The sequence below is a fragment of the Aequorivita sediminis genome (genome assembly GCF_032080575.2).
In the GTDB taxonomy this organism is placed as follows: Bacteria; Bacteroidota; Bacteroidia; order Flavobacteriales; family Flavobacteriaceae; genus Aequorivita; species Aequorivita sediminis.
On the sequence record NZ_JAVLSO020000001.1, the window covers coordinates 230686 to 346028 of the forward strand.

The 115343-nt window shown below is 35.1% G+C and carries 102 protein-coding genes and 1 tRNA gene (2 of these 103 only partly in view); 60 read left to right on the forward strand and 43 right to left on the reverse strand.

What is annotated here, in order from left to right:
- The 3 genes in view from RT250_RS01120 to RT250_RS01130 are tightly spaced (at most 24 nt apart) and all read right to left on the reverse strand, a layout consistent with a single transcriptional unit that may run on beyond the window.
- Nucleotides 1-1899, reverse strand: partial view of a metallophosphoesterase gene (locus RT250_RS01120; protein WP_313111350.1) — the 5' portion only. 1758 nt of this gene lie to the left of the window's left edge; 1899 of the gene's 3657 nt are visible here — the first part of the coding sequence; its start codon is at nucleotides 1897-1899; its stop codon lies beyond the left edge, outside the window.
- Between the two features lie 24 nt (nucleotides 1900-1923).
- A complete protein-coding gene (locus RT250_RS01125) occupies nucleotides 1924-4272 on the reverse strand; it encodes a hypothetical protein (protein ID WP_313111351.1) in 2349 nt (782 codons plus the stop codon).
- Nucleotides 4269-5447 carry a Pycsar system effector family protein gene (locus RT250_RS01130; protein WP_313111352.1) on the reverse strand — a complete coding sequence of 393 codons (1179 nt, stop codon included), beginning with the start codon at nucleotides 5445-5447 and terminating at the stop codon, nucleotides 4269-4271. Before RT250_RS01130 ends, RT250_RS01125 begins: the two co-directional genes overlap by 4 nt.
- A 304-nt stretch (nucleotides 5448-5751) precedes the next feature.
- Between RT250_RS01130 and RT250_RS01135 the strand changes: the two genes are divergently transcribed.
- From RT250_RS01135 to RT250_RS01170, 8 genes are all read left to right on the forward strand, one after another.
- Nucleotides 5752-6363, forward strand: a complete 612-nt coding sequence (locus RT250_RS01135; protein WP_313111353.1) for a hypothetical protein — start codon at nucleotides 5752-5754, stop codon at nucleotides 6361-6363.
- A gap of 129 nt (nucleotides 6364-6492) precedes the next feature.
- Nucleotides 6493-7758: a kynureninase gene (gene kynU / locus RT250_RS01140; RefSeq protein WP_313111354.1), complete on the forward strand. Its 1266-nt coding sequence runs from the start codon at nucleotides 6493-6495 to the stop codon at nucleotides 7756-7758.
- Nucleotides 7759-7851: 93 nt separating this feature from the next.
- Entirely contained in the window at nucleotides 7852-9276 is a 1425-nt protein-coding gene (locus RT250_RS01145) for an FAD-dependent oxidoreductase (protein WP_313111356.1), read from the forward strand.
- A 48-nt stretch (nucleotides 9277-9324) separates the two neighbouring features.
- Entirely contained in the window at nucleotides 9325-9753 is a 429-nt protein-coding gene (locus RT250_RS01150; RefSeq protein WP_139855836.1) for a RidA family protein, read from the forward strand.
- Between the two features lie 111 nt (nucleotides 9754-9864).
- Entirely contained in the window at nucleotides 9865-11307 is a 1443-nt protein-coding gene (locus tag RT250_RS01155) for an aldehyde dehydrogenase (protein WP_313111360.1), read from the forward strand.
- A gap of 129 nt (nucleotides 11308-11436) precedes the next feature.
- Nucleotides 11437-12222: an SDR family oxidoreductase gene (locus RT250_RS01160; protein ID WP_313111362.1), complete on the forward strand. Its 786-nt coding sequence runs from the start codon at nucleotides 11437-11439 to the stop codon at nucleotides 12220-12222.
- A 45-nt stretch (nucleotides 12223-12267) separates the two neighbouring features.
- Nucleotides 12268-13353, forward strand: a complete 1086-nt coding sequence (locus RT250_RS01165) for an amidohydrolase family protein (protein ID WP_313111364.1) — start codon at nucleotides 12268-12270, stop codon at nucleotides 13351-13353.
- A 35-nt stretch (nucleotides 13354-13388) separates the two neighbouring features.
- A complete protein-coding gene (locus tag RT250_RS01170) occupies nucleotides 13389-14033 on the forward strand; it encodes an O-methyltransferase (RefSeq protein ID WP_313111368.1) in 645 nt (214 codons plus the stop codon).
- Here RT250_RS01170 and RT250_RS01175 read toward each other — a convergent pair.
- The 5 genes from RT250_RS01175 to RT250_RS01195 form a co-directional block, all read right to left on the reverse strand.
- Nucleotides 14016-14588, reverse strand: coding sequence for a phosphatase PAP2 family protein (locus RT250_RS01175; RefSeq protein ID WP_313111370.1), 573 nt, complete (start codon nucleotides 14586-14588; stop codon nucleotides 14016-14018). The genes RT250_RS01170 and RT250_RS01175 overlap by 18 nt on opposite strands.
- Nucleotides 14589-14876, reverse strand: a complete 288-nt coding sequence (locus RT250_RS01180; RefSeq protein WP_313111372.1) for a twin-arginine translocase TatA/TatE family subunit — start codon at nucleotides 14874-14876, stop codon at nucleotides 14589-14591.
- Between the two features lie 128 nt (nucleotides 14877-15004).
- The gene (locus RT250_RS01185; RefSeq protein WP_313111374.1) at nucleotides 15005-17308 is read right to left on the reverse strand and encodes a M1 family metallopeptidase; all 2304 of its coding nucleotides are present in this window, start codon (nucleotides 17306-17308) and stop codon (nucleotides 15005-15007) included.
- Nucleotides 17309-17317: 9 nt separating this feature from the next.
- On the reverse strand, nucleotides 17318-17818 hold the full coding sequence (locus RT250_RS01190; RefSeq protein ID WP_313111375.1) for a DUF6702 family protein: 501 nt from the start codon (nucleotides 17816-17818) through the stop codon (nucleotides 17318-17320).
- A 169-nt stretch (nucleotides 17819-17987) separates the two neighbouring features.
- Complete coding sequence (locus RT250_RS01195) at nucleotides 17988-18806, reverse strand: BamP family beta-assembly machinery protein (protein WP_313111376.1); 819 nt, start codon at nucleotides 18804-18806, stop codon at nucleotides 17988-17990.
- A 125-nt stretch (nucleotides 18807-18931) separates the two neighbouring features.
- Between RT250_RS01195 and pepE the strand changes: the two genes are divergently transcribed.
- The gene (pepE, locus tag RT250_RS01200; protein ID WP_313111377.1) at nucleotides 18932-19642 is read left to right on the forward strand and encodes a dipeptidase PepE; all 711 of its coding nucleotides are present in this window, start codon (nucleotides 18932-18934) and stop codon (nucleotides 19640-19642) included.
- On the opposite strand, the gene RT250_RS01205 is transcribed toward pepE, so the two are convergent.
- Nucleotides 19634-20071 (reverse strand): GNAT family N-acetyltransferase, encoded by a 438-nt coding sequence (locus tag RT250_RS01205; RefSeq protein ID WP_313111378.1) that lies wholly within the window; start codon nucleotides 20069-20071, stop codon nucleotides 19634-19636. The genes pepE and RT250_RS01205 overlap by 9 nt on opposite strands.
- A gap of 36 nt (nucleotides 20072-20107) precedes the next feature.
- Here RT250_RS01205 and RT250_RS01210 point away from each other — a divergent pair, with 36 nt between their 5' ends.
- The 6 genes from RT250_RS01210 to RT250_RS01235 all read left to right on the forward strand — a co-directional run bounded on the left by RT250_RS01210 (nucleotide 20108) and on the right by RT250_RS01235 (nucleotide 25176).
- A complete protein-coding gene (locus RT250_RS01210; protein WP_313111379.1) occupies nucleotides 20108-20854 on the forward strand; it encodes a M15 family metallopeptidase in 747 nt (248 codons plus the stop codon).
- 66 nt (nucleotides 20855-20920) lie between these two features.
- On the forward strand, nucleotides 20921-22438 hold the full coding sequence (gene gpmI, locus RT250_RS01215) for a 2,3-bisphosphoglycerate-independent phosphoglycerate mutase (RefSeq protein WP_313111381.1): 1518 nt from the start codon (nucleotides 20921-20923) through the stop codon (nucleotides 22436-22438).
- Between the two features lie 35 nt (nucleotides 22439-22473).
- Nucleotides 22474-23064: a thioredoxin family protein gene (locus RT250_RS01220; protein WP_313111383.1), complete on the forward strand. Its 591-nt coding sequence runs from the start codon at nucleotides 22474-22476 to the stop codon at nucleotides 23062-23064.
- A gap of 53 nt (nucleotides 23065-23117) precedes the next feature.
- Nucleotides 23118-23525 (forward strand): BT0820 family HAD-type phosphatase, encoded by a 408-nt coding sequence (locus RT250_RS01225; RefSeq protein WP_313111385.1) that lies wholly within the window; start codon nucleotides 23118-23120, stop codon nucleotides 23523-23525.
- Between the two features lie 4 nt (nucleotides 23526-23529).
- Nucleotides 23530-24336 (forward strand): type I methionyl aminopeptidase, encoded by an 807-nt coding sequence (gene map / locus RT250_RS01230; protein ID WP_313111387.1) that lies wholly within the window; start codon nucleotides 23530-23532, stop codon nucleotides 24334-24336.
- Between the two features lie 75 nt (nucleotides 24337-24411).
- On the forward strand, nucleotides 24412-25176 hold the full coding sequence (locus RT250_RS01235; RefSeq protein ID WP_313111388.1) for a methyltransferase domain-containing protein: 765 nt from the start codon (nucleotides 24412-24414) through the stop codon (nucleotides 25174-25176).
- Here the strand turns inward: RT250_RS01235 and RT250_RS01240 are convergent.
- From RT250_RS01240 to RT250_RS01275, 8 genes are all read right to left on the reverse strand, one after another.
- Nucleotides 25165-26154 carry an FAD:protein FMN transferase gene (locus tag RT250_RS01240; protein ID WP_313111390.1) on the reverse strand — a complete coding sequence of 330 codons (990 nt, stop codon included), beginning with the start codon at nucleotides 26152-26154 and terminating at the stop codon, nucleotides 25165-25167. The two genes, RT250_RS01235 and RT250_RS01240, sit on opposite strands and share 12 nt — an antisense overlap.
- Before the next feature lie 54 nt (nucleotides 26155-26208).
- Nucleotides 26209-26571 carry a DUF8840 domain-containing protein gene (locus RT250_RS01245; protein ID WP_313111391.1) on the reverse strand — a complete coding sequence of 121 codons (363 nt, stop codon included), beginning with the start codon at nucleotides 26569-26571 and terminating at the stop codon, nucleotides 26209-26211.
- A gap of 89 nt (nucleotides 26572-26660) precedes the next feature.
- Nucleotides 26661-27971: an NADH:ubiquinone reductase (Na(+)-transporting) subunit F gene (gene nqrF, locus RT250_RS01250; protein ID WP_313111393.1), complete on the reverse strand. Its 1311-nt coding sequence runs from the start codon at nucleotides 27969-27971 to the stop codon at nucleotides 26661-26663.
- A 1-nt stretch (nucleotide 27972) separates the two neighbouring features.
- Nucleotides 27973-28713: an NADH:ubiquinone reductase (Na(+)-transporting) subunit E gene (gene nqrE / locus RT250_RS01255; protein WP_313111395.1), complete on the reverse strand. Its 741-nt coding sequence runs from the start codon at nucleotides 28711-28713 to the stop codon at nucleotides 27973-27975.
- 73 nt (nucleotides 28714-28786) lie between these two features.
- Complete coding sequence (locus RT250_RS01260; protein WP_313111397.1) at nucleotides 28787-29431, reverse strand: NADH:ubiquinone reductase (Na(+)-transporting) subunit D; 645 nt, start codon at nucleotides 29429-29431, stop codon at nucleotides 28787-28789.
- A gap of 3 nt (nucleotides 29432-29434) precedes the next feature.
- A complete protein-coding gene (locus RT250_RS01265; RefSeq protein WP_313111399.1) occupies nucleotides 29435-30184 on the reverse strand; it encodes a Na(+)-translocating NADH-quinone reductase subunit C in 750 nt (249 codons plus the stop codon).
- Between the two features lie 2 nt (nucleotides 30185-30186).
- Nucleotides 30187-31386, reverse strand: coding sequence for an NADH:ubiquinone reductase (Na(+)-transporting) subunit B (locus tag RT250_RS01270; protein WP_313111401.1), 1200 nt, complete (start codon nucleotides 31384-31386; stop codon nucleotides 30187-30189).
- A gap of 35 nt (nucleotides 31387-31421) precedes the next feature.
- Complete coding sequence (locus RT250_RS01275; RefSeq protein WP_313111403.1) at nucleotides 31422-32774, reverse strand: Na(+)-translocating NADH-quinone reductase subunit A; 1353 nt, start codon at nucleotides 32772-32774, stop codon at nucleotides 31422-31424.
- Nucleotides 32775-33153: 379 nt separating this feature from the next.
- Here RT250_RS01275 and RT250_RS01280 point away from each other — a divergent pair, with 379 nt between their 5' ends.
- The 6 genes from RT250_RS01280 to apaG all read left to right on the forward strand — a co-directional run bounded on the left by RT250_RS01280 (nucleotide 33154) and on the right by apaG (nucleotide 39179).
- Entirely contained in the window at nucleotides 33154-34626 is a 1473-nt protein-coding gene (locus RT250_RS01280; protein ID WP_313111405.1) for an FAD-dependent oxidoreductase, read from the forward strand.
- 233 nt (nucleotides 34627-34859) lie between these two features.
- Nucleotides 34860-35339, forward strand: coding sequence for a DIP1984 family protein (locus RT250_RS01285; RefSeq protein WP_313111407.1), 480 nt, complete (start codon nucleotides 34860-34862; stop codon nucleotides 35337-35339).
- 217 nt (nucleotides 35340-35556) lie between these two features.
- Entirely contained in the window at nucleotides 35557-36267 is a 711-nt protein-coding gene (locus tag RT250_RS01290) for a DUF4488 domain-containing protein (protein ID WP_313111409.1), read from the forward strand.
- A gap of 144 nt (nucleotides 36268-36411) precedes the next feature.
- Nucleotides 36412-37665 carry a type IX secretion system plug protein gene (locus RT250_RS01295; RefSeq protein ID WP_313111411.1) on the forward strand — a complete coding sequence of 418 codons (1254 nt, stop codon included), beginning with the start codon at nucleotides 36412-36414 and terminating at the stop codon, nucleotides 37663-37665.
- Between the two features lie 28 nt (nucleotides 37666-37693).
- Nucleotides 37694-38788 carry a DUF3667 domain-containing protein gene (locus RT250_RS01300; protein WP_313111414.1) on the forward strand — a complete coding sequence of 365 codons (1095 nt, stop codon included), beginning with the start codon at nucleotides 37694-37696 and terminating at the stop codon, nucleotides 38786-38788.
- 4 nt (nucleotides 38789-38792) lie between these two features.
- On the forward strand, nucleotides 38793-39179 hold the full coding sequence (apaG, locus tag RT250_RS01305; protein WP_313111416.1) for a Co2+/Mg2+ efflux facilitator ApaG/CorD: 387 nt from the start codon (nucleotides 38793-38795) through the stop codon (nucleotides 39177-39179).
- Here apaG and RT250_RS01310 read toward each other — a convergent pair.
- The gene (locus tag RT250_RS01310) at nucleotides 39176-39880 is read right to left on the reverse strand and encodes an NRDE family protein (RefSeq protein ID WP_313111418.1); all 705 of its coding nucleotides are present in this window, start codon (nucleotides 39878-39880) and stop codon (nucleotides 39176-39178) included. The genes apaG and RT250_RS01310 overlap by 4 nt on opposite strands.
- A 179-nt stretch (nucleotides 39881-40059) precedes the next feature.
- Here RT250_RS01310 and pruA point away from each other — a divergent pair, with 179 nt between their 5' ends.
- Complete coding sequence (gene pruA, locus RT250_RS01315) at nucleotides 40060-41685, forward strand: L-glutamate gamma-semialdehyde dehydrogenase (RefSeq protein ID WP_313111420.1); 1626 nt, start codon at nucleotides 40060-40062, stop codon at nucleotides 41683-41685.
- A gap of 77 nt (nucleotides 41686-41762) precedes the next feature.
- On the opposite strand, the gene RT250_RS01320 is transcribed toward pruA, so the two are convergent.
- Nucleotides 41763-43064: an Omp28-related outer membrane protein gene (locus RT250_RS01320; RefSeq protein WP_313111422.1), complete on the reverse strand. Its 1302-nt coding sequence runs from the start codon at nucleotides 43062-43064 to the stop codon at nucleotides 41763-41765.
- A gap of 161 nt (nucleotides 43065-43225) precedes the next feature.
- On the opposite strand from RT250_RS01320, the gene RT250_RS01325 reads away from it, so the two are divergent.
- Entirely contained in the window at nucleotides 43226-43708 is a 483-nt protein-coding gene (locus RT250_RS01325; RefSeq protein ID WP_313111424.1) for a TlpA family protein disulfide reductase, read from the forward strand.
- Between the two features lie 29 nt (nucleotides 43709-43737).
- Nucleotides 43738-45384 carry a DUF6029 family protein gene (locus tag RT250_RS01330; RefSeq protein ID WP_313111426.1) on the forward strand — a complete coding sequence of 549 codons (1647 nt, stop codon included), beginning with the start codon at nucleotides 43738-43740 and terminating at the stop codon, nucleotides 45382-45384.
- A 446-nt stretch (nucleotides 45385-45830) separates the two neighbouring features.
- Here the strand turns inward: RT250_RS01330 and RT250_RS01335 are convergent, their stop codons facing one another.
- Nucleotides 45831-46568, reverse strand: a complete 738-nt coding sequence (locus RT250_RS01335; protein WP_313111428.1) for a T9SS type A sorting domain-containing protein — start codon at nucleotides 46566-46568, stop codon at nucleotides 45831-45833.
- Nucleotides 46569-46851: 283 nt separating this feature from the next.
- Here RT250_RS01335 and RT250_RS01340 point away from each other — a divergent pair, with 283 nt between their 5' ends.
- Together RT250_RS01340 and RT250_RS01345 are read left to right on the forward strand one after the other, a co-directional pair.
- Nucleotides 46852-48516, forward strand: coding sequence for a T9SS type A sorting domain-containing protein (locus RT250_RS01340; protein WP_313111430.1), 1665 nt, complete (start codon nucleotides 46852-46854; stop codon nucleotides 48514-48516).
- 107 nt (nucleotides 48517-48623) lie between these two features.
- The gene (locus RT250_RS01345; RefSeq protein ID WP_313111432.1) at nucleotides 48624-49187 is read left to right on the forward strand and encodes an NUDIX hydrolase; all 564 of its coding nucleotides are present in this window, start codon (nucleotides 48624-48626) and stop codon (nucleotides 49185-49187) included.
- Between the two features lie 60 nt (nucleotides 49188-49247).
- Here RT250_RS01345 and rsmG read toward each other — a convergent pair whose 3' ends face one another.
- The gene (gene rsmG, locus RT250_RS01350; protein ID WP_313111435.1) at nucleotides 49248-49877 is read right to left on the reverse strand and encodes a 16S rRNA (guanine(527)-N(7))-methyltransferase RsmG; all 630 of its coding nucleotides are present in this window, start codon (nucleotides 49875-49877) and stop codon (nucleotides 49248-49250) included.
- A gap of 125 nt (nucleotides 49878-50002) precedes the next feature.
- Here rsmG and RT250_RS01355 point away from each other — a divergent pair, with 125 nt between their 5' ends.
- The 4 genes from RT250_RS01355 (at nucleotide 50003) to purT (ending at nucleotide 56603) form a co-directional block, all read left to right on the forward strand.
- A complete protein-coding gene (locus RT250_RS01355; RefSeq protein WP_313112168.1) occupies nucleotides 50003-51106 on the forward strand; it encodes a fatty acid desaturase family protein in 1104 nt (367 codons plus the stop codon).
- A 5-nt stretch (nucleotides 51107-51111) separates the two neighbouring features.
- Nucleotides 51112-52299: a pyridoxal phosphate-dependent aminotransferase gene (locus RT250_RS01360; RefSeq protein WP_313111437.1), complete on the forward strand. Its 1188-nt coding sequence runs from the start codon at nucleotides 51112-51114 to the stop codon at nucleotides 52297-52299.
- Between the two features lie 126 nt (nucleotides 52300-52425).
- Nucleotides 52426-55347: a GEVED domain-containing protein gene (locus RT250_RS01365; protein ID WP_313111439.1), complete on the forward strand. Its 2922-nt coding sequence runs from the start codon at nucleotides 52426-52428 to the stop codon at nucleotides 55345-55347.
- Between the two features lie 95 nt (nucleotides 55348-55442).
- Entirely contained in the window at nucleotides 55443-56603 is a 1161-nt protein-coding gene (gene purT / locus RT250_RS01370; RefSeq protein WP_313111441.1) for a formate-dependent phosphoribosylglycinamide formyltransferase, read from the forward strand.
- 345 nt (nucleotides 56604-56948) lie between these two features.
- On the opposite strand, the gene RT250_RS01375 is transcribed toward purT, so the two are convergent.
- Both RT250_RS01375 and trkA read right to left on the reverse strand, forming a co-directional pair.
- Complete coding sequence (locus RT250_RS01375; RefSeq protein ID WP_313111443.1) at nucleotides 56949-58454, reverse strand: TrkH family potassium uptake protein; 1506 nt, start codon at nucleotides 58452-58454, stop codon at nucleotides 56949-56951.
- Entirely contained in the window at nucleotides 58454-59803 is a 1350-nt protein-coding gene (gene trkA / locus RT250_RS01380) for a Trk system potassium transporter TrkA (protein ID WP_313111445.1), read from the reverse strand. The genes RT250_RS01375 and trkA overlap by 1 nt, the downstream gene beginning before the upstream one ends.
- A 163-nt stretch (nucleotides 59804-59966) precedes the next feature.
- On the opposite strand from trkA, the gene ubiE reads away from it, so the two are divergent.
- Nucleotides 59967-60698, forward strand: a complete 732-nt coding sequence (ubiE, locus tag RT250_RS01385) for a bifunctional demethylmenaquinone methyltransferase/2-methoxy-6-polyprenyl-1,4-benzoquinol methylase UbiE (RefSeq protein ID WP_313111448.1) — start codon at nucleotides 59967-59969, stop codon at nucleotides 60696-60698.
- Between the two features lie 2 nt (nucleotides 60699-60700).
- Nucleotides 60701-61411 carry a type IX secretion/gliding motility protein PorT/SprT gene (gene porT / locus RT250_RS01390; RefSeq protein ID WP_313111450.1) on the forward strand — a complete coding sequence of 237 codons (711 nt, stop codon included), beginning with the start codon at nucleotides 60701-60703 and terminating at the stop codon, nucleotides 61409-61411.
- On the opposite strand, the gene RT250_RS01395 is transcribed toward porT, so the two are convergent.
- Nucleotides 61398-62126 (reverse strand): RNA methyltransferase, encoded by a 729-nt coding sequence (locus RT250_RS01395; protein WP_313111452.1) that lies wholly within the window; start codon nucleotides 62124-62126, stop codon nucleotides 61398-61400. The two genes, porT and RT250_RS01395, sit on opposite strands and share 14 nt — an antisense overlap.
- 36 nt (nucleotides 62127-62162) lie before the next feature.
- Between RT250_RS01395 and tamL the strand changes: the two genes are divergently transcribed.
- From tamL to RT250_RS01470, 15 genes are all read left to right on the forward strand, one after another.
- A complete protein-coding gene (tamL, locus tag RT250_RS01400) occupies nucleotides 62163-64760 on the forward strand; it encodes a translocation and assembly module lipoprotein TamL (protein ID WP_313111454.1) in 2598 nt (865 codons plus the stop codon).
- A gap of 94 nt (nucleotides 64761-64854) precedes the next feature.
- Complete coding sequence (gene fbaA / locus RT250_RS01405) at nucleotides 64855-65922, forward strand: class II fructose-bisphosphate aldolase (protein WP_313111456.1); 1068 nt, start codon at nucleotides 64855-64857, stop codon at nucleotides 65920-65922.
- 113 nt (nucleotides 65923-66035) lie between these two features.
- Nucleotides 66036-66902 (forward strand): acetyl-CoA carboxylase, carboxyltransferase subunit beta, encoded by an 867-nt coding sequence (gene accD / locus RT250_RS01410; protein ID WP_313111458.1) that lies wholly within the window; start codon nucleotides 66036-66038, stop codon nucleotides 66900-66902.
- A 121-nt stretch (nucleotides 66903-67023) separates the two neighbouring features.
- The gene (rpsO, locus tag RT250_RS01415; RefSeq protein WP_139855782.1) at nucleotides 67024-67293 is read left to right on the forward strand and encodes a 30S ribosomal protein S15; all 270 of its coding nucleotides are present in this window, start codon (nucleotides 67024-67026) and stop codon (nucleotides 67291-67293) included.
- A gap of 205 nt (nucleotides 67294-67498) precedes the next feature.
- Nucleotides 67499-69733, forward strand: a complete 2235-nt coding sequence (locus RT250_RS01420) for a polyribonucleotide nucleotidyltransferase (RefSeq protein ID WP_313111462.1) — start codon at nucleotides 67499-67501, stop codon at nucleotides 69731-69733.
- A 282-nt stretch (nucleotides 69734-70015) separates the two neighbouring features.
- Nucleotides 70016-70816: a pyrroline-5-carboxylate reductase gene (gene proC / locus RT250_RS01425; protein WP_313111464.1), complete on the forward strand. Its 801-nt coding sequence runs from the start codon at nucleotides 70016-70018 to the stop codon at nucleotides 70814-70816.
- Nucleotides 70817-70832: 16 nt separating this feature from the next.
- Nucleotides 70833-71603 carry a glutamate 5-kinase gene (gene proB / locus RT250_RS01430; RefSeq protein ID WP_313111466.1) on the forward strand — a complete coding sequence of 257 codons (771 nt, stop codon included), beginning with the start codon at nucleotides 70833-70835 and terminating at the stop codon, nucleotides 71601-71603.
- A 20-nt stretch (nucleotides 71604-71623) separates the two neighbouring features.
- Nucleotides 71624-72823, forward strand: coding sequence for a glutamate-5-semialdehyde dehydrogenase (locus RT250_RS01435; protein ID WP_313111468.1), 1200 nt, complete (start codon nucleotides 71624-71626; stop codon nucleotides 72821-72823).
- 153 nt (nucleotides 72824-72976) lie between these two features.
- Complete coding sequence (locus RT250_RS01440) at nucleotides 72977-74014, forward strand: FIDD domain-containing protein (RefSeq protein ID WP_313111470.1); 1038 nt, start codon at nucleotides 72977-72979, stop codon at nucleotides 74012-74014.
- Between the two features lie 14 nt (nucleotides 74015-74028).
- A complete protein-coding gene (locus tag RT250_RS01445) occupies nucleotides 74029-74580 on the forward strand; it encodes an RNA polymerase sigma factor (protein ID WP_313111472.1) in 552 nt (183 codons plus the stop codon).
- Nucleotide 74581: 1 nt separating this feature from the next.
- A complete protein-coding gene (locus RT250_RS01450; RefSeq protein ID WP_313111473.1) occupies nucleotides 74582-75214 on the forward strand; it encodes a hypothetical protein in 633 nt (210 codons plus the stop codon).
- 126 nt (nucleotides 75215-75340) lie between these two features.
- Entirely contained in the window at nucleotides 75341-76204 is an 864-nt protein-coding gene (locus RT250_RS01455; protein WP_313111475.1) for a sigma-70 family RNA polymerase sigma factor, read from the forward strand.
- Between the two features lie 219 nt (nucleotides 76205-76423).
- Nucleotides 76424-76822 (forward strand): BLUF domain-containing protein, encoded by a 399-nt coding sequence (locus RT250_RS01460; RefSeq protein WP_313111477.1) that lies wholly within the window; start codon nucleotides 76424-76426, stop codon nucleotides 76820-76822.
- Nucleotides 76823-76828: 6 nt separating this feature from the next.
- Nucleotides 76829-77488, forward strand: coding sequence for a ribulose-phosphate 3-epimerase (rpe, locus tag RT250_RS01465; protein WP_313111479.1), 660 nt, complete (start codon nucleotides 76829-76831; stop codon nucleotides 77486-77488).
- A 9-nt stretch (nucleotides 77489-77497) separates the two neighbouring features.
- Nucleotides 77498-78478, forward strand: a complete 981-nt coding sequence (locus tag RT250_RS01470) for a YpdA family putative bacillithiol disulfide reductase (protein WP_313111481.1) — start codon at nucleotides 77498-77500, stop codon at nucleotides 78476-78478.
- A 419-nt stretch (nucleotides 78479-78897) separates the two neighbouring features.
- Here RT250_RS01470 and RT250_RS01475 read toward each other — a convergent pair whose 3' ends face one another.
- The 11 genes from RT250_RS01475 to xrtF all read right to left on the reverse strand — a co-directional run bounded on the left by RT250_RS01475 (nucleotide 78898) and on the right by xrtF (nucleotide 92986).
- Nucleotides 78898-80355 carry a SusD/RagB family nutrient-binding outer membrane lipoprotein gene (locus RT250_RS01475; RefSeq protein ID WP_313111484.1) on the reverse strand — a complete coding sequence of 486 codons (1458 nt, stop codon included), beginning with the start codon at nucleotides 80353-80355 and terminating at the stop codon, nucleotides 78898-78900.
- 11 nt (nucleotides 80356-80366) lie between these two features.
- Entirely contained in the window at nucleotides 80367-83576 is a 3210-nt protein-coding gene (locus RT250_RS01480; protein ID WP_313111486.1) for a SusC/RagA family TonB-linked outer membrane protein, read from the reverse strand.
- Between the two features lie 393 nt (nucleotides 83577-83969).
- Nucleotides 83970-84503, reverse strand: a complete 534-nt coding sequence (locus RT250_RS01485) for a DUF8685 domain-containing protein (RefSeq protein ID WP_313111488.1) — start codon at nucleotides 84501-84503, stop codon at nucleotides 83970-83972.
- A gap of 317 nt (nucleotides 84504-84820) precedes the next feature.
- On the reverse strand, nucleotides 84821-85141 hold the full coding sequence (locus RT250_RS01490) for a four-helix bundle copper-binding protein (protein ID WP_313111490.1): 321 nt from the start codon (nucleotides 85139-85141) through the stop codon (nucleotides 84821-84823).
- A 91-nt stretch (nucleotides 85142-85232) separates the two neighbouring features.
- A complete protein-coding gene (locus tag RT250_RS01495) occupies nucleotides 85233-85586 on the reverse strand; it encodes a heavy-metal-associated domain-containing protein (RefSeq protein WP_313111492.1) in 354 nt (117 codons plus the stop codon).
- A 93-nt stretch (nucleotides 85587-85679) separates the two neighbouring features.
- Nucleotides 85680-87920 carry a TonB-dependent receptor gene (locus tag RT250_RS01500; protein ID WP_313111494.1) on the reverse strand — a complete coding sequence of 747 codons (2241 nt, stop codon included), beginning with the start codon at nucleotides 87918-87920 and terminating at the stop codon, nucleotides 85680-85682.
- A 91-nt stretch (nucleotides 87921-88011) separates the two neighbouring features.
- Nucleotides 88012-90822 carry a heavy metal translocating P-type ATPase gene (locus tag RT250_RS01505; RefSeq protein WP_313111496.1) on the reverse strand — a complete coding sequence of 937 codons (2811 nt, stop codon included), beginning with the start codon at nucleotides 90820-90822 and terminating at the stop codon, nucleotides 88012-88014.
- Nucleotides 90823-90932: 110 nt separating this feature from the next.
- Nucleotides 90933-91352, reverse strand: a complete 420-nt coding sequence (locus RT250_RS01510; RefSeq protein WP_313111498.1) for an HYC_CC_PP family protein — start codon at nucleotides 91350-91352, stop codon at nucleotides 90933-90935.
- Between the two features lie 57 nt (nucleotides 91353-91409).
- On the reverse strand, nucleotides 91410-91961 hold the full coding sequence (locus RT250_RS01515; RefSeq protein WP_313111500.1) for a DUF3347 domain-containing protein: 552 nt from the start codon (nucleotides 91959-91961) through the stop codon (nucleotides 91410-91412).
- A 36-nt stretch (nucleotides 91962-91997) separates the two neighbouring features.
- Complete coding sequence (locus RT250_RS01520; RefSeq protein WP_313111502.1) at nucleotides 91998-92432, reverse strand: exosortase F system-associated membrane protein; 435 nt, start codon at nucleotides 92430-92432, stop codon at nucleotides 91998-92000.
- Complete coding sequence (gene xrtF / locus RT250_RS01525) at nucleotides 92429-92986, reverse strand: exosortase family protein XrtF (RefSeq protein WP_313111504.1); 558 nt, start codon at nucleotides 92984-92986, stop codon at nucleotides 92429-92431. Before xrtF ends, RT250_RS01520 begins: the two co-directional genes overlap by 4 nt.
- 134 nt (nucleotides 92987-93120) lie before the next feature.
- Here xrtF and RT250_RS01530 point away from each other — a divergent pair, with 134 nt between their 5' ends.
- Nucleotides 93121-93576, forward strand: a complete 456-nt coding sequence (locus tag RT250_RS01530; RefSeq protein WP_313111506.1) for a GAF domain-containing protein — start codon at nucleotides 93121-93123, stop codon at nucleotides 93574-93576.
- 119 nt (nucleotides 93577-93695) lie between these two features.
- On the opposite strand, the gene RT250_RS01535 is transcribed toward RT250_RS01530, so the two are convergent.
- On the reverse strand, nucleotides 93696-94952 hold the full coding sequence (locus RT250_RS01535; RefSeq protein ID WP_313111508.1) for an ABC transporter permease: 1257 nt from the start codon (nucleotides 94950-94952) through the stop codon (nucleotides 93696-93698).
- Between the two features lie 135 nt (nucleotides 94953-95087).
- On the opposite strand from RT250_RS01535, the gene purH reads away from it, so the two are divergent.
- The 6 genes from purH to rodA all read left to right on the forward strand — a co-directional run bounded on the left by purH (nucleotide 95088) and on the right by rodA (nucleotide 102250).
- Nucleotides 95088-96620: a bifunctional phosphoribosylaminoimidazolecarboxamide formyltransferase/IMP cyclohydrolase gene (gene purH, locus RT250_RS01540; protein WP_313111510.1), complete on the forward strand. Its 1533-nt coding sequence runs from the start codon at nucleotides 95088-95090 to the stop codon at nucleotides 96618-96620.
- Between the two features lie 65 nt (nucleotides 96621-96685).
- Nucleotides 96686-97714 (forward strand): rod shape-determining protein, encoded by a 1029-nt coding sequence (locus RT250_RS01545; protein WP_313111511.1) that lies wholly within the window; start codon nucleotides 96686-96688, stop codon nucleotides 97712-97714.
- Between the two features lie 88 nt (nucleotides 97715-97802).
- The gene (gene mreC / locus RT250_RS01550) at nucleotides 97803-98630 is read left to right on the forward strand and encodes a rod shape-determining protein MreC (RefSeq protein ID WP_313111513.1); all 828 of its coding nucleotides are present in this window, start codon (nucleotides 97803-97805) and stop codon (nucleotides 98628-98630) included.
- Nucleotides 98620-99129, forward strand: coding sequence for a rod shape-determining protein MreD (gene mreD, locus RT250_RS01555; protein WP_313111515.1), 510 nt, complete (start codon nucleotides 98620-98622; stop codon nucleotides 99127-99129). The genes mreC and mreD overlap by 11 nt, the downstream gene beginning before the upstream one ends.
- A complete protein-coding gene (gene mrdA / locus RT250_RS01560) occupies nucleotides 99126-100994 on the forward strand; it encodes a penicillin-binding protein 2 (RefSeq protein WP_313111517.1) in 1869 nt (622 codons plus the stop codon). Before mreD ends, mrdA begins: the two co-directional genes overlap by 4 nt.
- A gap of 20 nt (nucleotides 100995-101014) precedes the next feature.
- Nucleotides 101015-102250, forward strand: a complete 1236-nt coding sequence (gene rodA / locus RT250_RS01565) for a rod shape-determining protein RodA (RefSeq protein ID WP_313111519.1) — start codon at nucleotides 101015-101017, stop codon at nucleotides 102248-102250.
- A 46-nt stretch (nucleotides 102251-102296) separates the two neighbouring features.
- On the opposite strand, the gene RT250_RS01570 is transcribed toward rodA, so the two are convergent.
- The 3 genes from RT250_RS01570 to RT250_RS01580 all read right to left on the reverse strand — a co-directional run bounded on the left by RT250_RS01570 (nucleotide 102297) and on the right by RT250_RS01580 (nucleotide 106611).
- Nucleotides 102297-103112: a DNA/RNA non-specific endonuclease gene (locus RT250_RS01570; RefSeq protein ID WP_313111521.1), complete on the reverse strand. Its 816-nt coding sequence runs from the start codon at nucleotides 103110-103112 to the stop codon at nucleotides 102297-102299.
- 79 nt (nucleotides 103113-103191) lie between these two features.
- The gene (locus RT250_RS01575; RefSeq protein ID WP_313111522.1) at nucleotides 103192-104295 is read right to left on the reverse strand and encodes an ABC transporter permease; all 1104 of its coding nucleotides are present in this window, start codon (nucleotides 104293-104295) and stop codon (nucleotides 103192-103194) included.
- 105 nt (nucleotides 104296-104400) lie between these two features.
- Nucleotides 104401-106611: a carboxy terminal-processing peptidase gene (locus RT250_RS01580; protein WP_313111524.1), complete on the reverse strand. Its 2211-nt coding sequence runs from the start codon at nucleotides 106609-106611 to the stop codon at nucleotides 104401-104403.
- A 170-nt stretch (nucleotides 106612-106781) separates the two neighbouring features.
- Between RT250_RS01580 and surE the strand changes: the two genes are divergently transcribed.
- The 4 genes from surE to RT250_RS01600 all read left to right on the forward strand — a co-directional run bounded on the left by surE (nucleotide 106782) and on the right by RT250_RS01600 (nucleotide 109595).
- Nucleotides 106782-107561: a 5'/3'-nucleotidase SurE gene (gene surE, locus RT250_RS01585; protein WP_313111527.1), complete on the forward strand. Its 780-nt coding sequence runs from the start codon at nucleotides 106782-106784 to the stop codon at nucleotides 107559-107561.
- Nucleotides 107562-107627: 66 nt separating this feature from the next.
- Nucleotides 107628-107915 carry a hypothetical protein gene (locus RT250_RS01590; protein WP_313111528.1) on the forward strand — a complete coding sequence of 96 codons (288 nt, stop codon included), beginning with the start codon at nucleotides 107628-107630 and terminating at the stop codon, nucleotides 107913-107915.
- Between the two features lie 71 nt (nucleotides 107916-107986).
- Nucleotides 107987-108442 carry a pantetheine-phosphate adenylyltransferase gene (gene coaD / locus RT250_RS01595; protein ID WP_313111530.1) on the forward strand — a complete coding sequence of 152 codons (456 nt, stop codon included), beginning with the start codon at nucleotides 107987-107989 and terminating at the stop codon, nucleotides 108440-108442.
- 82 nt (nucleotides 108443-108524) lie between these two features.
- Nucleotides 108525-109595, forward strand: coding sequence for a hypothetical protein (locus RT250_RS01600; RefSeq protein ID WP_313111531.1), 1071 nt, complete (start codon nucleotides 108525-108527; stop codon nucleotides 109593-109595).
- 117 nt (nucleotides 109596-109712) lie between these two features.
- Here the strand turns inward: RT250_RS01600 and rpsT are convergent, their stop codons facing one another.
- The 3 genes from rpsT to proS all read right to left on the reverse strand — a co-directional run bounded on the left by rpsT (nucleotide 109713) and on the right by proS (nucleotide 111787).
- Nucleotides 109713-109964 carry a 30S ribosomal protein S20 gene (gene rpsT, locus RT250_RS01605; protein WP_139855298.1) on the reverse strand — a complete coding sequence of 84 codons (252 nt, stop codon included), beginning with the start codon at nucleotides 109962-109964 and terminating at the stop codon, nucleotides 109713-109715.
- A 28-nt stretch (nucleotides 109965-109992) separates the two neighbouring features.
- Nucleotides 109993-110064 (reverse strand) — tRNA-Glu (locus tag RT250_RS01610).
- Between the two features lie 247 nt (nucleotides 110065-110311).
- Nucleotides 110312-111787: a proline--tRNA ligase gene (gene proS / locus RT250_RS01615; protein WP_313111533.1), complete on the reverse strand. Its 1476-nt coding sequence runs from the start codon at nucleotides 111785-111787 to the stop codon at nucleotides 110312-110314.
- Between the two features lie 102 nt (nucleotides 111788-111889).
- On the opposite strand from proS, the gene RT250_RS01620 reads away from it, so the two are divergent.
- Together RT250_RS01620 and RT250_RS01625 are read left to right on the forward strand one after the other, a co-directional pair.
- Complete coding sequence (locus RT250_RS01620; protein ID WP_313111535.1) at nucleotides 111890-112948, forward strand: hypothetical protein; 1059 nt, start codon at nucleotides 111890-111892, stop codon at nucleotides 112946-112948.
- 182 nt (nucleotides 112949-113130) lie between these two features.
- Entirely contained in the window at nucleotides 113131-114660 is a 1530-nt protein-coding gene (locus RT250_RS01625) for an OmpP1/FadL family transporter (protein ID WP_313111538.1), read from the forward strand.
- Nucleotides 114661-114754: 94 nt separating this feature from the next.
- Here the strand turns inward: RT250_RS01625 and RT250_RS01630 are convergent, their stop codons facing one another.
- Nucleotides 114755-115343 carry the 3' end of a T9SS type B sorting domain-containing protein gene (locus RT250_RS01630; protein WP_313111540.1) on the reverse strand. Its footprint extends 5228 nt past the window's final position, so 589 of the gene's 5817 nt are visible here — the last part of the coding sequence; the start codon falls outside the window, past its right edge; the stop codon is at nucleotides 114755-114757.

Sequence of the window (115343 nt, forward strand, 5' to 3'; positions counted from 1 at the left end):
TAAACCTTCAGACATTACAGAAAAAGCTTGGTCTCGATCTCTTGGAAGTGGTTTATAAATAGTTTTTCCTTTTTTCTTAAACTCCATCCAACGCCATTGATCCTGATGCCTGTCCCAATCACCAATTAACATATCGAATAATCTTGCTCTTAAATAACCTTTTTGGTCTATTACTACATCTTCATCAGAATAAAGCTCTTCCATCATATCTAGAGTACTTATGACTTCTCCAGTAAAACTTCCTCCTGCCAAATGCATATGTCCTTCAGAGGCATGTTCTTCCAGCAAATACAGTTCATCCCCGAATTCTTCATTGAATTCTTTTAAGGAGTTTTGTTTTGGAATATAGAATAATTGCGGGTTTAAATGATAAATTCCAGCAGCGTCCGATAGGGGGCCAACTGCTAGAGGCGCATATGGATGAGAACCGGTAAATGCATCTTTTACGAGTTTTTCAGAAAATGTATTTTCAAATTGCCCTCCCACATAATTATCCTTGAAAGCAACAGCCTGTATATATTGCGTAGCACTCTTTTCTACAGCACGCATAACAAATTGTCTACCATCTTTTGCTTCCAACCGCAAGGATCTAGATTGACTCCCACCACCTTTTCTAACTGGAATTAAGCCACCGTATAGAGTATCTAAATCTACTACTTGAGCTTTTACATCTTTACCAAAATATTTTCGATACCGCTCACCTAATAAAAACCTATGAAAACCGGATTTCTCGGTGTCTTCCTTTTTATATACAGAAGCTGAAATTGAATCTCTAAAGGTGGATTGGTATTCTGGAATCACGAAATTGGATGGGGCACTAATTGTTTTTCTAAATATAACTTTATTAGATTTTGCTTGTACGAATTGTACATCTGAAGACATGTTTTTATGAATATTTAAAACCGCATACCCATTCCCTGCAAATCCAAAATCACCGTTTTTCCGTAGTCTTATTGCATTTGTTTTTATTCCAGATCCACTAATTATTTGGGTGAGATTATTTGATCTTATTAACTGTAAATTATGGTCGTGTCCAGAAAGAAATACTACGTTTTCATTTTGTTGAGCCGCGGCTTTTAAATTTTTAGTCAATTCGTAGTAAAATTTATTGGAAATGTCTGCATTAGAAATGCCGCTCGTGCTTCTTATTATGTTTTTTAGATTCCCTAATATAGGCAGCGGTTTCATGAAATCCATTAAACTGTACTGCCCCCCATGTGAACCATTTGTAAATACAGAATGATGTATTGCAACTAATGTAGTTTTACCACGCGCTTTCTTAATCTCATCTCTAAACTCCTGTAAAAAGAGAGATCGCGACTTAATTTCACAATTATCGTTGATTTTGGGGTGCCTATTCCAATTTGTGATATACCAATGTGAATCTACTATTAGTAAAACTGTATCATCATCTAACTTCACTTTCTCAATAGGGCATCCGTTTTCAGGTAAAAAGGTATTTTTCCCTAAAGCCTCCTCTACAAATTTTTCCTGTTTTTTTAAACCTTTAATCCCACTATACCAATCGTGGTTTCCTGGAATAAATATCACTCTTCCTGGAAAAGTTTTAGCAACATCAGTTTGAGATTTAATTATGTCTTTTGCTCTTTGTTCTTTAATTCCGTTTTTAGTTGGAAATCCTTTAGGATAAATATTATCTCCTAAAAACAACAAAACATCTTCCTTCCCAGCCTTTTCAAAGTTTTCCTGCATTGCTCGTAACGCTAAAGGAGGCGATCCATCCTTTTCAAAAGCACCAGCATCTCCAATTAAAAATATATTTCGAGTATCAGAATTAATACCCTGCAGGGTTGTCTCTAGCCCGACCTCTGGGGTGAATTTAAAAGTAGCACAGGAGTTTAAAGTTATTGCAATTAAAATAAGTAGTACTTTCTTCATATAGCATAGAAAATTTCTATTCGTTTAAGATATTCTCTCGAGATCATTTGTGGTAAATAAGTTTTCGGCTTTCTCCAAATTGTGATTTAATTCTGCTCTGATAGCTTTTATTCCTGAGGCTCCTTGAAGTTCTTCAATTTCAACTATTTCTATACTATCAGTAATATAATTTTTGGCCTTTAAAAATTCGAAATACTTCAAATATTCTTTTTCAATTGCAGAACTTGAATACACCACGCATAACTTATGCGGTTGCGTTAAACGTTCATTGGTATTCTTAATATGAGCTTTATCAATTCGCTTTTTTATAATCTCATATCGTACATTATATGCTCCGTCCACATCAAATTGTTTTTCATCCATCCTATACCGAATATTTAAAGGAACATCGTGGGCTAGAATTAAAGAGGCTACTTTAAGTTTTAGAGGAAAATCTTTTTGAGCATTATAAAACATAGCCTCCATTTCACAGGCTACCTGTAATTGCCAAACACGAAGATTGTATAAATCTGTTAGGTGAAATGGTCTTTCTTGAGCAATAGATTCACCAATATAAATATTATGCTCTATCCCATCTGTTTTAAACTTCTCGAAGTAATGAGGGAACATGTTCTGAGCTTTCCGTTGCTGCTTATCAATAAAACAAGACAATTCTTTATTAATCTTATCGATAGTATTATCATAATTTTTCCGCGCTTTATAAAATGACTTTAAATTTTCATCTAAAAACCCGTAAAATGATGTAATGTCCTCAATCTCCTCATTAGAAGTAAGAATATGATCGAACAATGGAAATATTTGTGAAGTATAAAAATTATTGATTTCTTGTTCGGTACTAGTATGAAAATTTGACTCTAACTCGGATAAGAAATTATCGATTTGATATATCAATTGTTCGTAAAAAGGAAGTTTATTATCCTGGATACGTTTAATTAAAATTCGCTTTGTTTGGGATAATTGTTCCTTGTAATCTATTTGTACCGCTTCGTTTCTTGCGTTCGATGACCCTACGATATCAATTTGACCATATAATGGTATAACATTTTCAAAAACTATTTCTTTAAACACAGCATTTTCTCCCCTATTCCTATTCTGAATGTATTGATTTGCTTCTTCCTCAAAACGCCATTGAACCGATGGATGAATAGAAGTACATTCTTGTTGTATCACAGCACTAATTTCATTTTTAAACTCAGTTATCGTCCTAGCAGAATAACTTAAGATAAAAGGCATCAACGTTTCTATTTTCACCATGTTTATAGCGTTGAGCTGATTGGCCTTATAGGTAGCGAGTTCTAAAATAAACATCATCTGGCCCTGAATAACAATTGGCATTAACACCGCACTTTTCAAGCCTTGACTGATTAAGGACTTGCTCAAGCTATTCCCTCCTGTTAATTCATAATAACGTTGTACATTTGAAATAATAACCGTTTTATGTTCTTTAAACAGGCGGTTATAAACATTTTGACATGCATATTCCTCACATTTTATGGAGTCATTTGCCCCTATTGTCAACATTTTGAAGTTTAAATCGTATGGAGGTCGAAGTTGGTTTTTATCTAAAATATAGCTTCCAAGTTGTAAATCGGGAATGCCAAAAATTTTTCGAATGTCTTCAACCAAAAACTTATAACTTTCATTATTTGGGCGTATCATATTAGTTTTAAAACCGTCGATAGCGTTATCCAAAGTAGTATCAATCAGATTTATAATACCGAATCCCTCCATAGTCCAAGATCCTTCAGGGAAATATTTCCTCCAAACATTTTTGTCTTCCGCATTAGCTAGCAATTCGTCAACTACTTCTTGTGTTATTTCTACAGCACCTTCGTTAGGGTAGATTTCTACAAAATCGGCGTTAAAGGTTACTCTATAATTTTTCACTTCGCCATTAGCCGTTCTAATCTTTAGGTTTTTTGGTCTGTCAAAATCAATATTATACTGATAATAAGAGTTTAATATAATGGCATAGGGAATAAAATCGTATCCCTGGATATGGTCGCGAAAAACTTCCTTTAAAACATTGTGATTTCTACCATCGGAACCCTCGAGTATTTTAATTAACCTATTACTTTTATAAAAACTAAAATTAGACAGAGGATCAATTGCCGCTTTAATTTCGTTATTACTTAAAACCGAAGGAAATAGATAGCTCATAAGAATATCAATCTCTTCTTGATGCTGTTTAAATTCATCATAGGAAGCTATACCTTCGGTAAGAATAGGATTTTCCTTAAAGTGATTCAATATTTGACCTGCCTGAAGTTGCTCGAATGGGTTGTCCGACTTTAAAAGCTCTAAATACTTATCCTTAAGAAACCTAAAAGACAACTTAGACACAAATGGTCCTGAAGTTAATACTTTACTCATACTAATTCTTTTAAGGGTTTCATAAAATTATAATAACTAATAATGAATGCTAAAGCCGAAATAACGATTCCAAACATAAATACAGTGTAAGTAATTCTTAAAAGTCTGTATTTACGTTCCAAAACTAATCCTAGATAATATAAATCTTTTGTAAGAGAATTATAAAGAACATCTTGATTCTCCATTAAGTAATCTACTCCCCATTCAAAATCTTTTAATCCCATTTTATAGAAGTTTCCAAAAAATAAAATATTTGTTTGCTTTTTCACAATCATCTCCTTTGTTACATTAACACTGGAGATATTTGGTCGTGTTGAAAGCACAGACAATACAACAGAGGTAACGCTAAACAACATTAAAACCAAAGTAGGCCATACCAAAAAAGCATTCGATAGATTATCTAGCTTTGGAACAAGATTAGAAAGTGCCACTGAAATTATAATAGCATTTACAGAAAGTAAAATATTGGCTTTTGTATCAGCTATTGCACTTAATTCAATGTGATTCTTTAAGGTTACACGAAACATAGTTTCTACACCTCTACCAAATTTATTTGAGCTTTTTTTTGAAGCTTGTTTTGATTTAATCTTATCAATTTTAGCATTTAGTTCACGAAGATTCAAGGCTTTTAAAGGTTCCCACTTTAATTTTGCTGAATCCGAATAAAACTTATGCCATTCAAAAAACTCTTTGTTCCCTTCAAGCCACTCTAGGTCAGTAAAAGAAGTATCTAGCTTTAAGGCATTTTCTTTTCTTAAAAGGTTTGATACTTCAAAATAATTTTCAGCAGCTACATGACTACAGTCTGCATCCTTTATTAATTTTTGAAGTTTCGTTTTAGGCTTTAAATCTTTTATTGAAACAAGAATTAAGTCTGTAACAAGGTCTATAACATCTTTAGAAACCTGATTGGCGCTCAAAAACTCTTGAACAATTTTCACACTTACTTGTTCATGCCCTTTATCCACTTCTACAAAACCAGTATCGTGAAACCAAGCAGCCAATTTTAAAATTTTTATTTCCTCCTCAGAACATCCTTCCCATTCGGCAAGTTGAGAAATATCGTCAACCACTCGTCTAGTGTGATGTATATCGTGATAAAAATTTACTGCAGACAATCTTGTTTCAAATAAATGTGAAACAAATTGTTCGGCTTTTTCAATTATATCTTCCACTCTATTTTATTTAAATTAATGCGGTTTTTCTAAAAATTGTATTTAGCAAGTTAAAGTATTTTGTCTTTTAATTATCTTAAAATTTACGTAAACCCTATTCAAATTAGAGTTTAATTCTACATTTCAAAACTGCTTCTTACTAAACACAGGAATAATTAAGCATAAATTATAATACAAATTCATTATGCATGTATTGATTTGCTATTTTTACAATAAATAACACACCATGCAAAATTTATTATTACTTATATTATTTCTAGTCTTTGCAATATCCTGCAAAAATAACAATAAGTCAGTCGAAAACGTGAATCAAAACCAGTCTATTTCTATTGAAAACCTAAGCACTGCAGAAAAAATTGCTAATACAAGCGGTTTCAAAAACTGGAATGACGTTTCGGAAATAGCTTTTACTTTTAATGTAAATCGGGACGGCAATCATTTTTACCGAGCTTGGACTTGGAATCCAAAGTCCGGAGACGTTACCATGACCTCAGTAAATGATACAATTAGCTATAACCGTTTGCACTTAGATAGCTTAAATTTGGAAACCGATGCTGCATTTATAAACGATAAATATTGGTTACTTTCTCCGTTTCAACTTATGTGGGATGAAAATATCACCATTTCTGAAAAGAAAAATGTTACCGCTCCATTATCAAAAGACACATTAAATCAAATTACAATTGTTTACGGAGGTGATGGAGGATACACCCCAGGTGATGCATATGATTTTTTCTACGACCAAAATTTTAAAATTAAAGAATGGATCTACAGAAAAGGAAACATCGACACACCATCCCTTATCACCACTTGGGAGGATTATGAAAATTTCAATGGCATAAAAATCGCCAAAACACACAAAGACTCAACTGGCGGTTTTAAATTGTATTTTACAGATATATTGGTAAAAAAATAAAAATTCCCAATACTAAATCACTAATTTACCGAACCATAAAAAAGCAGCTGTTAATGCTAAAATATATGATAAAGTAAACGGATATAAATTCCTATTTTTGTGAAAGAACGAAAATTTTAACTCATCCAAATGTTTCAGAACACTTTAGAATACGCAAAACAACAGGACTCCCAAGACCCTATAGCATCTTTCAAAAAAAAATTTCACACACCTAAAAATGCTTCAGGCGAAGATTTAATCTATTTATGTGGAAACTCCCTAGGGTTGCAACCAGTCCTTACTTCAGAATACATCAAAGAAGAATTACAGGATTGGGCCAATCTTGGCGTAGAAGGTCATGTACAAGGGAAGCACCCTTGGTTACCTTATCACGAATTTCTAACTAAGAACATGGCTAAAATTGTAGGTGCCAAATCTTCAGAAGTAGTCGTGATGAATACACTTACAACAAACCTTCACTTGATGATGGTTTCATTTTACCAACCTACCGAAACTAAGTTTAAAATTGTAATTGAAAGTGATGCTTTTCCTTCAGATAAATACGCTGTGGAAAGTCAACTAAAGCATCATGGGATTGACCCTCAAGATGGATTAATTCTCTGGAAGCCAAGAGAAGGTGAAGAACTTTGCCGTTTTGAAGATTTGGAAGAAATCATGACACAAAGTGGTGATGAAATTGCTTTATTAATGATTGGTAGCACCAATTATTATACAGGACAATCTTTTCCGTTGAAAAAAATTACCGAATTGGGACATAAGTACAACTGCAAGGTTGGTTTTGATTTGGCTCATGGGGCTGGAAATATCCAACCAAATTTACATGAATCGGGTGCAGATTTTGCTGTTTGGTGTACTTATAAATATTTAAACAGCGGTCCTGGAAGTTTGGGAGGATGTTTTGTACATGAACGTCACGCAAACGATAAGGACTTAAATCGTTTTGCAGGTTGGTGGGGACACAATAAAGACACTCGCTTTAACATGCGAAAAGATTTTGACGCGCTTCCTGGAGCCGAAGGATGGCAATTAAGTAACCCGCCAATTTTATCGATGGCTGCAATTAGAGCCTCATTGGACACCTTTGCTGAAGCTGGCTTTGAAAACCTACGCGAAAAATCTATAAAGCTTACAGGCTATTTAGAATTTTTACTAGATGAAATGAAAAACGACGCTATAAATGTAATTACGCCTCGAAATCCAGAAGAACGCGGTTGTCAGCTTTCTATTCAAGTGAAAAATGCAGACAGAAGCTTACACAACAAGTTAACAGCGGCAGGAGTAATTAGTGATTGGCGTGAACCTGATGTTATACGAATCGCCCCTACTCCTCTTTACAATAGCTTTGAAGATGTTTATAAATTTTCAGAGAAATTAAAGCAAGTATTAAACAAATAAAAAGAATTCCTCCCGAGCGCAGTCGAGGAGAAAATCTTTTTCAGAATATTGAATAACAAGGTCTCGACTGCGCTCGACCAGACAATTTTTAAAATGAGCAAAAACCACAATATCTTAATAATAGGAGCTGGTCTCTGCGGAAGCCTTTTAGCTTTACGTTTAGCGCAACACGGTTTTAATATAACCTTAGTAGAAAAACGACCCGATTTACGAAAAGTAACACTTGATGCTGGTCGCTCTATAAATTTAGCCTTAAGTGATCGCGGATTACGCGGTTTGCGATTGGCAGGTGTTGAAGAAGCCGCCAAAGAACTATTAATCCCAATGTCGGGAAGAATGATTCACGAGAAAAATGGTAAAACATTTTTAAGCCCTTATAGCGGAAGAGATGATGAATATATCAATTCAGTTTCTCGCCCAGGCTTGAATAAGCTTTTACTAAATGAAGCTGAAAAAATGCCAAACCTGAAAATAATCTTCAATCATTCTTGCGTGGAGGTAGATCACAAGACTCCTTCTGCGACTTTTGAAGATTTTGAAACAGGCGAATTAACTACATATACCGCAGATGTAATTTTTGGAACTGACGGTGCTGGATCTGTTGTAAGATCTAGCATGGTAAACGACAAGGAATTTCTTTTAAACATTTCACAACAATGGTTGGGACACGGATATAAAGAACTTGAAATTCCTGCTGCTGAAAACAATGGTTATAAAGCCTATAAAAATGCACTTCATATTTGGCCACGTGGTGAAGACATGCTTATTGCGCTACCAAATTTAGATGGAAGTTTTACTGTAACCTTGTTTCTTCCGTATAAAAACAGTGATTATTGTTTTGAAAACCTTACTACTCCTGAAAAAGTAAAAGAATATTTCAAAAAGGAGTTTCCTGATGTGTTGGAATTAATTCCTAACCTTACCGAAACCTTTTTTGCAAATCCAACTGGTTCTATGGGAACTGTAAGATGTGACCCTTGGCAACGCGAAGGGAAGATTTTATTGATGGGAGATGCAGCACACGCAATGGTTCCATTTTACGGCCAAGGAATGAATGCTAGTTTTGAAGATGTAGCAGTTTTTGACGAAATTTTAAATCAATTTAAAGATGGTTTATCTACAGGAGACTCATCTTGGGGAACCATTTTCAATGAATATGAACAAGTCCGTAAAAAAGATGCCGATGCTATTGGCGAACTTGCAGTAGACAATTTCGATGAAATGAAAGCGCATACTGGAATGGAAATCTTTCAAAAGAAAAGAAAACTTGAAACAGCATTCGAAACCGAATTCCCTGGTGAGTATTACAGCAAATATTCTTTAGTTACCTTTAACGAAAATATTCCATATTCTGAAGCTAAAAGGTTAGGAAGGGCACAAGACAATGCTATTTTAGAACTGATTCACGAAGAAAAACTTCCTGAAACAATGTCGTTAAAAGAAAAGCTTGAAGTAGTACGAAAACAAACACAAGTTATTCTCAACACAAAAGAGAAAGCTGATTATTTAAAATATTAAAAACATCATTATTTGATGTTAAAGAAACAATTCAATAAAAAATAAACAATGGGAAACAGTAGCAAGTTAGTTGAAGGAAAAGCAACCCCAAGAGGTGCATATCCACACGTTAAACGCGTAGGAGACTTTATTTTTATCAGTGGCACAAGCTCACGTTTGCCAGACAATACTTTTGCAGGGGTAAATAAAATTGACGAAATGGGCACCATGCATTTCGATATTAAAGAGCAAACTCGTGCTGTATTAGAAAATATAAAAGATTATTTAGCAACAGAAGGTGCAACAATGGCCGATGTGGTTGATATCACTACTTTTCTGGTAAATATGAATGACTTTGGCGGTTATAATCAGGTATATTCTGAATATTTCAACAAAGAAACCGGACCAACGCGTACAACCGTTGCAGTTCATCAATTACCACACCCACATTTAGTGATCGAGATTAAGGCTATGGCGTATAAGCCCGTTAAAAGCTAAGTAGAGAACTACTAAATGTTGTCGTAAACCTACAGGTAGGTTATAAGAAATTGCTTTGTTCTATTTAAAGTTATACTGAGGGAACAGGATAAAATTGAAAATAAATTAACATTGAAAATTCTAAACTATATTAACGGCGAATACGTTGAGCCACTTTCAAAACAATGGTTGGATAATTATAATCCTTCCAACGGAGAAGTGTATTCTCAAATTGCAAATTCCAATCAGGACGATATAGAAATTGCATATCAAGCCGCTAAAGAAGCTTTTCCTAAATGGAGTAATACAACTATCGACGCACGTAGTCGTATTCTTTTAAGGATTGCAGATTTAATTGAAGAAAATTTAGTTGATCTAGCCGAAGCTGAAGCAAAAGATAATGGGAAGCCATTAAGTCTAGCGTTGTCTGTTGACATCCCAAGAGCATCATCAAATTTTAGGTTTTTTGGAAATGCTATTACCCAGTTTTCAAGCGATGCTCATGAAAGTGTTGGGTTAAATACTATGAATTTCACGCTTCGTCAGCCTCTTGGAGTTGTAGGCTGCATTTCACCTTGGAATTTACCATTATATTTGTTTTCATGGAAAATTGCACCTGCAATTGCTGCAGGAAACACTGTAGTTGCTAAGCCAAGTGAAGTAACTCCAATGACCGCTTTCCTATTAGGAAAAATTTGTACAGAAGCTGGGCTACCGAAAGGTGTTCTAAACATTGTTCACGGCTTAGGTCCTTCTGCCGGAGAAGTAATAGTAACCCATAAAAACATTAAAGCAATTTCATTTACCGGGGGCACAAAGACTGGCGAACATATTGCTCGTACTGCCGCTCCAATGTTCAAGAAATTGTCGTTAGAATTAGGTGGGAAAAACCCAAACCTCATCTTTGCAGATTGCGATTATGAGAAAATGCTAGAAGTTACTGTCCGCTCATCGTTTGCGAACCAAGGTCAAATTTGCTTATGTGGAAGTAGGATATTTGTTGAAAGACCAATTTTTGAAAAATTTAAAAAAGACTTTGTTGAAAAAGTAAAACAACTAAAAGTTGGAAATCCATATGAAGCTGAAACCAACATAGGTGCTTTGGTTTCCAAGCCTCATTTAGAAAAAGTAGAATCTTACATTAAACTTGCTAAGGAAGAAGGTGGTGAAATACTTTTCGGTGGAAGTCGAGTTAAAGTGAGAGGTTTTGAAAAAGGATATTATTTAGAACCTACAATTATTGAGGTTTTCGACAATAATTGTCGTGTAAACCAAGAAGAAATTTTTGGGCCTGTGGTAACCATTATGCCATTTGATACTGAAGAAGAAGTGTTAAATATGGCAAACTCAGTTAAATATGGCTTATCTTCTACTTTATGGACTTCAGACTTAAATCGAACCATGCGAATTTCTAAACAGATTGAAGCGGGAATAGTTTGGGTTAACACATGGCTTAACCGTGATTTAAGAACTCCATTTGGTGGTGTAAAGGACAGCGGTGTGGGACGTGAAGGCGGATTTGAAGCTTTGAGGTTTTTCACTGAAGCAAAGAATGTATGTATTAGATACGAATGAAGTTGAATACGAAATAAATATTGAACCTAAAAAAATAAAATAAATTTTCCTCGAGCGCAGTTGAAGTGCCTTGTAAAAGTTGAAAGACTATTGAAATGGTTACGACTGCACTCGCTTTGATAAATAGATATGAATATGGACTTAACAAATAAAAATGCATTAGTCTGCGGAAGTACTGCAGGCATAGGAAGGGCAACTGCAATACAATTGGCTAAACTTGGAGCTACAGTTACATTAGTTGCAAGAGATCAAGTAAAATTAAAAGAAACATTAATAGAGCTTCCACATGACAAAGGTCAGAAGCACAATTATTTTGTTGCAGATTTTACAAATCCGCAGCAATTAAAAGACAAGGTAGAAGTTGCTGTTTCAAACAAGATTTTTCACATTTTGGTGAATAATACGGGTGGACCAAAGGGCGGCCCTATTTTTTCAGCAGAACCTGATGAATTTGAAAAAGCATTTTCAATGCACGTAATATGCAATCAGATTTTAGCTCAGGCCGTTGTGCCAGGAATGAAAGAAGCGGATTATGGTAGAATAATAAATATTATTTCAACTTCTGTAAAACAACCTATTGATAATCTGGGAGTAAGTAATACCATTCGCGGAGCTGTAGCAAGCTGGAGTAAAACAATGGCAAATGAGTTAGGGCAATTCGGAATAACTGTAAACAACGTTCTCCCAGGATTTACCGCTACAGATAGACTAGAGGATATAGTAGCAAATGCTGCTAAAAGAATGAACAAGACAGAAAAAGAAGCTGCCGAGACTATGAAAAATCTTGTACCAGCAAGACGTTTTGCACAACCTGGTGAAATTGCAAATGCGGTAGCTTTTTTATCGAGTGAAGCTGCTAGCTACATTAATGGGATTAACCTTCCGGTAGATGGTGGACGAACCAAAAGTTTGTAAATTTAAATTCAAAATAATTATTACTCTATAATATAGTGAAATGATATGAAACGAAAACTCCGCATTAATGGCCATTCTCACCTTCTACCCTATCCAGAAGAAATTCCTCAATTTATGCAGGACAAGGGAATTTTTTGGGTAGATAAAGACAGAAAGTTTATGCTTCAAAAAGATTGGAGTCGCCCTGTTACAGACTCTAGTTTCTTTTTAAATGAAAAGCTAGAATGGATGGAGCGTTTTAAGATAGACCACGCTGTGGTACTAAATCTTTCACAACTTTATGGAAACGGTTTGCGCGTTGAAGAAATGAAAAAAGCACTTCGTTTTCAAAACGATTTCAACGCTAAAGTGCAACACAACAATCCTTCAAAATTTACCTGTGGGTTTGTTGTTCACCCTGGATTCGTAAGAGGTGCTTTGTGGGAGATAGAGCGTTGTGTTGAAGAGTTAGGGATGCAACTTTTGTGTTTACCTACCCACTATATGGATTCTATCGGTACATGGCGCTGTATTTTTGACGAGGAAAATGAACCGATATTTGAGCTTGCTTCAAAATATAATTTAGCTGTAGAAATCCATCCTTATGATGGTGAAAAATTCATAAAATTAGAAAATACAGCTTGGCGTTTTCACCTTATCTGGATGTTGGCACAATGCGCCGATGCTTATCACTTTTTAACGCTAAATGGCTATGCCGACAAATACCCTGGTATGCGTACCTGTTTCGCACACGGAGGACAATTAGCTCAAATAAACCTAGGTAGAAGAATACAAGGTTTTGATGGTCGCCCAGACTTATTTGAAGGAAAAACACACCCTAGAAAAGCTGTAGGACACAAAAATATCTTCTTCGATACGCTTGTACACGATACAGGATCATTAGAGTTGGTAGTTAAAAATCAAGGTGCAAAACAAGTTTTAGTAGGACTTGACGATCCATACCCTTTGGGAGAAATGGAAAGTGCTCCACAATCATCATATCCTGGAAAAATATTAGATCTTGCCTTAGACCGCAAGATTATTACCCAAACAGAGGCCGATGCTATGTGGGAGGACAATGTAATTCAATGGCTATGTGGCGATGATGAAACTGCTAAAGAAAAACTTGTTAAGCGTATTCTTGGTGAATAATCAAATTAATAACTACAATTTTACATCTATAAAAAATGGATTTCCTTCCTGCTAAAATAAACGATTACATTGAAAGCCATTCACAACCAGAACCTGAATTACTACAAAGGTTAAGTCGTGAAACTTGGCAAAAAGTACTTGCGCCAAGAATGCTAAGCGGGCATTTACAAGGTCGTATTTTAAGTATGTTATCTAAATTGATACAGCCAAAGAATATTCTTGAAGTTGGGACTTATACAGGTTACTCTGCGCTGTGCCTAGCCGAAGGAATGCAAGAAAATGGGGAGCTTCATACTATAGATATTAATGAAGAGTTATTCGATTTTCAACGTAAGTATTTTGATAAATCTGCTTATGGGAATCAAATAGTTCAGCATTTAGGAAATGCTTTGGAGATTATCCCAGAATTCGATAAAATTTTCGACCTAGTTTTTATTGATGCCGATAAAAGCAACTATCCCAACTATCTTGAAATTATTCTTCCTAAACTAAAAAAAGGTTCTGTTATTTTAAGCGACAATGTACTTTGGAGTGGAAAAGTAGTTGAAAAAGTAAAGAAAGACGATATCGATACACAAGCGCTTCTACAATACAATCAAGCTTTAAATACACATCCAAGACTAGAGACTGTTCTTCTACCTATTCGCGATGGATTGACGATTTCACGAGTGAAGAAATAAAGATTCTTTTTCTATTACTTTTTTACACAAATTGTGAAAAACAAAAGCGAATACAATTCCTACTATGGCGCCAACAAAGATGTCGCTTGGGTAATGAACACCAACAAATATTCGACTTAACACAAAAATTATTGGCCATATATAAGCTAAGTAAATCCATTTTGTGTAGTTGCGTAACATCAATACTACAAAAGTTGTTATTGCAAAGCTGGACGAAGCATGGCCTGAGAAAAAACTATAGCTGTTGGGTTCTTGAAGAATTCGGATCAATTCTGCAAAGGCCTTCACATTATTAGGCCTTAAACGCCCCACATAGTCTTTTACAATTAGAGTGAATAAGTAGGTAACCGCAAATGTTATTATTAAAAAAGTTAAAGTGACCAATGCCTTTCGACCTTTGTAATAATAAAAAATTAAGTATACAAAGAAAATAAAAAGAGGTATCCAAATTTCAATTCGTGTGGTAAAAAGCCAAAACGAATCAAAAGCTTCACCTCCAAGACCGTTTAAAAAAACAAAAAGGTCTCTATCCCATTGCTTAAGGCTTTCAAACATCTAGAACTTTCGTTTAATTGGGCCCGTTATTTCATCGACCTCATCTTTAACTTTATCAATTTCTTTGCGAACGTCCTTAGTAATATCAACATCGATACCTTGCTTTTCGGCACTTTTGGTGATTTCAGATTTTATATCGTTTGTAGCATCTTTAACTTGACGCATAGCCTTCCCTAATCCCCTTGCAATCTCTGGAACTTTGTCGGCACCAAAAACCAAAAGAATGATGAATAGAATAAATCCTATTTCGGCACCGCTAATGAAAAGAAAATAAGCCTGTAAAATCATGCTGCAAATATACTAATGAGTTATGAGTTAATTGTGATGAGTAAAGAGTTTTTATAATATGAGTATACAAAAACTCCCTTCTATATTTTTTAACACAGAAGGGAGGCTCTTAATTTAGTATTGAGTTATTACTTTTTAGAATTATTTTTAAACTTCTCAAAAGCTCCAAGCTCCTTTTGTCTTGGCCAAACATTGTTAGATGTATCAATATCTGCAGTTTCTTCCTCTGGATCTACTTCAACTCTTACAATTTCTTTTTCTGATGCAATAACTTTACTTACGTAGCCATCATTCTTTCTCCAAATTTGAGCAGGATATGTAATTCGTTCTGAAGTTCCATCGCTATAAGTGTATTTAACTAATATAGGCATCGGAATACCTCCTAGCTTTTCAAAAGTTATTTCATGAAAGTACTTCGGGTTTTTTAAACTTGGTCTTTCCTCTACTGGAATATTTTCTTCAATATAATCCTTTAATGGCTGAACATCATTAATATTAGCAGTTTTCATACTTGCTTCGTAATCCTCGCTATCTTCAGCGACCATATATACCATTGCGGGAATTTCGGTTTCAAGAATACCACGTTCTGCAATAATTTCTTTAACCTCTTTAGTCATTTTAGAGGTTACGTGATACCTCTTTACATCTTTTACTCCCAAATCTACATAGTTGGTGGTGTAAAACCATTCTCTCCAATACCAATCTAAATCTACAGCCGAAGCATCTTCCATTGTTCTAAAGAAATCTTCAGGAGTAGGGTGCTTAAACATCCATCGATTAGCATAGGTTTTAAATGCAAAATCAAAAAGCTCACGTCCCATTACAGTTTCTCGAAGAATATTTAATGCTGTAGCTGGCTTTCCATATGCATTGGCTCCAAAACTATAAACATTCAATCCTTTAGTCATTATTGGGGCTAACTGACTTTGATCACCAGCCATATAATCTACGATGTTTTTTGCTGGACCGCGACGCGACGGATACTTTTTATGTGGCGCTATAGCGTCTGGGTATGATTCGCCAAAATCTTGCTCCGCAACGTATTGCGTAAAAGTGTTTAAACCTTCGTCCATCCATGTCCATTGGCGTTCATCACTATTTACAATCATTGGGAAATAGTTGTGTCCAACCTCGTGAATAATTACGCTTATCATTCCAAACTTAATACGCTCTCTTACTGTGCCATCCTTTTCAGGTCTTCCATAATTCCAGCATATCATAGGATATTCCATCCCTTGATTTTCAGCACTTACCGAAATAGCTTTTGGATACGGATAGTCAAAAGTCATTCGTGAAAAAGTTTTTAAAGTACTAGCAACCGCAAGAGTTGACCAATCACCCCAAAGTGGATTGGATTCTGGTGGGTATAACGAAACTGCCTTTACAGAGCCTGTTCCCATTTTAACCGCCATCATATCCCACATATACTTTCTTGAAGTTGCAAAAGCATAATCACGTACATTTTCAGCTTTAAACTTCCAGGTTTTCTTTGCTTTAGAAAATCCTTTTGAAGCCGCCTCAGCTTCTTCTTGTGTTACAATCAAGACCGGTTTATCAAAAGATTTTTGAGCTTCTTCATAACGCTTCAACATATCTTTAGTAAAAACATCCTTTCTGTTTTGAAGGTTTCCTGTTGCATCCAAAATATGATCTGCAGGAACAGTAATATTCACTTCAAAATTTCCAAATGGCAATGCAAATTCATCTCTTCCCCAGAACTGGCTATTTTGCCATCCTTCTACATCATTATATACAGCCATTCTTGGATAAAACTGAGCGATTACATATCCGCGATTTCCATCTTCAAATGTTTCGTAACCACTTCGCCCACCGACAACCATATAGTCGTTAATATTATACCACCACTTAATAGAAAATTCAAACTTTTCTCCTGGTTTTAAGGCTTGAGGCATATCAATACGCATCATTGTACGATTAATAGTATATGTCAATGCATTTCCTTTTGCGTCTTTTACTTCTAGTATATTAAACCCACCATCAAAAGCTTCGGTCATATAATTTTCAACAAAAGTCGAAGGCATATTTGCAGGAGAAACGCCTGAAGGCTCAATTAAAGGTGACTTCGAGTCTTTTGCTCTCACGTTTTGATCGAGTTGCACCCACAGGTACTCCAAAACGTCGGGGGAATTATTACTGTAGGTTATCGTTTCATACCCGCTAATCCTCTTGTTTTCATCGTCAAGCTCAATATCCATAATATAGTCTGCTTGCTGTTGATAGTAATGTGGACCAGGAGCACCACTAGCAGTTCTAAACATATTTGGTGTGGCAAACTCTTCATTGAGCTGCTTAAATCTATTGGTGTTGTAATGGCCCTGTTCCCTTTTAGCAGGTTCTGCTTCATTTTGCGCAAATGCATGTCCAGAGAAAAAGAATAATACGGCGAGGATTAGAATGTTAGTTGATTTCATTCGAAAGGTTTAATAGTTTAATAAGCCACTTGGTTCATCCCTATCAAGAATTAAACTTCGCCGGCTTTTGGGAGTTTTTAAATGGATAATATTCTGCTGATCTGAAAAGGTTTCGGTTAGTACTTTATTTTCAATTTCAATCGTCTTTATTTCTTTAATATCTTTTACTTCAATATAGGAAACGACCATATCAACATCATATTCTTTACCAATATATTCAAGCTTTACCGGCTTCCCGTTTACTTTAATATTTATTTTCTGAAACAGGTATTTTTTCAGTAGCTCATCCACTTTAGGCGATTCATTTTTTCCACCTAATAAGATTGAGGAATTATAACGCTGTTGTAGTGCATCTTCAAGATCATCTGTAAAGATTTTGGCTATTATCTGAAGAGAATTTTTCTGTTTTGCATATTCAATTTTTGTAATACTTACATAAAACTTATGAACCGGAACACCCGACATTAAAGGAAAAGCAATTAATAGAATAAGAATTTTGAAGTATTTCATATACAAATCATAAGACGAAACATCTGTAGATTACAATCTTAAGAGTACAATACTAATTATTTTTTTGTTTTTTTTAGTCTAAATTATGCATAGATAATTGAGAACTGTGCAGATAAGTAATTTAAAAAATATTTTTTCACTTAAGATATTTAGTGAAAACTCCGAAGAATTACTCGCTCCGTTTTTTATATTCTATACTTTTTTCAAGAAGAAAGTCCATTAATTGCAATTCGTTTTCAGGCTTCAATAAATCCTTGTCCAAGCCGTTTTCTTGTGCATAAAACAAGAAATCTACAGTTTTTTGTTGAGGAATATTAAAATTATCTTCTATAAACTCTTTGCTAAAGCGCTGTTGTATGTTATTACTTATAAGATTATCTCTTTCTTGCTTTTCAACAACTGAAATCTTTTTTCCATTCGGAAAAAGTAATTGCCCTACTCCCCCCAAAATAGCTAAAACATCGGCACCATTTTTAAGTGCATAACTATGGAGTGCTTCTTCGGCTGCATTTCCAGAAATAGCCGTTTTATCATCAGGCTTAAAATTGTACCCATACTCCAAGGCTATATAGCTCAAATCCCAATCTTTAGCCACATTGTAAGTAGGTATCTTCATGACATCTACATTAATATTCCCCGTTAAATCATAAGGTCTTACTACAACCTCTTCTAATTGATTTACTGCAGGATTAAGAAAAATATTCATAATTTTTCTATCAACAACCCCTTTATCTATTACAACTGTAAACGATTGATATTGCAATGCTGTAATTTGTACTCTATCGTTTTCTGCTATTTCAATTTCAAAAGTTCCATCAGTATTTGTGATGGTTCCATTTTGAGCGGAAATATTATACACTGATATACCTTCGGCATCTTCACCCTCGGGAACGTGAAGTTTACCAGAAACTTTAACACGGTCAATTTCCTGTGCTAATATTACGGGACTTACTATTATGAAAAGTAGAAGAAGTAGTTTTTTTGTCATCTATTAAAGATACGGATTTGTTTTGACTAAGAAAACTAAAAGTTTCCATTCGCAATGGTTAAATTTACATGTTTTAAAAGTCAACATTCTTATTATATTATAACTGACAAGAAAAATCCTTCAAAATGAAAAACCTTTTAGTAGTTAGTACAAGCACTGTTTACGGTGGTGAATATTTAGATTATATAACAGATGAAATGGCAGAATTATTTAAGGAAACTGAAGAAGTTATTTTTATTCCCTACGCTAGACCTGGTGGGATTAGCCACGATAGTTATACTGAAAAGGCTGCTAAAGCATTTAATAAAATTGGAAAAAAATTAATCGGCCTTCACACTTTTAAAGACCCTGTAGCAGCAATTAATAATTCAAAAGGAATTTTCACTGGTGGCGGAAATACATTTGTACTAGTTAGCGCACTATATAAGTTCGAAGTAATGCAACCGCTTAGAGAAGCTATTTTTAACGGAATGCCATATATGGGAACAAGTGCTGGGAGCAATATTTGTGGGGTGTCTATGCAGACCACCAACGATATGCCAATTGTATATCCACCATCGTTTAAGACATTGGGAGTTATCCCTTTTAATTTAAACCCGCATTATTTGGACCCAGACCCTACTAGCAAACATATGGGAGAAACACGAGAAACAAGAATTGCAGAGTTTCACACTCAAAACACCATTCCCGTGGTCGGACTTCGTGAAGGAAGTTGGTTACGTATAAAAGGGGATGAAATTATTTTAGAAGGTGATTTAGATGCTCGCGTGTTTAAACAAGGAAAGAAGCCGTATGAAATTTCAAGCGGGACAATTCTAAATTCTGAATTAGCTTAACTCCTTGACAAAATGATAGCCTTTTGCAACAAAGCCTTGATTATAAAAAAACTTATGCGAAGGAAAATTATGCACATAACTATTCAGTTCTATCCAATTGCATGATTTTTTCTTTGCATAATCTGTAACGAAATTGGTTAGCATCTCCCCTATGCCTTTTCCTCTATAGGTATCGTCGATAATAACATGGTCCATTTCCACATTTTTGCCAGCATAATGCCGAGTTTGAAACCACAAGCCGCAGGTGCCTATTAAAACTTGATCGTCAAATATACCTAGGCACTCATAATTTTGCGCTGCCATTTCAAGCAACCGTTCTTTTATAAGGTCTTCGGGAACAGCGTAATTTCCGAGTTTCTGTAATAGCGGAACTATACTTAAAATATTCTTAGACTCAATAATGCGGATTGAAATAACGTTATCTTTCAAAATAATGGTAATTTTAAAACTTCATAATTTACTATAATGAAGCGTAACGAATTTATTAAAATTTCTGGTCTTGCAGGTCTAAGCTTAGCTATTTTTCCGCATTTTTCTTTTAGTATTTATTCAGAAGAATTTACCCGAAATCAACTTATTGGTAAAGGTAATCCTGATATTGTAGGAGAAAGCTATACCTCCAAGATGCACAAATCTGCTAAGGAAGCTTTCAATAAAATGAAAGAAGCTGCCGCAAAAGACAATTTTAATATAGAAGTTGTTTCTTCATACCGCAGTTTTCAGCGTCAAAAAGAGATTTTTGAAAGGAAGTATAGAAACTTCACCTCGAAGGGACTCTCTCCTATGGAGGCAATCGAAAAAATTATTGAGTATTCTACCATCCCTGGTACTTCTCGCCATCATTGGGGTACCGACTTAGATATTATTGATGCTAATGCCCCTCGGCCATCAAGTGTTTTACAACCTGAAAATTTTCATGGAAATGGGCCGTATTGCGACTTTAAAGTTTGGCTTAATGAAAATGCAGAGAAATATGATTTTCATGAAGTTTATACTGACAATGGAAACCGAAAAGGTTTTAAATATGAACCTTGGCATTTTAGTTATGCTCCAGTATCTGTACCTATGTTAAAAGAATACAAGGAAAAGATTGACGTGAAGAAAATGCTTTCAGAAGAAGAGCTTTTAGGCAGTGAACACTTTTCTGATGATTTTATCAAAAGGTATTACACTGAAAACATCTTAGATATAAATCCGAAATTACTTCCTTAGGGAAGCTTATAAACAGTTTCACTGTTACAGTATTTAAACTAATATTATCAAACAAAAAATCTTAAAATGAATAAAAAAGTCCTTTTAATGATTCTTGACGGTTGGGGCATTTCTCAGAATCCAGAGGTATCTGCTATAGCTCAAGCCAACACACCATTTATAGATTCTCTTTACCACAAGTATCCAAACGCACAGCTACTTACTCATGGAATGAATGTTGGTCTTCCTGACGGACAAATGGGTAATAGCGAAGTAGGACACATGAATCTCGGAGCTGGACGAATTGTATATCAAGACCTGGCCAAAATAAACATGGCGGTTGAACAACAAAAGTTAAATCAAGAGCCTGAACTTCAAAAAGCATTTGAGTATGCAAAAAAGAATAATAGAAATTTACACTTCATAGGCTTAGTTTCTGATGGTGGTGTGCACTCACATATTGGACACTTAAAAGGCTTACTGTCAGCAGCCCAAAAAGAAGGAGTAAAAAACATGTATGTTCACGCATTTACCGATGGCCGTGATGTTGACCCTCATTCAGGAAAAGGATTTATTGAAGATTTAGAAAACCACCTAGAACAAACTGGAGGAAAATTAGCCTCAGTAATAGGTCGTTATTTTGCAATGGATCGTGACAAACGCTGGGAGCGCGTAAAAAAAGCTTACGATTTGTTGTGCTTCGGCAAAGGTAAACCTTCAAAAAATGCAGTATCAAGTATTGAGGAAAGTTATGCCGAAGGAATTACAGACGAATTTCTTGAGCCTATTACAATGACAACCACTGAAAGTAAACCAGTTGCAACTATACAAGCAGACGACGTAGTTATTTTCTTCAATTTTAGAACCGATAGAGGAAGACAACTCACTGAAGTTTTAACTCAGAAGGACCACGAGAGCTTTGAAATGAAAACGCTTCCATTGTATTTTGTAACGCTTACCAATTACGACGATTCTTTTGGAAACATAAAAGTTGTATACAACAAAGAAAACTTGACTGATACGCTAGGCGAAGTATTAGAGAAAGCCGGTAAAAAGCAAATTCGAATTGCAGAGACTGAAAAGTATCCGCATGTAACATTTTTCTTTTCAGGAGGTAGAGAAGTTCCTTTTGAAGGTGAAAAACGAATTCTTTGTCCTTCGCCAATGGTAGCTACCTACGACTTAAAACCTGAGATGAGTGCTTATGAAATTCGTGATAAGATTTTACCAGAAATAGAAAATGAAACCGCAGAGTTTATTTGTTTAAATTTCGCCAACCCAGATATGGTTGGACATACAGGTGTTTTTGAAGCAGCTATAAAAGCTTGTGAAACTGTAGACAACTGTGTAAAAGCAATTGTAAACCAAGCTTTAAAAAGTCATTACACAACAATCATTATTGCCGACCACGGAAATAGTGAAACAATGCAAAACCTTGACGGCTCACCAAACACAGCGCACACAATTAACCCAGTGCCAATCATCATTGTTGACGAGGATATAAAATCGGTTAAAAATGGAATTTTAGGTGATATAGCTCCAACAATTTTAGATATTATGGGTGTAGCTCAACCTGAAATAATGACTCAGAAATCTTTAGTTTAAAATTTATAATATAAAAATCAACATCAAACTTAACTATGAAAAAAGTAATTTTAATTCTCTCTGCTACCCTTTTGGTAGCCTGTAATTCTTCAAAAGACAAAAAAAACTCACTTGAAAACAGCACAATTGAAATGGCAACAGAAAACAGTAATAAAAAAATTAACGACACTGTTCCCTATGAAGACACAGTTATGCTTTTAGGAGAATCTAACAGACAAGGATTACTAATGGAGCCTTTTAAAGAATGGTATAATTTAGGTTATAGTCATTATAGAACAGCTCCAGAGGTTACAAATGAGTTAAAGCCACTTCTTGAAGATGTATCTATCTCCGTTTTTATGGGTACTTGGTGTGAAGATAGCCAGCGTGATGTTCCACATTTATATAAAATACTAGACGACACCGGTTTTGACGAATCTAAACTTACTCTAGTAAATGTCAATGACGAAAAAACTACACCTCAAGGATTGGAAGATGGAAAGAATATTATTAACGTTCCAACCCTTATATTTTATAAGGATGGTGTTGAATTAGGTCGAATTGTAGAGTACCCAATTGAGACAATTGAAAAAGATATGCTTAAAATATTGAGTGGAAAAAATTACAAGCACGCTTACGCCGAATAAAACTTTAGCATCGGTATAATTCTTCGTAATTTTGCAGCTTGAAAAAAATTGAAATGATTGGAGAAACAATAACTATTGCTGTAGATTTTGATGGAACCATCGTAGAGGATAAGTATCCGCGTATTGGTAAACCTATCATTTTTGCCTTTGAAACCTTAAAGAAACTACAGGATAAAGGTCATCGACTTATATTGTGGACGTACAGAAAAGGCCCTGAATTGGAAGAGGCAGTACAGTTTTGCAAGGATAATGGTATTGTTTTCTACGCAGTCAACAACAGCTTTCCCGAAGAGGAATTTAACCCTACTCACAGTCGAAAAATAAACGCAGATATTTTTATTGACGATAGAAATGTTGGAGGACTAAAAAGTTGGGGAGAGATTTACCAAGAATTAGTGGGAGAACAACCTATTTCTAATAAATACACTAAAAAGAAAGGGTGGTTTTCCTTTTTGAAATAAATATATGATTATACCAAAAACAAGAGAAGAAATTGAATTAATGCGCGAAAGTGCATTAGTAGTATCCCGTACTTTAGGAATGCTAGCAAAGGAGGTAAAACCAGGGGTTACCACAAATCAGCTTAACAAAATGGCTGAAGAATATATTCGTAGTCAAGATGCGATTCCAGGTTTTCTAGGACTTTACGACTGTCCTTCAACCTTACTTACCAGTGTAAACGAAGCAGTAGTACATGGTCTTCCTACTGATATACCTTTAAAAGAAGGAGATATCGTAGCTATCGATTGCGGTGCAATAAAAAATGGATTTTACGGGGACCATGCATATACTTTTGAAGTAGGTGAGGTTTCACCAGAAGTAAAAAAACTTTTACAAGTTACTAAGGAGTCTCTTTATATAGGTATTCGCGAATTTAAAAAAGGAAATCGTGTAGGAGATGTAGGATATGCAATTCAAAATTACTGTGAAGCACATGATTATGGTGTAGTTCGTGAACTTGTAGGTCACGGCATTGGTCGTAAAATGCACGAAGATCCAGAAATGCCAAATTATGGACGTCGTGGTCGTGGAAAGAAATTTGTAGAGGGAATGACAATTGCGCTAGAGCCTATGATTAATATGGGAACTCATAGAGTAAAGCAACTCAGTGATGGTTGGACAATTGTAACTTTAGACGGACAACCAAGTGCTCATTTTGAACATAATATAGCTCTTGTAGATGGAAAACCTGAATTACTATCAACCTTCGATTATATTTATGATGCGCTAGGTATTACTAGCGACGAAGAAAAAGAATTCAGAAACTTATAGACTTAATGCCTTTGCACCTATGCTTTTAATATTTAATCGCAAGGTGCAAAAGTTTAAGAGTTCAAGCCTTACAATTTGTTCAAGAAAATCCTAAATACTATACCGCGACCCTTGCTTATCAGGCTGAGTATTATCGGACGCCCGATTCTTGCTTTTTTCTTAAGGGGCAATAAATTCACCGATCCAATTGACGGAAAATCTTACCGCAAGTTTCTTCCGTATGGATATGAAGTTATTCGTGAAAATGCACTTTCTCCTGGAACCCTTTCTTTGGAAAGACATAGGCTGTTTTGGCTTTATCTTAAAAATGAAACAGGATTTTTCACGGATAATATAAAAGTCCTACATTTTGCTCCAGAACAAGCTTTCTATAAAAAATTCAGGAAAATGAAAAATCTAAATTACACAACAACAGATTTGAATTCTCCCATTGCCGATGTAAAAGCAGACATCTGCAACTTACCTTTTAAGGATAATGAATTTGATTTTATAATCTGCAACCACGTTTTAGAGCACATCCCTGACGATACTAAAGCTATGATGGAATTATACCGTATTCTAGCTCCTGGCGGCACAGCGATTCTACAGGTGCCTTACAAAGCCGATTTAGATACTACTTTTGAAGACGATAGCATTACAGACCCTAAGGAACGCGCAAAAATATTTGGACAGTACGACCATGTGCGAGTTTACGGGATGGATTACTTTACAAAACTAGAAAGCATTGGGTTTAATGTAGAAGCTGTAAATTACACAAATACGTTAACCTCTGCAGAGGTTGAAAAGTACAAACTTCCGAAAGGCGAATTAATTCCAGTTTGCCGAAAACTAATTTCCTAATTGTCTTTTAAAACCTTTGGTAATAAAAACCTGATGGTTGTTTAATGAATCATTGAAGGTTAGATAAGCCTCTACACCTGGAAGGTTTTCAAGTAAATTTTTAGATTTTTCAAGACCTAAAGCCATAAATGAGGTGGCATAAGCATCTGCCAAAGCACAAGTTTCGGCAAGTACAGTGGCGCTTGTTACATCACTCTTTTCGGCTGAACCTGTTAACGGATTTAAAGTGTGTACATAACGCCTACCAGATGCTGAATCTATTCTGAACTTTCGGTAATTCCCTGAAGACGCCATGGCAATATTTTTAAGTTTAACAGTAGCCTCATAAGAACGATCACTTAATTCGGAATCTACAGTTTCAATACCTACTATCCAATCTTGCTGACTGTTTAAGTTCTGCCCCTTAGCAAGAATCTCACCCCCTAATTCAATAAGGTAATTACTAACTCCTTTGGACTCTAAGTAGCGGCCGATACAATCAATTCCAAAACCTTTAGCTACAGCATTAAAATCGAAGTAAATTTGAGGGTATTCTTTAGATATTGTCCCGTTTGTATTTATTTTCACTTTATGAAATCCAACATAGTCCATAAGCGAATCTAAGGTTGTACTATCGAAAACTTTCAAAGGTCTAACATCACCAAATCCATAAGCATTTCGCAGTACCCCTATTGTTGGGTCGAAATAACCGTTTGTTTTTTTATTCACATCCTCTGAAATTTCAAACACTTCTTTAAAGATAGCATCCACAACTAAAGTAGAGTCACCGCGATTAATTTTTGAAATATCGCTTTCAGGAATATAAGTGCTTACTGAATGATTTACGGCGTCGATAACAGAGTCTATTCCGGTTTTAAAATTAAAATCTTTTTCAGAATATAACTGAATATTATAGGTGGTACCAAAAGCTTCACCCTGAAAGTAGATTGGCGTCTCTTTGTTTTTATCACAGGAAGTTAATACTAGTAAAAAAGACAATGCGATGTATTTCACAAATTGAAACATACGATAAGTATATAGCGTTAAGGTGGTTTAAATTATTTCTTGTAATCCTTTATATACAAGGGTGTAATCTTCGTCTTTTAAAACGGGCTTCCCGTAATCACTGCCATGCCCTAAGCCTACTCCAGCATAGTAAGTTTTTGCTTCAAATTTAGAAGCGTGTTCTTTTATGGTTTGCATAAAAACAGGATCGTATGCTGCAGCATCCTGAGGATAGGATACAGCTCTTACAATTATAAAATGTAGTTCTTTATTCCTTAAAGCGACAAACTGGGGATCCTTTTTAAGCTTTGAGTTAACCCCTAAAAATTCAAATCCGTCTTCTTTCAATTGTTTCCCTACAATATTCATTGCAAGATTATGTAGTTCTTGTTTTGTAAGTTCTTCGGCCATAATTAATTCAAAATTAAAGAAAATAGAATTACGTTATAAAAAAAAACCGCTTCAAAATTGAAACGGCTTTATAATGTTTAATGTGTTTATTAACCCCCGAAATCATCGAAACGGATGTTCTCATCTGGGATTCCGAAGTCTTCACCCATTTTTTGAACAGCTTGGTTCATCAATGGAGGACCACAGAAATACAATTCGATATCCTCTGGAGTTTCATGGTGGTTTAAGTAATTGTCAATAACTACTTGGTGAATAAACCCTACGAAACCATCTCCTTCTTCATCGTGAATATCCTTTTTCACTTTCCAATTATCTTCTTCTAATGGTTCAGATAATGCTAAGTAGAACTTAAAGTTTGGAAATTCGTTTTCTAGTTCTTTAAAGTGATCTAGATAGAAAAGCTCCCTCTTAGAACGTCCACCGTACCAATAGGTAACTTTACGTCCAGTTTTCAAGGTTTTAAATAAGTGATATAGGTGAGATCTCATTGGTGCCATACCAGCTCCACCACCTACATAAAGCATTTCTGCTTCTGAAGGGTTGATAAAGAATTCACCGAAAGGACCAGAAATAACAACTTTGTCACCTTCCTTACAGTTAAAAATATACGATGAAGCGATACCTGGATTAACATCCATCCATCCACCTTTTGCACGGTCGAATGGCGGAGTTGCAATACGAACGTTAAGCATAATCTCACGTCCTTCTGCTGGATAAGAAGCCATTGAGTAGGCTCTTTCTATAGTTTCAGTATTTTTCATCACTAATGGCCAGAGTTTGAATTTGTCCCACTCCTCCTGAAATTTGTCTGGTCTATCGTGCTCCTCTGGGTGAGCCGTAATATCCATTTCTGAGAATTTAACCTCACAAGGCGGTACTTCAATTTGAATATACCCTCCAGCTTTATAGTTCATATCCTCAGGGATTTCAACTACAAATTCTTTAATAAAAGATGCAACGTTATAGTTTCTAACAACAGTAGCATCCCATTTTTTAATTCCAAATATTTCTTCTGGAATTGAAATATTCATATCCTGCTTAACTTTCACTTGGCAAGAAAGACGGGCACCTTCTTGCAACTCTTTACGAGTAAAGTGAGGCGTTTCTGTAGGCAATGCTTCACCACCACCAGATAATACGTGGCATTCACATTGAATACAAGTTCCACCACCACCACAAGCAGATGGCAAGAATATTTTTTCGTTACTTAAAGTAGTTAGAAGTGTGCCACCACTTTCTACTTCAATCACCTTTTCGTCGTTGATAGTGATTTTTACAGGACCCGACGGTGATAATTTTTGTTTGGTAAAGAGTAACAATGAAACCAATAACAAGGTTAGCACTAAAAAGGCTACAACTGTTACTATAATTACTCCGAGTGTACTTACTGCTAAAAACATACTATTGCTTCGTTATAGTTGAAACTTCAACCGTCTTCACGGCCTCTGTATTTTCGTTTTGAATTTGTTCAGTTTGAATTCCTAAATTTTCAGGATTTCCTTCTAGTGAAGTAGTATCCTCATCGCCACCAGTTAACATCCCACCGAAACTCATAAATCCAATAGCCATTAAACCAGTAATAATAAATGTAATTCCTAAACCTCTTAATGGTGCTGGAACATTTGAGTAACGGATTTTTTCACGAATTGCTGCAATTGCAAGAATAGCTAAAAACCAACCTATTCCTGAGCTAATTCCGTAGTTTAATGCCAAACCTAAAGTTTCAATTTCTCTAGATTGCATAAATAATGATCCTCCTAAAATTGCACAGTTTACAGCAATAAGTGGTAAGAAAATACCTAAAGAGTTATATAGCGAAGGTGAAAACTTTTCAACTACGATCTCTACCAGCTGAACCATAGTTGCAATGGTTGCAATAAATAGAATAAATGATAAGAAACTTAGGTCATAAGAAGCATATTCTTCCCCTAACCAAACTAAAGCTCCATCCTTTAATATATATTGATCTAAAAGCCAGTTTATAGGTACAGTAACTGCTAGTACGAAAATAACCGCAGCACCAAGACCAACAGCTGTTGATACTTTTTTAGACACCGCTAGGTAAGAGCACATTCCAAGGAAAGTGGCAAATACCATATTGTCTATAAATATCGATTTAAAAAATAACTCTACGTGTTCCATTTGTTCAGTAATTGAGTTTGCAGCTTCGATTATAAATAGGCGAACCTACTACAACCGTCATCTGCCAAGTTTGTTATTCCTCTATTAAGTCTTTGTTTCTTGCGCGTTGTACCCAGATGATTAAACCTACGATAATCAAAGCCATTGGCGACAACAGCATAAACCCATTGTTTTCGTACCCTATAGCATAAAGACCTGTTTGCGCAATTGGATCTCCAAGCACTTGGTATCCTAGAAGCGTTCCAGAACCAAGTAATTCTCTAAAAAATCCGACGATTACAAGTATAAGACCATAACCAGCAGCATTTCCGATTCCATCTAAGAATGATCGCCAAGGACCATTTGCTAAAGCAAAAGCTTCAAATCGTCCCATAATAATACAATTAGTAATAATAAGACCAATAAAAACTGATAGTTCTTTACTCAGCGAGTAAGCAAAAGCTTTTAAAACTTGATCTACAATGATTACCAAAGAGGCAACTACTACCAACTGAACGATAATTCTAATTTTCGAAGGTATAACATTACGCATTAACGATATAACCACGTTACCAATTCCCATAACTGCAAGTACCGAAATGGCCATTACAATAGAGGCTTTAAGTTGGGCTGTAATAGCTAATGCAGAGCAAATTCCTAAAACCTGAATTGTAATAGGGTTATTATCCGCTAAAGGATCTAGAATAAGCTTACTGTCTTTTTTTGATAGCAATCCCATAATTTATTGATTTAAAGATTTTAAATAAGGAAGGTACATTCTCATATCCTTTTTAATCATTGCTGTTACTCCATCACCAGTGATAGTTGCTCCAGCAATAGCATCAACCTTATTGTCGGTTTTATTTTCATTAACAGGATCGTTATTACCTTTTGCAACGGTAATTCCTTTAAAGGCATCGCCATCTAAAATGTGCTCACCTGTAAAGTCGTCCATAAAGTAGCGTTGCTTAATCTCAGCTCCTAAACCAGGAGTTTCTCCTGCGTGGTCAAAGAATACGCCTTGTACTACTAAAGATTTATCAACAGCTACGAAGCCCCAAATTGCATCCCAGAGACCTTTTCCTCTCATAGGTATAACATATAGGGTTTTACCGTCTTTTTCTCCCACAAATAATGGAAGTCTACGCTTGTAGTTTGGGTCTTTAGCTTTAGCTTCTTCTTGTTTGATATCTATTAAATACGCTTCTGTGTCTTCTGTTACTTCTTTACCCTGAATTACTAATTGCTTAGTAATGTATTTTGAAAATGCTTCTTCCACTTTATCGGTAGAAATAAATGTGATATCACCATCACCTTCATTCCCATTAACCCCCATAGCGTAAAGAATGTTTTGCATCTTTTCAAAACGCTCATTCAGTGTTATTTTACTTTTTAACCCTTGTGCAACACCGGCTAAAAGTGATCCCACTACAATTACCATAATCACTGCAAAGATTATAGTATATGAGTTTTTATCTGTTTTCTTTGACATGATTACGCTGTTTTAGCTTTTAAACGTTTCATTCTCTTCTTAATATTTCCTTGTACCACATAATGGTCAATTGTTGGTGCAAATACATTCATCAACAATATTGCAAGCATCACACCTTCTGGATAAGCTGGGTTAAATACTCGAATTAGCACCGAAATAAACCCAATGAAGAAACCGTAATACCATTTACCTAAATTAGTTTGTGAACCTGTAACTGGATCTGTGGCCATATAAACAATACCGAAAGCTAGACCACCAATTACAAGGTGATGCCAGAATGTTTCGCTCATTAATCCATAGAAAGTATTCCCTTCTTGAATCCAACCTGCATTTACTACACCATTAAAGATAAGACCCATGGCTAGGGCACCAATAACTGCTGAAAGCATAATTCTCCAGCTTCCAATTTTTGTGTAAATTAAGAAAGCCGCACCTAATAGTATTAAGAATGTAGAAGTTTCCCCTACCGATCCTGGTATAAACCCCCAGAAACTATCCCATATGCTATAAATAGGTTCTTGATTTTGAGCTAAACTACCTAATATTGTTTCTCCCGAAATAGCATCTGGTTGTCCAGCCATTTCTCTAGCACCGTGAACCCAAACTTTATCTCCACTCATCCAAGTTGGATATGCAAAGAAAAGAAAAGCACGAATAGTAAGCGCTGGGTTTAGGATATTCATTCCTGTTCCACCAAAAACCTCCTTACCAATTACAACACCAAAGATTACTGCTACTGTAAGCATCCAAAGTGGAATATCAATAGGAACAATAAGAGGTACAAGCATACCAGTTACCAAGTATCCCTCTTCTACTTCGTGTTTGTTGATAATTGCAAAAATAAATTCAATTAAAAGACCAACTCCATATGAAATTATAACCAATGGCAACACTTTCATAGCACCTAGAGCGAAATTGTCCCAAGTAAAGAAGTTAGCAAAAGGATCTAATCGCAAAGTTCCATCTATAGCAGCATAATGCTGATATCCGGCGTTAAAAATTCCGAAAATTAAACAAGGAACAAGCGCCATAATAACCGTATTCATAGTTCGCTTTAAATCGTCCACTACTCGAACATGCGAACCAGAATGTGTGGTTTCATTCGGCATATACAAGAAGGTATGCAACGCATTAAATGCAGGAGCCATTTTTGTACCTCTGTACTTTTCCTTTAGCTTATGTAAATTCTGTTTCAATCCCATATACTACGTATTTTTCATTTCTTCAAAATGAATAATTATCCTATTTCTTTATACATTATGTCAAGACCGTTTCTAATAATCTGTTGGTGTGGCTGCTTACTTACGCAAACGAATTCTGTAAGCGCAAAATCTTCTGGAGCTACCTCATACATTCCCATAGATTCCATTTGATCTAAATCTTTAACCATACAAGCCTTAAGCATTTGTAATGGATACATATCTAATGGAAAAACTTCTTCATAGATACCAGTCATCACAAAAGCCCTATGCTCTCCGTTAGTATTTGTATCTAGATCGTAAACTTTATTTGGCATCAACCAAGAAAATGTTAACGCTCTTGAAGTAGATATTTTATCAAAAACAGGCTTGTTCCAACCAAATAATTCGTAGTCATCGCCTTCTGGAATTACAGATACAGTGTTGCTGTAATATCCTAAATGCCCTTTTGGTGAAATTTTGGTTCCAGTAAGAACATCACCACTAATAACGCGTACGTTCTCACTGTTCAGCCCAGAGTCATATAAGAACGTAGAAACCTCTGAACCTATTTTAGTTTTATAATATTTAGGAGCTTTCACTTCTGAACCTGAAAGAGCGATAGTTCTTTCAGCGTTAAACTTACCAGTTAGTAATAACTCACCAATAATCACAAGATCTTGGGGCGCAACAGTCCAAACAACCTCACCTTTATTAACTGGCTGAATCTTATTTATTAACGTACCCACATTTCCAGCTGGATGCGGTCCTGACACAGTATGCAGTGTAATATCTTTTAAACCTTTAAAAGGAGAACTTCCACTTTTACCAACACCAACATGCAACTGGCCGTTAGTAAGTTTACTAAGAGCAGTTACAGCAGCTTGAAGTTCTTTTTCTTTACCATTTAAAGAAAAATCAACATCGTTTGCTAAAGGCGCAGTAGTATTTGCTGAAACATAAATAGCTTCTGGCTCTTGCTCAGTATTAGCAATAACCGCATATGGGCGCTGCATAATAAATGGCCAGCAACCAGACTCCAGCAGTCTAGCCTTAATAGCATCAGCACTTGAAGATTCTGGGCTTAAAACACCAAAATCCTTATAAGTATCCTGCGTATCCGCTTCAATTAAAAGATTAGTAATTACACGTTTTGCACCGCGCTCTATTTTAGTAAGAGTACCACTTACAGGTGAAACAAATTTTATAGATTCGTTACTCTTTGAGTAGAAAATGGTGTCACCAGCTTGAAACTTATCGCCTTCTCTTAACACCATTTTCGGGACAATAAGATGAAAATCCGATGGTTTTATAGAAAAAGTTCTGGATCTTGGTGCGCTAGAAATTGTCTTTTCCGCTTCACCCTTTAGCTTAATAGTGAGACCTTTTTTAATTTTAATGTCTTTGGACATAATATAGATATTAATAATGCCTTTATATCACCTTAATAAACCCAAGATAATATTTCCTCTGAGTTTAAGGGCGTGCAAATTTATAAATTAAAACCACCATTGCACAACAAATGAGTATAATTTTATTTCAGAAAAATAAGATTAGGCAAATTAAAAAGAATTTGAAAGATTATATGGCATATAAATTACTATTTCACTTCAAAAAACGACTTTAATAAAAGTTTTCTCTTATACCCATTAATTTAAAAAAATAAATTCCTTCTACCACCTTCAGTTTCAACCACAAAATATAATTACTATTGTGCCATGAAAAAAATCAGAGTTTGTTTTGACTGTTTCACTAAAATCGAAGTAACTATATCAAAATAAGCATACAGAAGTGAGAAGGGTGGAAAATAATAAAGATTATTGGGCTGTTTGTAATAATTGTAAAGGGCGTGGAAAAAAACGTCAAAAACTCAGCATAAAAGCTAGAAAACGCTACCAAAATGAAATAGATGAATTTGAGAATTCAACAACAAAAACCAACCCTCCCACTCGACCTAAAGCGCCTTTTAAACCTTGTACAACTTGTGAAGGGACGGGAATAACTCCTTCAAAAAACCATCCAATCCCCGATAGTGAAACACTGCCACATATAGCAATTATTGGTGGCGGAATAGGAGGCGCAGCACTTGCAGTAGCTTGTTTACATCGCGGCATCCCATATACTCTTTATGAACGAGACGATAATTTTAACACTCGATCTCAAGGTTACGGTCTCACACTTCAACAAGCTAGCAAAGCCATTGCTGCATTAGGAATTCTCCCGTTAAAAGATGGCGTGATATCAACCAGACATTTAGTTCACACTATTGAAGGAAAAATTATTGGGGAATGGGGAATGAGAAAATGGATTAAACCTGATTCAAAAAAAACATCAAAAAAAACTAATATTCATATCGCAAGGCAACCCCTTCGCCTAGCCTTACTTGAGCAACTAGATTCAAAAAACTCAATCAAGTGGGGTCACAAATTAATTGACCTTAAGGAAAAAAAAGGCGATAATGTTAATTTAAGATTTTTAGTAAACGGAAAAATTAAAACATCAAGAGCTAATCTCGTTGTAGGTGCAGACGGCATTCGAAGTTCAGTGAGGAGACTCGTAATTGGTGAAAGTATTTCTCCGTTACGACATCTTGATTGTATTGTAATTCTTGGAGTTTGCTCTTTAGAATCCTTACCTAATATCGATAGCTCACTTTTAGATTCCAGAACAGTTTTTCAAACAGCAAATGGCAACGAACGTATATACGTTATGCCCTTCACTTCAAATTCCGTTATGTGGCAGCTTAGCTTCCCAATGTCGGAAAAAGGTGCAAAAGCATTAAGCAAAAATGGAGCTAAAGCGTTAAAGGAAGAAGCAATTAAAAGAACTCAGTGGCATACACCTATCCCTCAAATTATTAGTGCTACAGAAGAATATCAAATTTCTGGATATCCAGTTTACGACCGAGAATTACTCGATAATGAGGTTTTAAAAAAATGCGGACCCATTACATTAATTGGAGATGCAGCCCACCCAATGAGCCCCTTTAAAGGGCAGGGAGCTAATCAAGCTTTGTTGGACGCACTTTCCCTAGCAAGAACAATCCTTAAAGGGTGTAATACTTCTTCCCAATGGAGAGAAACCGGGATAAGAGGAAGTGTTTTAAATGAATTTGAAGCTGATATGTTAGAGCGAAGTGCTTCAAAAGTACAAGACTCTGCAGCTGCAGCAAAATTCCTTCATTCTGAAATTGCACTCCATAAAGGAAACGAACCTAGGGGACGAGTTTTGAAAAGAAAAAATAGTCAAAATAATACCGAATAAACCTAATTCTTGAAATACACAATTTGTAGGTATTATAAACCATTATTATTTTAAATTAGAAATTTATTTATTTTAGCTATCAAACAAAACTTAGGTTAACATTTCTTTACTATCTTAATACTGTAATCTGAATGTATTTTTGAAAGGTCAATCAAAATATAGAACCTCATTAATGAAGTTAAACAAGGCTTTAATAGTTCAGAAACACATTAATTAATTTTAAAAGTATTTTAATGTCAAATAATAATGATCAAATAAATAAGAAAATGAAGCTTGCTGAAGGGCTATTACTAAGAGCAGACTTATTGAAGAAAATTGAACATCTTCAGAATAGAATTAGACCTATTTTAGTAGTTTCAGACGACAAACTACCTCAAGAAGATCCTGATAAATTGATTGCTCAGCTACGAAAAGCAATTCAAGATTTAGAAACCTTAGTTATTCGAATTAATAAAACTAACAACGAAACTTTAGTTGAAGGTGAAGGAGTTCTTATGGAAGCTCTAGCGAAAAGGGATTCTTTAAAAATACTCTCTGAAAGACTTAGGAGAATTAGACATGATGCACAATTTAACAACAGTGGCGACAGCAATTTAAAAAACACTATTAGCATCAAAAAGCTTCAGAATGAAATGGATGAAACAGGAAGAGCTTTTAGAGAAATTGATAGCAAGATTCAAGAAATAAATTGGCTCACCGAGCTTAAAGATTAAGCCGAAAGGCTAGAATGGTCGGGGCGAGTACCAGCCCCTTTTTATGGTAGTTTTCGGGGCAAATTGAAAACACTGCCAATACAGAAGCTGCTTGGGTTGCGGCAAAACTTACTGTTTAAGACCCATTACCGCTTACAACTTACAAGTGTATAATTTACAACTTACCACCAGGTACTGACCGATCGTTCTTTTTATCAATCATTTAATTAATTAAATTATGAGAAGCTTTATAACTTTACTTTTGTTTGTCTTAGTCTCCTATAGCATAAATGCACAAGGTTTAATTGGCGCTTGGGAAAATTATTTAACATCTGAAAATAATGAGGAATTAAAGAATGTTGTGATTTTTACAGATGGCTATTATTCATCTACCACTTATAATGTTAAAACTGGAGACTTTATCAAAACGCATGGTGGTGCTTGGGAGTTAAATGGAAACGTACTAACCCAATATTTAGAGTTTACTTCTACCAATTCTTTTGCTGTAGGAAATCAAGAAAACCACAAAATACTGATCACCGAAACTGAAATTAAATTTCCTGTAAATAACCAACGGCTAAAAAGAATAGATAAAGGTGAACCTGGAAAACTACAAGGTGCTTGGTTAATGTCTGGAAGAGTAAAAGACGGGAAAACTGAATTAAGAGATACTGACGGACCGAGAAAAACGATGAAAATTTTATCTGGAACTCGATTTCAGTGGATTGCTTATAATACCGAAACTAAAAAATTCATGGGAACCGGCGGAGGTACTTACACTACCCTAGATGGCAACTACATTGAAAATATTGAATTTTTTTCTAAAGACAATTCTAAAGTTGGACTAAAATTAAAGTTTAACTATAAACTAAAAAACGGAAATTGGAACCACTCAGGATTTTCAAGCAAAGGTGACCCCATAAATGAAATATGGAGCCTTCGAGAATAGTAGATTAAAACTTACTATAATTTTATACAATGGATCTAAATTAATTTTCTTTTCAGCTTTAAAAGCTTTATTCACAAGAGAACGATTGCTTAACATAATAAACAGGCATTAAAATTGTTTATCTTAGCTCCATAAATCAACATTATGCTAAAATCATTCGCTTTCTCCATTATCGTTTTATTGGTTGCGCCTCAAATTTCGGCTCAAATTACTGAAAAAGTAGAACCACCTTATATCCAAACTGTACAGTTTAAAGGTGCAACAGAATTAAGTGAATTACCAATAATTAGGTTAGGGCAATCTTTAGAATTAACCTTCGATGCATTAAACGGAAATGAAGCAGATTACTTTTATAGCATCACTCACCACAATTTTGATTGGACCCCATCAGATCTTTCAAAAAGTGAATATTTGGATGGATTTGACGATGTTCGCATTACCGAATATCAAAATTCATTAAACACACTTCAAATATATTCACATTACAAATTAACCATCCCTAACCGAGACACACGAACAATTAAAAAAAGTGGGAATTATTTACTAAGAATATTTAGTAGTAATGGAGATTTAATTTTTACTAGAAAATTCTTAGTCGTAGAGGATATCGCATCGGTGGGAGTTGAAATTAAGCGGGCAAGAGATCTTAATGTTATCGATGAGAAACAAGTAGTTCAATTTACTGTAAACTCACAAAGCCTATTGTTGAGAAATCCGAAGCAAAGCGTTAAAACTTTAGTTCTTCAAAACAGCAACCTTAAAACTGCTATAACAGACCTTGTTCCACAATACACTATGGGGAATGAGCTTATTTATAAGTATGACAAGGAAGCAGCATTTGGAGGTGGAAATGAATTTTTAGCTTTCGATAATAAGGATGAGCGTTCAGCCTCAAACGGTATAAGGTCGATCGCCGTTACCGATTTATACGAAAATTATTTATTTACAAATATTCCAAGGTATAATAGACCTTACACCTACAACCCCGATATTAACGGTAATTTTGTGGTAAGGAATATTGATGCTAGAAATCAAGATATTGAAGCTGAATACGTTCGTATGCATTTCAATTTACAGTATTATGAAGATTTAGGTGACAAAGAGATTCACGTTTACGGCAACTTCAACAACTGGACCATAGACGGAAGCACGTACTTACGTTATGATAGTGAAAGTGATACTTACAGAAATACTAGACTTTTCAAACAAGGGTTTTACAACTACAAATATGTGGTAGTAAACAGAGATGGAAGTATAGATGAAGGCGCTATTAGTGGAGATTTCTGGCAAACAGAAAACGATTATACCGTAGTAATTTACTTCCGAGACCTTGGCGCTAGATACGATAGAATTATAGGAATTGGTCGTGCAAATTCAACCTCAATTACCAATAATTAACCTATGAATTTCACTTAATTATCGAGTGATGAGCGAAAATAAGCAAAAAGTTCACGGTGGGAGAAGATTAATGCGATACCGCGGTACTAAATGCCTGAACTGTAATCAACCACTTGACAAAAGTGATGTTTACTGTTCTTATTGCTCACAGCTTAATAGCGATAAACAACTTTCTGCCAAAGATTTTTTGGCGGAATTTCTTAGCAGTATTTTGGTTTATGACTCTCGAATACGCACAACTTTCAAAGATTTACTATTTAGACCTGGTGTTATTACTAAGAACTATGTAAAAGGACAACGTCTTAAATACGCCAATCCTTTTCGCCTTTTTCTAAGTGTATCTATTATTTATCTTCTTTTGGAAAGTTTTATAGGGTTTGTACAGAATTCGGAAAAACCTAGCTCATTCAGCCTAAACAATGATGTTGAAAATGTCGTTTCGATGGATTCGCTAATCAATGAACAACCAGAGAATTTCATTTCAAATAGTTCTGCTAAGGAGGTTTTAAAAGCTAAAGAACTGGGGATATCACAATATTATTCAGATAAAACTTTAGATAGTTTATCATTTCTCGAAAGCTACAGTAAACGCGGAAACATCTATTATTCTTATTATTTAAAAACTAAGATTGAAAGCCCAATTGCAGCTCTTGATAGTTTAGGTCATACCAACACCTTTAAACACCGATGGCTTTATTCGCGATCTGTTTCGGTTTTTAAAATAATTCACAATACAGACGAATTCTTCACTTATTTAAAAGCTAAATTGCCATTTTTCTTATTCTTTTTTGCTCCAATTTATGCTTTGTTTTTTTGGCTTTCCTACTCTCGAAATAAATACAATTTCATTGAACACGTTATTTTTGTATTTCATATTTTCAGTTTTATATTTCTGTATTTAATTATTTTCAGTATTCCTGACATAATCTTTAACTCCAGTTTTTTCCAAACCCTTTTATTTGTCATCATTGGGCCATTATATTTTTACTTCGCACTGAAGAAGTTTTATGGTCAGGGAAAGTGGACAACATTGTTTAAATTTGTATTTTTAAGCATTATATTCTCGCTGAGTTTTATGGTGGCAATAGGATTTTTTGTAGCTATAAGCGCAGCTTTATATTAACAAAATGGTACAACAGGTAACACAAGGAATTAAAATCTCGGTACTTACTGAATTTGATGGGACATTTTACAAAAACCGTAAAATGCAATATGCCTTTGCTTATAACATTACCATTGAAAATCAAGGAAAACACACAGTTCAACTCACTTCGCGAAGATGGGTAATCAAAGACTCTTTAAACAACACTGTGATTGTAGAAGGTGAAGGAGTTATTGGGCAGAAACCTATTTTAAAGCCTGGTGAAAGACATTCGTACACTAGTGGCTGCCTATTATTCTCACCTTTTGGCTCGATGAAAGGTCATTTTAACATGATCAATTTTGAATTTAATCGTAAATTTAGTGTTGCCATTCCACTTTTTAATTTGAGCGCTCCCTTCTCATTGAATTAAAATGCTGTTTTACTAACTTTATCAGTTTGTAAATCTTCATAACGCATTGAAATAGCATCGTTATTCTTAACAATTTGTGTAATACTTTTAGTTTTTACATATTCTCGATCCATTACTAAACTGCTGTTGAAATCTCCATCTCCTGATGTTTTATGAAAATTCAGCAATTCATCTGCTGTAGGTCTAATAGTTTCGAATAGGAACTCTGAAAACCATTTCTCTCTTTTTTTCTTTAAAACCTCAGGGTACAATGGTGAGGAAGACCAAATTTGAGGAGCCAATGGTTCCTCAGAAAAATGATGCTTTTCCCCATCCCAAACTAATTTAAATAATCTAACACCATCATTCCAATCTACAAGTACAACGGTAAATGGTTCAATATCTTGGAAATTGTATTGTTCTATTTCAGGTTTTAAATCGTTTGATTTCAAAATATCTTTTAGCACTACTCCTCTACTTTTACGGTAAGATAGTTTGGGTTCGTGAGCCACAAAGCCTCCGTTCATTAATGAAGCAACTCGTTTTCTATCACTTACTCCTATCCAAGTTCCTCCCGCAACCGCATCTTTAGGATAAAGTAGTTTTACGCCATCTTCGTTGTAAATTTCAGGCGGTAAGGTTTCTCGACCTGGAGCTTCATCACGATTAGAAGTTAATATAAATCCGTGATTTGATATAGGAGTGAAAGTAATAGTGCACATTATGATTTATTTAGTAATCGAATCTACAAAAGGAAACTTAAAAACACCAATTTACTGGCTTTAAATGTAAAATTAAGCTGATCACCAAATTTATCCATTTCGGAATTAAGAAATATGAAGATTAGGTGCTTCAAAAATTGTATCTTTGCAACCTTTAAGAACACAAAAATAATAATGTAATGGGAAAAGGATTTTTTGAAGTACCGATCGCTGTAAACGAACCTGTTAAGGACTACGCTCCGGGTTCACCAGAACGAGAAGAAGTACTTAAAACGTATAGAGAAATGTATAAGGCAGAAATTGAAGTGCCTTTATTTATCAACGGAAAAGAGGTAAAAACTAAGGAAACCGCTACAATGTCGCCTCCACACGATCATAAGCACGTGTTAGGTACTTACTATAAAGCTACTAAGAAAAATGTTGAAGAAGCAATTGAAACTGCTTTGGAAGCAAGAAAAAAATGGGCTGCAATGCCATGGGAACAACGTGCTGGAATCTTCCTTCGCGCTGCCGAACTAATTGCTGGACCATATAGAGCAAAAATAAACGCTGCTACAATGCTTGGGCAGTCGAAAAATATTTATCAAGCTGAAATTGATTCTGCTTGTGAGTTAATAGATTTCTTGCGTTTCAACGTTCAGTATATGACTGAAATCTACGCTGAGCAACCAGAATCTACATCTTCGGCTTGGAACAGAGTTGAATACCGTCCGCTAGAAGGATTTATTTATGCTATTACTCCATTTAACTTTACTGCCATTGCTGGGAACCTTCCTGCAAGTGCTGCATTAATGGGGAACGTAGTAGTTTGGAAACCAAGTAACACTCAGGTTTATTCAGCAAAAGTTATTATGGATGTATTCCGTGAGGCTGGTGTTCCTGCAGGGGTTATCAATATGGTAATGGGAGACGCTGTAATGATTTCTGATACGCTTATGGCAAGCCCAGATTTCAGTGGAGTTCACTTTACTGGTTCAACAGGAGTTTTCCAAGGCATATGGCAGAAAATTGGAAACAATATTTCAAATTACAAAACTTACCCACGAATAGTTGGTGAAACTGGTGGTAAAGACTTTATTGTTGCTCATAAAACTTCCGACCCAAAGCAAGTTGCTACTGCAATGGCTCGTGGAGCATTTGAATTCCAAGGTCAAAAATGTAGTGCTGCAAGTCGTTGTTACATTTCTAGCACAATATGGGAAGATGTTAAAAAGCATTTAATTGATGATGTTCGTTCGTTTAAAATGGGTACTCCAGAAGACATGGGGAACTTTATTACTGCAGTAATTAACGAAAACTCTTTCGATAAGCTTGCAAGCTACATAGACCAAGCTAAGAAAGATAAAAACGCTGAAATTATTGTTGGTGGTGGATACGATAAAAGTAAAGGATACTTTATTGAACCTACTGTTATTGTAACTAAAGACCCTAAATACACTACTATGTGTACTGAGCTTTTCGGACCTGTATTAACAGTTTATATTTATGAAGATAAAGATTGGACAGAAATGCTTGATTTGGTTGACGGAACTAGCGAATACGCACTGACAGGTGCTGTTTTTAGTGAAGACAGATACGCTTTAGAAGAAGCTGTAAAAGCTCTCGAAAATGCCGCAGGTAACTTCTACATCAACGACAAACCAACTGGAGCTGTTGTAGGGCAACAACCATTTGGTGGGGCTCGTGCAAGTGGTACAAATGATAAAGCAGGAAGCAAACAAAACCTTTACCGTTGGATTTCTCCTAGATTGATAAAAGAAACTTTTGTTTCTCCTACAGATTATAGATATCCGTTCTTAGGGTAACCTAAAATCATTTAAATAGAAAAAGCCCCGATTAAAATTTTAATCGGGGCTTTTTTATGATCTATTTTAAAAAACTTTTATTCAAAATTCTTAGTCTCATTAATACTTGCAAACTGAGAGTTTTTAGCATTGTTGTCTTGGTCAACTACCATAACCACAAAACTTAAATTTTCACCTACATAGTTAGAAGGAACTGTAAATGTGTAGTTCTTTTTAAATTCTTGGAAAGCAGGTGTTGAAGGGATTGCATCTCCAAACAAGTCAGAAAGTGAATTTCTCAAGGCATCATTGTGTACATAGTCTTCAATTGGATTTCCTAGACCTTCATATGGATGCCCAGGAGTTTCATTAAAGTAGTTAGCCTGTGGCGCAACAACTCCGTTTTCTAATAAGTAAACCACAACCTTATCTCCATAAGTTGAACCATTTTCATAAACAACCTTTACTTCTACGGTTAAGTTAGCACCTGTAAGCTTTGAGTTAATTGCAATTGCAACATCAGTATCTGCACCTGCCATTGATAAAATTTGACCACTTGGGTAAGGATCTGGCCAAGCTACTGTACGGTTAATTTGTCCTTTAGGAAAACCATTACTTACACCAAACATATCTTGTAATTCCTGAATTCTAGGAAAATCTAATGGATCTGGTAAACTTGCAGCAGTTTTATGAATAGCCACAATACTTACGTGCTCTGTAGCAGCTCTTACCTCGTCTATAGCCAAAGCAACCGCTGGACAGAATCCACACCAAGTTCCTGTATAATCTTCAACTACTACTTTGCGTTTTGGAATATATACCGCAAAATTCTTGGTTGCTGAAGTATAAGTTTCATCGTTTACTACATACTCAGCATAAACTTCAAAGTCTCCTACTGTACTAGACGAATATGTATTACCTTCAATAGCTGTATTGTTTACATAAAAAGTTGCTTCATCTGAAGTATCAGTACCATCACTATCTAGTAGACCGAAAGAAACAGTTTGATTTCTCATTGCTTTAGAAACACTAACAGTTAAGGCTCTTTCAGTTTCAGCAAGCACTTCAAAAGTTAATATATTACTTACTACATCATCATATATAGCTTTTACTTGGTAATTACCCAATTCAGCAAACGTGTAGCTACTACCTTCAATTTCAACATCATTTACTAAGATATTTGCAAGCGATGTATAATCTTGATCGTCGTTACCTATAACAGTAAAATTAACCACTTGATTAATGCTCACAACTTCTAACTCTCCACTCCCGGCATCACTCTTAAGCTCTAATTCTAAAGCAGGTCCTTGCTCAACAAATGGATCTTCTTTTTTGCTACAAGAAACAACTGCCAAAACCGCAAAAAGGAATAAAATTTTAATATAGGGATGTGTTTTCATAATAAAAATAGTTTTTTTAAAGTGTGCTAATATAGCGCAATTATAAAAAAATGTTAAAGAATAAATTGTTAAATCAATATTTTTTCAAAAAACCAATCTCTAATTCATTAAAAAAAACTTAATATTGCCAATATAAAGTTAAATTAAAACCTTATCACAAAATGAAAAAATTAATCCCTCTTTTACTTCTACTTGTATCCATAGCTGCTACATCACAGAATGAAATGCCACAAGTAAATCTTACAACAGTAGACGGTAATGTATTTAACTCTTCAAGTATTTCAACCGACAACAAAGTTACTATTGTCTCCTTATGGGCAACTTGGTGTGTGCCTTGTTTAAAAGAATTAGATGCAATTAGCGAAATTTATGACGAATGGCAAGAAGAAACTGGAGTTGAGCTTTACGCAATTTCTGTAGACGATAGTCGAACTGTAAAAAGAGTTAAGCCTTTAATTAATGGCAAAGGCTGGGATTATACTGTACTTTTAGACACTAATAATGATTTTAAACGTGCCTTAGGTGCTGCAACTGTACCATTAACACTTCTTGTAAAAAATAACGAAATAGTTTATCGTCATTCTGGATATAGCCCTGGTGCAGAGTATGAACTTTATGAAAAAATAAAGGAATTCTCTAACTAATCTCTACATTACAAACCCAACAAATAATTATGAAAAAACTTATTTTAGGCGCCTTTCTTATAGTGGGAGCAATTGGCTTTTCACAGGAAAATGGTTACTTTTTTGGTGGACTTGAATCGAATTCTCAATGGCTTTTAGACGATGAAGATTTTGGTTATTTTGCCCCAAAAGAACAGTTTCGTTCCAACAATTACCTTCAATTAAACTATTCATTAGGAAAATTTACTGCTGGAGTACAATACGAATCGTATTTACCAAAAGCGTTAGAAGGATACTCTCCAACTTGGGATAATCAAAACGGAATTGGTACTTATTATTTAAATTTTAGAAATGAAACCCTAGATATTACTGCTGGTTATTTCTACGAACAGTTTGGTAGTGGATTACTGTTACGTACTTGGGAAGATAGACAATTAGGAATAAACAATGCTTTGAAAGGTGTTCGTGTTAAGTTCAGCCCAACTTCAACTTTCAATATGACTGGAGTTTACGGACAGACTCGTAATGGTTTTGATGTTTCTGAAGGAGTAATCCAAGGACTTGATGCCAATTTAGATTTAAGTGCATTAATGAATATTGATGCGGTAGATTTAAAATTTGGTGCTAGTTACGTTGGAAGATATCAAGACAATGGTGCAAACGATACAATTCCAGCAAGTGTTAATGCCTATGGAGGAAGACTTGATTTTGTAGCTGGAAAGTTTTACGGTGGAGTTGAAGCAAATACAAAGGATCCAGACGTACTTATTAACGAAACTATAGTAACATCTCCTCAATTGTTTGACGGAACTGCTCTATTAGTAAATTTAGGTTACGCACAAAAAGGACTCGGTATAAATACTACTTTTAGAAGGCTAGAAAACTTCTCTTTTTATTCAGATAGGTATGCTGAAGGAAACCAATACAATGAACAAATTATAAACTATGTTCCTGCAATTACAAAGCAACACGATTATTTGCTTTCTAATATATATGTGTACAACTCTCAACCAAGACTGTTGTTTACAACAAATGAAAAAAGGGCTGGAGAAGTAGGAACTCAGGTTGATGTTTACTACTCTTTCGACAAAGAGAGCGCTTTAGGTAAAGTAGGAACTAAACTAGCTGGTAACTTTTCATACTGGGCAGGACTTGATACCGAATTCAATAAAACAGATCAAAACTACGATGTTAAGTTTATTGGTAAAGGTGATAGATACTTTAGAGATTTGAATATTGAAATAAAAAACCGTTGGAGCTCAAAATGGAGCACTGTTGCATCTTTCCAAGATGTTATAATAGACAAGAGTGTTTCTAAAGGAGGAATTCTAGGGCAGCAAGGAGACATCCGCGCTCAGATTGCCGTTATAGAAGGAACTAGACGCTTTACAGGTGCTAAAGCTTTGCGTATGGAGTTGCAACATCTATGGACTGCAGACGATGATAAAAACTGGGCTGCAGGAGTTCTTGAATACAATTTCAACTCATCTTTAGGTGTGTATGTAGCAGATTCTTGGAATTATGGAGGACCAAATAACGACCACTTTTATAATATTGGAGGTAGTTATTCGAAAGGACGTGCTCGTTTCGGCCTTAATTATGGTCGCCAAAGAGGTGGTTTAATTTGTGTAGGAGGTGTTTGTCGCGAAGTTCCTGAAAGTTCAGGAGTAACAGCAAACCTTGTGGTTACATTCTAAACTACTTATTTATAAATTTATAAAGGTCGTTCAAAGCAATTTGAACGACCTTTTTATTTGGAATATACTGAGATTAGAATTTTCAATTTAACCTCTATTCAATTATCAATAATGAATTATTTTACAGATTTCATATATTGAGAGGTGTAATCTGAAGTATTTAAAAATTAAGGCTGTGCTGTTTAGTAATTACCCAATTAGGAAAACCTATTAAGTAATTAATTGAAATAGGATATCGAGAAATATACAAATCCTTAATAAAGCCCAACAACGAGAAATTACTTTAAGAAGTTATGATCAAACCATTTAATCATTCAAACTAGCACTTTTAATATCTTAAATGCTCACCAATATCTGAAGCGGAGTTAATTCGTAAAGCTATAGAAAACAAAAAAGACTATTCCAATTAAGAATAGTCTTTTAAGAAAGCTATAAAGAATAAAGTCTTACTGCTTTAGTATTTTAGTAGTTTGTACAGCGCCAGCCTTGTTAGTTATCTGTAAAACATAAGCCTGTGAAGCCAAGTTTGAAACATTCATAATATGACGTCCAGTATCAAAAGATGCTTGTTTTACAACTTTCCCTAATACGTTATACATAGTTAATTGAATTGGCTCAGCAACTTCCATTACAATTTCATTAGAAACTATTGTAGACTGTACAGCAAATTTAACTTTTCTTAATTCGTTAACTCCCAAAGTTGGGTTGTAACGGTATGAAAAAATTAAAGGTTCATTAATTTCGTTTGTTCCTGCAGCATCAGAATATTGACGGAATGCAAATTTAAATTCTACATTATCAGTTCCATTACCCGCATCGTTATTCCATAGGTGATTTCCAAGACCAGTAGTTTCTCCAACTCCAATTAGATATGCAGGGTCTACAGCTGGAGGAACAGTCTCTCCAATTTCTAAATCGTTATAACATAATCCGTAACACAATTGCTCAAATGTACCAGTTACAGAGTTTTGTTTTTCAATAACCTCAATTCGAGTATATATTTCTTCTGATGGATTATCATTGGTTACAAAAAACTCATATTCGGCATCTGCGTAGTCAATAGAACCATACTCGATAACATCGCCATTATTCAATTCATTCCCAGCTCTGTCTGTTACAGTAAATTGTGCATTAGCAACTGTAAAACATCCTATGGTCGCTAATAAAAGTAATTTGATTTTCATTAATTTAAAATTTTAAGGTTAAAAGGAATTATAATCTAACAAAAGTAACGATTTTAATTATATATAAAGTCCTGAATATTAAAAACATTTGAATTTTTAACACTTGTTAAAACCATACTAAACACTAAAAATCAAATACTTACACAAGAATAAAAGTATTATTTGTATATTTATTAAAATTGTATAATTATGTAAAAAATTTAATCTTTTATTAACAATGTTTCATTGAAAATAGTAGATTTGTAGGTATTAAATCTTTTAAAACTCCTAAAAAACTAAAATCATGTTTAAAAAACTATCTCTTTCCTTAGTTTTTACAGTATTTGCATTTGGCTCGTACGCGCAAACTATTGTATCAACTTCCCCTCAAGACAAAAATGTTGTCTTAGAAGAATTCACAGGAATTTATTGTCAATTTTGTCCAGACGGACATTCACGTGCTCAAGCTATTAAAGATGCTAATCCCGACAGAGTCTCGTTAATAAACATCCACACTGGCGGATTTGCGAATCCTTCAGGTAATGCCCCTGATTTCCGAACAAATTACGGTGCTGCCATTGCTGCACAAACTGGTTTAACTGGATATCCATCTGGAACGGTTAACCGTCACGTATTTTCTGGAAATAACACTATACTTGATAGAACACAATGGGCAGGTAGAGCTAACCAAATTTTAGGAACTGCTTCAAATGTAAACGTAGCTGCCGAAGCAAATATAAATGTGCAAACCAATGAGCTAACAGTTCACGTAGAAGCTTATTATACCAGTAGCAGTGTTGAATCTACAAACAAATTGAATGTGGCTGTATTACAAGATAACACCAAAGGACCTCAAAGTGGTGGAGGTCAAGGCAGCAATTACAACCATATGCATCGTTTGGTTGATCTAATTACCGGACAGTGGGGTGAAGACATTACGAATACTACAGCCGGAAGCTTCATCGATCGTACTTTCACTTATACTATACCGGCAGACTATAGAGATGTTCCTACAAATCTTGCTGATATGAAAGTAGTTGTATTTATTACAGAAACTACTCAAGAAATACCTACTGGTGTAACAACTTTACCTACATATACAGGTCTAACAAATAATAATGATGCTGCGATAGCAGAAATTCCTGAAATAGAACCTACTTGTGATACTGAATTATCAGCCAATGTAGTAATCAAAAATTTAGGCGCAGACCCAATTACTTCGCTACCTATTACATACACAATTAATGGTGAAGCGCACACATTTACATGGACTGGCAACTTATTATCGCTTAGATCGGAGACGGTTTCTTTACCAGCAGTAACCTATACGTTAAATAGCACAAACACACTGGAGGTTACTATCCCTAACGACGACGATAACTCTAACAACTCACAATCTACCACTTTTGACCAAGCAACTGAAGGTACAGGAACAGTTAACTTAGAAATTCGTACCGATGGATATGGATCTGAGTGCCGCTGGAACATTAAAGATAGCAATGGGAACATTATCGAAAATGGTGGACCTTACCCAAACAACACTACAGTAAACCTTACATTTAATTTAGATGAAGACTGTTATTTATTTACTGGGATAGACACTTGGGGTGACGGTGGAACAAGATTCACATTAACTGATAGTGAAGGAACCCAACTGTTTTACGCAGTAGGTAATTGGGGAGCTGAAACCACAGGACAGTTTGGTAGTAACGGTGTATTAAGCACTGAGGAATTTAGCACTGAAAACATTGCTCTTTATCCTAACCCAGCAAGTACAGTTCTTAACCTTAAGAATGCTGAAAATGCAAATATCGAAGTTTATGATATTTTAGGAAAATTAATTCTAACTCAAAATAACCTTGATGTAGACGCTCAAATAAATGTTGCTAATCTACAAGCTGGAACCTATTTTATTAAAATCTCTAAAGATAACTCGGTTACAACTAAGAAGTTTTTAGTTACTAAATAGTTTTAGAAGTACATATTTTGAAAACCCCGATTCGTTCGGGGTTTTTTTATACCTTAACCCTACAGAAGATACAACTGCAAGAGTTCTCATTTTAAATCAATACCAATATGAAATATACTATCAAGAAGGAAAAAACAATTTTTGATGACCACTACAAGATAACTGAGGGACAAATAACCCACGATACTTTCAATGGAAATGAAATAACAGTTAGACGTTTAGCATTTGAAAGAGGTGACTCTGTGGCGATACTTTTATATGAAAAGGAATCGCAAAGCTTGCTCCTAACCAATCAGTTTAGGTATCCTACTTGCAAACACCACAACGGATGGCTGCTCGAAATTCCGGCTGGTTCTCTAGAAAAAGATGAAAATCCCAAAGATTGTATTACAAGGGAAGTGCTAGAAGAAATTGGATATAAAATTGAAAACCCAAAACTAATAAATACTTTCTACACCTCACCCGGCGCTAGCACCGAACGCATTTTTTTATATTTTGCAGAGGTTTCAGTTCAAGACAAAATTTCACAAGGCGGTGGAGTTAAAACTGAAAATGAAGATATTCAACTTGTTAAGTTACCTAGAGCAGAAATTCATTCGAAAATCACCGAATATAAAGATGCAAAAACCATACTCGCACTACAATGGTTTCTTATAAATAACCCAGTTTAATGAAGCTCTGGTGGTTTTAATTACTAAAACAAATCGAAATTCCGCCTGAAGCTACTTCTCTTATCCTTTATATTTAAGTGGTAAATACACCACACTTTTCGTTTCAAAAAAGTCTTCTTCAAAGTAATCTTCTAAAGGATAAATTTCAGCATTTTTATACACTTTTAATTCTTCTGTTAAATCACCTCCTTTTAGATAGAGAATTCCATTTTTACGATCGTGTAGACTCTTTTTAGCAATTTTTCCGTTTATCCAATGTACAAATGTTTCCATTTGCGCTACAGCACGACTTACAATAAAATCGTAATTACCTGAAATAATTTCAACTCTTGCATTTGTAGTCTTTACATTTTTTAATTGCAAACCATCTACTACTTCATCTACTACTTTTATTTTTTTTCCTATGCTATCAACTAGGTGAAATTGAACATCTGGATATAAAATAGCAAGTGGAATACCTGGAAAACCACCTCCTGTACCAACATCTAAAATTTTGGATCCTGGTAGAAAAGTTTGAATTTTCGCAATTCCAAGCGAATGCAAAACATGTCTTAAGTATAGTTCGTCAATATCCTTTCGAGATACTACATTTATCTTTAAATTCCAGTCTTGGTAGAGTTTTTGTAATTGCTCAAGCTGGTTCTTCTGAATATCAGTAAGTTGCGGGAAATATTTTAAAATTAGCTCCATATAAGTAAATAAGTGGCAAAAGTAGAATATCTTAACTAAAATTGTGAATTTCGACAACTAGATTTCCATAAAAGATGTCTATTTTTGTTCAATCTACAATTTATATTACCCTTGTTAACTATTACATGAATCAAAAAAACTTAAACTTCTCAAGAAAGGATAGCGCCAAATTCTTTAGAACACTAAATAAACGAGTAAACGATTATTTCAAAGAAAACGAAATTGATAAATCAGGAAATTGGAAACTTCACCTGAAAACAATTGTTATGTTTTCACTTTATCTCACCCCTTACTTTTTATTTTTAACACTAAATTTCCCTGGATGGGCTCAATTACTGCTTACCATTATTATGGGAGTAGGAATGGCTGGTGTGGGTATGAATGTTATGCACGATGCTAATCACGGGTCGTATTCATCCAAAAAATGGATAAATAAGGTTATGGGCAGCAGTATGTATATTCTTGCCGGGAACGTCTATAATTGGCAAGTACAACACAACGTGCTACACCATACTTATACAAACATTCACGGTCACGATGAAGATTTAGAAGCAGGACGTATTCTTAGATTTTCAGAACACTCTAAATGGAAGCGTTTCCATAAATATCAACACTGGTACAGCGTATTACTTTATGGATTATTAACCTTTAACTGGGTATTAACTACAGACTTTTTTCAAACTAAACGTTATTTAGCTAGAAAACTATCCTACGGTAAATTCCCTAGTCCGGTAAAACAATGGAGTATTTTAGTAATAACAAAAATTATTTACATTTCCTTATGGATAGTAATTCCAATTTTGTTCTTCAACATTGTATGGTGGAAAATATTGATAGGTTTCTTCATTATGCACTACGTTGCTGGATTAATCCTAAGTATTGTTTTTCAACTTGCTCACGTCGTTGAGGATACCGAAGTCTTCCTTCCAGACGAAAGCGGAACTATGAAAAATACATGGGCTATTCACCAGTTATTTACTACAATGAATTTCTCTACAAACAATCCAATTGTTAATTGGTACACTGGCGGATTAAATCACCAAGTAGAACACCATATTTTTCCAAACATCAGTCATATTCACTACAAGAAAATTTCTGAAATTGTAAAAAGCACCACAAAAGAATTCAATTTACCTTATAAAGAATATAAAACTACCAGAGAGGCAATAGCTGCCCATTTTAGACATTTAAGAGAAATGGGGCAAAAACCTGCTACTCTAACTGCTTAACTATTATGGACAAAAGACTTTCAAATCGCGTTAATGCGATGGCAACTTCAGCTACATTAGCAATGGCTGCAAAAACTAGAGAACTTAAAGAACAAGGAGAAGACATTATTGGGTTAAGTCTTGGCGAGCCTGATTTTACAGTTCCGGATTACATCAAAGATGCGGCAATTCAAGCAATTAAAGACGATTATCATTCTTATACTCCTGTAGATGGTTATGTCGAGCTTAAAAACGCTATAATTCACAAATTTAAGCGAGATAATAACATTTCATATAAACCTTCTCAAATAGTAGTATCTACAGGTGCCAAGCAATCTTTAGCTAACTTAACCATGGTCCTTTTAAATGAAGGGGATGAAGTTTTACTTCCAGCCCCCTACTGGGTGAGTTATGCAGATCAATGTAAAGTTGCTGGAGGAGTTCCGATAGAAATTCCCACAACTATAGAAACCGATTTTAAGATTACTGCAGAAGCACTAGAAGCTGCAATTACTCCAAAGACAAAAATGATTATTTACAGTTCACCTTGCAACCCAAGTGGTTCGGTTTACAGTAAGGAAGAACTTAGAAAATTAGCCGATGTATTAGTAAAATATCCAGATGTAATTGTAATTAGCGACGAGATATACGAACACATCAATTTTAGTGGTGGTCACGCTTCTATGGCAGAGTTTGATGATATGTCCGACCGTACCGTAATCGTAAATGGCGTTTCAAAAGCCTTTTCCATGACGGGTTGGCGTATTGGTTACATTGGTGGCCCAGAATGGATTGCAAGAGCTTGTAACAAAATGCAAGGTCAAGTAACTAGTGGAGCAAATGCTATTGCTCAGAGAGCCGCAATTACAGCTTTAGAGAATCCACCTAGTAAAATTAAATTTATGGTCGATGCTTTTAAGAAGAGAAGAGAACTCATACTAGAATTACTTTCAGAAATTGATGGTTTTAAGATTAATAAACCAGAGGGTGCCTTTTATGTTTTTCCAGATATTTCTTATTTCTTTGGGAAAACACTTCGTGGAAAAAATATTACAAATGCTTCAGATTTATCACTCTATTTATTAGAAGAAGCCAAGGTAGCTACTGTAACTGGTGAGGCTTTTGGAGACCCTAATTGCATTAGGCTTTCATATGCTGCATCAGAAAGCGACATTAAAGAAGCTATTCGCAGAATTAAAGAAGCTCTTTCTTAACAAGGTGTTTTTTTAAAAAATAATAATATTTTAGTAGCAGGATTAGTTAAATACAACTAATCCTGTTTTGTTTTTATAAATTCTCTGTAATTTAGGCAGCTTAAAATCAAAAAAAAACTAACTTTAATGAAAACAAAATTTACATTATTTCTTATTCTTTTTGCTTTTGCATTCGGGGCTAAAGCACAAGATAGAACCAAAGCCACCTATGTAGGTACAGTAGGAAATGTAGTGCATGTTCCATCAATTGCTTCCCAAGCCGCACAGAACGAATTAGCTCCTGCCCGAGTTAAAAAATCTGTGATGCAAGATGGTAGAGCATCGCGAAACTTAATTGTACCTGGAAAAGATCCTCAAATTGAAGATGATTTCTTTGTTAGAAATCCTCATAAATTAACACAAGCTCTAAAGGGACGCACCCCTTCGTTAGTTTTTGATGCTGCCTCATCAAACTCACAACCTACCGATCCTGCCGTTGGCGTTGGCCCTAATCATGTGTTTGTTGTTTTTAATACTGGTTTCAGAATTTTCGATAAAAGTGGAAACCCTTTAACTGGACAATTAAGCCCTAATCCAACTATTTTTCCTAATGGTGGATGTTGCGACCTAACTGTCTCTTATGACAATGCAGCTGATAGGTTTGTCATTACATTTCTTGGTAATGGTGCTCAAATTGCAGTATCAGATGGGCCAGACCCTGTAAATGATGGATGGTATGTTTATAATATTGCTCAAATTAGTGACTATCAAAAACTTTCAATTTGGAGTGACGGATATTATATGACCGATAACACAAGTGCAACCAATAAGGTATATGCCATGGAGCGTTCAAAAATGCTTAATGGAGACGCTTCAGCAAAAATTATTGGATTTCCACTTCCAGGAATTGTAAGAAATGGCTTTTACAGCCCGCAAGCTTTAAACGTTACCAACAATAACCTTCCGGCTCCTGGAGCAGCTCCTATTGTTTATCTTCAAGACGATGCTTGGTCTGGTGTTTCACAAGATCATGTAAAATTATGGACTATAGATGTTGATTGGGCAACTCCTGCCAATTCAACAATTACATCGCCAATCGAACTGACCACGACTCCATTTATATCCGTTTTTGACGGCGGAAGTTTTTCTAATCTTTCACAACCTGGTGGTGGTGCTGCAATTGATGCACTTCAAGCAACTATCATGAATCAGGCTCAATTCAGAAAATTTAACACGCACAACGCTGCGGTATTTAATTTTGTTGTAGATACCGATGCTACTAATGGTGAACTTGCAGGAATCCGTTGGTTCGAACTTCGTCAAGATGGCGATGGGCAACCTTGGAGTATTTACCAAGAAGGAACGCACACTTCTCCCGAAGGAAAACACGCCTGGCACGGAAGTATGATGATGGATATGCAAGGTAATATAGCCATGGGATATACTGCTATGGCAGGGCCAACTACACCAGATCCAACTTCTAAAAGAGTGAGTTCATACTATACAGGGCGATTTGCAAATGACCCGCTAAACACCATGACCATCAGTGAAGAATTAATTGCAGCGGGAAATCAAAATATTCCTGGATTGCGATATGGAGATTACAGTAAAATTGATATCGACCCTGTAAACGATAAGGAGTTTTGGTATATAAACGAATATATGAACAACGGTAGAAAAGACGTTGTAGGTGTTTTTCAAATTGCACCAAACTTTAACAAAGATGTTGGGGTGGTAAGTATAGACAGTCCTGAATCTGGAACACTTTCAAACAGTGAAACTGTTAAGGTTACTATATTCAACTATGGAGAAGACAGCGCTTCCAACTTCCCAATAACTTTTCAGATAGATGGTGGTACAATAGTTTCTGAAACGTTTTCAGGAACAATTCCTTCTTCTACAACTGCTGAATACACCTTTACAGCTACTGCAAATTTAGGAACAGTTGGCACAACCTACTCTATCACCGCTGCAACAAATATGGCTGGCGATGAAAATACAGACAACGATTCGCTTACAAAATCTGTTACCTTCTTAGAGCCGAATGATATTGGAGTAAGTGATATTTCCTCACCTACCTCTGGTACACAGCTAAGTGACTCAGAAGAAATAACTGTTACAATCACAAACTTTGGAGGTGAAACACAATCAAATTTCGATGTATCGTACAATTTAGAAGGAACAATTGTTACCGAAATTGTTGCGGGCCCACTAGAAGGAAATTCAGAGATTGCTTATACCTTTACCGAAACAGGTGATTTTTCTGCTTTCGGAAATTATGATTTGAGCGCTTACACGTCGCTGCCTAATGATAGCGACACTTCTAACGACACAACTTCTGTAATAATTACAAATCAGAATTGTACACCAACGATGAACTGTAATTCAGGAGACGGTTTACGATTGTTCAATTTAACCACCATTGATAACCCTTCAGAATGTGAAGGATATGCTGACTTTACCGATCAAATTGCGGTTATGGATCCAGATACTACTTACGACCTTACGTTGAAAACCAACTATGGGAACCAATATGTTCGTGTATGGGTAGATTTTAACGACGATTTTGTGTTTTCACAGGATGAAATTGTGGTAAATAATGTTATTATTGGTCAAGGACAAACATCGGGTACCTTTACATTAACAACACCATTTGTAGTTCCTGCAGATGCTGCTATAGGGCAACATTTAATGCGCGCTAAAACAAACTGGAATGCACCTGTTCCTAATGATGCTTGTGAAGAAACAACTTTTGGAGAAACAGAAGACTACAGCGTTCAAATAGGTGAATTAGGAGTTGGAGATTCAATTTTTAATGAGAACGGACTTACTGTTTTATCTTTAGATAACAATGTGTTCGATATTAAAGTGGAAACTCAAGATTACCTAAAAGATCTTCAATTGTCTGTTTATAACATCTTAGGACAAAGATTGCTTTTTAGAAAACTTGAAAATGAAGGAGGAACTTATAGTTATACACTAGATATGGGTTATGTAGCAAAAGGCGTTTACCTAATCCGTGTTGGTAATCGAGATACCGGAAGAGTACAACGTATAATTGTGAAATAATTATTTTTTACAATTAACATAAAAGCCCAAAGCATAAAATTTGCTTTGGGTTTTTTTATGAATTCTATTGCTGTATTTTTACCAAAAATCGATACATGGCCAAAATTTTATTATTAGGAAGCGGAGAATTAGGTAAAGAATTCACCATTGCCGCCAAGAGAATCGGACAAACAGTTATAGCTGTTGATAGTTATAAAAATGCACCTGCAGCCCAACTCGCAGATTTTGCCGAAGTTATAAATATGCTAGACGGCAAGGCCTTAGACGCTTTAGTTGAAAAATACAAACCAGATTATATAGTTCCAGAAATTGAAGCTATCCGTACGGAACGGTTTTATGAATATGAAAAGCAAGGTTATATGGTTATTCCTTCAGCGAAGGCAGCTAATTTTACCATGAACCGCAAAGCCATTCGCGATTTAGCTTCAAAAGAATTGGGATTAAAAACGGCAGCTTATCGCTATGCATCCTCGGCCGCAAGTCTTAAAAAAGCGGTTTTGGAAATTGGAATGCCCTGCGTGGTAAAACCATTAATGTCTTCTAGCGGAAAAGGTCAAAGTACTATTAAAACTGAAGAAGATATTGAAAACGCTTGGACCTATTCACAAGATGGGTCCCGTGGTGATGTGGCCGAAGTTATCGTAGAAGCCTTTATAGATTTTAATCATGAAATTACGTTACTAACCGTAACACAACGCAATGGAGAAACACTTTTCTGTCCCCCCATTGGCCACCGACAAGAACGTGGCGATTATATGGAAAGTTGGCAACCCGAGCCAATGCAAACTGAGGTTTTAAAAGAAGCTCAACAAATGGCCGAAAGAGTTACCACCGCCCTAACAGGTTGTGGCATTTGGGGAGTAGAATTCTTTGTGGCCGATGACGGTGTTTACTTTTCTGAACTTTCTCCAAGACCGCACGATACTGGAATGGTAACTCTTGCAAAAACACAAAATTTTAACGAGTTTGAATTACACCTAAGGGCTGTTCTTGGACTTCCAATTCCAGAAATAACTCAAGAACGCATTGGCTGTAGTGCAGTAATTTTAGCTTCAGAAAATTCAGATAATCCGACCTACAGCGGACTTGAAAAAGTAGCCGCATCACCTAAAACAGATTTTAGAATTTTTGGTAAACCAACTTCTCGGCCATACCGAAGAATGGGAGTGGTTTTAACCTATGATAATGTAGATGGAAATATTGCTGAAGTAACCGAAAAAGCAAAGAATCTTGTTAAACAGGTTAAGGTGAATTAAAGATAAACTTTAAGATTGAGCGGAATATTAAAAATCAACTATCGATAAGTACTCCAGTATTTGTTTATAAAACTTAAGAAGTAGATATTCTATGTTTTAAAAATAATTATAAGGGTAATACCAAAAGGCTATAGAAACCTTGCCGAACAATGAGATGAGCGGAAAATTATTCATTGCAAAATTATTCTTAAAACAATACCAGACCCTGTCCCCCTGAGCGCAGTCGAAGGGTGTATTTAATTGCCAGTTTAGAAATGAATTATAAGTTGGAGTAATGCCTACAAGGTTATAAAAAACCTTGCAGGAAATTAATTTTCTCGTCGAATTCTGAATTTTAACTTCCAATTATCGATTTCTCCAGAAAAATGGCGTTAATAAGATAAGAACTGTAAATAGCTCCAATCTTCCTATTAACATCAAGAAGCTCGACCACCATTTTGCCGCATCTGGCAAATGCCCATAATTTTCTACTGGACCGAGACCACCAAGTGCAGGCCCTATATTTCCAAGTGTTGAAGCAGCCGCACCTATAGCTGTTATAAAGTCTAAGCCCACCCAAGAGAAGACTAATGTTCCAACTATAAACGACAGCATATAAAGTATAAAAAAGCCTAATATATTAAAAACAATAGGTTGCTGTACAGCTTTTCGGTTATATCGCACAGGCAAAATTGCATGGGGATGAAGAGTTCTTTTAAATTCTAGTACTCCATTTTTTATCATTATTAGATGGCGCATAATTTTTATTCCTCCTGAAGTAGAACCTGCACATCCTCCTAAAAACATCATTCCAAAGAAAAATATAGTTAAAAATGGCGTCCAGGCGGTGTAATCTGCACTTATAAATCCTGTAGTTGTAATTACCGTAAGCACTTGGAATAATGCATGACGAACTGCGCTTTCAAAAGGCCCCCATACCGTTGGATGAGCAACACTAGAAAGAGACATATCTGCTTCGAAATATATTAATAAAGCAGCGATTAACGTAAACCCTAAGATAATAGCAGCGTACATTTTAAACTCTTCATCTTGAAATACTTTCTGAAACTTTCTTTTAAATGCAAAATAGCTGAGAACGAAATTACTACCCGCTAAAAACATGAAAAGTATAATAATATATTGCACCAAAGGGTTGTCGTTCCAATAAGCTACGCTATTGTTTTTAGTAGAAAACCCACCCGTGCTCAATGTCGATAACGAATGGTTTATAGCATCGAAAAAACTCATCCCCGCCAACTTAAGAAGAATTGTTTCTGCTATAGTGTATCCCACATAAATAAGCCAAAGTCGTTTTGCAGTATCGGTAATTCGAGGGTGAAGCTTATCACCTCCAGGCCCCGGAGCTTCAGCCGCAAAAAGTTGCATCCCACCTATTCCCAATAATGGGAGAATAGCTATTGCTAAAACGATTATTCCCATACCTCCTATCCAATGTGTAATACTTCGCCAAAAAAGCACACCCTTAGGTACCGCTTCAATATCAGATAAAATAGATGCTCCCGTAGTTGTAAAACCACTCATAGTTTCAAAAAAAGCATCGGTAAAATTTGGGATTGCAGCCGTAAAAAGATAAGGGAGGGTACCAATCAACGCCATAAAAATCCATCCAAAAGCTACTATAATATAACCCTCACGCTTTTGAATTTCTTTTCTATGATTTTTAGTTGAAATCATAATTATTCCTCCAAGCCCAAGCGCTACAGACCCAGAATAAATCATTTGAGCTAAAACTCCATCGCTATAATACCAACTAATTATTGCAGATAAAAGCATAAATCCGCCATTCACAACGAACAAAAGCCCCATTAAATGCGCTATAATCTTAAAGTTTAGCTTGGTGAGGGAGTTCATTACACAAATAATTTTTCAACCTTATTTATAGATTGAGGAAGACAACATACTACCACTCTGTCTCCTTGTTTAATTTCAAAATCTCCTAAGGCAATAATCCCTACTCCGTCTCTAACTACACCCCCAATAATTGCAGAATCAGGAAAATGGAGATCTTTTATTTTTTTGTTACATACCTTAGAATGCGAAGACACCATAAACTCTAATAACTCAGCATTCATATTATTCAACTTAGTCATAGCCACAACTTCTCCTTTTCTTACATAACGGAAAATATTATTGGCAGCCAACAATTTCTTGTTAATAAGTGTATCTATGCCTATGGAATGCGACAACTGAAAATAATCCATGTTTTCTACTAGCGCTATCGTTTTCTTAACTCCTTTAGATTTTGCTACCAAACACGACATAATGTTAGTTTCACTGTTTCCTGTTACAGCTATAAAGGCATCCATTTCTTCTAGAGATTCTTCTAAAAGCAAATCTACATTCCTACCATCTCCATTAATTACCAAGCAGCTTGGTATCTCATCAGCAATTTCGAAGGCTTTGTCTCTACTGCTTTCAATCAATTTTACTTTAAACTTTGCCTTACATAAGTCTTTGGCTGTTTTATATCCAATCTTACTACCTCCAAGAATCATTACATTTCTAATATCTTGCTTACTCTTACCAGAAAGTTTAAAGATTTGTTCGTTTCCCTTTTTTACTGTGGTAAAATAAACTTGGTCACCTTGTTTAAATTGAGTATCACCTCTAGGTATAATTGTATATTGTGTCCCAAAGCGTTGAAGCGCAATAGGCACATATTTTAAATCTGGATAAATTTTAGCGACTTCTTTTACAGTTTTCCCAACAAATGCTGAAGCTCCTGAAAGACTTAAACCAATCATGGTTAGTTCTCCTTCTTCAAATTCGTAACTTTCATTAAATGCACTTTGATTTAAGAGAAGTTCAATTTCGTCGGAAGCTAGCGATTCTGGAGAAATGAGTTCATCAATTCCAAACTTAGAGAATCCTACATCGTTCTTTTTCTCAATAAATTCGGTGTTAGAAATACGGGCAATTGTACGTTTGGCACCTAATTCTTTAGCTAAAACACAAAGTGTAATATTGGTAGTTTCACTTGAAGTAACTCCAATAACTAAATCTGTTTCGGCTACTCTACTATCTTGCAATACTGAAATTGAGGTTGCGTCTCCTCTTACCACACGTATATCCAAATGTGTATCAGCATTTGCTAATGATTCGCGATCGGTGTCTATTAAGGTTATATCTTGCGATTCAAACGAAAGTAGTTTAGCAAGATGAAACCCTACCTCTCCCGCACCAGCGATAATAATTTTCATGAAAAATTTGTTTTAGCGAATGAAATAAGTGGATGCAAAGATAAGTATTTATGATATTGATATTGAATATTAGCGCATTAAAGTATATATTTTTACTTCTTGAAACTTTAACAAAGGTAGTATCATCTGTCCAAAAAATATGTAGTTTTGTAGGCGTACAATTATGAAGAAAAAAATAACTCCCTACAAAGATTCACAAGACGGTAAAAAGAAACAAGTTGAACAGATGTTCGACAACATTTCTGAGAATTATGACGGCTTAAACCGTGTAATTTCACTTGGCTCTGATATTAAGTGGCGAAAAAAGGTTATTAAAATGGTTGGTGATACAAAGCCAAACGCAATTTTAGACATCGCTACTGGAACTGGAGATCTTGCTATACAATTTGCTGAAAGTACAAATGCTGAAAAAATTGTTGGTCTAGACCTTTCGGAAGGGATGCTTTCTATCGCCAAGAAAAAGGTTTTTGGGAAACCAATTTCTCAAAAAATTGAATTTATTCAAGGCGATTCTGAAGCTTTACCTTTTGAAGACAACACCTTTGACGCCATTACAGTTTCTTTTGGTATAAGAAATTTTGAAAATCTTGAAGTAGGGCTTTCAGAAATACTTCGAGTGTTAAAGAACAATGGAATCTTTGTAGTTTTAGAAACTTCTGTACCCTCAAAATTCCCTTTTAAACAAGGTTATAACTTATATTCTAAAAACATTTTACCGCTTATCGGCAAAATATTTTCTAAAGATAAAGTTGCCTATAAATATTTAAGTGAAAGCGCCTCCACATTTCCACATGGTGAAAAGCTCAACAATATTTTAAAAGAAATCGGGTTTAAGAATGTGGAAAATCATCCCCAAACTTTTGGTGTAGCTACCATTTATAAAGCAACAAAATAAGTATGAAAAAAATATTTTTTGTAATTGCCATTTTATTTTGTGTAACTAGCAGCTCTGCACAAGGAGGCCTTTTTAGTAAGGAACGCTTAGAAAATTTACAAAATTTTGACAAAAGATTTCTAACTTACGGTTATTTCTTAGGCTTTAATAGCTACGATTTCAAATTTGATTATAAACAACATCTTGGTAACGACACAGATGTGTTGGTACAACGCTCGGCAGGTTTTAATGTTGGTCTTGTAGGAGATATGAAAATTACTGAAAATATTCACCTGCGTTTAGAACCAGGTTTATATTTTACCCAACGCGATTTAGAATTTCGAAATATAACTGGTGCTCAAGACTCTCTGCGTGAAGTTAAATCTACTTATATACACGTACCGCTTTTGGTGAAATTTTCTACCAATAAACTAAATAACTTTAGGCCTTTTGTAGTTGGTGGCGTTTCGGCTTCATTAAACCTTTCTAGCAATCAGGACAATCCCGAAGATAACGAACAAGGGAAATTCAGGATGATGAAAGGAACCTATTATTATGAATTAGGCTTTGGTATAGACTTCTATCTATACTACTTTAAATTCACGCCTTCAATTCGAGGAGTATTTGCCTTAAATGATGAGTTAGTCCGAGATGACGACCCAAATAGCCCATGGACTGGAAACATTGATAAATTATCCTCAAGGGCAATATTTATAAACTTTACCTTTCAGTAGCGCTTCTAAATTCACTCAAAAAAATAGCCGTCGCTGTAGCAACGTTTAAGCTTTCCGCTCTTTGGGTTTCTCCGAAACGTGGAATAGTTAATTTTTGATCCAGAATATTCATTATTTCTTCTGATATCCCATTTGCCTCATTACCCATTACAATCACGGCATCTTTAGGCAACTTTTCAGAATAAACATTGTTTCCGTCCATACAAGCACCGTAAATTTTCTGTGTTGTATTATTCAAGAATTCTGGAAGTGATGTATAATGCACAGCTACCCTAGCCAAGGACCCCATGGTGGCTTGTACCACCTTAGGATTATAACAATCTACAGTATCTTTAGAACACACCAATTGTTGAACCCCGAACCAATCGCACAAACGTATAATTGTACCAAGATTCCCAGGGTCACGAACAGCGTCTAAGACTACCGTTAATCCTGTATTTTTGATAGATTCATTTTTAGGAAATTTAAAAACAGCAACAGAAGTATTCGCTGTTTTTAGAAAACTTAATTTCTTTAGCGCTTTTTCATCTACAAGAATGTGATTTTCGTCGACAATTTCTGATTGGTCTACGGTAAACAACCATTGAAGTTCTATGCCTTCACTAATTAATTCTGCAATAACTTTAGGCCCTTCTGCCACAAAAAAACCAGTTTGATCTCTATACTTTTTCTGTTGAAGACTTGTTATTAATTTTGTTTGACTTTTGCTAACCAAAATATAGTATTTTTGAAGTTGACTAAACGAGCACTCTTGACGCACTTATTTGCAAAAATATCATTATTTATAGTATTTATAAGCTTATTATATTCTTGTAATGCTGTAAAACAGGTACCCGATGGAGAATTTCTACTAACAGAGAACACTATATTGGTAGATAGCACTAAAATTAAAGACGCTGGAGTTTACAGCCAATTAGCTCAAAAACCCAATCCTACCATTCCACTAATAGGTGTTCCTTTAGGATTACACATTTACAACTTAGCAGACCCACAGCCAGATTCAACTTATTTAAAGTGGCTTTATAAAAACCCAAAAAGAGAGGAAAGGCTTATCCGATTTCTATCTAAAAAACAAGTTGACCAAATAGATAGTAGCTATGTTAGCTTCAACAATTGGCTTCAAAAATTGGGTGATGCTCCCGTAATTATTAGAGAGAATAAAGCTGAAAAATCTTTAGAGCGATTGGAACGATGGTATGCAAGTCTTGGGTACTTTAACAATGAGGTAAATTTTAAAATCGAGCCTGACAAGAAAAGAGTAAAAAGAGCTTCATTAGTTTTCCATATCAATAGACAGAAACCTTATATTATTGGAGATACAATTATCGAAAAAATAAGCTCTCCAGTAGTAGATTCCCTTTTTCAAAGAACAAAAAATAATTCGTTTATTAAAGCAGGAAAACAATACTCTGCTGCCGATTTTGTAAATGAAAGAGATCGATTAACCGTACTTTTAAGGAACTCTGGTCTTTATCATTTTGAACAGGATTACGTCAGGTTTGAAGCCGATACTGTAAATACAGATCACAAAGCGAATATCACCTATCTAATTGCTGATAGAAAAATAACCGATGCCGATAGCTCTAGGACGGTACCGTTTAAAGTTCATAAAATTAATGAAGTTCGAATTGTTACAGACTACAGCTATGCCAACCGAAATAAAACCTATAGCGATTCCATAAGCTATAATGGCTATAAGCTATATAGTTACGGTAAAATGCGCTACAGACCAAAAGCAATAACAGATGCTGTATCAATTACACCAGGTAAGATATTTAAAGATATAGACAGGTCGCTTACCTACAATCAGCTAACCGATTTAAAAATTTTCAAATATCCCAATATTAACTATACCCCTGTTCCGAATGACACTACAGGCACCATGCTAAACACCTCTATTTTATTAAGCCCTCGTGACAATAAAACCTTAGGAGTAGATTTTGATGCCTTTTTATCTACCATTCAACAATACGGGATTGGATTTAGTGGAAATATGACATTTAGAAACATTTTTAGAGGAGCCGAAATACTTCAAATTTCAGGAAAAGGAAGTTTAGGTTCTTCTAAAGATGCTGCGGATAACTCAAGTAGCTTTTTCAATATTTCAGAATTTGGTGGGGATGCAAAATTAACTTTCCCACGTATTATTATGCCGTTTAATACCCAAAAGCTAATTCCAAAATATATGCTTCCAACCACAACTTTAAGTTTTGGTGCAAGTGCACAAAACAATATTGGTTTGGATAGACAGTCCTTTAACAGTTTTTACAATTACAGTTGGAAACCTTCTAAAATCCTCAACTATCAAGTTGACGTACTTAACGTTCAATATGTGAAAAACCTCAACATTGGAAATTATTTCAATGTATACAAAAACAGTTTTGAACAACTCAATGACATAGCACAGCAAACAGAAATTGCTTCCCCTGGAAGTATCAACCCTGAATATTATTCAGTCAACAACGATAACGACCTAGTTCTTGAAATTCCAAGTGGTGCAAATGGCTTTATTAGAGATGTATTAAACGGAGACATCACTCCTGTTTCAGACCAAGGAGAAGCATATCAGTTAGTTGATAATATTGATGAAAGAAAAGCAAGACTTACTGAAAATAACTTAATTTTCGCTTCCAATATCACCCGTACAAGAGACACACGTGAAAACATTCAAGACAATAGTTTTTCACGTACAAGATTTAAACTTGAAAGCGCAGGAAATATACTTTCTAGTGTGGCAAGCTTAATTGGCGCAAAAAAGAACGATAGAGGAAACTACGAAGTTCTTAATGTTCAATACTCTCAATACATTAAAGGGGAAGCAGAATATATTAAACACTGGGAGCTAGACGACAATAATATTCTCGCGGTAAGAGCATTTGGTGGTATTGCTATTCCGTATGGCAATAGTAATAGTATTCCATTTACGCGAAGCTATTTTGCAGGTGGTGCAAATGACAATCGCGGGTGGCGAGCATATGACTTAGGTCCAGGAAGCAGCGGCAGTAAAGATGAGTTTAATGAGGCTAACTTTAAAATAGCTTTAAACGCAGAATATAGGTTTACAATTATCGGTGCCGTAAAAGGCGCATTATTTGTGGATTCTGGCAATATTTGGAATGTTTACGACAACATACAAGATGAAGAAGCAAAATTTAACGGGTTAAAAGATTTAAAAGAGCTAGCTGTTGCCTCCGGAATAGGACTTAGATACGATTTTGGATTCTTCGTTATTAGGTTGGATGTAGGCTTTAAAACCCACAACCCTGCTCGTCCTGTAGGTGAACGTTGGTTTAAAGATTACAGCTTCTCAAAAGCTGTTTACAACATAGGTATTAACTACCCCTTCTAAACCATATAAATTTGTTATTTTTGTCTGCTAATTGAGTTATCAGTTTATAGTTTAAAATAGAAGAATTTTCGATTAACATATAATCTCAAAAATTATGAGTCACGGAATTAAGCCAGGTGTTGCCACCGGAAAAGAAGTTCAAAAAATACATAAATACGCAAAAGAAAAAGGTTTTGCTATGCCTGCAGTAAACGTTGTAGGTTCAGATAGCGTTAACGCTGTAATGGAAACCGCTGCTGGATTAAATTCTCCTGTAATTATTCAATTTTCAAACGGGGGAGCTCAATTCAATGCAGGAAAAGGACTTTCTAATGAAAATGAAAAAGCAGCAATTGCTGGTGCTATAGCAGGTGCAAAACATGTTCATGAACTTGCAGAGCTTTATGGCGCAACAGTGATTCTACATACAGACCACTGTGCTAAAAAATTACTTCCTTGGATAGATGGACTACTAGATGCTGGTGAAAAATTTTACAAAGAAACTGGTAAACCACTATACAGCTCACATATGATCGATCTTTCTGAAGAACCTATCGAGGAGAACATCGAGATTTGTAAGCGCTATTTAGAGCGCATGAGCAAAATAGGGATGACATTAGAAATTGAATTAGGGATTACAGGGGGCGAAGAAGATGGTGTAGATAATACAGATGTAGATTCTTCAAAACTTTACACACAACCAGACGAAGTAGCATACGCTTACGAAGAGCTTTCAAAAATAAGTGATCAATTTACAATTGCTGCAGCATTTGGTAATGTTCATGGTGTATATAAGCCAGGAAATGTTAAGCTAACACCTATTATTCTAAAAAATTCTCAAGAGTACGTTCAGAAAAAATTTAATACAGGTTACAACCCTATCGACTTTGTTTTCCATGGCGGAAGTGGATCTTCATTAGAAGAAATTCGTGAAGCAATAAGCTATGGAGTTATAAAAATGAATATCGATACTGATATGCAATTCGCATTCACAGAAGGTGTGAGAGAGTATTTTGTAAAAAACCTAGATTATTTAAAAACGCAAATAGGAAACCCAGAAGGTGATGACCTTCCAAATAAGAAATATTACGATCCAAGAAAATGGCTTCGCGAAGGCGAGTTAACATTTAAGAAAAGATTAGAACAAGCTTTTGAAGATTTAAATAACGTAAACACGTTATAATATAATTCTCGTAACAATAGGATATAATATGTCTTAAGCTATATTGTCTCAATCTATTATTACTGAATTTAAAATCAACAAAGTGAAACTTCAACCAATAACAACAGATGAAAATGCCTTGGTTTAAAAGAACGAAAAAAGGGATACAAACCCCAACTGAAGAGAAAAAAGACGTCCCCAAAGGGCTGTGGTACAAATCGCCTACAGGAAAAATTGTGGATAGCGAAGAGCTTGAAAGAAACTTTTATGTAAGTCCTGAAGACGGTTACCACGTACGAATAGGAAGTAAAGAGTATTTTCAAATTTTATTCGACGATAATAAATTTAAAGAATTAGATAAAAACCTTACTTCCAAAGACCCTCTTAAGTTTGAGGATAAAAAGAAGTATACAGACAGGCTAAAAGAAGCAGAAGAAAAAACAGGGTTAAAAGATGCTGTGCGTTGTGCTGTAGGAAAATCAATGGGTGAAGATCTAGTTGTTGCTTGTATGGATTTTAGCTTTATTGGAGGTTCTATGGGTAGCGTTGTTGGTGAAAAAATTGCACGTGCTGCAGATTATTCTTTAAAGAAAAAAATTCCACTAATGATTATTTCAAAGAGTGGTGGAGCTAGAATGATGGAAGCTGCACTTTCATTGATGCAACTTGCTAAAACAAGTGTAAAGCTGGCACAATTAAGCGATGCTGGTATTCCTTATATTTCTTTAGCTACAGATCCAACTACGGGAGGTACAACAGCTTCTTTTGCAATGTTGGGTGATATCAACATTAGTGAACCTGGTGCATTAATCGGCTTTGCTGGACCACGTGTTGTGAGAGATACTACAGGTAAAGAATTACCTGAAGGCTTCCAAACATCTGAATTTGTATTAGAGCACGGATTTTTAGATTTTATTACGCATCGCAAAGATTTAAAGCGAAAAGTTAACCTATATCTAGACCTGGTTTCAAACAGACCTGTACGTAAAGAAACTGAATAAATTTGAATAAGTAGATATTATTCTAAAAAAGAATATAGTAACTCAATAAGTTTTACTACTTTTGCAGCCTTGATTATCAAAATGGTAGTCAATACATAAAAATCATTTTAACAATATTGGCATGTATTTATCACAAGAAGCTAAAGAAAAAATTTTTGAAAAACACGGTAAATCAAAGAAAGACACTGGTTCTGCAGAAGGACAGATCGCTTTGTTTACTTACCGTATCGAGCATTTAACAAAACACCTTAAAAACAACCAAAAGGACTTCAACACTGAGCGTTCATTGGTAATGTTAGTAGGAAAAAGAAGATCTCTTTTAGATTATTTAATGAAAAAAGACATCCTTCGTTACCGTGCTATTATTAAAGAATTAGGATTACGTAAGTAATTATTAGAGGGGCGTTTTACGCCCCTTTATTTTTATTCCAAATTTGATTTGGGGTTTTATTAGAGAAATCGATAATTTATAAAGAAGGCTACCCCCTTAGTTTTTCATTGGTCAAACCACAACAACACAACAACACTTAGCTTGAAAAACAAGCTCAGACCAAAAATTAACTGCACATATCTTTAAGTGCAAAAATGAAAAACAAATGATACCTAAAGTATTTAAAGAGGTCATTGACCTTGGTGATGGAAGACAAATCACCCTTGAAACTGGAAAGTTAGCTAAACAAGCTCACGGTTCTGTAGTTGTACAATCTGGAAAATGTATGTTATTATGTACTGTAGTTTCTAACTACGACTACAAAGACTTAGATTTTCTACCACTTACAGTAGATTACCGCGAAAAGTATGCTGCTTCTGGTCGTTACCCAGGAGGTTTCTTTAAAAGAGAAGCAAGACCAAGTGATGGAGAAGTATTAACAATGCGTCTAGTAGACCGAGTTTTACGTCCACTTTTCCCAAAAGATTACCACGCTGAAACACAAGTAATGATTCAGTTAATGAGTCACGACGACGATGTTATGCCAGATGCAATGGCAGGATTAGCAGCTTCTGCTGCAATTCAGCTGTCTGATTTTCCTTTCGAATGCCCTATTTCAGAAGCACGAGTTGGAAGAGTTAACGGTGAATTTATTATCAACCCAACAAGAGCACAATTACTAGAATCTGACATCGATATGATGATTGGAGCTTCTGCTGATAGTGTGATGATGGTTGAAGGTGAGATGGATGAGATTTCTGAAGAAGAAATGACCGAAGGAATCAAATTTGCACACGAGCATATTAAAGTTCAATGTGCTGCACAGGTAAGACTTGCTGAAGCTTTTGGAAAGAAAGAAACTCGTGAATACCCTGCAGAAAGAGAAGACGCAGACCTTGAAAAAAAGGTTTACGATATGGCTTACGATAAGGTTTATACTATTGCACAAGCTGGTTCTGCTAAACACGAAAGAACGACTGCTTTTGCTGAAATAAAAGAATCTATAAAAGCTACTTTTACTGAAGAAGAATTAGAAGACTTTGGAGACCTTGTTTCAAGATACTATTACAAGGCTGAAAAAGCTGCAGTTAGAGATTTAACGCTTAACCAAGGTTTGCGCTTGGATGGACGTAAAACAGATGAAATTCGCCCTATTTGGTGTGAAGTTGATTACTTACCATCAGTACACGGTTCTTCTATTTTTACTCGTGGAGAAACTCAGGCACTTGCAACAGTGACTTTAGGAACTTCAAGAGAAGCAAACCAAATAGACATGCCTTCATTTGAAGGTGAAGAGAAATTCTACCTACATTACAACTTCCCTCCTTTTAGTACTGGCGAAGCTAGACCTATTCGTGGAACATCTCGTCGTGAGATAGGACATGGTAACCTAGCGCAACGTGCACTTAAAGGAATGGTGCCTAGCGATTGTCCTTACACTGTACGTGTAGTTTCAGAAGTTTTAGAATCTAATGGTTCGTCTTCTATGGCAACTGTTTGTGCCGGAACAATGGCAATGATGGATGCAGGAATCAAAATGAAAAAACCAGTATCTGGTATTGCAATGGGATTAATCTCTGATGGTGATAGTGGTAAATACGCTGTACTTTCTGATATTTTAGGTGATGAAGATCACTTAGGTGATATGGACTTTAAAGTTACTGGAACGGCAGACGGTATTACTGCTTGCCAAATGGACATTAAAGTAAAAGGATTAAGCTACGAGATTCTTGTAAATGCTTTAAAACAAGCAAGAGAAGGAAGACTTCATATTCTTGAAAAATTAACTGAGACTATTGCTGAGCCACGTGAAGATGTTAAGTCTTACGCTCCTAAAATGGTAACTGTTAGAATTCCTAATGAATACATTGGTGCTTTGATAGGACCTGGAGGAAAAGTTATTCAAGAGCTTCAAAAAGAAACAGGTTGTACAATTGTTATTAATGAAGATCCTGAAACCGAAGAAGGAATTGTAGAAATTCTAGGAACAGGTCAGGATGGAATTGATGCGGTTTTAGCCAAAATAAAATCTATAACATTCAAACCTGAAATGAATAGCGTTTACGAAGTTAAAGTAATTAAAATGCTTGACTTTGGCGCTGTTGTAGAATATCTAGAAGCTCCAGGAAATGAGTCGCTATTACACGTTAGTGAACTAGCTTGGGAACGTACAGAAAATGTATCTGATGTTGTAAACATGGGAGATGTATTTGATGTGAAATATTTAGGTTTCGACCCAAGAACTAAAAAAGATAAAATTTCTAGAAAAGCTTTATTACCAAAACCAGAAGGCTACAAAGAACGTGCTCCACGTGAAGATAGCCGAAAAGGTGGGCGTGACAATCGTGGTCGCGATAACCGCGGACGTGATAATCGCGATAGAGACAGAAAGAGAGATTAAATTTTAATTATGAGATTATTTTATCTCATAACCATAAACTTAAAAAAACGCCTTCAGAAATGAAGGCGTTTTTGGTTTTTATGCCATAATTGCATAAAAAGCAGCAATTGTGCAATCCTGTCACCCCAAGGGTTTCAGATATTTAAAATAGCTTAAACGCGTTTAAATCACCTTGTTTAGTAGGCTAAGAGCGATTTTAATTTTAAAGTTCAGTATTAAAAATTTTTATCGACCCTCTCGCACAGTACTTGCAACCTTATAGACCTAACAATAAAACAAATTATGAAAGTACTAGTTATTGGCGCAGGAAATATGGGGTTGACATATGCCGAAGGCATGGCTGATTCTCCTTTATTAAATCGTAGAAAATTAATGATTTTCGATGTTTCAGATGAAAAAATTTCATCTCTCGAAAAAACTGATAAATTCGATGTTTATAGAAATTTAGAAGACTGCCTTCCAAAAGCAGATATTATTTTTGTAGCTGTAAAGCCATACCACAGTGATGAGCTATTCCATAAAATGAAAAGCATGATTAACGGTGATCAGGTTTTTATTTCATTAATGGCAGGAGTTACTATCGAAACCATCCAAAATAACTTAGATGTCAAAAAAGTGGTTAGAGCCATGCCAAACCTTCCAGCAAAAGTAGGAATGGGAATGACCTCATTTACGGCGGCAAAGGATGTTAGTCGCGTAGAACTTTTAATGGTGCGAAACCTATTAGATACAACTGGAGAGGCTATTCACGTAGAAAACGAAAATTTTATTAATGCGTCTACCGGTATTTCAGGAAGTGGCCCAGCGTATGTTTTTTATTTTATGCAATCTATGTTAGAAGCAGCTCTAAAAATGGGCTTCTCACAAAATGATTCAAAAATATTGGTCACCCAAACATTTGAGGGGGCAGTAAGGCTTTTCACCGAATCTGATCTCTCACCAAATAGTTGGATGAAAATGGTAGCTTCAAAAGGAGGAACTACTCAAGCAGCATTAGATTCTATGGAAGATAATAATGTAAAAGAATTAATTAAAGAAGCTGCTTATGCAGCTTTTAACAGAGCAACAGAATTAGGTAAATAAAAAAATAAGATATTTTATGAAGGAAAAACGAGTGGTTATAAAAGTAGGAACCAACGTTATGACAAATAAAGACAATCGTATTGTGGGACCAATTCTCACCGAACTGGTAAGACAAATTGCAGCCTTATACGAAGATGGGTATTCGCCTGTTTTGGTATCTTCGGGATCGGCAATTGCTGGTATGGAAGTTTTAGGGGAATGTCTGGCAAAGGATGATGCTACAAGAAGGCAAATATATTCTTCTGTAGGGCAACCTAGAATGATGCGACACTATTATAGTCTATTCCACGATTACGGAATGCGATGTGCTCAAATTTTAGCAACCAAACGAGATTTCGCTCCTGGTAAACATCGTGAAAATATGATTAATTGCTACGAAGGTCTTTTAGCAGAAGGCATCGTTCCCATTGCAAATGAAGACGACGCAGTTTCGTTGACAATGTCTATGTTCAGTGATAATGATGAACTCGCTAGCTTGGTAGCCGAACTTATTGAAGCAGACGCTTTAGTGATTTTAACAGATACTGATGGCTTATATACTGGTCATCCAGATGATGAAGACTCTGAAAAACTGAGCAAAGTTCACCCAAATCAGGCTGTGGAACAATACGTTCAAGCTTCAAGTAAAGGCGAAGGTGAAGGTCGTGGTGGAATGAAGTCTAAACTTAAAATTGCCAAGCAAACGGCCAAGAAAAACATACCTACTTATATTGCTAATGGAAAACGTAAAAATGTAATTGTCGACATTTTAAACGGCCAAGATTTAGGTACAAAATTTTACGCATAATTTAAAAAACAGAAGAGAATATGAAGATGATAGAGGAAAAATTAAAAAATCAGGTTTTAAATTCGATGATAAATATTATCGATAAAAATCGTGAAGAATTATTAAAAGCAAACAAGAAAGATCTACAAGCCTTTAACAAGGACGACCAAGCGCTATATGACAGACTGGTGGTAGATAACTCCAAGATTGATGGGATGATTAAAGCTATTTATGAGGTTAAAGATCAAGATGATCCAGTAAACCGAGAAATAAGCAGTAGGGAGCTAGAAAGTGGTCTTAAGATAATTAATAAAACAGCTCCATTTGGAACTATTATGATTATTTACGAATCAAGACCAGATGTTACCATCGAAGCAGCAGTACTGGCTTTTAAAGCTAATAATAAAATTCTATTGAAAGGCGGTAAAGAAGCCTATAATAGCAATAAAGTTTTGGTGAAATTTTGGCATGATGCCTTACAAGAAAACGGACTTGAGAAAGATTGGATTACAATGCTAGAGCTAAACCGAGAAGAAACACAAGCTTTCTTAAAAAATCCAGAGGAACCAATAGATTTAATTGTACCACGTGGTGGTGAACGATTAATTAAATTTGTAAAGGAAAACGCCAATTGTGCGGTTTTAGTTAGTGGACGTGGAAATAACTTTTTGTATATAGATGAAGATGCCGATTGGAAAAAATCCCTTGAGGTGATTATCAATGCAAAAACCGATAAAATTTCAGGTTGCAACGCATTAGATAAAGTTTTAGTAGACAAAAATATCCCTAACTACGCAGCAAAACTTCAAGAATTAAAAGAAGTGCTCGAAGCCTCTAAAGTGGAAATTATTGTAGATCCTGAAGTTAAAAAAACACTTTCTACATCAGAATTAATCGACGATGAAGATACGTGGTATGAAGAGTTTTTAGCAATGAAAATTGCAATTGGCGCAGTTGAAAACATGGACCAAGCTATTTCAATAATAAATAAATACAGTGGTGGACATTCAAGTGCTATTCTAACTGAAGACCATAGCAAAGCAGCTAATTTTATGGAAAACATAGATAGTGCTGCTGTATACCACAACGCCTCTACTCGCTTCACAGATGGCGGACAAATGGGCGTTGGTGCCGAACTTGCTATTAGCACAGATAAACTACATCATCGCGGCCCCTTAGGGTTAAAGCAATTGGTGACTAATAAATACTACGTTTATGGAAATGGCCATATTCGAGTGTAGAATTTAAAATGTTAACCTTTAAGAAGCCTTCTTCAAAACTTTGAATGAAGGCTTTTTATTTGATATTTATTAAAATAATGAATAAATCAATCCGTGTAACGCAACCTTTTTAATATTATCAGACTATAGGGAAACAACTTAATCAAGCATCTTATGAAAATCTTTAAGCTAATTCCATTAATTTTTCTGATTGTAATTTTTGGTTCTTGCGAAAATGAACCTCTCGGGCAAATTGATCCATCACAGGTTATACAAGTAAATTCTGAACTTTACAATTTGATTGAAAAGGCTGCTAGTAGTGATTTTTCTAATGAAATTACTTGTATAGACTTTAATTATGGATTCACTTTGATTATTTACGATGAAAACTTTGAAATTTTCGGCTATCAGGTCATAAATAGTGATAGTGAATTTAGTGATTTTTTAGGTACACTCGATGAAGGCAAATCAATTAGCTTAAGCTATCCTATTACAAGCACATTAAACAGTGGTGAGCCCTACACCATAAATAATAACGACGAGTTGAAAGAGGCTATCGAGAAATGTTTAGTTGCAGACGAGATTACCACATGCAACAATATTCTAACCGAAACTTCATGTATTTGGAAAATTAGCCACATAGAAGGACCAAATAATGAATATGATGGTTCTTATTTTGAAGTAAGCAATACTGGTACTGTAGGATTGTATTTTGATGAAAACTCTTGTGCGGGGACTTGGATTATCTATTCTATAGAAGATGAACTTCATCTCAATATTTTTCTAATGGGTAATGAAGTTGTAAAAGAAGCGTGGAACTACGATTGGAAAGTAATTAGCTATGACGATTCACAGATGACCATAGAGAATGGTACCGACCGTTTTCAATTATTAAAAGAATGCACAGAACCTTGTAAAAAATTTCTATTTGAAGAATGTGAAATTCGCCCTGGTTCAGAAAAAGCTATTTTCAATTTAGATAGTTATTTTGAGTGTTTCTTTCCATTAACAAGAATAGACGATCCGTCAACAGTTAGAACTACTTATTACGAAAACTATGAGGATATGCTTTCAGGTATAAACCCAATAGTAAACTTACTGTATGAAAACACTATAAATCCTCAAATAATTTATGTTAGATTTGATGACATTATCACAGGAGAACTAGTAACATCTATGCCACTAGTTTTAAAAGTAATTGAATGTTCTTAAATAGGTAGTTACAATTGAAAGAAGACGAATTAATAAGGAGATGTTGTAAAAACAACCGAGCTGCTCAAAGTGAATTGTTCCGGCGGTACAAGGATATTTTGTATTTCACCTCATTAAAATATTGCCGAAACGAAGCAGATGCAGAGGATAACTTGCACGATGCTTTTATTACAATTTTTCAAAAAATAAAATCTTTTTCAGGAAAAGGGTCTTTTGAAGGGTGGATGAAACGAATAACCATCTATAAAGCCATTGATAAATACAAGGTACAAAAACCTTTTGCTGTTGATTTTAAAAACGATATTCTTGAAGATTCAGTTGAAATTGAAGTGGAAGATGAAGACAGTCTTTCTTTAAATCAGCTTTTAAAACTAATACAAGATCTTCCAGATCAATACAGACTGGTGTTTAACTTATACCAATTAGACAGTTTTTCACATAAGGAGATCGCTTCGCTTTTGAATATTTCAGAAGGAACATCAAAATCAAATTATCATCGTGCAAAATTAATTTTACGCGATAAAATAAAAGAGACACAGAAAACTCTCAGTTCAAAAGCACTTTAGAATGGAAAATAAAAAAGACATAGGAAAGCTTTTTCAAGACAAGCTACTACATGGAAAAAAAGAACCCAACACAAAGGTATGGGAAAGACTAAACACCTCTTTAGATGCTGAAAAAAGTAAGAGAGAAAAAATTGTGTATTATTGGTTCACGGCAATTAGTGTTGTTCTTTTACTTGGGGTTATCTTAATTATAAACATAGACAGTACAGAAGAAAATAATAAGTTAACCGATCAGAAAAAAGATAATGCTTCGGAATCAACATTAAAAGAAGAAGAAGTAAACACAGCAAATAACCTTAAAATTTCGATAATAGATACTTTAAATCACTCTAATAAAAAAATTGAAAAGACTTCCAATTCAAGTGTTTCTAAAGAGGCCTCTAAAGGTGATAAAATAGAGAATACTAAAGAAAATAAATTGAAATCTAATCAAGTTAATGCTAAAAACGAAAAAGGTATATCTAGATTTAAGGATGATGAATACAAGGTGTCTAAAAACTACTATTATTACAACAGCAAAACAAACCAGCAGTATATAACGTCTAATAAGAAAGAAATTGACAGTTTAATTTCTGAAAACAACAAATCTGCTGATTCATTAATAGCTGATAAAGCAAATTATACAGAAGACTAATCATTACATTTACAGAATTCAAAAAATTATTTCCGATTTTTTTTAAGTTTTTGTAACCTTTAGAGTAATTCTTACGTATAACCCAATACAAAAGTTTTAAAACTTAATCTACAGGACATACCTTAAATGAGACAACTTAAAATTACAAAGCAGGTTACCAACAGGGAAACCGCTTCATTAGACAAGTACCTTCAAGAAATTGGAAAAGTTGACTTAATTACCGCAGAAGATGAAGTAGAATTGGCACAGCGCATAAAAGCGGGTGACCACATTGCATTGGAGAAATTAACCAAAGCTAATCTACGTTTCGTTGTTTCGGTAGCAAAGCAATATCAAAATCAAGGTCTTACCCTACCCGACCTTATAAACGAAGGAAATCTTGGTTTAATTAAAGCCGCGCAACGTTTTGACGAAACTCGTGGATTTAAATTTATATCGTATGCCGTTTGGTGGATTCGTCAATCTATCTTACAAGCTTTAGCAGAACAGTCTCGTATTGTTCGTTTACCGCTTAATAAAATTGGAAGCATCAATAAAATAAATAAGATGTATGCTTCTTTAGAGCAAGCAAACGAACGTCCACCTTCGGCTGAGGAAATTGCAAAAGAGTTGGATATGACCATTAGTGATGTAAAAGAGTCGATGAAAAACTCTGGTCGTCACGTATCTATGGATGCTCCCCTTATTGAAGGAGAAGACAGTAACCTCTACGACGTTTTACGCAGTGGTGAAAGTCCGAATCCCGACCGTGCATTACTTCACGAATCTTTAAGAACAGAAATTGAGCGTGCTTTAGAAACACTTACTCCTCGTGAGGCAGACGTTATCCGTTTATACTTCGGTCTTGGCGATCAACAACCAATGACATTAGAAGAAATAGGCGAAACTTTCGATCTTACTCGTGAGCGCGTACGCCAAATAAAAGAAAAAGCGATTAGAAGATTAAAGCATACTTCAAGAAGTAAGATTTTAATGACATATTTAGGGTAAACTTATTTGTTTACCTTTAGCTAAGTCTAAATATGAGAAAAAAATTTAACGATAACTAACAGTATACCCCTAGTCTTGTATTAGGATAACAACTGTTCGTTTTTTGATTGATGAATAACCTCCGGCTGATTACCGGAGGTTTTTTCATTAAAACTATAATTCTATCTGCGGTGTGCAAAACTGCACAAACTGCAAACTAATTTGTAACTTTGCCTACCCATGAAACATACAATTTGTTATTTAAGCAAGGATCACCAACCGATGAAAAACTCGGAGTTGGAGGACTTGTTCAGCCAGGTTTTAGAGTTCAATAATTCCTCAAATATATCAGGGATATTGCTTCATAACAACAACTTTTTTCTTCAAGTTCTCGAAGGAAAAAAGGAAAATATTCAGGAACTTTACGCTACTATACGCAAAGATAATAGGCATAAAGACATCTTAATTGTTTTAGATCAAAAAATTGAAAACCGAATTTTTAATAATTATGACGCTAGGTTTAGTATCCTAAAAAATAAAGATGATATCGAAAAGCTAAACACTTATCTGTCAAGATATAGTTCAAACAATAATTACCCAACAAATATTAAAAGACTTTTAGAACCTTTCTTATTATAAGCTATCATGAAAAATACACTTATTGCTCCCTCCATACTTGCTGCAGATTTTGCTAACCTTCAAAGAGATATTGAAATGGTTAATGCTAGTGAGGCAGATTGGTTTCACCTCGATGTGATGGATGGTGTTTTTGTGCCAAATATTTCTTTTGGGATGCCAGTTATCAAAAGCATAGGTAAACACGCTAAAAAGCCTTTAGACGTGCATTTAATGATTGTCGACCCTGATCGCTACATTAAAACCTTTGCCGATTTAGGGACCAATGTATTAACAGTTCACTACGAAGCTTGTACACATTTGCACCGAACACTTCAAGCTATCCAAGCTGAAGGAATGCAAGCTGGTGTTGCCATAAATCCACATACCAATGTAATTTTATTGGAAGACACTATAAAGGATATTGATTTAGTGTGCATTATGAGTGTTAATCCAGGTTTTGGCGGACAGAGCTTTATTGAAAATACTTATAAAAAAGTAAAACAACTTCGTGAAATTATTAAAGCAAACGGCGCTACTACAAAAATTGAAATAGATGGTGGTGTAACCAATAAAAATGCTAAACAATTAGTAGAAGCAGGTGCTGATGTTTTGGTGGCAGGAAGCTATGTGTTTGGCGCAAATAATCCAACTGAAACTATTGCAGACTTAAAGAAAATAGTACTCTAGAGTTTAATTATGTCTAAAACTTCTTCAATTGAAAATTTATTTGATGTATTAATTATAGGCGCAGGTCCTATTGGGATAGCTTGCGCCTTAGAATCAAAAAAAAATGGCTTAAGTTATATAGTAGTTGAGAAAGGAGCACTTACCAATTCGCTTTACAATTACCCACTAAATATGACCTTCTTCTCTACTTCAGAGAAGTTAGAAATTGATGAGATTCCATTTATAAGCAACAACCCTAAGCCAACCCGTAATGAGGCTTTAGAATACTATCGCCGTGTAGCTACATCAAATAATCTCAATATTAATTTATATGAAAAGATCATTTCTGTTGAAAAGAATGAAGATAGCTTTAATGTTGAATCAGATAAAAATAATTACAAGGCTAAAAACATAATAGTAAGTACTGGATTCTACGATATCCCAAATACACTAAATGTTCCTGGAGAAAATCTTTCCAAAGTGATGCATTATTACAAGGAAGCGCATCCTTTTGTTATGCAAAAAGTTATTGTTGTGGGCGCAAGTAACTCCTCTGTAGATGCGGCATTAGAAATTTGGCGTAAAGGAGGAGATGTAACCATGGTAGTTCGCGGACCGGAAATTGGCGAGCGTGTAAAATACTGGGTAAAACCAGATATCGAAAACAGAATAAAAGAAGGAAGCATTAAAGCATATTTCAATTCTGAAATAGAAGAAATTACAGAAAGAGAAGTTTCAATAAACACACCACAAGGTAAAATTCTTTTACCGAATGATTATGTAGTGGCGCTTATAGGCTACAAGCCTGATTTTAATTTCTTACAAACACTAGGTGTAAAACTTTCAACCGATAAGAAAAGGCTTCCTCAATACAATCCAGAAACAATGGAAACCAATGTTAGAGGACTATATCTTGCAGGAGTAATTTGCGGTGGCATGGAAACTCACAAATGGTTTATCGAAAATTCGAGAATACACGCCAAGATAATTGTGCAAGACATATTAAAATAACTGGTAGTTGTTAGTTGGAAATAAAAAATCAAGGCTTACCCTTAAAAAAGGATTGATAAAATATCTTTTTCACATTCACAGCATTCTAAATAGTATGACTTTTCCTGATGCATATGCTACGCATAGGAATTTTTAGAAGTCTATTAATTACTTCAAGTTTCTACATAAGGCTTTGAAACCTTTAATGCATATTTATTTTTAGTTGTAATTCTCCAACATCTCACTAATTCCATTAGGCGGCTAATGTAACTTACCAGTATAACTAAGTTATGTTGTAGCGAGAATTGGTAGATATTGCTAATAAATTTAGCATACTGAAATAAAGGAACATATTTAAAAATGCAAACTATTAAAAATACTTCCAAAAAAAAATCCCCGACATTGCTGTCGGGGATTTTAGATTTAAAATTATCGATTTATTAGAAATCGAAAGTATAGAATTTATCCCAGAATAATCTAGTTTCAGCAGCATCACCACCGATAGCACTTGAAGCAGCGCTCCAGTTAGCTTCATTCAAGGTTTGCTCTCCAACAGGGTATAAGTAACGAGTTGGGAAACCTGAAGTTGCACCAGCTGGTTGCTTTAAGATTGGGTAATCTAAACGACGAACTGAGTTGTAACTAGCAAATGTTCTGTTGTAAAGACCTAGATACGCTTGCGTACCAATTACTTGTTTCCAAGCTGGGCTTGAAGAACTGTTTGCAATTGCAGTATCATAATCTACAGCAGGTGAAGCTAAATAATCAGCTAAATCATCAGCACCCCAGTATTCGAAGGATGCAGTAATACCAGCTTCGTAATGAGTTGCAGCATCACCACCAACAGCATAACCTCTAGCAGCAGCTTCAGCTAATAAAAATCTAACTTCAGCATAAGATAAAAGTACACCTGGTTCAGCTGGATCTACTAAACGGTCAGCTACATGAGAGTGCTCTGCATAAGCAGAAATCTCACCAATACCACCACCAATATACTCTCCATCAACAGTAGTAAAATAAACTGCTCTTCTTGGATCTTCCAAATCGTTCATCAAGTCGATGATAGTTTCAGCAGCAACATAGTCATTACGTCCACTAAGAACTAAGTTATCGTTCATAGGGTTGTTGTTTGGAGCTGCAGGGCGATACATATAACTTCCGTTATCTGCATTGCTTGTAAATACTCCACTTGTGAAAGCAGACTCAACAGTAGATTGAGAAAGTGCTGGATTTACATCTGCAAGCATGATACCCATTCTTAACTTTAATGAGTTAGCAAACTTTTTCCAGTTTTCAACATTTCCTGAGTACATCATGTCTTCCGTATCACTGAAACTTCCAACACTAGTATTCATGCTTCCAATAGCAGCATCTAAACGAGTAAGTAAGTCTTTGTAGATAGTAGCAGCATCATCATAAGCTGGCAAAAGGTTATCAATGTCTAATGCTTCGCTATAAGGAACATCTCCGTAAGTTTCTACTAAGTTACTGTAAGCAAAAACAGTCATCACCTCTATAATGGCAAGCTTATTAGGCTTAAGAGCATTTGTTAAATCATTATCGGTAGCTGCAATAACTCTATCAGCTTCGTCCAAATCCTTTAACACATCACGATATAATTCTCTCCAGTGGTTATCAGGAATTGCACGCGTGATTTGATCGTAGTTACTCTCATCGGTATAAGTAGTTTCCTGCAATTGCTGTGTCCATAACCTTAAGTTGTTAAGGTTTACGTTTGGAGTTACAAATTGATCTGCTAATTGTTTTTGAGCAGAAGCAAACAAACTCTCACCACTTACATTAGTAGGGTCTTTTATATTCTGATTCAGATCTTCTAAATTATCTGAACACGACACGGCCATAACTGCCGCGGTTAATATTAAAATTAGTTTCTTCATCTTTTTTTTTATTAAAATTGAGCTTTAATGTTAAACCCGTAATCTTGGGTAGTTGGTAATGAACCAGTAACATATCCTTGAAGGTTACCTGAACTCAAACCTGCTTCTGGATCAGCATAAGGAATATTCTTGTCGATAATCCAAAGGTTAGAACCTGATACGCTAAACTGTAATCCAGTCATAAACGTATTTTCAAGGAATCTAGATGGCATAGTATAAGTAAGTGATACTTGACGTAACTTAATGTAACTAGCATCGTAAACAAATGCAGCAGCTGGTAAAGCAGCATATCCAAATGCGCTAAAGTTGTTTGCATCAGTTCTTGTTGTATTTGGAGAACCATCAGGGTTAACACCTGGGTTGATAAATCCACCACCATTGTCTAGTGAATTTCTCACTGGGTTTCCTAAATCGTTTGTATAAGAAGTATTTGCGTAAAGACCAGTCGCTTCACCATAGTATTGGTCAAGAGAGAAAAGGCTTCCACCTTCTTGGATATCAATTAAGAAACTAAAAGAGAAATCTTTATAAGTGAATGTGTTTGTAATACCAGCTAACCAGTCTGGGTTAGTATCTCCAAGAATGTTATTAGAGTTTGGAGACTTAAGGTATCTACCAGAGTCAGGATCTACAACTTTTTCACCATTCAAGTAAACGAAATCTTGTCCGTAAATTACACCGTAAGGCTGTCCTAATTCAGCGTTGATAGAAACACCACCTTGGAATCTTCCTAATTGTAGGTTTTTAATCCCATCAGGTAAAGCAACAACTTCACTCTTGTTTTGAGTCCAGTTTGCATTAATTGCCCAAGTAAAGTTATCATTCTTAACTGGCATAGCGTTTAATGATATTTCAACCCCCTTGTTTTCAATTTCACCTGCATTAAGCAATTTACCAGTATAACCAGTAGAAGCAGAAATTGGAACAGTTACAATTTGGTCTATAGAGTTCGATTTGTAGTAAGATACATCAAAACCTAATCTATTATCAGCAAATCTCATTTCTAAACCTGCCTCGTAACTCTTAGTAGTTTCTGGCTTAAGGTTTGCGTTGTTAGCTGTGTTAGGAATAGAGTTTCCTATGTCACCATTAATTGTATAAGTATCACGTAATCTATCAAATGGAGCACCGTTACCTACTTCTGCGTAGTTTAGGCGAAGTTTACCAAAGCTAATTGCGTTAACATCTAATATTTTGCTAAACACAAAACTAGTAGATACAGATGGGTAGTAGAATGAACTATTTTCTTCTGGTAGTGTAGAGAAACGGTCTCTTCTAATAGTACCATCTAAATAAACAACATTCGCAAATCCGAAAGATGCACTTGCGTAAACACCATCTACACCAACTTTCTCAGCGCGTTCAACTGGGTTAGGATTTGGAGAAGCTCCATTCTGTAAAGAATAAAGTCCTGGAACTACCAAACCACCAGCAGTAGAAGATGTTAATGAGTTAAACTCACTTCTTCTAATGTTAGTACCTAAGATACCAGCAAAGCTTAAGTTATCAGTAATATCGGTGTTGAAGTTGAACATTAAATCGTAGTTTGTTTCAACAGCAGTAATATCTCTTCTTAAGTAACCTGAATTAACATTTCCACGAGAAACACCAAAGTTAACGGCTCCAGAACCTACAGCTCTACGCTCTTCTTGTTGCTCATTGTAAGTATCAGTAGAAACTCTACCTGTTACATTTACCCAGTCAGCCAATTCGTAGTTTAACTCAAAGTTACCAATAAAACGGCTTCTTCCATCATTTTGGTAGTTTTCGTAACGTGTCCAATATGGGTTATCCCAGTAAAGTGGAGCTGCACCTGGAGTTGTACTGTTAGGGTTCCAAGTTACGTTTCTTTTTGTAGCAAAGTAAATATCTCTTTGAGCATTCAAGTCTGTACTGTTAGACCACCACTGCTTCATCATACCAACAACGTTATCTGTATAACCAGTAGAGTTACGTCCAAGGGCATCAGACTTAATATAGTTAGCAAATCCACTAGCAGTTAATTTTTCACTAACATCGTATGTTCCGCTAAAAATAAAGTTATGTCTATCTATCTGGCTATTTGGCATAAGACCTGATTGATCTAATTTAGTATAAGACATACGGTAGGAACCGCCTTCTAAACCATTAGAAATAGAGATAGAGTTTGTAAGTGTTACTGGAGTTTCAAAGAAAGAGATTGGGCCATTCTTTGCTGCAGTATAAGCAGTTTTCTTCAAGTAATTTGGTGAAGCTGGATCGAATGAATCCCACTTATAGATAAATAAGTTTGGATCGTAAGCTGGACCATAAGATGCATCATCTCCATAGTTCTCAATTTGATCATCAATACCATCACCATCAACGTCACCAAAAGTGAAGTAGTCACCATAACCAGGACCATAATCAGTTTGGTATTCAGCAAAAGTACTTTTGTCGATAAAACCAACAGTTGCATTACTATTAAGAGTAACACCTAATCCTTTTGCAGACTTACCTTTTTTGGTAGTAATAATAATTACCCCGTTTGCAGCACGTGAACCGTAAAGTGCAGATGCAGCAGCACCTTTAAGTACGTTAATACTTTCGATGTCGTCTGGGTTAATATCTGCAGCGGCATTACCGTAGTCATAATAGTTACCAGATGCTTGAGTTTGTCCAGCAGAGTTGGTATTTCTATTACTAATTGGCACACCATCAACAACGAATAAAGCTTGGTTATCTCCAGTTAAAGAAGTGTTACCTCTAATAACTACGTTAGTAGATCCACCAAAGTTGTTGTTTCTTCTAATCTGAAGACCAGAAACTTTACCAGAAAGGGCATTTGTAAAGTTATTCCCTTTTACAGTAGCAACATCGTCACCACCTACTTCCTGCGTAGAGTACCCAAGAGATTGTTTCTCACGAGATACACCAAGTGCAGTTACTACTACTTCATCCAGAGCAGATCCGGCTTGCATAGTAATATTCATGTTATTTGAAGCCCCAACAGCTACCTCTTGGGTTTCAAAACCTACATAACTATAAACGAGTGTTTGACCCACTGCTGCCTCAATGGTGTAATTACCATCAAAATCAGACTGTGTTCCGGTACTAGTACCCTTTATAATAATGTTAACTCCTGGAAGCGGGAGACCTGTGTCATCAGTCACCGTTCCGGAAATCGATTTTTCTTGTGCAACTGCGAGCTGCACAACTAACGCTAGTAAAAGCGTTAAAATTCCACTAAACTTTGTTTTCATTTTTTTGTTTGTTTGAATTAGCACCTCAAAAGTGCCAATAAAATCTTACAATTCCAACTTTTAATGGATGTAGATTCACAATTATTTAACTGAAAAGAATTTTTTATCAATGAAAAAATCATAGTCAAAAACCGATTTTTTTTCACAATCATCTGATTTTGTTACGCTTCGAAGCTTGCGCGAACACTAATAATAACATTAATGTGATAATTACGTGAGTCAAATTATTTTCACACACATTATTAACAATTTTGTTAAAACGACTATAAATTTGATTTTTTCCACTTTTTAACATAATAATGACCTTTTTCAGAAATTCGATATCGCATCAATTAAAAAACCTCAATTACTTCTTACAATAATTGAGGTTTCTAAATTTACAAGATCTACAACTTACTTGGAAGCTCCTTCTCCCTTGAAATTATGTGAGCTACTTTTAAAAAGGATATTGAAAGTTGTTAAACTTCCATAACAACGAGTAATATATTGCTGTAGATCAATTTTTAAACCTTCATCTAATTCTTTATTAGAATTAATCTTTTGCTCCATCACTCTAAGCCTATCTCGCAACATTACTATTTTATGAAAAAAAGTGTCTATTGGAATTTCCTTAGAACTTAAATTACTATCAGCCGGTTGTAAAACCATGGTACCTCCTTTCCACTTATCAGCAATAGGAACTATTTCACTTATGCCATTCCATTTTTTAAGAATTTCACGAAGACTTCTCTCTACTTCGTAAAAGCTAACAGAATCTACTTCATCTTCGGCAGCTTCAATTACTTCAAAATCACCATCAACATTAATTGTTTCTAAACCATTTTCTATAAAAGTTACCCAATACATTTTTGCAGTAACATTAGTAATAACTCCTTTTCCATAAGTGGGGTGGCTAATCCTTGAGCCAATTCCTAAAATTTGTTTCATTTATATGCTATTAATATGTTTTATCCAATTCGTAAAATTAAAAAATTAGATCGAAATTTTTTTTATAAATAACCCGCCTAAAATTAAAATCCACTTCGTTTTATGGAAGTGGATTTTAAAGTAATTATACCTTAATATATATAACATCTGTTAAATACATCTTATTCTTATTGATAATTATAAGCAATATTCACACATAATTACCATATTCTAAGAACCTTAATGTTACATTTAAGGTCCGAAACAAAAATATTTTCAAGAGAATAAAACTAATCTTAACAGATATAACATTTTTAGCTACAATTTAAAGTTTAGGTCTATGCTAAAAAAGCTCTGCATTCTTCTGCACATTTTCTACACGCTTCTGCACAATCTTTGCAGTGTTGCGTATCGTGTTTTGAACATTCATCAGCACACATATCACAAATTTTCGCACAGTATTTTACCAAGTCGTTTACATCAGTAAAATTCATTGCTAACAATTGGTTTAACGTACTACAAACCTCAGCGCAAACTCTATCCAATCGGATGCAGTCTACCATCATTTTTACGTTATCTTCGTCCAAACAGGCATCTGCACAAAAATTACAATGATTGATACAGTTGCCAAGGGCGTGAATTAATTTTTGATTTTTCATAGTAATTGATTTTTAATGAATTACAATTTACCAATTCAACAAACCCTATTATATTAAAGAAATAATAAATTAATGTAAAAACTATCAATCCCTATTGATGATCTTCGATAACTTTCGGATCGCGGTATTTACAGCAACCCATTAGACCTTCATAAGCTTCATCTGTAGCTGTTATGTCTTGTGTGTCGTGACCACTATCTGCAATGCTTTGTTGAATGGTGTTTAAATCTGTCTTCTTTTCATTGTAAATTAAATTCAATTCATGTGTATTTACATCCCAGGTAGCCATTTTAACACCTTTAGCTTGAATTGAAGCTTTTTCAATACGTTCTTTACACATGCCACAAACTCCATCTACTTCAATAGTGGCTTTTGCGTTTTTGTTTTGAGCAAAACCTGTTGCTCCTATAAACATAACTCCTAGAATTAAAAGTACTTTTTGCATAATATTCGAATTTTAATAATTAATAAATTGTTTGTTTGTTACTTTAAATTAATTGAAATAATCACTTCCTTAAAAAATAATAAAAGGATTAAATTAGTTAAGCCTATACCTTAGGCCCGCGTAATACGAACTTCCAAAAATCGGTCCATACACATAGGTTGTATCAAAACTTGCTCCAAAAGGATCATCACTTCCAATAATTGGGTTTTCTTGCTTAACATTTGTCAAGTTTTCACCCCCCACATACACCTCAAAACTATTTGAAAAAACTTTAGTTATTTGTGCGTTTACCGTTGATAGGCTTGAAGAAAACTCTGAGAGACCAATGGTATTTAGATAAGTTGCAGACGAAGCAAAACGTTGTTCCCCAATATAGTTATAGGTTGCATCAAACTTCCAGTTTCCTCCCTTTGTATTTAATTTAGTTTCATACGAAGCATTTGCGAAAAACCTGTGATTTGGCGTTAACGGATTCTGTTTTTTACCACTTAAATAGGTGGTTTTTACATCGTAATACTTATAGGCTAAACGCATATCAAAGCGTTCGAACATATTATAATTGAATTCTGCTTGAAAGTTGTTTGAATAACTCTCACCATCTAAATTATAGAAATTGATTTCTGTAGGAATTTCCCAATCAACCACTATCTGATTTTCAAAATCTGTTCTATAAAAATCAACTGTTATATCTCCTCTTCTATTGAACAAATTAAATCCTTGCATAAACGAGATTCCATAATTCCAAGCAATTTCAGGGTCAAGTCCATATATTTTACCCGAATTACCTAATACATTTAAATTACGTGAGGTAGCGAAAAGACTTTGATTTTCAGTAAAAATATTTGCACTACGTTTACCTCTTCCCGCAGAAACACGAATAGCAGACTTGTCCCAAGGCGTATAGCGCAAGTGGAAACGAGGCGTAACAAACGCGCCAAGTCTATTATGAATATCTCCTCTAATCCCAAGGCTATAACTTAAGTTGCTAGAATTATCAAAGTTGTATTCAAAAAATGCACCTACTGAATTTTCAACTCGGCTGTAGTTTTCTGTTAAAACTAATTCTTCGTAACTATCATAAGTTCCGCTAAGTCCAGTTTTAATTTTATGCCTAGAATCACTTATTATTGAGTTGTATGTTAATTGCGAATACAAACTATTATGTTGAATATTGTAATCGTTTAACCCAAAATAAGACTCTTGATCGTGGTGGCTATACGCTATTTGTATTCCACCTGAACGCCAAGGTATATCGGGGTTAACGAATCCAACTTTACCTGAAACATCAAATCGCTGTGTTTTAATTTCGCTCCCCCAAGCATTTGTTGTTCCACGGTCTGTTTTGGGATCAAAATTCACCTGACCAGTTTGTTTTTCATCATTCAAATACCTCACGTTAAAAAAGCCAACATAGCCATTTTCTTGATCGGTGTATTGCCAACGATTCATAACGTTTACTTGTTGCATTAATGGAGCATCAATAAAAGAATCGTTGTTTTTATCAAAATCATAATCACGCATATTACCGTGAATATATAATCCCGTACTCCATCTATTAGTTACTTGGGTATTTAAATGAGTGTTTAATTCAACCCTTCCATTTCCAGAGCCATAAGCATTTACAAAAAGCTTATCATCTGTTAACGGTTTTTGAAGTTCAGCATTAATTTGTCCAGCAATACTTTCATAACCATTTACTACGCTTCCCGCACCTTTAGTTATTTGTATACTTTCCACCCAAGTGCCCGGAATGAAACTCAAGCCATAAGTTTGAGACGCGCCGCGAATACTAGGTACGTTTTCGGTTGTAATTAAAATATACGGACTTGTGAGCCCTAACATCTTAATCTGTTTTGTTCCTGAAATCGCATCTGCAAAATTTACATCTATAGAAGGGTTTGTTTCAAAACTTTCCGCAAGATTACAACAAGCTGCTTTTAATAATTCAGCACTACTTACATTGATCACGTTTTGAGACTGTAAAAAAGATCGTGAGCTCGCCTTTTTACGGGCTGTAATTGTTACTTCATCTAAATTTGCTTTAGAAGTAAGCGTATGTTTTATTCTCTTTGTAGAATTAACCGTAATTGTATCGGTTTTATACCCAACAAAACTCACTACCATTTTTTTGTATTCTGGCTTGTATTCAATTTCAAAATTTCCATCAAAATCTGTAACCGCACCTACTGAAGTATTTAACCAATATACATTGGCTCCAGCCACTGGCACCTCTTTATTATTGATGTTTTCGGTTATTATTCCGTTTAATTTTTCCTGCGAAAAAATTGAGAGCGGAAATAAAAGGGCTATTAATATTAATCTATAGCTTTTCATATAATAGTATAAGTGTTTGTTTTAAACCTAAAACGAAAGCCTATTTCTAAATTTGATATTCGTTCTACGCTTTAAAGTTTTTTTATTTTATTTAATCAATTTTAGCAGCGCGCAATCTAAGGGCGTTGGTAATAACTGAAACCGAACTAAAACTCATAGCTAAGGCCGCAATCATTGGAGACAACAGGATTCCAAAGACAGGGAATAACACCCCCGCTGCAACTGGAACACCTAGCGTGTTGTAAATCATTGCAAAAAACAAATTCTGTTTAATGTTTCTCATTACCTTTTCACTTAGTTGAAACGCTTTTACAATGCCGTGTAAATCCCCTTTAACTAAAGTAACTCCTGCGCTTTCTATAGCTACATCGGTTCCCGTTCCCATCGCAATTCCCACATCGCTTTGGGCCAAAGCAGGAGCATCGTTAATTCCGTCACCTGCCATTGCAACCTTTTTACCTTTAGCTTGTAGTTCTTCTACTGCTTTAAGTTTGTCTTGAGGTAGCATTTCTGCCTTAAAATCTTTTAGATTTAACTCCGAAGCAACCGCCTGCGCCGTATCGTGATTATCGCCAGTAAGCATAATAACCTCAATTCCTTTTTCTTGAAGATCAGCAATAGCTTTTTTACTAGTTTCCTTTATTTTATCAGAAATAACAACATAACCAACTACATTGCCTTCTACTGAAAGCATTGGAACAGTTTTACCTTTTTTCTGTTCTTCTGAAATATTAGCTTGAAGAGAATTAGAAATTTTCGCACCAGCCTCTTCCATCATCTTTTCATTTCCAAGTGCCACCTTTTTACCATTGATAAATCCGGTAACACCTTTTCCTGTAACTGAATTAAAGTCTGTAGTTTTAAAACCACTTGCTTCTATATTTACTTTTTTCTCTTTTCCATATTTAACAGTGGCATCAGCAAGAGGGTGCTCACTATTTTGATTGAGTGATACTATATATTGAAGCACCTCATCTTCAGAATAACCTTCAGACGAACCTACTTTTTCTACCGAGGGCTTTCCTTCTGTAATTGTCCCAGTTTTATCAATGATTAACACATCAATTTTATTAAGCGCTTCAAGAGATTCGGCATTTTTAATAAGTACTCCATTTTGAGCTCCTTTCCCAACTCCTACCATTACAGACATTGGGGTAGCAAGTCCTAGAGCACACGGACATGCGATAATTAAAACCGCAATTGCATTCACCAACGCATACACATAAGAAGGTTCCGGACCAATTAATGCCCAAACCACAAAAGTGATGATGGCAATTAAAACAACTATTGGTACAAACCAACCCGATATTTTATCTGCTAATTTTTGAATTGGAGCACGGCTCATACTGGCTTTATTAACCATATCGATAATCTGAGAAAGCAAAGTATCGCTACCAATTTTTTCTGCTTTCATAACAAAGGTCTGCTTCCCATTTATGGTTCCAGAGCTTACTTGGTCACCAACAGTTTTAGTTACAGGCACAGGTTCTCCGGTTATCATCGATTCGTCTATCGAACTTTCGCCTTCAATAATACTACCATCTACAGGGATTTTTTCGCCGGGTTTTACTCGAAGTTTATCTCCTAGTTGAATATCATCTATCGCAATTGTTTCTTCTACACCATCCACAACTCTTACAGCTTTATTAGGCGCGAGTTTCAATAATTCCTTAACTGCAGAATTTGTGCGGTTATGAGCCCGAGCTTCTAGTACTTGCCCCATTAACACCAAAGTAAGAATTACAGCAGCCGACTCGAAGTAAACGTGAACGCTTCCCGATTCAGTTTTAAATTGTACTGGGAAGAAATCTGGAAACAACATTCCGAAAACACTGAAAATCCAAGCGACACCTGCACCAATACCAATTAAGGTAAACATGTTTAAGTTCCACGTTTTTATAGACCTATAAGCGCGTTCAAAAAACATCCAAGTAGCATAAAACACTACAGGAATAGACAAGACAAATTGAACCCAATTCCAATTTCTCATTGGCATCCAATCATACAACGGATTGTTAGGGATCATTTCTGACATTGCGATAATAAATATTGGAATTGTAAAAGCAACAGCAATCCAGAATTTTCTAAGCAATTTTTTATAACCACTATCATCTGCAGTTTCATCTGCAGAATTACTTGCCATAGGCACTAAATCCATTCCGCAAACGGGGCAATCGCCAGGCTTATCGTAGGTTTTGTCACCTTCGCAGTGCATTGGGCAATAAAAAGTTCCTGACTTGCTTTGGCTTGCTCTTCTTTCTTCTTTTCGCTCTTGGTGTCTAGCAGCGGCTTCTGTATCGCCTTTTACAGCAATACTATAACTTCCTCCATCTTCCTCGAAAGCCTTTTCAAAAACTTTTAGAGGAACCTGTTTTGTCATTTCAATTACAGCTTCTCCTTTTTCTAAGTTTACCGAAGCCTTCTCGACTCCTTCAATTTTATTTAAAGTCTGTTCTACATGAGTTCTACAGCCTTCGCAAGTCATCCCGTGAATTTGATAATTCTCTTTAACAGCAGCTATTTTACTTGGCTGAGCTACTAAATGCATGCCACAAACAGGGCAATCTCCCGGCTTATCATATGTTTTATCACCTTCGCAGTGCATTGGGCAATAATAAACATTAGAACTGCTTATAGTGTGTTCTTGTGGCTTTTTATCATCCTCATGCAAAACCTTTTTTTCAGCTTTATTAGGAGAAGAAATCTTGTATCTATCTCCATCTGATTCCAAAGCATTCTCAAAAACTTTAAGCGGAATATGCTGCTCCATTTCAATCACGGCTTCCCCTTTTTCGAGGTCCACAGATGCCTTTGAAACACCATCAACATTATTGAGTATCTTTTCCACGTGACTTCTACAACCATTACAGGTCATTCCGTCTATAGTATATTTATGTGTCATTTTTGTTTGATTTTAAATCTATAACTAAGTATATCACTGTTTTAAAAGTATTAAACAGCAAAACCCATATTCCAAGTTAATGAAATATAAGCACAAATAGATTTAAGGTATCAAATTAAGTAGGTCTCGTATAGAACGTTTAAATCCCGTTCGAGAAATGGCGGATTGTATTCCGCATAGAAGATTTTTTGAAAAGAAGTTATATCAACTTCTTGAAGAACAAACACCGAAACAAATGAAGCGACAAAGGTTTTGTTTAACTCAACATCAAAAGATGCCTTTGTAAAATTTTCGTCCGTTTGTATTTTAGTTATATGGTTATCGCAACAGTCTGGGGCCTCAGAAGCTAACTTTTCCATCTCGCAATAAGAGTCGGGAGATTCTGCATCCATTCCGCAGGAAAGCTGTTTTTCGACTAATGTAACCTCAGAAGTGATTTCCATACCGCCGCAAAAATGTTGGGCATAAGCTATCCCAGTACTGCTAGCAAGCATCAGTATAGACAAAAATATGGATATCAATTTTTTCATTGCGAAGCAAAAGTACAAAAAAAAAGCCTTCCGAAATATTGGAAGGCTTTTTTGTAATTAGTTAATTTCGGAATCAACCCTACCACATTTCAGCATCTTATCACCGAAATAAGGATTTAGAATATTTTTACCACTGCTAATCCAGGCAGCACCTTTATTATTGAAAGCCATTGGGCAATATTGCTTGTAAAGTGTACCAGACGCTAATGCTCCTTCTAGCATCCCTTCAATCCCTGCAGTAAGAGTTTCAAAATGCTCACGTTGTACATTAACATCCTCTGTTGCAGCCATAGTAGCAACTGCTGTTTGAGTAGCTTCACTTACTTCCACTTCCTTAAAAAGAACTTCAAGTTTAGAGGACTCTGTAGCTGTTTTTTTAGCATCGGTGTTCACTAACGCTTCTTGAACTTCAATATATTGATCAAAAATAGCTTCTACATTAGGATCGTTGAATTCAGCTTCTCTTTCTGAAATTTCATAAACTTCTTTTTCAGAAGCAGTATTATCTACAGTAACTACTTCAGGTTCTTCCACCTTTTTCTCATTGTCTTTACAAGACGTAAATGCAATAGCTATAAATGCTAAAACTACAAAAGATAACTTTTTCATAATTATTTTTAAATTTAAGTTGCAAATATATTAATTTCAATTTGAATTGTACTTATGAAAATAAAGGGCTGGAAGTAATATCAATAGAAATAATGGTTGAATTAAAAAACGACGTACATAGAAAAGCACAAAATGACTCGATGTTCCTTCTGAAGTGTAGATTATTGTACTGAATACAATCATTAGGACCACGAAAAGTATTGCATAAAGAAGCGATGAAATTTTAATTACCTCCCAATTCCTAAATAGTAGGGATATAATTCCTAGTGAAATAACTGAGTTTAGTATAAACCGAAAGGCTGTACTTGCATACAACGAAAGCACATCCATTTCAGGAAGAGGCGCGGTTTTATAATCGGATTTAAAAAAACTCAAGAGAGGATCATAAAAAAGTGCGTCTTCAAAAGCGCGAATTAGCACTAACAAGGAAGTGAAAATTACAACTAATAATACCCTTATTAACTTACTCACTTTGCAAGATTTGATTTCGGATTCACATTTAACAATCGCACCCATAGTATCCACAACATAAATACGAAACCATAAATTATTCCAGGAAAAACTACGGCGTGAAGCACATTTTCATATTCGGGAAATTTATAAAGCGCTACGGTTAAAATGGCTATTCGAATTATGTTTATAATGTAAATTAATACTGCACCTGCAAAGATATAAAGAATGGTTTTTTTGAACTTTTCTGCAAATGCAATTATAAAGGCTACAAAAAGTATAATTACACTCACCGAGTTACAACCTTCTACAATATTTACGGTATATCTCCCGTCTATTGTCAACAACATCCCTTCTACGCTTTGCGCTGGATTTAAATACGCTACGTAACCAAAAGTATTCAATACAGCAACACTCTGTTTAGCGACAAGATGTGTTAAATAATCAGGGTAAAAAGAACCGTTTTTAGACAAATTCAAATAAACTGAATACAGAATTGCTAGCAACAAATATGTTCCGATAAATAGACCTACAAAGCGCACCACTGATTTGTATTTAAACAAGAGTTCCTTCACCGGTTAGTTTTTAAAAATTTGAAAGTTACGGTTTATTTTTTAGTGCAATTTTAACAAAAATACATTATTTGTTCTTGGTGATTAACGAGCATTTTAAAATACTTTTGTCTAATCATATTAGACACTATAAAACTATGCCATTTTCAGAGTTAAAACCAAAAATAAAAACAATTCTAGCTAATGATGCTGTGAGTACAAATGAGCGCCTAAATCATGTTTGCGAATTACTACAATCAACTGTAAAATATTACGATTGGGTTGGGTTTTATTTTGCAAATGAAGCCGAAAAAACACTTCACTTAAAAGCATTTGCAGGCGAACCAACAGATCATACAGTTATACCTTTTGGAAAAGGGATTTGCGGACAAGTAGCCGTTAGCAACCAAAATTTTGTAGTACCAGACGTAAAAGCACAAGACAATTATATAGCTTGTAGCATTACCGTAAAAGCTGAAATTGTAATTCCACTTTTTAAAGATGGTAAAAACATTGGTCAGATAGACATCGACTCTAATACTGCAGACCCATTTACTGAAGCAGACGAGAAGTTTTTAGAATGGGTGAACGAAAAAGTGGCGGCGATACTCTAGTAGCAACCACTGAATAAATTCTAGAACTGAATGTACTAATACTTAACAAATTCCAAAGGCATAATAAATTGCTTTTGGAATTTTGATTTTAATATGATACTTCTGCAAATCGCAATGTTCTACATTCCTGTTCTAATTGCTTCAACTGGATCTAATCTCGATGCTGAAATAGCAGGAAGTATTCCAGATATTAAACCTATAGCTGCACTTATAGCAGTACCGATAAGCATATTCCAGGGTGAGAGCACAAATTCAAAATCGCCTGTAAATTGCGATGCCAAGATCGAAACTATAAATACTAAGAACAACCCTATCAAACCGCCTATTACAGCTAAGATTATAGCTTCAAACAAAAACTGGAATAGGATAAATTTATTTTTAGCTCCAAGTGACTTTTGAATTCCAATTAAATTGGTTCGTTCTTTTACACTCACAAACATAATGTTTGCAATTCCAAAACCTCCGACTAATAATGAAAACCCACTGATTATTAACCCAATAAGGTTCATACTTCCTGTAATATTGTCTATTAAATCGGCAAAGCCTTGAAGTTGATTAATAAAAAAAGTACTAACCTCATCTGGTTTTATACCACGTTTTAATCGAAGTTGTTGGGTTAACATTGCAATAAACTCGGCATTGTCAACTCCTTTTTCTGGTTTTACTACAATTTGCGGGAAAGTATTTTTGTTATTATCGCCAAATATTCGTCTAACAATATTTACTGGAATCCAAACAGAAGTATCTTTTGAATTCCCAAATAAACCAGCCCCTTCTTTTTCTAAAACTCCAATTACATTAAATCTTCGGCCGTAAATTCTCACTTCTTTTCCAATGGCATTAGCAGCATCTCCAAAAAGTTGGTTCGCAATTTCATCACCTAAAACCACAACCATAGAGCCGCTATTAGATTCTGCAGCATTAAAAAACCTTCCTTGGCCAAGCTTGAGTGCTTCAATGTCGTAATAGGTTTCTGTAACCGCACCAATCGGCACATTATCTACCTGATTGCTTTCAGACTTTATACTTTCGTTTGGCACACCTAATGTAAAGGATGCAGCTTCTAAATTTGGAGTATTTCGTTCGATGTATTGAAATTCGTCGTAAGTAACATCTGGAAACTGTTGCCATTTCCAACGGGGGATTTCGGTAGGCCCAAAACTAAAACGCATTATGATGATTGTACTATTATCTAATCCACTCATGCTCCCCTCTATCTCCCGTTTTAGAGAATCTACTGCTGCAAGTACAGCTATAATCGAAAAAATTCCAATAGTTACTCCAACTAAAGACAAAAAAGTCCGCAATTTATTGTTCCGAAGTGCATTTAATGCGAAGTTGAAACTTTCCTTTAAAACGCGAAGATATATTAGCATTAAGATTTTAAATTAGCGATTGGCGATTTCGTTTTCGACCTGGTTGATAAATTTATTAAAAGTAAGACGTTTTCTCATTGTATATGTTACAAATTTACTATTCAATTATGTACTTTTGCACCTTAATTTTTAGCAATGAACAATTCCAAGAAAATCAAGTCAGCTTTAATCTCTGTTTTTAGCAAAGAAGGACTAGCTCCAATCGTAAAAAAGTTACATGAACAAAATGTAAAAATTTACTCAACTGGAGGTACCGAAAAATTCATTAACGATTTAGGCATCGATGTAGTTGCCGTTGAAAATATAACCGATTATCCTTCAATTCTTGGAGGCCGTGTAAAAACATTACACCCAAAAGTTTTTGGAGGAATTTTAAACCGACAAGATAACGAGAGTGATGTTGCGGAAATGGAAAAATTTAACATTCCACAGTTGGATGCTGTTATTGTTGATTTATACCCTTTTGAAAAAACTGTTGCTTCTGGAGCGTCAGAAGAAGAGATAATTGAAAAAATTGACATTGGTGGTATTTCGTTAATTCGTGCAGCAGCTAAAAACTTTAATGACACTATTTGTGTATCTTCAGTTGATGATTACGCTGAGTTTTTAGAATTAATTTCAGCAAACGATGGAGAAATTTCACTTAAAGATCGCAAGCGTTTTGCTGCAAAATCATTTAATATTTCTTCAAATTACGACACTGCTATTTTTAATTATTTCAATTCAGAAGAAAACATAGCAGCGTTTAAGATAAGTGAAACTAAAGGGCAGGAATTACGTTACGGCGAAAACCCACATCAAAAAGGATTTTTCTTCGGAGATTTTGACGAAATGTTCACTAAACTTCACGGTAAGGAATTGAGCTACAACAACCTCCTGGATGTTGATGCCGCAGTAAACCTTATGAACGAATTTAAAGGCGAAGCACCAACTTTTGCTATTCTTAAACATAACAACGCCTGTGGAATTGCACAACGTGACACTGTAAAAGAAGCTTACTTAGATGCATTGGCAGGTGATCCTGTTTCGGCTTTCGGGGGAATTTTAATCAGTAATGTTGAAATTGACGAAGCTACAGCTAATGAAATTCACAGTCTTTTTTGTGAAGTAGTAATTGCTCCTTCTTACTCAAAACCAGCTCAAGAAATTTTAGAAGGAAAGAAGAATAGAATTTTATTAATTCAAAAAGAAATTGAACTACCTTCAAAAACTGTAAGAACTTGTTTGAACGGAGTTTTAGTTCAAGATAAAGACAATATTACCGATACTGCTGATATTTTAACACATTCGACTAACAATAAACCTAGTTCATCTGAGTTAGAAGACTTGTTGTTTGCTTCTAAAATATGCAAGCACACTAAGAGTAATACAATTGTCTTAGCAAAAGGAAAACAACTTTGCGCTAGTGGAACCGGACAAACGAGCCGTGTAGATGCATTAAGGCAGGCAATTGACAAAGCAAAGTCGTTTAATTTTGAACTTGAAGGAGCTGTCATGGCGAGTGACGCATTTTTCCCTTTCCCCGATTGTGTGGAAATTGCAGACAATGCAGGTATTACTGCAGTAATTCAGCCTGGAGGTTCTATTAAAGATCAACTAAGTATTGATTATTGTAATGAGCATAATATGGCAATGGTATTTACAGGAACACGTCATTTTAAGCATTAAAAAATCATTACATTTGTTAACATAAAGTACAACAGCTTAATATACAACACCGCTAATTAAAAACTATGGGATTTTTTGACTTCCTAACTGAAGAAATAGCCATTGACCTTGGTACCGCGAACACACTGATAATTCATAATGACAAAGTAGTTGTGGATGCACCATCTATAGTTGCCCGCGATCGCACTACTGGGAAAATAATTGCGGTAGGTCGTGAAGCCGCTATGATGCAGGGGAAAACGCACGAAAACATCAAGACAATCCGTCCTTTAAAAGATGGTGTAATTGCAGATTTTGACGCGAGTGAAAAGATGATAAATATGTTTATCAGCGATATTCCTGCTCTAAAAAAGAGATGGATTAAACCTTCATTGCGAATGGTTGTTTGTATTCCAAGTGGTATTACTGAAGTGGAAATGCGGGCGGTAAAAGAGAGTGCCGAAAGAGTAAACGGAAAAGAGGTTTACTTAATCCACGAACCTATGGCTGCAGCAATTGGTATTGGTGTTGATATCATGCAACCAAAAGGAAACATGGTTGTGGATATAGGAGGTGGTACAACAGAAATTGCAGTTATTGCCCTAGGAGGTATTGTTTGCGACAAATCTGTTAAAATTGCTGGTGATGTATTTACTAACGATATCGTATATTATATGCGAACTCAGCATAACCTATATGTAGGTGAACGCACCGCTGAAAAGATAAAAATTCAGATTGGTGCTGCCACTGAAGATCTTGAGCTTCCACCAGACGAAATGGACGTTCAAGGACGTGATTTGTTAACTGGAAAACCAAAACAAGTACAAACTTCATATAGAGAAATTGCAAAAGCATTAGACAAGTCTATTCTACGTATAGAAGATGCTGTAATGGAGACATTATCACAAACTCCACCAGAACTTGCTGCCGACATTTACAACACAGGTATTTACCTTGCAGGTGGTGGTTCAATGCTACGCGGATTAGATAAAAGACTTTCACAAAAAACTGATTTACCAGTTTATATCGCTGAAGATCCTTTACGCGCAGTAGTACGTGGAACAGGTATATGTTTGAAGAATCTTAATAAATTCAAAAGTGTACTTATAAAATAATTTTCAAAAAGCGATTAATCAAAAACAATAGCATACTGTTTATGGCGTTGCTACCATTAGAAAGCAGAATATTTTAACCTATTAAGCAATGCAGCAAATAATATTTTTCTTTATACGGAATAAAAACTTCCTGTTATTTGCTGTATTGTTCATTATTGCCCTTGCTTTAACGATTCAATCTCACAATTACCACAACAACAAATTCATAAGTTCCGCAAACGTTGTAACAGGTGGAGTCTATACTGTGAGAAATAATATTACAGATTACTTTACGCTAGCTAAGGAAAACGAAGATTTATTACAAGAGAATTTAATGCTCCGCAAAAAGCTAAGTCAATACAATGAATTGAACTTAGCCCCTACTTTAGATAGCGGTAATATCATTAACAAATTTGAGTATTATTCTGCACGAGTAATAAACAATAACTATTCGAAAACTAAAAACCAACTTACCCTAGATAGCGGTAGAAGAGATAGTATTAAAAGAGATTATGGCGTTATTTCTTCAAAAGGAATAGTAGGGATTGTAAGCGATGTTTCAACCAACTATTCTACGGTTCAATCTATTTTGAATACCAAAAGTAGAATTAACGCTAAATTAAAAAAATCCAGTCATTTTGGATCACTTATTTGGAATACAAAAGACCCAAACACAGCCCAGTTAATTGATATCCCAAGAATTGCAGACATTGAAAAGGGAGATACAATTATCACAGGTGGACGATCAACTATTTTTCCCGAAGGTGTACTGATTGGATCCGTGAAGGATTTTCACCTAGACAATGACGATAATTATTATTACATAAACATCGATTTATTTAATGATATGACGAGTCTTGAGCACGTATTTTTAATTAAAAATAATGATGCAATAGAGATCAATGAGCTAGAAAAAAGTGTGGAAAATGCAGAGTAACGATATATTAATTAACATAGTAAGGTTTATAGTGCTTGTTTTTGTACAAGTGCTACTGCTTAATAATATTAATTTAGGTGGTCACATCAATCCATTTCTTTATATCTATTTTATTCTATTGTTTCCACTGGATGGCAATAAAAGCTTATTAATTTTTTTAAGTTTTCTTTTAGGTCTTTCTATCGATATTTTTGAAGATTCAGGTGGTGTTCATGCGGCTGCATCAGCCTTTATTGCATACATTCGTCCGTTTGTTTTGAAGTATTCATTTGGGGTAAGCTACGAATACAAATCTGTGAAAATTAAAAAAGCAGATACAACAGAGAAAATTACTTATTTCACTTCGTTAGTATTAATGCATCATTTTGTTATGTTTTCACTAGAAATATTTAGTTTTAAACATATACCATTGTTATTAAAATCTACGTTATTTTCAGGAATATTTACAATAATCTTGACAATGTGTACATTGATTTTGTTCAATAGAAAATCGAAATGAGAAAAGTTGTACTTATAGCATTAGTTTTATTAAGTGGTGTACTTTTCACGGCTAGACTTTTTTATCTGCAAGTATTAGATTCTTCTCCAGAATCTCTTGAGCAAAATAGCGCTATTAAAGTGATGTATGATTATCCGCAACGCGGGTATATATTTGATCGCAATGAAAGTCTCTTAGTTTCCAATCAACCATCGTACGATGTTATGGTTATTCCTAGAGATGTAAAGCCATTAGATACTTTAGAATTTTGTAAACTTTTAAAGATTTCTAAAGAAGATTTTAAAGAAGTACTACGTAAGGCTGAAATATACTCTCCGAGGTTACCTTCGGTAGTTGTTCCACAATTAAATAAAGCCGATTACGCTTCCCTTTCAGAAAAAATGTACAAGTATGAAGGCTTTTACATTCAGCGTCGCTCCCTTCGCGATTACCAAGTAAAACACTCTGCTAACGTTCTAGGGTATATTGCTGAAGTAAACAACGCAATTATTAAAAAGAATCCCTATTACCAAATGGGGGAACTAATTGGAACCGCTGGTGTTGAAAAAGAATACGAGGAAGTATTACGCGGTGTAAAAGGGGTAAAATACATCCAAAGAGATCGCTTTAACAGAGATATTGGCCCTTATAAAGACGGAGTATTCGACACAATTCCAGAAAGAGGTAAAGACATACAACTTACTATAGATGCAGCACTTCAGAAGTATGGTGAGGAATTAATGGTTAACAAAAGAGGTGGTATAGTTGCTATTGAGCCAGATACTGGTGAAATCCTTGCTCTTGTTACAGCACCTAGTTACGATCCATCGCTAATGGTAGGAAGAGACCGATCGAAAAACTTTACGAAATTATGGTATGATACCATTGCAAAACCTTTATACGATAGAGGTTTAATGGGTGAATATCCACCAGGATCTCCCTTTAAGGCATTAACAGCACTTATAGCACTTCAGGAAAATGTAACCACAGAAGACGACCGAATAAACTGTCCTGGAGGGTACTATTACAATGGAAGACGCTTGATGAAATGTCACGGAGCTCACGGCGCCACAAGTATGGTATATGGTATTGCCAAATCTTGTAATACTTATTTTGCAACCCTTTATCGCAGATCTGTTGACAACTACGCTACCATTCAAGAAGGTACCGATAAATGGAAAGAACATTTAGCAAGTTTTGGACTTGGTAACTTCCTAGGTTACGACCTTCCTAGTGGAAAGAGAGGACTTATTCCAGATTCAGAATTTTATAATCGCTTTTATAATTTTCCAAAGTACAGATGGTTTTCAACTGCTACCATTTCAAACTCTATTGGTCAAGGTGAAATTAACCTAACACCAATTCAAATGGCAAACTTTACAGCTGCCATTGCAAACCGAGGGTGGTATTATACGCCCCACGTAATTAAAAACATAATTGGAACCGATACCATTCCACAAAAATTCAAAGAAAAACACCATACAACCATTGATCCTAAGCATTTTGAACCTGTGGTTGAAGGAATGTATCAAGTGTACGAATCGGGAACAGCATCATATCTTAGAATACCAGGAATAGAAATATGCGGTAAAACAGGTACAGCCGAAAACTTTACCAGGATCGATGGAAAACGAGTACAACTTACGGACCACTCTATTTTTGTGGCATTTGCACCCAAAGACAACCCTAAAATAGCTTTAGCTGTATTTGTAGAAAACGGATATTGGGGTTCACGTTGGGCAGGTAGAATCGCTGGGCTAATGATTGAAAAATATATTAAAGGTGAAATAACTAGAAAGGATATGGAGAAATATATCCTTGAAGGTAGTTTAGAGGATGAATATGCTAAGCCGTATAGCGGGAAACCATTTACAATTAACAGATAATGTCTGCAGCTAAAACATATATGAAATTTGACTGGCTGATGATCTTTATTTTCATCGCCTTAGTTTCAATGGGCTGGATTAATATTTACTCCGCATCGCTCAGTGATTCTGCTCAGGGATATTTTGATTTTAAGCAGATTTACGGCAAGCAAATGATTTGGATAGGATTGAGTTTTATACTTATCATTTTCATTTTAGCAATAGAATCAAAATTTTATGAAAATTACGCCAGTATTATTTATATAGCTTCGTTACTTTCCCTTGCTGGGCTTTTTGTATTTGGACGTACTATAGCCGGAACAACCGCTTGGTATGACTTTGGAGGTTTCAGCATCCAACCTAGTGAATTTGCCAAAGCAGCTACGGGTTTAGCACTTGCTAAATACGTTAGTGACATTCAAACCAATATGCAAGAGTTAAAGCATCAAATAAGGGCATTTATTATTCTAGCTCTTCCTGTTATATTAATTATACTACAACCAGACCCTGGAAGTGTATTAGTGTATGCGGCATTTGTCTTTCCATTATACAGAGAAGGATTACACGGAGTTTATTTATTACTAGGACTTTTTGCTACTGTTATTTTTGTTTCTACACTAGCGTTTGGAGCAGTTTGGGCGGCAGTAGCGGTTATAATAATTGCTGGAGTAGTCTATTACAGAAATAGAAAAAAACGTCCAAACATTTTAAAATTTATAATGATTGTGGTTGCTTGTATTGGGTTTGCATTTTCAGTGAGCTATATCTTTAATAACGTATTTAAACAACACCATAGAGACCGCTTTAATATAGTACTTGGTAAGGAAGTGGATTCACGAGGAATTGGATACAATACCAACCAAAGTGAAATTGCAATTTCGAATGGTGGATGGCTAGGAAAAGGCTGGACACAGGGCACACAAACGAAAGGAAATTTTGTGCCTGAACAGCATACCGACTACATTTTTAGTACGGTTGGTGAAGAGTGGGGATTTGTTGGTAGTATGATTGTAGTCCTTTTATTTGTTGGCCTTATTCTCAGAATTATTTACAAAGCTGAAAAACAGAAAAATCAATTCGGAAGGGTTTATGGCTACAGTGTAGCAGCCATTATCTTTCTTCACTTTTTTGTGAATATAGGAATGGTTACTGGTATATTCCCAACCGTTGGTATTCCACTCCCCTTCTTTAGTTACGGAGGATCTGGACTATGGGGCTTTACTATTTTACTTTTTATATTTGTAAAGCTAGATGCAGCCAACTATTACTACACCTAACAGAGTTGAAGATTAGATTTTTCTGCTAACCGGAAAACTTTTATAACTACTTCTTTCCCCAAACTTTTAAATCAATCATAATTTCCATTTTATCTTCGATAGAATCAGGCAAAGCAGGAAAGAAATCTATACCCGTTTTAGCTTCTATTTCGTCGATAGAAACTACATATTCATAAAAAGATTTGTCGCTAGGTTCGTTAGGTATTAAAAAAGCTATTGCTTTATGATGGCCATTTGTAACATCTACAACAATTTTATAAAACTCATTAGGAACTGAAACATTTTCATGCCCAATCGTTTCCATATTTCCATTTAAAACACCTCCGGTTACCACATAAAGTCCGTCGTTCTTATCCGCCCAATACCGAACTTTTTGTTCTAAACGATTCCAAATTCCAGCATTAAATTCGCGGTTTTGAGGACTCACATTACTGGTTAAAAAAGTTTCATTATAAGCTTCAAAGGACATTTTTCTATCACCTGCAGGAACTAAATGCCCTCTATCATAACCTGAGTTTTTGTAATTGCGCCAGTCTGCTGATGTTGTTTTCACCTTATGGTCAATTTCAAAATAAGGTCTTTTGAAATCATTGTTTGATAGGTCGCTTTTACTAAGTTCATAGGCTACCCATTCTGCCTGTTCATGATCTTCAGAATAGGAAAGCGTGAAATAATTGTGCTTTACTGTAGCTCCAGTAGTAGATTCTGGAAGAAATGAGTCATCAAATTCTTTAGAATTTCTAACAACTTGTGTTGATGTATCTGAAATAATATTATTATTCCCATCAAAGATATCGTCTGAATAGTACAATACTACGGTAAGAATAATTATAACTATAGGATAAATGTATTTTCGATTCATGGGTCAAAAATACTATTAACTTATAATCTTTAAAAGTTTCAATTGTTTATTCTATGAGTTTGAGTTTTAGTGTATAACATTAATTTCTCACATCCATAGCATCTCTTAATGCATTTCCGATAAGCATAAAAGCTGTAACCAAGCTCATAATTGCCAGGCCAGGAATTAAGGCTAAATAAGGTTTTCCTAAAATAATATAGGCGTAATGATCTTTTATAATTCCTCCCCAGCTTGGCATTGGTGGCTGAGCGCCAATGCCTAAAAACGAAAGGCCACTTTCTATTAAGATTGCTCCCGCAAAATTGGCTGCAGAAATTATAATAACGGGCGCCATACTATTGGGCAAAATATGTTTTACAATAATTCTGAAGTCATTATAACCAAGTGCTCGAGCAGCAGTTACATATTGCATCTTTTTTACCCCCATTACCTGCCCTCTAACCACTCTTGCAACTTCTACCCACATTGTGAGCCCTACAGCGATAAAAACCTGCCAAAAACCTTTGCCAAGAGCTAAGGTGATAGCTATCACTAACAGTAACGTTGGTATAGACCAAGTAACATTGATTACCCACATAATTGCTGCATCCACTTTCCCTCCAAAATACCCAGCAATTGCGCCCAATGTAATTCCAATTACCAAGGAAATAAAGACAGCAACAAACCCTATGGCAAGCGAGATTCGAATTCCAATTAACATTCGGCTTAGCAAATCACGGCCATATTTATCTGTTCCGAGATAGAATTTTTTTTCTGAAATGTATTTGTTAGGAATTTCCTTCACCGAAGAAACATTGGGAAAGAGCGATACTGAATATTCCTTTTGAAGTCCATCAGTGCCATCAGGAGTATATTCGGTTATTTCAATAATATTAGATTTTATAGAGTAATTTGAAATTGGAATTTCAGAATTTGCATTCTTTTCACCAAAAAAGAAAACCGAGATTGGATTTTGATCTTCTAAGGCAACAGGAATTGTAAGCATTTGCACTGAAAAACCAGGATTTTTAGAATGAATAGACAAGTGCATCTGATTGGCATTTTGTGAATTATCCGGCGCCAATGCGTAAGCGAATATGGCTATTAATACACAAACCATTAAAAACCCTAAACTGAAAACGCCCCAGAAGTTCTTTTTAAACTTCTGAAGCGCTATTTGTGTTAATGAGGTTGAGTTTTTCACGTTTCAAATTTACTGAAAATTTTAGGTGAATGGCCATAAAAAAACCTACAAGGTTTTTGATATCTTGTAGGTTTTAAATCTGCCTTCTGGAAATACTAGAAAGTACTAGTTTTTTATATCAGCTACTTTTTTAGCTTTTATATTATTAAGCTTTAAATCTTCTAACACATGGATAGCTTCTTCAACATAAATATCTTTACTTAAACTTTTATGCCATCTCTTACGTTTTTCTGAAAGCGTTGTATCTTGTTTCATCAATTCAACTTCATAAGGCAAAGATTTAAAAGTTAGTTTATTATCATACTTATCAATTGCATCAAAACGTTTACTTACTTCTTTACGCTTTTCAATTTCGGCAGTATAATCATTAAAGTTAAGGTTTACTTCCTTTTCGTCTCTGCGCTCCTTAATCCATTTCGCATTTTCATCTATTAGTTGCAACTGCTCATTTTTAGCCATTCTAGCTTTACTGTTTTCAATGGTTTCTTGAAAGCCAATATAGCCATCCCAAATGTTATACTTAGCAGCATCAATCTTATCGTAAGGTAGTGGGTTTGGGTAATCTCGCTCCCCTATATCGATATAGCTGTAACGATCTGGCATAACAACATCACTATTTACACCTTCCAATTGTGTTGAACCACCATTAACTCGGTAGAATTTTTGTGATGTAATTTTTATAGCTCCTAAGTCTCCTACATCATTGTTTCTAACCCATTGGTTTAGGTCAACGACATTTTGCACAGTACCTTTTCCGTATGTTTGTTTACTACCAATTACAATAGCTCTTTTATAATCCTGCATAGCAGCAGCTAAAATTTCTGAGGCTGATGCAGAGAGTTCATTTACTAAAATTACTAAAGGTCCGTCCCATACAATTTCGTTGCTTTCATCTTCTAAAACCTCTTTTTTTCCTGCTGAAGAAACCTGAACAATCGGTCCTTTCTTTATAAATAACCCAGCAATATCCACAGCCGTTCTCAATGATCCACCACCGTTATTTCGAAGGTCTAAAACAAGTCCTTCCATTCCTTGTTCTTTTAAACGAAGAATTTCTTTTTTAACATCAGAGGCAGCATTGCGCTCTTTATAGTTGTCCATATCAAAATAAAACTGAGGCAAGTTGACCAGTCCGAATTTGCGACCGTTATTTTCTATATATGAAGATTTAGCATAAGTTTCTTCAAGTTCAACTACATCGCGAGTAATAACTTTATCTGAAATAGTTCCATCAACATTTTTTACTGTAAGAGTAACTTTAGTCCCTTTTGGACCTTTAATTAGTTTTACAGCATCATCGATACGCATTCCAACAATGCTAACAGATTCATTTTCTCCTTCTTGTTTAACTTTAAGGATAGCATCACCAACTTCAATTTGCTCACTTCTCCAAGCTGGTCCTCCACTTATAACCTCGATTACCGTTATATAATCATTTTTCTTTTGAAGTCTAGCCCCAATTCCTTCCAGTTTTCCAGACATTTGAAGGTCGAAACGATCTTTATCTGGTGGTGCGAAATAGTTACTATGTGGGTCAAATTCTTCAACAATAGTATTTAGATAAATTGCAAAGTAATCTTTACGCACAAGGTCTTTTGTGAAATCGAAATATTCGTCTAATGATGTTTTTGCAGTTTCTCGAGCTTTTTGTTCTAGCTCAGCCATAGATTTTGGCTCGAATGGCTCTTCAGAAGTTTCACTCGATTTTTCATCATTTTCGTCATCATTATCTTCTACTTCCGCATTATCATCGCTATCGGACTTCTCTAAAGCTTTTTGTTTAGTTTTTTGCTCTTCAACATAGTCGTAGTAGCTAGAAAGTGTAGTGAACTTTAACTGCTGTTCCCAACGAGCTTTTAAATCTTTTGTTGACGTAGCATATTCGATATTGTCGTAATCTACATTGATAGTTTCTTTTATATCAAAATTGAAAGGTGTTTCTAAAACTTTAGGGTAAATTTTCTTCACATCTTCCATTCGTTCTTGGAAGCGATTATATACTAAATTGAAAAAAGATAAATCTTTATTCTTTATTTGATCATCAATTTGAGTTTTGTACTTACTGAACTCTTCAATATCTGAAGCTAAAAAGTATCTTTTTAAAGGATCAAGCCCTTTAATGAAGTTATCAAAAACATCAGCCGAAAAAGTATCGTCAATAGCTTTAGGATCATAGTGCCCTTTTTCAAGAACATAAGTTATAAGATCGAGTAGTAATTTATCTTTATCCGGGTTTTCAAATTCTTTAGTAGTGAAACTGCAAGAGGCAACAGAAACAAAAACTGCCAAAAATAAAACTTTAAAATTCTTCTTCATTATCCGCATAGTAAGGGTGTTAATTTAAGAGTGTCTAAATTATATAAAAAACCGTGCCATTAAACTATTTTGCTACTAATATTTTGTTAAACAGCCGTTATTTAATGAGAAACAAGGATTCTTATTTCAAATTTAATAAATGTACTTTTGTGGCTTCAAAATTTAAAAGAATGACAAATAAAAGACCACTTATTTTAGTAACTAATGACGACGGAATTAACGCTCCTGGAATAAGAGCTTTAATTGAGGTTATGAACACATTAGGGGACGTTTGTGTGGTTGCACCAGATTCTCCACAAAGTGGAATGGGACACGCTATAACTATTAACGACGCTTTGTACTGTAATCGTATAAACGTAAATAAAAATGAACCACAAGAAGAGTACAGTTGTAGTGGAACTCCTGTTGATTGTGTGAAAATTGCAGTAAACGAAATTTTAGATCGAAAACCAGATTTATGTGTTAGCGGTATTAACCACGGAAGCAATTCGTCTATTAATGTTATTTACAGTGGTACTATGAGCGCAGCAGTTGAGGCTGGAACTACCGGTATCCCATCTATTGGGTTTTCTCTCTTAGATTATTCGTTAGAAGCTAATTTTGAAGCCTCAAAAAAAATTGTAAAGGCCATTGCTGAGCAAACGCTTAAAAACGGACTTCCTAATGGAGTAGTTTTAAATGTAAATATTCCAAAGCTTAATGCTTCCGAAATAAAAGGTATAAAAGTTTGCCGTCAGGCAAATGCCTATTGGCAAGAAAAATTCGACAAACGCACTAATCCTCTTGGAAGGGATTACTATTGGCTTTCTGGTGAGTTTGTTAATCAAGATAAAGGACAAGATACAGATGAATGGGCTTTAGAAAATGGGTATGTTTCAATTGTTCCTGTTCAATACGACTTAACAGCTCATCATGCTATTAAGGAAATCAATTCTTGGGAATTACAGTAATTTTAAAAAGCTATAACATTAAATAATTTAATGACCCCCGTTTATTTTAATATATATAAATAACCAATGAAACCACATATAAAAGAAATTTTAATAGGGCTAGTTATAGGTTTACTTGCAAATCTTGCAGGAACTTATCTATATATTTTCTTTTTTTCTGACTTAGAAATTGAAGATACAATAAAAGCTGCATTAGCTAATGATTTTCTAGGTAGTTTAATCGCTTTAGGAGCCATTCTAAATTTAATAGTTTTCTTTATTTACCTTAAGAAAAACCAAGTTTACAGAGCACGAGGAGTTGTTATGGCAACTGTAATTGCCGCCTTGGTGATCTTATACACAAAGTTTCTATAAAATTATAGCGGGGATTTTTTATTAACTCATTAACTTAGTAATTTAAAAACCTAATAATAAAATACAAAAGAATGAGACGTGCAGTATTTCCCGGAACTTTCGATCCTATTACACTAGGACACTTAGATATAATTAACCGTGCACTACCCCTATTTGATGAGATAATTATTGCTATTGGTGTTAATGCCGATAAAAAAACAATGTTTACTTTGGAAGAACGCTTAAAATTTATTGAAGACATCTTTAAAGATGAAGAAAAAGTAAGCGTTAAAAATTATTCTGGATTAACAGCTAAATACTGTATAGATAAGAATGCTCAATTTATTGTTCGTGGATTGAGAAACACTACCGATTTAAATTACGAACAACCAATAGCTCAAACGAATTATCAAATGGCTAATGTTGAAACCATATTTTTAATCTGCTCTCCCGAGGTTTCTAATATTTCATCAACAATAGTTAGAGATATTATGCGAAATGATGGCGATTACTTACATTTAGTTCCAAGGTCAGTTAGAAAAATTTAATAGCTGGTAAAATTGAATTCTTCTAAATTATATTTGCATATCTAGTTTGTTTTCAATACCTTATAGAATCAAATTAGCTAAAATGAATAGCTATCGAATTCTATATTATTCCATAATAGCAATGCTAATATTATCCTGTAATAAGGATGATACAGTATTATCGTCTTCTACCTCCACTAATCAAAACCCTGTAACCTTTATAGATCCTGAACTAAAGCCCTTCGTAGAAAGTTTTTATATCGAAATGGAAGAACGTGGGTTAAACTATAGAAATAAGCCACTTTCTGCAATTTTTGTGAATGAGCTTTCAGCTCCAAATAGTTCTCAATTTTGTGCATATGGTTATCCAAATTTAAATGGGGTAGCCACTGTAGAGGTAATAAAAAACATTGGATGTTGGCTGTCAAAAAATCGTGTAGAACATGAAAATTTGATTTACCATGAACTAGGCCATGCTCTTATGAGCAAGAGCCATACCTATTCTTTATTCCCAAACGGATCACCAACTTCCATTATGTGTTCTTCAGAAGTTACTGATAATTACAGAGTTTATAACAAATATCAAACCGATCAAAAGATATTCTATTTAGACCAACTTGTATCTGGAACTGCAATGGAACCAGATTGGGCCAGCGAAAAATTCTATAGTTACACTTTAGAAACTGACACTTTTGACAATTCATTGGATGGATGGGAACATGATACAGAATATGGCACTAATAATTCATACACCTTTTTTGTTGATGAAAGTCACGCAATTTCTCTCCCTTATGCCCTTGGAATATCTAGTTCAGGCAATAATAATCCTGAAGCGGTTGGTTATTGGTATAAGTATTATGATATTTCCAATTTCAACAATTGCTCAAATCTAGTAGTGAGTGCTGATATTATTGCAGATAATTTAACAGAAGGCTATGTTGGTATAGTAATAGATTTTATAGAGTATCCAAGTCCGGGAATTCCTTTGCGATTTGGAAGATATTATAATTTAACTACAGAAAATTCAGCAAATTTAGTCTTATACGAAGACTTTAAAGCAACGGGCATTTGTTTAACAGAGGAAGTTCAAGCTGTTAAAATACATTTTTATTTAAAAAGTACAGCTCAGACATCCGTTTTTATTGATAACTTGAAAATCGATTTGTATGAATAACAAGCATACTTAAGTTAGAATTGTTCTCGTTATTAGTTCAGTAGAGTTAAAAATTTAGAAAACAAAAAACCCTTTCAGAAAACTGAAAGGGTTTTAAAAATTTTGAATAATCTAGAATTAAAGCGCAGCTACATGTTTAGCCATATTCGACTTCAAGTTAGAAGCTTTATTCGAATGAATAATGTTTTTCTTAGCCAATTTGTCGATCATAGAAACAATTGAAGGAAACATTTTCTCCGCTTCTGATTTATCAGAAAGCTCTTGAAATCTCTTCATGGCATTACGAGCAGTTTTATGCTGGTAACGGTTACGCAAGCGTTTAGCCTCGTTGCTTCTAATTCTCTTTAATGCTGACTTGTGATTTGCCATTGTATTTTTATTTAATTCTAAATTTTTGTAGTCCGTAGGGGAATCGAACCCCTGTTACCAGGATGAAAACCTGGCGTCCTAACCCCTAGACGAACGGACCATTACATTGTTTAATGCGGGTGCAAAAATACACCTTTTTTTTAATGTTCCAAATCCTTTTTAAAAAATTTTTAAAATTTTGATCTGGATTATAAAAAAGAACTTTTTTAACCAATTTCCCCAATTCGAAAACAAAACTAATTGTCTAAAATAACCGGATTAATCGTGCATTATATTTTCAAATGCGGCTGCAAAAATATACCTTTTTTTCAATACTCCAAAATGTTTTGAAAAAAATTTTGAAAAAATTAATATGCTTTTGCAAAAAGCACTTTTCCGGTCGATGGTTTACCTGTAACCATACAAGTTCCTGCTACGTTCTCCCCTTGTAAAGGAATACATCTAATTGTAGCTTTTGTTTCGTTTTTAATTTTTTCTTCAGTTTCTATGGTTCCATCCCAATGAGCTAGTATAAAACCTCCTTTAGCCTCTAAAACCTCTTTAAACTCTTCGTATGAAGATACCTCAGTAGTATTTTCAGTTCTAAAGGTATCGGCCTTATCAAAAAGGTTTTTTTGAATTTCATCCATTAAAGACTTCACCTTTTCAACTACATCTTCGTTAGCGATAAATTCTTTTGTAAGTGTATCTCTTCGTGCCAATTCCACAGTACCCTTCTCTACATCTCTAGGACCAATGGCAATACGCACAGGAACTCCTTTTAATTCGTATTCGTTAAACTTCCACCCTGGCTTTTGAGTATCGCGGTTATCGTATTTTACTCTAATACCTTGCGATCTAAGTTCCTTCATTAAGTCTAAAGCAACTTCATTTACAGCTTCAAACTCTTCATCTTTTCTATAAATAGGTACAATAACAACTTGATCTGGAGCCAAATTTGGAGGTAATACCAATCCGTTGTCATCGCTATGCGTCATAACCAAAGCTCCCATCAAACGTGTAGACACACCCCAAGATGTAGCCCATACGTAATCCAATGCTCCGTCTTTTGTAGCAAATTTCACATCAAAAGCCTTAGCAAAATTCTGACCTAAAAAGTGTGATGTTCCCGCTTGAAGTGCCTTTCCATCTTGCATAAGAGCTTCAATACAATAAGTTTCTAAAGCACCAGCAAAGCGTTCACTTTCTGTTTTTGTTCCTTTTACTACTGGAATAGCCATATAGTTTTCAGCAAAATCTGAATATACATTCATCATTTGTTCTGCTTCTGTTATAGCTTCTTTTTTAGTGGCGTGAGCAGTATGTCCTTCTTGCCATAAAAACTCGGCAGTACGCAAAAACAAACGTGTACGCATTTCCCATCGCACCACATTTGCCCATTGGTTTATCAATAATGGTAAATCTCTGTAAGATTGAATCCACTTTCTATAGGTATCCCAAATAATAGTTTCCGATGTTGGACGTACGATTAATTCCTCTTCTAATTTAGCATCTGGATCTACAACAATTCCGCTTCCATCCTCAGCATTCTTTAATCTGTAATGAGTAACAACTGCACATTCCTTAGCAAATCCATCAACGTGACTTGCCTCTTTACTGAAATAAGATTTGGGTATAAACAAAGGGAAATAAGCATTTTGATGTCCTGTTTCTTTAAACATTCTATCCAATTCAGCTTGCATACGTTCCCATATTGCATATCCGTATGGTTTGATAACCATACAACCTCTTACAGCTGAGTTTTCAGCGAGGTCTGCTTTGATTACCAGTTCGTTATACCATTTGGAGTAATCTTCTTCGCGTGTAGTTAATTTCTTTGCCATAGGCCGGGTTTTGGCACAAAAGTTGCACCTATGTTAAATGATTAGTTATTGTCCGCAAAACTACTTATTTTTATAATGTCCAACAATTAAATTACCCAAGATATGTTCACTCAAAAATTCAATATAAAACGTTTCACCCCGATAGCATTTATAGGAGCTTTAGTTCTTTTACTATCGTCCTGTGGAACCCATAACAACGGCTATTACGACTCGGATGGAATTTACGCATCTGGAAATGAATCTCGTACTGAAAGTTACGACAACAACCCATCGAGCGAAAAAGCTAATTACTACCAACAATACTTTAAAAGCAAAGCTGAATCTATTTCAGAGATGCCTGAAGAAGGCGCTATTTTTACTGATATCGAAGCCTACGCTACTACAGAGCGTTTAGACGATGAAGGATATATAGTTATTGAAGATAATTACGAAGATGAAGGTTATGGCGCTTGGGGAAGCAATTCTGAAGATATTACTGTAAACATATACAACTATGGCGGACATGGATATGGCTTTTATCATAGACCTTACTGGTATGGTGGGTATTGGGGACACTCTTATTACACACCTTTTTGGGGAATAAGCTATGGTTGGGGCTATCCTTATTATGGATATGGATATGGTTACGGATATGGCTACCCATACTATGGTTATGGCTACTATCACCCACACTATTACAACAATTATTATTATAACAACCACTATTACAATGGTGTGTCATATAATCGCGGACGAAGAAATACAGATTATAGTAGATCACAAGCTCGTGGACGCTCTAACAATGTATCAACCAGAAACTCGTCATATAGTAGATCAGAAACTACTCGCAGAATAAATAGAAATAGTGTTCGCGCAAATTCTAATACACGCTCTTCAAACAATAGCACTATTAGAAGTGGAAACACTCGTTCAAACAACACTAGGTCAACACCTGTTATTAGAAACAACAGAAACACGAAACCTAGCACTAGCCCTACGATTCGAAACACACGTAGCAATAGAAATAGTAGTTACTCACAGCCTTCAAGAAGAAATAACAATACTACAAGAAATAGTACATTCTCTTCTCCTTCAAGAAGTAGTAGCTCTGGTTCTATGCGAAGTTCTGGCGGAAGTACACGTTCTAGTGGAGGCTCAAGAAGTAGCGGCGGAAGAGGATAACATTAAACGTTATTGTGTATATAAAACCCATCGATTATAGCATCTATCACTAGCGTAATACATTCATAATAACGCAATATCAATTTCAAGATTCTAACAATGCCCAATAACCATTTCATTATAACTCGAAATGCTTATTTTGGGCATTATCTTTTAATAAAATTTTAATCAATATTATCAAAATGAAAAGAATTTCATTATTAATAACATTAAGCATCTGTTTTGCAACATCTCAAGCTCAAGATATATCAGACGGCTTACGCTATAGCAGCAACCAAAACCTTGGAACAGCTCGATATACAGCCTTAAGTGGTTCAATGGGCGCCTTGGGAGGTGATTTCTCTGCCATGAGCTCAAACCCCGCTTCAGGGGCAGTTTTTTTAACCTCTACCCTTTCGCTTTCCTCATCTTTCAACAACATAAATAATAGCAGCAATTATTTTAACAACGAAGAAGAAACCTCTAAAACTGATTTTTCTCTAAATCAATTAGGTGCTATTTTCGTAATAAACAATGCAAATGAAGAATCCTCCTTTAAAAAGTTTACTATTGGATTAAATTACAATCAGTCAAACAATTTTGAAAACAAGCTCTTTATTGCAGGAACTGGAAATAACACTATCGGTAATTTCTTTTTAGAACAAGCGCAAGGAATGCCTTTAAACCTATTAGACTTAAGATCTGGAGAAACAATTACAGATTTATATCAATACCTAGGTGAAACTGAAGGAAGTGCAGCACAAAATGCCTTTTTAGGCTATCAAGGTTTTCTATTTGACCCTATAGACCCTAGTAATCCATTAAACAGTGAATACATTTCAAATATAGCTGGAGGAGTATTTAACCAAGAATACGCATATCTTTCACAGGGATACAACAGTAAGTTTACTATTAATTTTGCCACTCAGGTTACAAATAACTTATACTTTGGAGCAAATATAAACACCCACACTATTGAATACGACCAAATTACATTTCTATTAGAAAAGAATAATAATCCGGGCTCTATTGTTCGAAGCGTAGGATTTGAAAACAATCTTTCGGTTACAGGCTCTGGTATCTCTGCTCAAATTGGTGGTATTGCTAAAGTAGCGAACAATCTTAGACTAGGTTTAAGCTTCGACACTCCTACCTGGTATCAAATAGCTGAAGAAACAACTCAGTCACTTAAAAGCAGTCGTGTTTTTGAAGGAAAAACGATTAATGAATATATAGATCCGAGAGTTATTAATGTTTATGAAGATTACAACCTTAAAACTCCTGCAAAGGTTACTGCAAGTGCCGCTTATATTTTTGGTCAAAGCGGATTAATAAGCTTTGATTATTCATATAAAGATTACTCTTCTATTGAGTTTAGCCGTTTAAACAATTATTACGACCCATATTTTGATACAATGAACAACGCTATTAAAAACACTTTAAAAGCAGCTTCTAAATTTAATGCTGGTGCAGAGTACCGTATTAATCAATTAAGCCTACGAGGTGGATTTCACTATGAAGAAACTCCTTATAAAAACAGTGAAGTTATGGGAGACTTAACAGGATTTTCTTTAGGTGCAGGGTATAATTTTGGACGATTTAATGCAGACATTGCATATTCTCGATCAGAACAAGAAAGAAACCAACAATTGTATTCTGTTGGATTAACTGATACTGCTTTAATAAATTCAGTTTACAACAACTTTATACTTTCGTTGAGTTTTACTTTATAATTTCAATTACATTTAAGAACTTTTTGAAAGCGAAAAGCCTCTGCATTACCTAATGCAGAGGCTTTTTATTTATTATTCTATTATTCTATTACTCTTATCGTTTTAAGGTGAAATGACCTGTAAATACTTTCGGCGTATCATCTTCTTTATACTCAACTCTAAACCAATAATCACTTGATGGCATTGGTTTTCCATTAAACGTTCCATCCCAACCTTCTCCAATTGGACTTAACTGTTTAAGAAGCTTTCCGTAACGATCAAAAATATAAATCTTAGCAGTAGGATCGGCCGTTCCAATTCCAATAATATTCCAAGTGTCGTGGTATCCATCCTCGTTTGGAGTGAAATACAATGGATAATCAACTACTCCAACTTCAATCGTTACACTTCCACAGCCATTTATATCTCTTATAGTAATAGTATGCATTCCAGGTGAAACTCCCTCAAATATATTATTGGTTTGAAAAGGTCCATTGTTTAATTGATACACATACTCTCCTAATCCTTCAGCGGAAACCTCAATGGTATGTGGGTTAGCAAAAGCCGAAGTAATAACCTCAGCACTATAAACTAGAGGTGGAGATGAAACTACAACAGTTGTTACAGCTGTAATTTCACATCCCGAAGCTATTTCCGTTATAATCACACTATACTCACCTTCTTCTAATGCTATTATGGAAGCT

What these genes read in the sequence shown, in the direction of transcription:
- RT250_RS01245 (WP_313111391.1), bottom strand. Translation starts at nt 26,571, where the DNA reads ATGGCCGAAGAACTTACAAAACAAGAACTACATAATCTTGCAATGAAT.
- RT250_RS01285 (WP_313111407.1), top strand. Translation starts at nt 34,860, where the DNA reads ATGTCAAATAATAATGATCAAATAAATAAGAAAATGAAGCTTGCTGAA.
- rpsT (WP_139855298.1), bottom strand. Translation starts at nt 109,964, where the DNA reads ATGGCAAATCACAAGTCAGCATTAAAGAGAATTAGAAGCAACGAGGCT.
- RT250_RS01470 (WP_313111481.1), top strand. Translation starts at nt 77,498, where the DNA reads ATGTCTAAAACTTCTTCAATTGAAAATTTATTTGATGTATTAATTATA.
- nqrE (WP_313111395.1), bottom strand. Translation starts at nt 28,713, where the DNA reads ATGGAACACGTAGAGTTATTTTTTAAATCGATATTTATAGACAATATG.
- RT250_RS01270 (WP_313111401.1), bottom strand. Translation starts at nt 31,386, where the DNA reads ATGGGATTGAAACAGAATTTACATAAGCTAAAGGAAAAGTACAGAGGT.
- RT250_RS01360 (WP_313111437.1), top strand. Translation starts at nt 51,112, where the DNA reads ATGGACAAAAGACTTTCAAATCGCGTTAATGCGATGGCAACTTCAGCT.
- RT250_RS01505 (WP_313111496.1), bottom strand. Translation starts at nt 90,822, where the DNA reads ATGACACATAAATATACTATAGACGGAATGACCTGTAATGGTTGTAGA.
- pruA (WP_313111420.1), top strand. Translation starts at nt 40,060, where the DNA reads ATGGGAAAAGGATTTTTTGAAGTACCGATCGCTGTAAACGAACCTGTT.
- RT250_RS01600 (WP_313111531.1), top strand. Translation starts at nt 108,525, where the DNA reads ATGAATAGCTATCGAATTCTATATTATTCCATAATAGCAATGCTAATA.
- nqrF (WP_313111393.1), bottom strand. Translation starts at nt 27,971, where the DNA reads ATGTTTTTAGCAGTAAGTACACTCGGAGTAATTATAGTAACAGTTGTA.
- RT250_RS01515 (WP_313111500.1), bottom strand. Translation starts at nt 91,961, where the DNA reads ATGAAAAAGTTATCTTTTGTAGTTTTAGCATTTATAGCTATTGCATTT.
- fbaA (WP_313111456.1), top strand. Translation starts at nt 64,855, where the DNA reads ATGAGTCACGGAATTAAGCCAGGTGTTGCCACCGGAAAAGAAGTTCAA.
- map (WP_313111387.1), top strand. Translation starts at nt 23,530, where the DNA reads ATGATTATACCAAAAACAAGAGAAGAAATTGAATTAATGCGCGAAAGT.
- rodA (WP_313111519.1), top strand. Translation starts at nt 101,015, where the DNA reads ATGAAATTTGACTGGCTGATGATCTTTATTTTCATCGCCTTAGTTTCA.
- RT250_RS01625 (WP_313111538.1), top strand. Translation starts at nt 113,131, where the DNA reads ATGAAAAGAATTTCATTATTAATAACATTAAGCATCTGTTTTGCAACA.
- RT250_RS01535 (WP_313111508.1), bottom strand. Translation starts at nt 94,952, where the DNA reads ATGCTAATATATCTTCGCGTTTTAAAGGAAAGTTTCAACTTCGCATTA.
- RT250_RS01225 (WP_313111385.1), top strand. Translation starts at nt 23,118, where the DNA reads ATGATTGGAGAAACAATAACTATTGCTGTAGATTTTGATGGAACCATC.
- accD (WP_313111458.1), top strand. Translation starts at nt 66,036, where the DNA reads ATGCCTTGGTTTAAAAGAACGAAAAAAGGGATACAAACCCCAACTGAA.
- RT250_RS01490 (WP_313111490.1), bottom strand. Translation starts at nt 85,141, where the DNA reads ATGAAAAATCAAAAATTAATTCACGCCCTTGGCAACTGTATCAATCAT.
- RT250_RS01210 (WP_313111379.1), top strand. Translation starts at nt 20,108, where the DNA reads ATGAAGCGTAACGAATTTATTAAAATTTCTGGTCTTGCAGGTCTAAGC.
- porT (WP_313111450.1), top strand. Translation starts at nt 60,701, where the DNA reads ATGAAAAAAATATTTTTTGTAATTGCCATTTTATTTTGTGTAACTAGC.
- RT250_RS01300 (WP_313111414.1), top strand. Translation starts at nt 37,694, where the DNA reads ATGAGCGAAAATAAGCAAAAAGTTCACGGTGGGAGAAGATTAATGCGA.
- RT250_RS01620 (WP_313111535.1), top strand. Translation starts at nt 111,890, where the DNA reads ATGTTCACTCAAAAATTCAATATAAAACGTTTCACCCCGATAGCATTT.
- proC (WP_313111464.1), top strand. Translation starts at nt 70,016, where the DNA reads ATGAAAGTACTAGTTATTGGCGCAGGAAATATGGGGTTGACATATGCC.
- surE (WP_313111527.1), top strand. Translation starts at nt 106,782, where the DNA reads ATGACAAATAAAAGACCACTTATTTTAGTAACTAATGACGACGGAATT.
- RT250_RS01335 (WP_313111428.1), bottom strand. Translation starts at nt 46,568, where the DNA reads ATGAAAATCAAATTACTTTTATTAGCGACCATAGGATGTTTTACAGTT.
- RT250_RS01450 (WP_313111473.1), top strand. Translation starts at nt 74,582, where the DNA reads ATGGAAAATAAAAAAGACATAGGAAAGCTTTTTCAAGACAAGCTACTA.
- RT250_RS01275 (WP_313111403.1), bottom strand. Translation starts at nt 32,774, where the DNA reads ATGTCCAAAGACATTAAAATTAAAAAAGGTCTCACTATTAAGCTAAAG.
- purT (WP_313111441.1), top strand. Translation starts at nt 55,443, where the DNA reads ATGGCCAAAATTTTATTATTAGGAAGCGGAGAATTAGGTAAAGAATTC.
- purH (WP_313111510.1), top strand. Translation starts at nt 95,088, where the DNA reads ATGAACAATTCCAAGAAAATCAAGTCAGCTTTAATCTCTGTTTTTAGC.
- RT250_RS01195 (WP_313111376.1), bottom strand. Translation starts at nt 18,806, where the DNA reads ATGACAAAAAAACTACTTCTTCTACTTTTCATAATAGTAAGTCCCGTA.
- apaG (WP_313111416.1), top strand. Translation starts at nt 38,793, where the DNA reads ATGGTACAACAGGTAACACAAGGAATTAAAATCTCGGTACTTACTGAA.
- RT250_RS01190 (WP_313111375.1), bottom strand. Translation starts at nt 17,818, where the DNA reads ATGAAATACTTCAAAATTCTTATTCTATTAATTGCTTTTCCTTTAATG.
- mreC (WP_313111513.1), top strand. Translation starts at nt 97,803, where the DNA reads ATGCAGCAAATAATATTTTTCTTTATACGGAATAAAAACTTCCTGTTA.
- RT250_RS01175 (WP_313111370.1), bottom strand. Translation starts at nt 14,588, where the DNA reads ATGTTTGAAAGCCTTAAGCAATGGGATAGAGACCTTTTTGTTTTTTTA.
- rsmG (WP_313111435.1), bottom strand. Translation starts at nt 49,877, where the DNA reads ATGGAGCTAATTTTAAAATATTTCCCGCAACTTACTGATATTCAGAAG.
- RT250_RS01495 (WP_313111492.1), bottom strand. Translation starts at nt 85,586, where the DNA reads ATGCAAAAAGTACTTTTAATTCTAGGAGTTATGTTTATAGGAGCAACA.
- RT250_RS01365 (WP_313111439.1), top strand. Translation starts at nt 52,426, where the DNA reads ATGAAAACAAAATTTACATTATTTCTTATTCTTTTTGCTTTTGCATTC.
- ubiE (WP_313111448.1), top strand. Translation starts at nt 59,967, where the DNA reads ATGAAGAAAAAAATAACTCCCTACAAAGATTCACAAGACGGTAAAAAG.
- RT250_RS01345 (WP_313111432.1), top strand. Translation starts at nt 48,624, where the DNA reads ATGAAATATACTATCAAGAAGGAAAAAACAATTTTTGATGACCACTAC.
- RT250_RS01220 (WP_313111383.1), top strand. Translation starts at nt 22,474, where the DNA reads ATGAAAAAAGTAATTTTAATTCTCTCTGCTACCCTTTTGGTAGCCTGT.
- trkA (WP_313111445.1), bottom strand. Translation starts at nt 59,803, where the DNA reads ATGAAAATTATTATCGCTGGTGCGGGAGAGGTAGGGTTTCATCTTGCT.
- RT250_RS01375 (WP_313111443.1), bottom strand. Translation starts at nt 58,454, where the DNA reads ATGAACTCCCTCACCAAGCTAAACTTTAAGATTATAGCGCATTTAATG.
- pepE (WP_313111377.1), top strand. Translation starts at nt 18,932, where the DNA reads ATGAAAAACCTTTTAGTAGTTAGTACAAGCACTGTTTACGGTGGTGAA.
- RT250_RS01290 (WP_313111409.1), top strand. Translation starts at nt 35,557, where the DNA reads ATGAGAAGCTTTATAACTTTACTTTTGTTTGTCTTAGTCTCCTATAGC.
- proB (WP_313111466.1), top strand. Translation starts at nt 70,833, where the DNA reads ATGAAGGAAAAACGAGTGGTTATAAAAGTAGGAACCAACGTTATGACA.
- RT250_RS01340 (WP_313111430.1), top strand. Translation starts at nt 46,852, where the DNA reads ATGTTTAAAAAACTATCTCTTTCCTTAGTTTTTACAGTATTTGCATTT.
- rpe (WP_313111479.1), top strand. Translation starts at nt 76,829, where the DNA reads ATGAAAAATACACTTATTGCTCCCTCCATACTTGCTGCAGATTTTGCT.
- RT250_RS01580 (WP_313111524.1), bottom strand. Translation starts at nt 106,611, where the DNA reads ATGAAGAAGAATTTTAAAGTTTTATTTTTGGCAGTTTTTGTTTCTGTT.
- RT250_RS01545 (WP_313111511.1), top strand. Translation starts at nt 96,686, where the DNA reads ATGGGATTTTTTGACTTCCTAACTGAAGAAATAGCCATTGACCTTGGT.
- RT250_RS01475 (WP_313111484.1), bottom strand. Translation starts at nt 80,355, where the DNA reads ATGAAGAAACTAATTTTAATATTAACCGCGGCAGTTATGGCCGTGTCG.
- RT250_RS01170 (WP_313111368.1), top strand. Translation starts at nt 13,389, where the DNA reads ATGGATTTCCTTCCTGCTAAAATAAACGATTACATTGAAAGCCATTCA.
- RT250_RS01435 (WP_313111468.1), top strand. Translation starts at nt 71,624, where the DNA reads ATGAAGATGATAGAGGAAAAATTAAAAAATCAGGTTTTAAATTCGATG.
- RT250_RS01145 (WP_313111356.1), top strand. Translation starts at nt 7,852, where the DNA reads ATGAGCAAAAACCACAATATCTTAATAATAGGAGCTGGTCTCTGCGGA.
- RT250_RS01330 (WP_313111426.1), top strand. Translation starts at nt 43,738, where the DNA reads ATGAAAAAACTTATTTTAGGCGCCTTTCTTATAGTGGGAGCAATTGGC.
- RT250_RS01480 (WP_313111486.1), bottom strand. Translation starts at nt 83,576, where the DNA reads ATGAAAACAAAGTTTAGTGGAATTTTAACGCTTTTACTAGCGTTAGTT.
- rpsO (WP_139855782.1), top strand. Translation starts at nt 67,024, where the DNA reads ATGTATTTATCACAAGAAGCTAAAGAAAAAATTTTTGAAAAACACGGT.
- RT250_RS01320 (WP_313111422.1), bottom strand. Translation starts at nt 43,064, where the DNA reads ATGAAAACACATCCCTATATTAAAATTTTATTCCTTTTTGCGGTTTTG.
- RT250_RS01165 (WP_313111364.1), top strand. Translation starts at nt 12,268, where the DNA reads ATGAAACGAAAACTCCGCATTAATGGCCATTCTCACCTTCTACCCTAT.
- gpmI (WP_313111381.1), top strand. Translation starts at nt 20,921, where the DNA reads ATGAATAAAAAAGTCCTTTTAATGATTCTTGACGGTTGGGGCATTTCT.
- RT250_RS01590 (WP_313111528.1), top strand. Translation starts at nt 107,628, where the DNA reads ATGAAACCACATATAAAAGAAATTTTAATAGGGCTAGTTATAGGTTTA.
- RT250_RS01355 (WP_313112168.1), top strand. Translation starts at nt 50,003, where the DNA reads ATGAATCAAAAAAACTTAAACTTCTCAAGAAAGGATAGCGCCAAATTC.
- RT250_RS01570 (WP_313111521.1), bottom strand. Translation starts at nt 103,112, where the DNA reads ATGAATCGAAAATACATTTATCCTATAGTTATAATTATTCTTACCGTA.
- RT250_RS01440 (WP_313111470.1), top strand. Translation starts at nt 72,977, where the DNA reads ATGAAAATCTTTAAGCTAATTCCATTAATTTTTCTGATTGTAATTTTT.
- RT250_RS01510 (WP_313111498.1), bottom strand. Translation starts at nt 91,352, where the DNA reads ATGAAAAAATTGATATCCATATTTTTGTCTATACTGATGCTTGCTAGC.
- RT250_RS01180 (WP_313111372.1), bottom strand. Translation starts at nt 14,876, where the DNA reads ATGATTTTACAGGCTTATTTTCTTTTCATTAGCGGTGCCGAAATAGGA.
- RT250_RS01265 (WP_313111399.1), bottom strand. Translation starts at nt 30,184, where the DNA reads ATGTCAAAGAAAACAGATAAAAACTCATATACTATAATCTTTGCAGTG.
- RT250_RS01455 (WP_313111475.1), top strand. Translation starts at nt 75,341, where the DNA reads ATGAGACAACTTAAAATTACAAAGCAGGTTACCAACAGGGAAACCGCT.
- RT250_RS01310 (WP_313111418.1), bottom strand. Translation starts at nt 39,880, where the DNA reads ATGTGCACTATTACTTTCACTCCTATATCAAATCACGGATTTATATTA.
- mrdA (WP_313111517.1), top strand. Translation starts at nt 99,126, where the DNA reads ATGAGAAAAGTTGTACTTATAGCATTAGTTTTATTAAGTGGTGTACTT.
- RT250_RS01485 (WP_313111488.1), bottom strand. Translation starts at nt 84,503, where the DNA reads ATGAAACAAATTTTAGGAATTGGCTCAAGGATTAGCCACCCCACTTAT.
- RT250_RS01325 (WP_313111424.1), top strand. Translation starts at nt 43,226, where the DNA reads ATGAAAAAATTAATCCCTCTTTTACTTCTACTTGTATCCATAGCTGCT.
- proS (WP_313111533.1), bottom strand. Translation starts at nt 111,787, where the DNA reads ATGGCAAAGAAATTAACTACACGCGAAGAAGATTACTCCAAATGGTAT.
- RT250_RS01260 (WP_313111397.1), bottom strand. Translation starts at nt 29,431, where the DNA reads ATGGGATTGCTATCAAAAAAAGACAGTAAGCTTATTCTAGATCCTTTA.
- kynU (WP_313111354.1), top strand. Translation starts at nt 6,493, where the DNA reads ATGTTTCAGAACACTTTAGAATACGCAAAACAACAGGACTCCCAAGAC.
- RT250_RS01530 (WP_313111506.1), top strand. Translation starts at nt 93,121, where the DNA reads ATGCCATTTTCAGAGTTAAAACCAAAAATAAAAACAATTCTAGCTAAT.
- RT250_RS01500 (WP_313111494.1), bottom strand. Translation starts at nt 87,920, where the DNA reads ATGAAAAGCTATAGATTAATATTAATAGCCCTTTTATTTCCGCTCTCA.
- RT250_RS01185 (WP_313111374.1), bottom strand. Translation starts at nt 17,308, where the DNA reads ATGAAATCAACTAACATTCTAATCCTCGCCGTATTATTCTTTTTCTCT.
- RT250_RS01420 (WP_313111462.1), top strand. Translation starts at nt 67,499, where the DNA reads ATGATACCTAAAGTATTTAAAGAGGTCATTGACCTTGGTGATGGAAGA.
- RT250_RS01295 (WP_313111411.1), top strand. Translation starts at nt 36,412, where the DNA reads ATGCTAAAATCATTCGCTTTCTCCATTATCGTTTTATTGGTTGCGCCT.
- RT250_RS01150 (WP_139855836.1), top strand. Translation starts at nt 9,325, where the DNA reads ATGGGAAACAGTAGCAAGTTAGTTGAAGGAAAAGCAACCCCAAGAGGT.
- RT250_RS01460 (WP_313111477.1), top strand. Translation starts at nt 76,424, where the DNA reads ATGAAACATACAATTTGTTATTTAAGCAAGGATCACCAACCGATGAAA.
- RT250_RS01160 (WP_313111362.1), top strand. Translation starts at nt 11,437, where the DNA reads ATGAATATGGACTTAACAAATAAAAATGCATTAGTCTGCGGAAGTACT.
- coaD (WP_313111530.1), top strand. Translation starts at nt 107,987, where the DNA reads ATGAGACGTGCAGTATTTCCCGGAACTTTCGATCCTATTACACTAGGA.
- mreD (WP_313111515.1), top strand. Translation starts at nt 98,620, where the DNA reads ATGCAGAGTAACGATATATTAATTAACATAGTAAGGTTTATAGTGCTT.
- RT250_RS01125 (WP_313111351.1), bottom strand. Translation starts at nt 4,272, where the DNA reads ATGAGTAAAGTATTAACTTCAGGACCATTTGTGTCTAAGTTGTCTTTT.